The organism is Nocardia sp. bgisy118 (genome assembly GCF_057708605.1).
Genome location: NZ_JBYISM010000010.1, coordinates 1 through 112,183, shown reverse-complemented (window position 1 = coordinate 112,183; position 112,183 = coordinate 1). Strand labels below are relative to the sequence as shown.

Here is a 112,183-nt window from a genome sequence, read left to right as displayed (position 1 = left end):
GGACACAGCATGGGCGGTCAGCTCGCCGTCATGTACGCGGCGCGAATCCGCGGCAGGCTGGGCGGTTTGATCCTCGTCGCCTCCGGCACGCCATACTACCGGGGCTATCCCGGGTTGTTCAGTCCCGGCATGCTGTTCGGCACCGCGGCGGCCTCGCTGACCGCCAGCCTCGCCGGTTTCTGGCCGGGCGATCGGATCACCGTCGGCGGCTTCGGTCCCCAGTCGAAGGTGCTCATCTCCGATTGGGCGCGGCTGGCGCGCACCGGCCGGTTCGCGCCGGTCGGCGCCGATATCGACTACGAGGAACGCATCGCCCGGCTGAAGCTCCCGGTGCTGTCGGTCACCATCGCGGGCGACGAGCTCACCCCGCGCGGGTCGGCCGAGCACCTGATCGGCAAGATGCCCGATGCCGAGCTGACCGCGTGGCATCAGCCGGAACGGCTGGGACACAACGGCTGGATCCCGGATCCGAACTCCACCGTCGACCGCATCGAGAAGTGGCTGCGCGACCGGTGATCACGCGGCGGGTAGCCGGCCTGCCCGCGAATCCGTAGAGCATGGCGTCGACGCCGCTGTCGAAATCGGTTCCGTCCTCGGCGTCTACCGTGCGGCCATGGTAGACGCCGAGCCGCGCGTAGTTCAGTCGGCCGATCGTTCGCCGCCCTCGATGAGCATCTGGGTGAAGAACTCGTAGATGAGCGCGGCCTGGAACGCCATCTGCTTGTTGTCCGCCGCGCCGCCGTGCCCGCCCTCGATGTTCTCGTGGTACCAGAACGTGTGGCCCTGCTCCTCGAGCAGCGCCGCCATCTTGCGGGCGTGACCGGGGTGCACGCGGTCGTCGCGGGTGGAGGTGGTGATCAGGATCGGCGGGTAGTCGGCGTCGGCCCGGGAGTTCTGGTACGGCGAGTACTTGCCGATGTACTCCCACTCCTCCGGCTTGTCCGGGTCGCCGTACTCCGCCATCCACGAGGCGCCCGCCAGCAGCAGGTGGTAGCGCTTCATGTCGAGCAGCGGGACCTGGCAGACGATGGCGCCGAACAGCTCCGGGTACCTGGTCAGCATCACGCCCATCAGCAGACCGCCATTGCTGCCGCCCACCGCGCCGAGCTGTCCGGGCGTGGTGATGCCGCGATCGACCAGATCCCTGGCGATGGCCGCGAAATCCTCGTACACCTTGTGGCGGTTGGCTTTCTGCACCGAGGTGTGCCATTCCGGGCCGTACTCGCCGCCGCCGCGGATGTTGGTCATCACCCAGGTGCCGCCGCGTTCCAGCCAGCCCATGCCGGAGGCGCCGCTGTAGGCGGGCGTGCGGGAGACCTCGAAGCCGCCGTAGCCGGACATGACGGTGGGACCGGGGACGTCCTTGCGGTCGCGATGCCGAATCACGAAGTACGGCACCATCGTTCCGTCGTCGGAACGGGCGAAGAACTGCTCGGTCTCCACACCGTCCGCGTCGAAGAAGGCGGGCTCCTGTTTGAGCTGCTCGGGGCTGCCGCCGACCGCGCTGGCCAGCAGCGTGGCGGGCGTGGTGAATCCGCTCGTGGTGAGCATGAACTCGTCGCCGCCCTCCAGCGGGTCCAGGTTCATGACGCTGGTCGTCGCCATCGGCGGGGTGTCGGCCAGCGGCTCGATGGTCCAGCCGGCCGGCCCCGGGGTCAGCACGTGCAGCTTGGTCTGCACGTCTTGCAGGGTGATGAGCAGCAGGTGGTTCTCGGTCCAGCCGTAGCCGTGCAGCGAGGTGTGCGCGTCGGGGGTGAAGAGCGCCTCGAATTCCCTTGCGCCCGCGAGGAAACTCTCGAAATCGGTGGCGAGCAGGGCGCCGGCCGGATAGGCCACGCCGCCCACCTCCCACGGCGACTTCAGCCGGACCAGCAGCCAGTCCTTGTACCAGGATTCGCTGGCGTCGCTGGGCACGTCGATGTGGCGTAGCGACCCGTCCGGCTCGATGAGGTGCACCTCTTCGTTGAAGAAGTCGGTGGCGCGACCGACGAAGTGGCGTTCGTAGCCGGGGGTGCGGTCATAGCCCGCCGACACGGCGACGTCGTCCACCGTGCCCTCGAAAACCGTTTCGGCCTCCGCGAGTTCGGTGCCCCGCTGCCAGCGCTTGGCGATGCGCGGATACCCGGATTCGGTCAGCGAACCAGGACCGAAATCGGTGCCGACGTACACCGAGTCGACGTCGATCCACCTGATCTCCGACTTCGCCTCGGGCAGGAAGTAGCCGCCGTCCGCCGGGGCGATGAATTCTCTTCGCTCGATGTCGAATTCGCGAACGACCTTGGCATCGGCGCCGCCTCGGGACAGGCTGATGAGCGCGCGCGACTGCTCGGGGCGCAGCACCGCCGCGCCGCCCCACACCCAGTTCTCGTCCTCGGCGTCGGCCAGGGCGTCCAGGTCGATCAGGACGTCCCAGTCGGGCGATTCCTTGGCGTACTCGGCGAACGTGGTGCGGCGCCACAGGCCGCGCGGGTGCTCGGCGTCGCGCCAGAAGTTGTACAGCCAGCGCCCGCGACGGCCCGGATAGGCGATCTTGGTGTCGGTATCGAGCATGTCCAGGATGCGGTGCTCCAGGTCGGTGAACCGCTCGGTCGAGGCGAAGCGCTGACCGACCACCTCGTTGTGTGCGCGCGCCCATTCCAGGGGTCGCTCGCCGGTCACTTCTTCGAGCCAGAGGTAAGGATCCGTCACATTCTGCTCAACGCCGCTCATGCCTTCGCCTCGCTGGCGCTCGGCTCCGGCATGCGCGAAGCGCGCTGGCACATGATTCGCTCACTGCGTTCCCTCATGCCAACATTGTTGCTGAGCGACGTCGTCCCTGCGTGCGCGGTTACCAGAAGTGTGCGACGTCGAGCACGACCCGCGATCCTGCGCCGGGTCCGTCCAGCGTGTACACCCGAAACGGCAGCCGCGCGCGCACGCCGACGCCGAAGGTGGTCTGACCTTCGAAGGAACCCGCCCAGGCGACCTGACGGAGGGTTTGATAGCCGCCGACTCTGGCCAGTTCGGCGCGATCGTCCGGGTGGTAGGTGCCGTTGCCCGCGTCGTCGTAGGCGGGCGCGTGCACCGTCACGCTGAGGAACGCGTCGCCGCGCAGCGGCACGGGCGCGCCCGACGCGTCCATGGTCACCGAGCCGACGTAGCCTGCCCGGTAGCCGGTGACCGGGCCCGCGACATCGATGACGAGCCGGTCGAAACACTGGTGGCGACCGGAACGCACATTCGTGATCGGAGCAGTCGAATGGCTCGGGTTCGACCTGTCCAGCGAACCCCAGTCCACTCCGCAGGAGGAGGGAGCCGCGAGCGCAGGGCCGGGGATGATCAGGAGTCCGATTCCGGCGACCAGCGCGGAAATCAGCACGAGGAAGCGATGCACGTCGCACCACCTTGGGCAGTGGGGGATTGAAACATCTTGGAAATCGGTCGAATCGGATGATCCGTTAGCCGCAGTCGGGTCGCGGATCAGTCTCGAATTCGCCGCCTCGCGTACCGCCCTTCACCGTGCGCACGCTCGAGTCTCGGACGGGTTTCGTTCGACCCTGCTTCTAGGATCGGAATCCCGTACCGAGCGACAGGAGTCCGATTTGCCCCCCTTCCTGTGGGAACAGCACTGCTGTCTGCCGCTGCTGCCCTCCGCGGACATCACGGAGCTGGCCAGGTATCCGCTCGGCTCCCACCTGTCGGTGAACATCGGATACTCGCGGCAGAACACCGCCGACGCGCTGGCACTGGTGCGGCAGTTCCGCCGGGATGCGCTGGCGGACGGGCGATTCCGGCTCATCGCCGGTCTGGACGATATCGGCGATCCGGAGCGGATCGCGCTCTCCTTCGATCTCGAGGACGCCGGTCCGCTCGGCGGCGACCTGGACAACGTCGAGGTGTTCCACGAACTCGGCGTGCGCTCGCTGCTGCCGACCTACAACCACGCCAACGCCGCAGGCTGCGGTTGCCTGGACACCGAGGACACCGGCCTCACCGCCTACGGCAGGGACCTGGTGCGCAAGCTCAACGAGGTCGGCGTGTTCGTCGACGGCTCGCACTGTTCCCGGCGCACGGGGCTCGACCTCGCCACGTGCACCGCTGTGCCGATGATCTACAGCCACGCCAATTTCGCCGCGCTGTGGGATCACCCGCGCAATATCACCGACGAACAAGCCAGGGCCTGCGCCGAGACCGGCGGCGTCATCGGCATCAACGGAGTGGGAATCTTCCTGGGCCGCAATGCGGCCGACGAGCGAGCCGAGCGCGTCGCGGCGATGGCCGACCACATCCGCTACGGCGCGGACCTGGTCGGCATCGAGCACATCGGCGTCGGCTCCGACTACTCCTTCGACGCCGCCGACTTCAACGCCGAACTGCTCGCGAACCCCACGGCGTTCTCCGAGACATACACCAAATGGGGCCCACTGCAATGGGTTCCGCCGGAGGACCTGCTCGGCGTCGGCGTGGGGGCGGGGTTGGACGCGGAACTCGCCGCGCGCGGGTTCACCGAGGAGGAGCGAGCCGCGGTGCTCGGCGGGAATTTCCGTCGGGTTGCCGAGCAGGTGTGGCGGAGTTGACCCGGCTCAGCCGGTAGGAGCGGACGGTGGTGTCCGGCGGGACCTCGAGTTCGCCCTCACCCCAGTCGCACGAGCATTTTTCCGGTGTTGGCGCCGGACAGCACGCCGAGGAACGCGGCGGGCGCCTGATCGAGCCCTTCGTAGACGGTTTCCCTGGTGCGCAGGGTGCCGTCGGCGAGCCAGGCGGCGGCCTTGGCGATGTACTCGCCGAAGACCGGGAAGTAGCTGGTCACCAGCATGCCGCGCAGCGAAACCTCCTTGGTGGCGGCCAGATACAGGTCCGGGCCCGGCTCGCCTGTCGCGCCGTTGTAGCCGCTGATCGCGCCGACCAGCGCCACGCGTCCCTTCGGTCGCATGGCCGCCACGGCGACGCGCAGGTGCTCGCCGCCGACGCTGTCCAGGTAGACATCGATACCCTCCGGGGCGGCCGCCGCGAGTTGTCCGGCCAGATCGCCCGCGCGGTAGTCGATGGCGGCGTCGAACCCGAATTCGTCCAGCAGCAGGCTCGTTTTCGCGGGTCCGCCCGCCGAGCCGATGACGCGTCCCGCCCCCAGCGCCTTGGCGATCTGCCCGGCGACGCTGCCCACCGCGCCCGCCGCCGCCGAAACGAAGACGGTGTCGCCGGGCCGGACCGGCGCCACGTCGGTCAGCGCCGCGTACGCGGTGAGGCCGGTGGTCCCGAGCGCGCCGAGGAAGTGCTGCGGCGCGGCCGCGGTCGTGTCGATCGGCGTCGCCAGCTCCGCGTCGAGCACCGCGTGCTCGCGCCAGCCCCCGAAGTGGGTCACCTGATCGCCCACGGCGATCCGCGCCGCCCGCGAGGCGATCACCTCCCCGACCGCCGAGCCCTCCATGGCCTCGCCGACCTGGAACGGAGCGATGTAGGACGGGCGATCGTCCATCCGCCCGCGCATGTACGGATCGACCGACATCCAGGTGTTGCGCACCAGAATCTGGCCGTCCGCGAGTTCGGGAATCGGGCGGGTCACCAACGCGAAGTTCGCCGCGGTCGGCGCACCACCGGGACGCGACGCCAGCTGGATCTCGCGAGTGCTCACCGGCACCACCGCGGTTGAAATCGGTTGATTGCTCATCTGTTTCGCGCTTTCTCCGAGAACATTCCGAACCATTCGATCCGGTGCCTCCGACGTTATGACCACCCCCAACGCCTTCCCAGGTCCCGCGGCGCCACCACCCGGCCCCCACGCGCCAACCCTGCTCAACGATGTGCCCCGCTGGCCGCAGCCTCGCAAAGACTTCACACGCCTCGCAGGGGCTGAGCGCTCTGTGAGGCGTGTGCAAGGTGTGTGAGGACGAAGGTGTGTGAGGACGCCATCGCGCCTGCAGGGCTGATTGCTCTGCGAGGCGTGTGGGGGCGGCGCGTCAGGTGTGCCGCCGGGCGGTTGGGGGTGTGCCGGTCCAGCGGTGGAAGGCTTTGCGGAGGGCGCGGTCGTCGGTGAAGCCGAGACGTTGGGCCACGGTGGCGGTGGTGAACCCCTGGTCCAGAAGGGATTTCGCGCGTTCGTAGCGGGCGAGGTCGACCTCGTGGCGCCAGCCGGTGTCGTGTTCGGCGAGCTGACGCTGCAAGGTGCGTGGGCTCACGGCCAGGCGGCGGGCGACCGCGGCGAGTGATGGTTGGCCGTCGTCGAGGGTCGCGTTCAGGGCGAGGCGGAAGGACTCCAGCGGGCCGGGGACCGGCTTGGCCGCCGCCAGCACCAGGTCGGCGTGGCTGCGGAGCAGGTCGGCGAGCATCGGGTCGGCGCGTGGGAGCGGCGCGGCGGCGTCGGCCGCGGAGAAGGTGATGGTGTCGGCCGGTGCGTCGAACTCGATGCGATCCGTGCCGAAGGCGGCGGTCAGCGCGCCGTGGCCGGCGGGAGCGGACCGGCTGAAGGTGAGGCGGACAGGGATCACCGGGCGTCCGGTCGCCTCGCGGGCGCGCCGCAGGTAGTAGGCGAGGACGTACTCGTTGACCACCGCGGCGACCGCGGGGTCGCCCGCCGAGGTGCGGTAGCCGACGGTGAGTTCGCCGGGATGGTCCAGCTCGAAGCCCTCCTCGGCGGCGGTCACCAGCCGGTGATAGGGCTGAGCGGAACGCAGTGCGTCGGCCAGCGTCGGTCCGTTGGTGACGAGGTAGTCCCAGGTCGTCAGGGTGCCGAGGGGCGCGGCCGCCGCCACCGCGAGACCGGTGCCCGGCTCCGGCCTGCTCTGCGCGAGCAGCTCCCACAGATCGACCAGCGAGCGCAGCGGAATCCGGTTGAGTTCACCGGCCAGCGCGGCGTCGTCGATCGCGGGAATGCGGGCCAGCCGCGCGGGGTCCGGCTTCGATAGCAGGACGACATCACGGACCAGGCGAACGAGATGAGTCGAGGTGGTGCCGTCGATCGGATCGAGCGGCCGGGCCGGGCCCGCACCGCTCGATCCGCTGTTCGTCACGAGCCAACAGTAGTGCGGTCGAGGCCGCGCACGCCCGGCTCGGCGCGGCCTCGTCGGCGCCCGTCCGGCGCCGATTCGACCGCGCGTGTTCGTCATCTCACCGAAGCGGGGGCACGGTGGGTGAACTTCGCACGGCGGAGTTAGGCTCGGTGACGTGACTTCCCACTACGATGTCGTCGTTCTCGGCGCTGGTCCCGGCGGTTATGTCGCCGCGATCCGTGCCGCTCAACTCGGCCTGCGAACAGCGATCGTCGAGCAGAAATACTGGGGCGGTGTGTGCCTGAACGTGGGCTGCATCCCGTCGAAGGCGTTGCTGCGCAATGCCGAGCTCGCGCACATTTTCACCAAAGAAGCCAAGACCTTCGGTATTTCCGGTGAGGCGAGCTTCGACTTCGGCGCGGCGTTCGACCGCAGCCGCAAGGTGGCGGACGGCCGGGTCAAGGGCGTCCACTTCCTGATGAAGAAGAACAAGATCGACGAGTTCGACGGCAAGGGCACCTTCGTCGACGCGAACACGCTCGCGGTGGAGCTGTCCAAGGGCGGCACCGAGACCGTCACGTTCGACAACGTGATCATCGCGACGGGCACCGTCACCAAGCTGCTGCCCGGCACCCAGCTCAGCGCCAACGTCGTCACCTACGAAGAGCAGATCCTGACCAGGGACCTGCCCGGTTCGATCCTCATCGTCGGCGCGGGCGCGATCGGCATGGAGTTCGGCTACGTCCTGAAGAACTACGGCGTCGACGTGCGCATCGTGGAGTTCCTGGACCGCGCGCTGCCCAACGAGGACGCCGACGTCTCCAAGGAGATCACCAAGGCGTACAAGAAGCTCGGCATCACCATCACCACCGGTGCGGCCGTGCAGTCCATGAACGACGACGGATCCAAGGTCACCGTCTCGATCAAGGACAACAAGACCGGCGCGGTGGAGACCGTCACCGTCGACAAGGTGCTGCAGGCTGTCGGCTTCGCGCCGCGGGTGGAGGGCTACGGCCTGGAGAACACCGGCGTGCAGCTCGAGCGCGGCGCCATCGCCATCGACGACTACATGCGCACCAACGTGCCGCACATCTACGCCATCGGTGACGTCACCGGCAAGCTGCAGCTCGCGCACGTCGCGGAGGCGCAGGGCGTGGTCGCGTCCGAGACCATCGGCGGCGCGGAGACCCTCACCCTCGGCGACTACCGGATGATGCCGCGCGCCACCTTCTGCCAGCCGCAGGTGGCCAGCTTCGGTCTCACCGAGGAGCAGGCGCGCGCCGAGGGCTACGACGTGAAGGTCGCGACCTTCCCGTTCACCGCCAACGGCAAGGCGCACGGTCTCGGCGACGCGACCGGTTTCGTGAAGCTGATCTCCGACGCCAAGTACGGCGAACTGATCGGCGGCCACCTGATCGGGCCCGACGTCTCGGAGCTGCTGCCCGAGCTGACCCTGGCCCAGAAGTGGGACCTCACGGTCAACGAGCTCGCCCGCAACGTGCACACCCACCCGACGCTCAGCGAGGCGCTGCAGGAGGCCATCCACGGCCTCGCGGGCCACATGATCAACTTCTGAATCATTGGCGCGCTGGCGCGCGCGTGTTCGCGGCCCACTAGTGTCTCGCTTTCCGAGCGGTCAAGACTTGCGACTTCGTCGCGTGCGTCTCGACCGCTCGGAAGCGAGACGGGCCGCGAACGGGCTCGTAAGACTCGCCCCGGGGGTGGTTGGGTAGAGCGGGGATGTTGCGCTCCGGTCGGCCGAATGCGGTTGGCGCGCAGTGGTTCGGCGCGATTTTCTGATATACAGCGAAGATGCTTCGCCGGTGGTCGATCGGGTTCGCGCTCGCTCTCGTGCTCGTCGTGCTGGTGGGGGTCGGCACTTATTTCCTGATGAACTCGCGCACCTATCAGGTGGCGGGGCGGCTGGTGGATCGGGTCGACACCGCGGACAAGGTGGTCGCGCTGACGCTCGACGACGGACCTTCCGACCGCGCGCCCGAAGTGCTGAAAGTCCTTGCCGACGCGGGCATTACCGCCACCTTCTACCTGAACGGGCGGGATCTCGCGGCGCGGCCGGAGGCGGGCAGGGCGATCGCCGCCGCGGGCCACGAGATCGGTAACCACACCTACAACCACCGGCGGATGGTGTTCGTCTCCGACAAGACCGTGCGCGCCGAGATCGAGGACACCGACGCCGAGATCGCGAAGACCGGCTACCTCGGCCCCATCACCTTCCGCCCGCCCTACGGCAAGAAACTCTGGTCGCTGCCCGAATATCTCGCCGACCACGACCGCACCACCGTCATGTGGGACGTCGAACCCGACTCCGGCACAGTGGCCGGCACCGACGACGTCGTCCGCGAAACCGTCGCCGAGGTCCGCCCCGGCTCCATCGTCCTGCTGCACGTCATGAGCAACCCCGACTCCCTCGCCGCGATCCCGCGCATAGTCGCCGAACTGCGCGCCGACGGCTACACCTTCCTCTCCGTCTCGCAACTCCTCACCCGCTGAGCCGGGGTCTATCGGGCGGAACGAGCCGCCGCAGGGCGAATGCGCTCGGCCGGTGACGATGTGCGAGCGAGTGGATCAGAGCATGCCGTAGGCGTTGGTGGGGGTGAAGAGGGCGAGGACGCGGCGTTCTTCGACCATGGCGCGCCGGTAATCGGACCAGTCGGGGTGTTCGCCGGAGACCGAGCGGTAGTAGGCGACGAGTTCCTCGACGGTGGGGTCATCGGGTTCGGCGGCGACGGGCGTGAGTTCGACGGTGCCTTCGAGGACGGCATAGGCGAAGAAGTCGTCGCGGGTGACGTGCAGCGCGGCCCAGGGGTCGCGCCGCAGATTGTGGTACTTGGCGCGGTCGGCGGTGATGGAGATGCGGATGACGTCGTCGTCTCCGACGACGTGCAGCACGTTGGACAGCTGCGGCCTGCCGTTGCGGCGGATGGTGGTCAGCACGGAACGGCGAGCGGAGCGAGCGAAATCGACGGCTTCGGAGAGTTCCATGTCACCTGCAACCGATCGCCGGGCGCGGTCGTTCCCGGCGGGCGCGATCAATCGCGGTGATAGGCGGCCTGGGCCTCGTGGACCCGTGGCATGTTCGTCTCCACCACCTGAATGAGCGCCTCGAGCTGGTCGGCCACCTCGGCGCCGAGTTCGGTGAGGGTGTATTCGACGCGCGGCGGGATGGTCTCCTGCACCTCGCGATGCACCATGCCGTCGCGCTCCAGGGCCTGCAATGTCTGCGAGAGCATGCGTTCGCTCACACCGTCGACGCGCCTGCGCAGCGCGCTGAATCGGTACGGCCCCTCCCGCAGCGCCACCATGGCGAGGATGCCCCAGCGGCTGGTCACATTCTGCAAAACTGGCCGCGACGTGCAGTTTCGCGCGAAGACGTCGGCTTCCAGCGTGGGGTCGTCGGTGTCCGCCGACGGAATGCGCTGGGTGTCCATGTCTTCGATAGTACCCGACTTGACCAAAGTGTTTGCGGAATGCATAGTGCTTACTAATAGTTAGTACGAGCAGATCAGTACAGAACTCTGGAGGAAGTCATGACCGTCGCCATCGCAGGGGCAAGCGGACAGCTGGGCCGGCTCGTCGTCGAGGAACTGCTGCGCGCGGGCGAAGCGCCCGTCGTCGCGATCGTGCGCGATCCGCAGAAGGTCGCCGACCTGGCCGAGCGTGGCGTCGACGTGCGTCGGGCCGACTACGGTGACGCCGCCGCGCTGGACCGTGCGCTGGCGGGCGTCGACCGGCTGCTGCTGATCTCCGGCACCGAGTTCGGTGAGCGAGTCGCGCAGCACACCACCGTGATTCGCGCAGCCGAGCGCGCGGGCGTACAGCTGCTCGCCTACACGAGCATTCCCGGCGCCACCGAGAACCCGCTGATCCTGGCGCAGGAGCACCGCGGCACCGAGGCGGTATTGGCCGAGTCCACCGTGCCGTACACGCTGCTGCGCAACAGCTGGTACTGGGAGAACTACCTCGGCGGTCTCGCGCACGCGGTGGAATCCGGCGTGCTGCACGGCGCGGCGGGCCAGGGCCGGGTGGCCGGTGCGTCCCGCGCGGACTACGCGGCCGCCGCCGCGCGCGTGCTCACCACCGACGGTCACGAGGGCCGGGTCTACGAGCTCGGTGGTGACGAGCGGCTGACCTACGCCGAACTGGCGCAGTCCATTTCGGAGGCCGCCGGTAAGACGGTGCGGTACGAGAACCTCGCCGAGGCGGACTACGCGGCCGTGCTCGAACAGGTCGGCCTGCCCGCCGTGTACGCGAAGGCGCTGGCCGACGCCGACACCGGCATCGCCGCCGGCGTGCTCGACGTCGACTCCGGCGACCTGCAGAAGCTGCTCGGCCGTCCGTCGACCCCGGCGGTCGAGGTCTTCCGCGCCGCCCTCTCCTGACCTGAGAATTCTTGCGCCGGTGCGCGATCCACGCTCGTGGACCGCGCACCGGCGTTCGTCGTCATACCCACTGCACGAGCTGGATGACGATCCCGTTCGGGTCCGACATCTGGAAGTACCGTTCGCCCCACTCCTCGGTCTCGATGGGCGTCACGATCGGCGCCCCCTCGCCCCGGAGGCGCGCGTACTCGGCGTCGATGTCGTCGACCACGAACACCACGAGCAACCCGTCGCCCGCGCTGCCCGCCGCGCTCGTGGGCTTGAAGGTCGGCAGCCCGGTGCGCAGGTAGATGAGGTTCATCCCGGCGTCCGGTCGCTCCAGCGAGACGAACCCGTCGGCGGACATCTTCTCGGTGAACCCGAGGTGGTCGATGACGAACTTCGCCGAGGCCTGCGGGTCGGCGACGTTGAGCGAGATGGCGGAAGCGGTGATGCGCATGGGTCCTCCTCGGGGACGAAACAACTCCATACTTAGTACGCTGTACGTTGTAGGTAAATTTCCCGAGGGGTGCACTATGAGCTGGATCACGCGCGCGACCCAGCGCGAACCCCGGAGCGCTGTGGCGCGTCCCGCCCGTCGTGGCGGCAGCCCAACGGTCGACAAGAGCTCGACGCCGTAGTGGCAGCCGCCCTCCGCATCGCCGATGTGAACGCAGTCACCGTGTGTGCCGTCGCGACCGAACTCGGCCTCAGCCGATGGTGAACTACACCTACGGACTGGCCGTTCCGGCGCGACCGATCGAGAATCGGTGCGCGCTCACAGTCCGTCGCGCTGGATGCGCAGGGCGGTGATGGTCGAGGCCAGCCCCTCGTACTGATTGACCAGCAGCACGATCTCGATGAGGCTGCGCTCGTCGTAGTACGCGGCCAGCCGAGCCCAGGTGGCGTCGTCGATGTCGCGGGTCGCCACGAGCTGGTCGACCGCCTCGAGCAGCGTGCGGTGCTTGTCCGTCCAGTAGGGATCGGCGGGCCCGGTACGCAGCCGCTCCAGGATCTCGGGCGTGACGCCCGCGCGGCGGCCGAGCCGGATGTGATGGTCCATCTCGTACTCGCAGCCGCGCTGGTGGGCGACCCGAATGATGACCAGCTCGGATTCGTGTCGCGGCAGCCGTCCGCCCGGCATCAGCCGCCCGGAGTAGTGCAGCCAGCCGCGGAACAGTCCCTTGGTGCGGCCCAGCGTGCTGAACAGGTGCGCGTCGGAGGTGCCCGCGGCGCGCGAGAGCACCTGCCAGACAGCCCAATTCACCGGCCCGAGTTCCTTGAGACGTCCCGGTGCGATTCGTGGTTGCGACATCGAAACCATGCTTCCGCCTTCCGCGCGGTGAGGGCCTCCCCGCCATCGTGGTCGGCCCGGTCGCCCAGCGCCGGACCGAGAGTCGAGCCTACCCGGGCTTTCCGCTTTCCAGTGGTTTTCGCGGGTGCGGACCGGCATCATCAGTACCGGTGCGGACCGTCGGGGCCGTGGGCGGGCTGCGCCGCGAGTGCGAACAGGTCGATCAGGGGTCGAGGCACATGCTGGTGAAGATCAGGCCCGGAGCGCAGCTCTCCGGTGCCGAGCAGGAATTCGTGGACTGCCTGCGGGCCAATCCGTCGACCGCGTTCGCCGCGGTCGACGCGCAGGTGGGAGACAACGGAACTCGTCAGATCGATGCGGTGGTGATCACGCCGCGCGGGATCACCGTGGTCGAGGTCAGAGGGTTCCGGCGGCGCCAGAGCGGCATTCTCGGCGTGTCGGACGACGAGTCGTGGACCATCAGCGACAACCCCGCCGATTTCGACGACGAGAGCGCCGCGAACCCGGTCGAACGCCTGGAGCAGGCCGTGTACGCGGTCAAGAGCAAACTCGAACGGGCGCTGATCGATCCGGGCCACGTGTGCGGCGTGGTCGCGCTGATTCCGTTCCGTGGCGTGGTGGTGCGCCCCGCGCGGACGAATCTGCGCTCCGGTATCGACGTCGTCGTGGCGAATGTGCCTGATGCCACCGAATTGCGTATCTACCTGGACGGTTTCGCGGCCGGGCCGCGCAGCTGGAGCGCGGACCGGGTAATCTCGGCGGCCACGGCGCTCGGCGCGACCGCGCCCTCGCGGGCCGAGCTGATCGCCGACGGTTTCGACGAGTTGGCGGTGCATTCGCACCTGCCCGTCGCCGACGTCGCGCCCCCGCCGCCCGCCCCGCCGCCGCCGAGGCCGCCGACCCGCACCCAGCACGCGGCGACCTGGGCGGTCGTCGCGGCGGCCGTGATCGGCATGCTCGTGGTGCTCGGCGTCGTCGCCACGGCGGTGGCGCGCGACGAGCCGCATACCGGTTCGGGGCCCGAGACCACGTCCGCTACGGTGGCCCCGTCCCCGCCGCCGTATCAGCCGCGCGACTGCTACCCGTTCCAGACCGACTGCTGAACGGCCCTCAGATCGCCATCGCCGAGCGGACTTCGGTCTCCGCGCCCGCTCCGCCGTCGCCGGTGGAGGTGACCCGGCCGGATTGCAGCACGTAATACCGTTGCGCCGCTTGCAGAGCGAAACCGATGTGCTGCTCGACCAGCAGCACGCTCAACCCGCCCCGCGCCGTCAATTCGATGATGGTGCGCTCGATCTCGGCCACCACCGACGGCTGGATGCCCTCGGTGGGCTCGTCGAGAATGAGCAGCTTGGGTTCGGTGATGAGAGCGCGCGCGATGGCCAGCTGCTGCCGCTGACCGCCGGAGAGCAGACCGGCCTTGCGGCTCAGCAGTTCTCGCAGCGCGGGGAACAGATCGAGCGACTCGTCGATCAGCGCTTTGCCGCGCTTGCGCCCGTCGGCCACCACCTGGAGGTTCTCCGCGGTGGTGAGCTGTGGAAAACTCTGCTGGCCCTGCGGCACGTACGCGATGCCGCGCTTGACCCGGCGCGAGGGCGAGAGTTTGGTGATCGCCTCGCCGTCGAAGGTGATCCGCCCGGACCTGGTGGCGACCAATCCGACCGCGGTGCGCAACAGCGTGGTCTTGCCGGCGCCGTTGTGGCCCATGATCGCCACCACGCTGTCGTCCGGAACCGTCACCGACACACCGTGAATCACCTCGGTCCGGCCGTAGCCGGAGTGGACGTCGACCAGTTCAAGCATCGGCGGACTCCTTGTTCTGCACGGTGGTTTCGTCTTCGAGCTCGGTGCCGATGGCCGCTGCGGTGCCGAGGTAGACCTCCTGCACCCGCGGATCGGCTTGCACCTGCTCGACGGTGCCTTCGCTGAGCACCCGGCCGCCCGCGAGGACGGTCACCGAGGTGGCGAACGAGCGCATGAAGTCCATGTCGTGCTCGACCACCACCACGACGCGCTCGGCTCCGATGCGGCGCAACAGGTTTCCAGTCTCCTCGCGCTCTTCGGCGCTCATGCCCGCGACCGGTTCGTCGAGCAGCAGCACGGCGGCGTTCTGCACCAGCAGCATGCCGATCTCCAGCCACTGCTTCTGGCCGTGCGCGAGCACGCCCGCCTGTTGGTCGCGCAGGGCGGCGAGACCGGTGATCTCCAGCGCCTCTTCGATACTCGGCAGCACCGACTTGCGCCTGCGCAACAGTGTCAGCGGCGAACGGCCCGCGCCCGCCGCGATGTCCAGGTTCTGCAGCACGCTGAGCTGCTCGAACACGCTGGCCGTCTGGAAGGTGCGCCCGACGCCGAGGCGGGCGATCTGGTGCACCTTCTTGCCGAGCAGTTCGGTGCCGGATTTCTGCGCCGAACCCGTCGCGGGGACGAGGCCGGTGATCGCGTCGATGAGCGTCGTCTTGCCCGCGCCGTTGGGTCCGATCAGGAAGCGCAGATCGCCTTGCAGCACGGTCAGATCCACGTCGGTGACGGCTTTGAAGCCGTCGAAACTCACCGAGAGACCGCGGATTTCGAGGTACTCGCTGTCCATGCCCGCGTTGCCGCCGAGCTTGGGTTCACTCGTCGATGTCGTCATCGGGATTCCACCTTCTCCTCGGCGATCTTCTCCTCGGCAGGCACGGCGTCGTCCGGCGGCGCGCTCGCGCGCACCGTGGCGGGCGTGCCCGAGTCCGGGCGTCGGAACCTGCTCTCCAGCAAGCCCTTCAGCATCGGCCAGACGCCCGCGAGACCCGCCGGGACGAATCCGACGACGACGATGAACAACACACCTTGCAGGTAGGTCCAACCGGACGGGAACTGTTCGGAGAACGCGGTCTGCGCCCAGGCGACGCCGATCGCGCCGAGCACCGGACCGAGCAGTGTCGTGCGCCCGCCGATGGCGACGCCGATCAGGAAGGCGATGGAGGGCACCACGCCGATGTCGGCGGGGGAGATGATGCCGACGATCGGCGTGAACAGCGCGCCCGCGATGCCGGCGAAGAAGGCGGCGACCACGTACGCGACGATCTTGATGTTGGCCGGGTCGTAGCCGAGGAAGCGCACCCGCTCCTCCTGATCGCGCACCGCGACGAGCAATTCGCCGTAACGGCTGTGCATCAGCTGGCGGACCAGTGCCACCACCACCAGCAGCGTGCCCGCCGCGATGAAGAACAGCATCTGCCGGTTGACCGGGTCGGAGAGCTTGAAACCGAAGAAGGCGCGGAAATCCGAGAGCCCGGTGAAACCGCCGAGCGCCTGCTGCCCGGTGAGCAGGATGGCCAGCGCGGCGGCCAGCGCCTGGCTCAGGATGGCGAAGTAGGCGCCCTTGACCCGTCGCTTGAACACGCCGTAGCCGAGCAGCGCCGCGACCGCGGCGGGCAGCACGAGAATGCCGATGATCGCGACCGGCGCGGACGCGAAAGGTTGCCAGAATCCAGGCAATTCGCGGATGCCCGCGATCTCCATGAACTCCGGCACGTCGTTGCCGAGCCGCGCGGCGTCGGTCATCTGTAGGTGCATCGCCATGAGATACGCGCCGATGCCGAAGAACACGCCTTGACCGAGGGTCAGCATGCCGCCGCGGCCCCACGCCAGGCCGATGCCCGCGGCCACGATCGCGAAGCACAGGAACTTCGCGAGCAGGTTCAGCCGGAAGTCGCTGAGCACCGCGGGGGCCACCGCGAACAGCAGAATCGCCGCGAGTGCGAAACCGCCGAGCACGGTCAGCGAGGAGCGCTCACGCCAGTGTCTGGTCAGCGTGGTCATGCCAAACTCCTTGTCCGGACGGTGAACAGGCCCTGCGGGCGGACCTGCAGGAAGATGACGATCAGTACGAACACGATGACCTTGGCGATGGACGCGGTGGTCTCGTATTCGATGTAGGAGTTGAGCAGCCCGAGCGCGAACGCCGCGATCACCGTGCCCTTGATCTGACCGAGTCCGCCGATCACCACCACGAGGAACGCGTCGATCAGATAGCTCTGGCCGATGGTGGGGCTGGTCGAGCCGATCAGGGTCAGTGCGACGCCCGCGACGCCGGCCAGGCCGGAGCCGATGAAGAAAGTGCTGATATCGGTGAAACGGCTGGAGACGCCGCTGGTTTCGGCCAGGCCGCGGTTCTGTACCACGGCGCGAATGCGCCTGCCGAGGGGTGTCGCCTTCAGCACCGCGGCCAGCACGGTCACCGCGAGCACCGCGAGGACCAGGATGAAGATGCGCGTCTTGGGCACGACCGCGCCCATGATGGTGACCCCGCCACTGAGCCATTCGGGGGCCAGCACGTTCTTGGCGGGCGCGCCGAAGAGGTCACGCGCGAACTGCTGCAACACCAGGCCGACGCCGAAGGTGACGAGCAGGGTGTCCAGCGGGCGGTCGTACATCCATCGGATCAGGCCCATCTCCAGCGCCGCCCCCAGCGCGCCGCCGACCAGGAACCCGACCACCAGCGACACCAGCAGCGAGACCCCGACCGAGGAGATCACCTTCTGCACGACGTAGGTGGTGTAGCAGCCGGCCATGATGAATTCGCCGTGGGCCATGTTGATCACGCCCATCTGACCGAAGGTGAGCGAAAGGCCGAGGGCGGCGAGCAGCAGAATCGATCCCAGGCTCAACCCCGTGAAGAGCTGGCCGATCAACACGTCCATTTGTGGTCACCTCGGAATCAGGCCGGTGCGGGACGACCGGCGAACCGGCCGCCCCGCACCGAACGGACGACAGTTGTCACAGGCCCTTGGCCCAGTCGTAGGACTTCAGGTACGGGTCCGGCTGGATCGGCTTGCCGGAGTCCCACACCGTGTAGATCAGGCCATCGGCGCGGATCTCGCCGATGCGGGCGGTCTTGGTGATGTGGTGGTTGGAGCCGTCGATGGTGACCAGGCCCTCCGGGGCCTCGAAGCTGACGCCGTCGGCCGCGGCCTGGATGTCCTCGACCTTGAACGAGTTGGCCTTCTCGACGGTGTTCTTCCACAGGTAGACCGAGGCGTAGGCGGCTTCCATCGGGTCCGAGGTGGGCTTGTCAGCGCCGAAGGCGGCCTTGTACGCGTCGACGAACGCCTTGTTCTGCGGGGTGTCGACCGTCTGGTAGTAGTTCCACGCCGTCAGCTGGCCCGCGATGTTCTGCGCGCCGATGCCCGCGACCTCTTCCTCGGCGATGGACACCGAAACCACCGGCATATCGGCGGCTTTCAGGCCCGCGTTGGTGTACTCGCGGAAGAACGCCACGTTCGAGTCACCGTTGAGGGTGTTGAAGACCGCGCCCGCCTTGGCGTTTCGCACCTTGTTCACGATGGTCGAGAAGTCCGTGGAGCCCAGCGGCGTGTAGTCCTCGCCCTTGATCTCGATGCCGTTGGCAGCGGCGTACGCCTTGATCTCGCGGTTGGCCGTCTGCGGGAAGACGTAGTCGGAGCCGACCAGGTACAGGGACTTGATGCCCTTCTGCTTCAGGTAATCCAGCGCGGGCACGATCTGCTGGTTGGTGGTGGCGCCGGTGTAGAAGATGTTCTTGCTGTCCTCCAGGCCCTCGTACTGGACCGGGTAGTAGAGCAGCGAGTTGAGGCTTTCGAACTTGGGCTTCATGGCCTTTCGGCTCGACGAGGTCCAGCCGCCGAATACCGCGGCGACACAGTCGGAGCTGATGAGCTTCTCGGCCTTCTCCGCGAAGGTCTTCGGGTCCGAAGCGCCGTCCTCGAGCACCAGCTCGATCTTCTTGCCCAGCACGCCGCCTGCGGCGTTGATCTGGTCGACGGCCAGCTTGGTGGAGTTGGCGACGGTGACCTCGGAGATGGCCATGGTCCCCGACAGCGAGTGCAGCGAACCGACCTTGATCGTGCTCGCCGAGGTGTCGACGCAGGATGCTGCGTTGGAGCCGGTCGCGGCGTCGTCCTTGGCGCCGCAGGCGGTCAGCAACAGGCCGGCGAGCGCCACCGCGGTCGGGGCGACCAGTGCTCTGATCAGGCGGGAACGATGCCGATGAGCGGCAGGGGAATCTGACATCGGGCGGAACCCTCTCACTTCGTCCGGTGTGTGGCGGCGCTGGCTGCGCCACGCCGAATACGCCGCATTTGCCCCGGTCACGGCTGTCGACCGGGGTGTATACAACGCGTATTCGTGGTGCGAAGAGTAGACAGGAGTTGTTGCGCCGGAATATCTCTCGGTGACGAGTCCGTTGCCGATGTTTCGCCCGTGTGAAACCTTTTCGCAACCATCCGGTCAACCGGCGTGAGGTCCGTAGCCGGACCGTAATACACCCGGGTTCGCTTCGCATCCGTGCGCGGCTGCCTCGCCTTTGCTGTGGCCGCCGCAGGTCATCGGCGCCACTTCGCCAGGCTGCGTCCGGTCCGGTTTTCCCTACGGTTGCGTAGCCGATTCCCGTTGCGGCAGGCTGCGTTTTGTACATCGTCAGAAGCGCCGGAGCATGGCGTGGGCGGACCACGGCGCACGAGTCGAGGAGGACCAGGTGGGGCACTACAGGGCGAACGTACGTGACATCGAATTCAACCTTTTCGAGGTGCTCGCACTCGACAAACTCCTCGATACCGGCGCCTACGGCGACCTCGACTCCGACACAGTGCGCGAGATCCTCGCCGAGGTGAAGCGCCTCGCCGAGGGTCCGGTCGCGGACTCCTTCGTCGCGGCCGACCGTGAGCCCGTGGTCTACGACCCGACCACCTTCGAGATCTCCGTACCCGAGCCGTTGCGCAAGACGGTCGCCGCGGTGCGCGAGGCCGACTGGGGCAGGCTCGGCATGCCGGAGGGCATGGGCGGCACGGCCGCTCCCAACGCGGTGGTCTGGGCGGTCAACGAGATGATCACCTGCGCCAATCCGTCGGCCAGCTTCTTCAGCATGGGCACGGTGATGTCGTCGGTGCTGTACAACGTCGGCACCGAGCAGCAGCGGCACTGGGCCACCCTCGGCTACGAGAAGGGCTGGCAGGGCACCATGGTGCTGACCGAGCCGGACGCCGGCTCGGATGTCGGCGCGGGCCGCACCAAGGCCATCCCGCAGGAGGACGGCTCCTGGCACATCGAGGGCGTCAAGCGCTTCATCTCCGGCGGCGACGTCGGCGCTACGGCCGACAACGTCTTCCACCTGGTGCTGGCCCGTCCGGAAGGCGCGGGGCCCGGCACCAAGGGGCTGTCACTGTTCTACGTGCCGAAGTTCCTGTTCGACCACGAGACGCTCGAGCTGGGTGACCGCAACGGCGTCTACGTGACCGGCGTCGAACACAAGATGGGCCTGAAGTCCTCGCCGACCTGCGAGCTGACCTTCGGCGGCGCGGTCCCGGCCAAGGGCTGGCTGGTCGGCGACGTGCACAACGGCATCGCCCAGATGTTCCAGGTGATCGAGAACGCCCGCATGATGGTCGGCGTCAAGTCCTCCGGCACCCTCTCGACCGGATACCTGAACGCGCTGGCCTACGCCAAGCAGCGCGTGCAGGGCTCGGACCTGACCCAGATGGCGGACAAGGCGGCGCCGCGCGTCGCCATCACCCACCACCCGGACGTGCGCCGCTCGCTGGCGCTGCAGAAGGCGTACGCCGAGGGGCTGCGTGCGGTGTACCTCTACACCGCCGCCCATCAGAACGCCGATGTGGCGCAGCTGGTTTCGGGCGCGGACGCCGAAATGGCGCATCGGGTGGACGATCTGCTGCTGCCCATCGTGAAGGGCGTCGGCTCGGAACGGGCCTACCAGTACCTGACGGAATCCCTTCAGACGCTCGGTGGTTCGGGGTACTTGCAGGACTACCCGATCGAGCAGTACATCCGCGACGCCAAGATCGACTCGTTGTACGAGGGCACGACGGCCATCCAGGCGCAGGACTTCTTCTTCCGCAAGATCATTCGGGACAAGGGCGCCGCGCTCGCCCACGTGGACGGCCGTATCAGCGCCTTCCTCGACACCCCGAGCGGGCGCTTCGAGACCGAGCGCGGACTGCTGCGCACCGCGCAGGCCGATGTGCAGGCGATGGCCGCGACGCTCACCGGATTCGTGATGGCGGCCCAGCAGTCACCCGCCGAGCTGTACAAAGTCGGCCTCGGCTCGGTGCGCTTCCTGCTCTCCGTCGGCGACCTGCTCATCGGCTGGCGACTGCTCGTCCAGGCCGAGATCGCCGCCGCCGCGCTGGCAGGCGACGCGGACGCCAAGGATCGATCGTTCTATGCCGGAAAGGTCGCGGTGGCAAGCTTTTTCGCCAAAAACGTGCTGCCGCAGCTGACGGCGACCAGGAATGTTCTCGCGGCGATCGACAACGACATCATGGAGATGGACGAAGCGGCGTTCTGAGGCGGGCGGTTGCGGGCACTCCGAAGTTGTGGGTGCCCGGCCGTTCCGGTACTCGGTCGGTTCGAGCCCTTCGCTGGTGTGGGTAGGCAGCGCCCGCTCCGGCGGCGGCGCGGTCGGACTTCGCTGTGGCCCGGTGTCGCTGTGACAGGGGGTTGCGTCCGGTCGGTCCTGTGGGCGCGTTGGTGGACGTGGCTCCGGTGGTGGGCCTGCGAGTCACGTTCGGCTGCCCAGGTTTTCCTCGATCGGTGCTGGGCGCGTGGGGTGGGGTACCCGGTTTACCTCCCGCTGTTGGGTGCCGTGTTGTTGCGGTTTCGGGCGGGTCGGCTGGCTGTGGTTGCGTTTGGGGGAGGTGGCGTTGGGTGGTTTCGTTCGGTGGGGTGTTGGGGTGGGTTGGGTGACGTGGTTCCGGTTGCGCGCCTGCGAGTTATGTTCGGCTACCCAGGTTTGCCTCTAACGGTGCTGGTGGCGTTGAGAGCCGTACCCGGCTTACCTCCCGCTGTTGGGTGCCGTGTTGTTGCGGTTTCCGGCGTGGTCGGCTGGCTGTGGTTGCGTTTGGGGGAGGTGGCGTTGGGTGGTTTCGTTCGGTGGGGTGTTGGGGTGGGTTGGGTGACGTGGTTCCGGTTGCGCGCCTGCGAGTTATGTTCGGCTACCCGGGTTTGCCTCTAACGGTGCTGGTGGCGTTGAGAGCCGTACCCGGCTTACCTCCCGCCGTCGGGTGCGCGGTGTTCGGCTTCCGGCGTGGTCGACCGGCTGTGGTTGCGTTCTTTGGATGTGCGAGTTGGGGATGCACGTCATTGCCGCGACACACACTTTCCGTACGCCTCACACAGGCGGTGCCTATGCGAGGCGTGCAGACGGTGTGTGGAATGGCCAATGGTGGGGTTGTGGGGGGTTGTTGGGGGTTGTGGTGCTGGTGGGGCGGGGTTTGATGCGCCCAGGTGTTCGTGCAGGACCGGTTGGTGGCCGAATCGACGGTAGTCGAATGGTGGTGGAAATCGACGGGAGTCATATGGTTGCTAGTTGATCTTCGAATGCCACCATTTGACTACCGTCGATCCGCATCGACCACCATTTCTCTATCGACGGGAGAGAAATGGTGGTTGCGGGGTTGACGCGGGGAGGGCTCTCTTTCAGGTGCCGCTTTCTGGACGCAACCAGAACCCGTCGACCTGGCCGGAAGCCTGCCTCGCGCACCTGACTGCGGGAGGTAAGCCGGGTACGGCAGGCGACGTGCCCAGCACCGTTCGAGGAATACCTGGGTAGGCGGACGCACTGCGAAGGGTGGGCACTGGGAACCGTCAACCGCACGCACGGAGCCGCACAAAACCAAGCAGGGCTCCAGGCGAATACCTGGGTCGGCGCAGCAACACTGAAGAGGCAGCCGTGGAAACCGTCGACCACCCGTAGCTGCCGCCCGAAAACCCAAGCACCAAATGGAGACGCTGAGTAGGTGAAGCCACTGGGAACGGTGTGCACTGGCCACGGTCGACCAACAGGACCCGCCGCCCGAAAACCCAGCTACGCACCCATCCGAACACCGAGTGCCGCTTCGATCTGTGAGCTGTCGACTACAAGCACCCGCCGCAAAACTCGGCCAAGCACCAAATCGAGCACCCACAGTCGCGTGATTACCAGCAGTAGGTGTGGTGGTAACCCTGCCAGCACTCGGGCGTGTACTCCCACTGATCCGGCCGATCCGACGCCGGGATGGAGGCGGCGATCCCCGCGCCGATCGCCCCGCCCACGATCACGCCCGCGATGACGCCGACCGGCAGCGCGATCGGAGCGAGCAGGCCCATGGTCACCAGGGTGAGGGCGACGCCGAGGAAGAGTCCGCCGAAGACGCCGAGCGCCGCGCCGATGCCTATGCCCGCCTCGATATTCCGCTGCTTGGGCGAAGTCTTGCTCCAGTAACCGATCGGCGACGCGGTGAGGTTCGTGCCGTCGGTGCTCAGTTGCGGACGCAATTCCACGCTGTCGGCGCCGTCGATGGTCACCTTCAGCGGGACGGCCGCGACGACCGTGCCTGACTTGTCTTTCACGGTGAGCGCGGTCTGGGTGAGGGCGAAGGTGCCGCCATCCAGTTGCGCGGTCAGGGTCTTTCCGTCCTCGGATCGTGAAATCTGATACGCCACACCGCTTTCGGTGCCGGACTGGTTGGTTTTCTCCGGCGTGGGCGCGGCGTACGTGACGCTGCTCGCGATGCCGGTCGCCGCGATCGCGAGCATGGCAGTAACCGCGAACTTCTTGATAATCAACAGAATTCCCCTTGTGTACGGAACGCATCATCGCATTCTCGGCGGCGACACTAACACCGGCCGCCGACAGAAACGCAATTTCTTTGGCGCACCAGGGATTTGTAAGGCGTACAGCGCAAACATGCAGTAATCGACGCACATCGCTTCGAAATGAAAGCTTTCAGATCAAAGCGGCGGAATTCATTTCAGCACGTAAGGCGACACCGAACTGCGGTGCTCGCTGATGTCGAGCACCTTGCCGAGCGGGGGGAAGGCGCGCTGCGGGCAGTTGGCGCGCTCGCAGACGCGGCAGCCCGCGCCGATCGGGGTCGCCTGTACCTCGTCGAGGTCGATGCCGTCTGCGTAGACGACCCGGCCCGCATGGCGCAGTTCGCAGCCGAGGCCGATCGCGAAGGTCTTGCTCGGCTGGCCGTAGCGGGTCGCGCGCCGCTCGACGGTGCGGGCGATCCAGAGGTACTTGCGCCCGTCGGGCATCTGCGCGATCTGGGTCATGATCTTGCCGGGGTAGGCGAAGGTCTCGTAGACGTTCCACAGCGGACAGGTGCCGCCGCTGGAGGAGAAGTGGAAACCGGTGGCGGACTGGCGCTTCGACATGTTGCCCGCCCGATCGACACGGACGAACGAGAACGGAACGCCGCGCAGCCTGGGCCGTTGCAGGGTGGACAGCCGGTGGCAGATGGTCTCGTAGCTCTGGGTGAAGTACGCCGAGAGCCGCTCGATGTCGTAGCGGAAGTCCTCGGCCACCTCGTGAAAGTGCGTGTAGGGCAGGACGGTCGCCGCGGCGAAGTAATTCGCCAAGCCGAGCATCGCCAGCTTGCGGGTGTCCTCGGACGCGAAATTGCCCTCTTCCACCAGCTTTTCGAGCAGATCGCCGCATTCGAAGTAGGCGAGTTCGGCGGCGAGCTTGAAGGTGCGCTGCCCGCCGGACAGATGTGGAGCGATCTCCAGCACCCTGGACTCGGTGTCGTAGCGGTGCAGCACGCCCTCGCCGAGATCGATGCGCTCGGTGATCTTCACGTCGTGCGAGCGCAGCCTGCGCGCGATCTCGCTCGGCACGTCGCCGCCGTGGAAGCGGATGCGGGCGGTGAGTTCCTCTGCGGCGGTGTCCAATTCGTGGATGTAGTTCTGCCGCTGGTAGAAGTAGTCGCGCACTTCCTCGTGCGGCTTGCTGATGGTGGCGCTGCCCGCGCCGTCGGCGAAGCGGTCCTCGGTGGCGGCCGCGAGCTGGGCGCTGGTGTTGCGGTAGCGGTTGTGCATGGCGACCATCGCGCGGGCGAGGCTCGGGTGCGCCGAGACCATGTCGGCGATCTCCTGCGTGTCGGCCTCGATGCCGAGCTCCTGATCCATGACGACCTCTTGCAGCTCCGCGATGAGCCGGGTGTCGTCGGCGGAGGAGAAGAAGGTCGCGTCCACGCCGAAGACTTCGCTGATCTTCAGCAGCACGGGCACGGTGAGCGGGCGCACATCGTGTTCGATCTGGTTCAGGTAGCTGCCCGAGATCTCCAGCTTCTGGGCCAGCGAGACCTGGCTCAACCCCCGCTCGGTGCGCAGCTGGCGGAGCCGTGCGCCGACGTACGTTTTGGCCATATGTCCAGTTTATGGGGTGTTTCGCAGCCTTGCCAATGGAAATTAACAGCGGAGCTGAGCTATATGTCACAGCCTCGGGTTACCGTCGTTGGGTGCTGTTCTCGGAAGTCGTGCAGACGTCGGAGACCGTTCGTGCGACCCGGTCCCGGAAAACGAAAATCGCCGCGCTGGCCGAGCTGCTCGGCGCCGCGGCGCCGGACGAGCTCGCCCCCGTGGTGGCGTGGGTCTCCGGCGAGTTGCGCCAGGGCCGCATCGGCACCGGTTGGCGCACCCTCACGGGGCTGGGCGGCTCGCCGTCCTCGGTTGCGACACTGTCGGTTTCGGCGGTCGACAAGGTGTTCGTCGAACTGGCGACGGTCGCGGGAAAGGGCTCGGCGAACCGGCGCAAGGAGCTGCTGACCATGCTGTGGGCCGCGGCCACCGCGGCCGAGCAGACGTTCCTGTTGCGCTTGCTCACCGGGGAGATCCGGCAGGGCGCGCTGACCGCGCTCGTCGCCGAGGCGGTCGCGGTGGCCGCCGCGGTGCCGGTCGATCAGGTCCGGCGCGCGTACATGCTCTCCGGGCAGCTGCCGGTCACCGCCGCCGCGGCGCTCACCGGCGGGTCGGAGGCGCTCGCCGCGTTCCGGCTCGAGGTGGGCAGGCCGATCCAGCCGATGCTCGCTTCGCCGGGCGCGGCGCTCGACGAGGCGATGGCCGAGTTCGAGGGCGAGGTCAGTGTCGAGCACAAGCTCGACGGCGCGCGAATCCAAGTGCACCGCGACGGCGACGAGGTGCGCGTCTTCACCAGGACCCTGCGCGACATCACCGCGGGCGTGCCCGAATTGGTGCGGCTCGTCTCGGGGCTGGCGTGCACCAGCGTCGTGCTGGACGGGGAGACATTGGCGCTCACCGATTCCGGGCGGCCACGGCCGTTCCAGGAGACCATGAGCCGCTTCGCCACCGCCGATCCGAGCGGGGAGGCGAAGCTGCCGCCCGGCGCCGCCGCCGGACCGCTGGTTCCCGCGGTGAGCTCGACCAGGGAGCTGTTGCTGCACCCGTACTTCTTCGACTGCCTGCACCTGGACGGGCAGGACCTGCTCGACGCCCCGCTCTCGGAACGGCGCGCCGCGCTGCTGCGCGTGGCGCGCGAGCACACCATCCCCGCGCTGATCCGCCCCGACGCGGAGTCCGCCGCCGAATACTTCGACGGCGCGCTGGCCGCCGGGCACGAGGGCGTGATGGTCAAATCGCTGGCCGCGCCGTACGCCGCGGGTCGCCGTGGCCGCGCCTGGCTGAAGATCAAGCCGACGCACACCATGGACCTGATCGTGCTCGGCGCGGAGTGGGGATACGGCCGCCGGACCGGTTATCTGTCGAATCTGCACCTCGGTGCACGCGATCCGATGACCGGCGAGCCCGTCATGGTCGGCAAGACCTTCAAGGGCCTCACCGACGCGCTGTTGCAGTGGCAGACCGCCGAATTCCCGCGCCACGAACGCTCCCGCGACGAGCACACCGTCTACCTCTGGCCGGAGCTCGTGGTGGAGATCGCCCTCGACGGCGTCCAGGTGAGTCCACGCTATCCCGGCGGTGTCGCACTGCGCTTCGCCCGCGTCGTCCGGTATCGCCCGGACAAGGAGCCCATCGACGCCGACACCATCGACGCCGTCCGCGCGCTGCTGCCCTGAGCGTGCGCGGGATGGCTGAGCCCGCCGCGCCCGCGCCGATTCGACCTGCCCACCGGCGGGCACTGAGCATCTGAACGGGTCCGACGCGCGTATCGAGGTTCCCGTGCGGCGCCGCGCCGGTGGGCCAGACTTGGTGTCCGAATGGTCCGGTACAGCCTCGGATGGGAGCCACGTCGATGCGCGGTTCGAATTCGAAACGGAAACGGTGGACGCGGTCGGCCTCGAACGGCGCTCGCTCGGCACTGCGGGCCACGTTGCTCATGATCGTCGTGTGCCTCTGCGGCGCGCTGAACGCCGGTGCACTGCCCGGCGCGGGTTCGGCGCGCGCCGACGTGCTCGCCGACCTGCTGCGCCCCTCGCGCGATCCGGCGACGGTGCTGCCGACCTCCATCGACGATCCGTTCTATCTGCCCCCGCCCGGATACGAGCGCACCGAGCCAGGCACCGTGCTCGCCAGCCGGCGCGGCGGCACCGGACCGGCCCTCAGGCCCGTGATCTCCACCGAGATGCTGATCCGGTCCACCGACGCGAAAGGCAGGCCGGCGGCGGTGATCGCCACTCTGCTCGTGCCCTCCGCGATCTGGACGGGGCCCGGCCCGCGGCCGCTGATCTCCTACAACATGGCCATCGACTCGCTCGGCCACAGCTGCGCGCCGTCGCACATGTTGCGGAACGGCCATGTCGTAGACCTGCTCGCCGCGCAGATCCCCCTCGCGAAGAACTACGCCGTGCTGATACCCGACCACCAGGGCCCGCGGCAGGCCTACGCGGCGGGCCGGATGGCCGGACACGCGGTGCTCGATGCGGTGCGCGCGGCGGTCGGCACGCCGCAGCTCGGCCTCGCCCCCGCGGCGCCGACCATCGTGACCGGGTACTCCGGCGGCGCGATCGCCTCGGGCTGGGCCGCCGAACTGGCGCCCGAGTACGCGCCGGAGTTGAATCTGGCCGGGGCCGTGTTCGGCGGCGTCCCCGCCGACTTCGAGATGCTGCTGGAGACGATGAACGGACGCAACGCCGCGGGCGGTGTGTTCCTCGCCGCGGCGCTGGGCGTGGCCCGCGAATACCCGGAGATGATGTGGCTGTTCAACGACAACGGCTGGCGGCTGGCCAAGCTCGCTCGGGATCTGTGCTATCCCGCCGAGGCGCTGCTCGGCGCGGTCGCGCCGATGCCCGTCGAGATGCTCGCCAAGGTCCCCGATCCGATCGGGACGCCGATGATCCAGCACATCCTCACCGAGAATCGGCTCGGCTCGGCAGCGCCGCGCATTCCGGTGTTCATGTATCACGGTGCGCACGAGGTGTGGGTGCCGCTGGAGGGTGCACAGAATCTCTACGACGATTGGTGCGCGCGGGGGGCGTCGGTGCGATTCGAGGTCTATCTCGGCGAGCACGTGATCGTCGGAAGCAGCGGCATTCCGGGCGCCAACGCCTGGATCGACGATCGCCTCGCGGGCAGGCCCGCGCCGAGCGGCTGCTCCAGATTCGGGGGTCCGTGACCGCGCCGGGCGCCACCTCGGGCGTCCACGCTAGCGCATCCGGACGGCTGTCCGGCAGGCGGTTACCGCATGGCAATCGTGACCGGCGGTGCCGCACACTGGAGTCGTGACCGTCGAACTACTGGTTCTGCTGATCGTGATCGTCACGGCGCTCGCTTTCGATTTCACCAACGGCTTCCACGACACCGCCAATGCCATGGCGACATCCATCGCGACCGGTGCGCTGCGACCCCGGGTCGCCGTCGCGGTATCGGCGGTGTTGAACCTGATCGGCGCGTTCCTCTCGGTCGAGGTGGCGGCCACGGTGGCCAAGGGCATCGTGCAGTTGGGCGCGGTGAGCGGACACGATCTGCTGATCATCGTCCTGGCCGGTTTGGTCGGCGGCATTCTCTGGAATCTGCTGACCTGGCTGTTCGGCCTGCCGTCGAGTTCCTCGCACGCGCTGTTCGGCGGCCTCATCGGTGCCACCATCGCCGCGCTCGGCTGGGGCGGGGTGATCTGGGCGTCCGGCTCCGACGGCGTGCTCACCAAGATCGTGCTGCCCGCCGTGCTCGCTCCGGTGGTGGCCGCCCTGGTGTCGGCTGTCGGCACCCGAGCGGTCTACCGGATCACCGCCCGGTCCGACGAGGAGAAGGTCGAGGCGGGCTTCCGCTGGGGACAGATCGGTTCGGCCTCACTGGTCTCCCTCGCGCACGGCACCAACGACGCGCAGAAGACGATGGGCGTCATCTTCCTGGCGTTGGTCGCGCACGGGACGCTCACCAAGAACGACGAGATGCCGCTGTGGGTGATGGCGGCGTGCGCCGTGGCCATCGCCGCGGGCACCTATCTCGGCGGCTGGCGGATCATCCGCACCCTCGGCAAGGGGCTGGTGGAGATCGATTCGCCGCAGGGCCTGGCCGCCGAGTCCTCCTCCGCCGCGATCATCCTCACCTCCGCCCACTTCGGGCTCCCGCTCTCGACCACCCAGACGGCCACCGGTTCCATCCTGGGCAGCGGGCTCGGCAAGGGCGCCGAGGTGCGCTGGTCGGTGATGGGACGGATGGTCGTCGCGTGGCTGCTCACGCTGCCGCTGGCCGGTCTGGCGGGCGCGATCTGCTGGGCCGTCGCGCATTTCATCGGCGGCCTGCCCGGCGTGCTGGTGGTGTTCGGGATTCTCGTCGTGCTCGCCACGGCGATGTGGCTGCGGTCTCGTCGCAACCCGGTCGACACCACCAATGTCAACGAGTGGCCGGGCGGCGACGCGGCAGGGCCGTCCGACATGCCGGTGGCCGCTTCCGGCGTCGCGAAGCCCGTCGACGAACCGCGCGGAGACGATCAACCGCGCGACGACCACCCACGCGACGGCCAACCGCGCGACGGCCATCAGAGGAGCGACCACCCGCACGAAGTCCAACCACGCAACGGCGGCCCCGCCGCGCCCGCGCATCCGCCCACCCGATCCGCCCAGCTCTAGAGGAGCAGCAGTGCACACGCTCGTCACGAACCTGAACTCGCTGTGGAAGGTCGTCGCGGTGTCCCTGGTGCTCGGGGCCGGGCTGCCGATCGTGTTCGCGGTCGGGGTGCGGCTGTGGTCCTCGGCCGATACCGTTGGCCGGGACGGCAGCGTCGCCCGCCGGAACTATCCGGCGCTGGCCGGCGCCTACTCCTGTTTCGCGCTGATCGTCGTCGCGATCGTCACCGGGATCCTCTACACCGCGAAGGCGTTCCTCGCCGCCAAGTTCGGCATTCACCTGTTCGGACAGTCCTGAAGGGCGCTGCATTGACCGATCACACGCAAACCTCCCGGCCCAAGGTGTTGGGCCGCGTCATCGGCTGGCTGCGCGCCGGATACCCGCAGGGCATCCCGCAGTCGGATTACGTCGCGCTGTTCGCCGTGCTGCACCGCCACCTCACCGACTACGAGGTGGCCGCCATCGCCGAGGAGCTGGCGAGCAGCAATCCCGACTCCGAGATCGGCCGCGACGACATCGTGGCCGCGATCGCCAGGATCGCCAAGGAGCAGCCGGATCAGCTCGACGTGGACCGGGTCGCCACGCATCTCGCGGCGGGCGGCTGGCCGCTGTCCGAACCGCTGCCCGACAGCGACTGAGCCAACGCCTGGATCGCTCCCGAACGCTGACTCGCGGGGTGCGGTCCGGCGGCGCCTGCGAGGGAGTGACGCCGCCGGTCCGGCGGTGTGGTGCTCAGGGCAGTGAGCCACCATGTCGCGAAGGGAAGCGGAGCCCCCGCGTGGAGTGCTGCGAGGCCTTCCGTTCGTCGACGGTGTCGATCCTCGGCCACTTCCCTCGAGCGCGGCGGTGGGGAGGCTGGGAGTCGGCTGTGAACCGGGCTCAGCAGCGGTCGAATTCGCCCGCGCGAATGCCCGCGGTGAGCGCCGCCCAGTCCGCGGGCGAGCACGCGAGCATCGGCCGCTCGTCCGGCGCACCCCGGTACTTGGTGTCCCGGATCAGCACCCGGCCCGGCTCGAACTTGACCTGCACGCAGGCCACGGAATCGCTGGAATACGACGACTTGAACCAGCCCGTCTCGGCTGACGACATGATTCGCTCGCTCATGCCTTCGCCTCGCTGGCGCTCGGCTTCGGCATGCGCGATGCGCGCTGGCACAAGATTCGCTCGCTACGCTCGCTCATGCCTTCGCCTCGCTGGCGCTCGGCTTCGGCATGCGCGATGCGCGCTGGCACAAGATTCGCTCGCTACGCTCGCTCATAACGCGATGCTACGTGCCGGAAATCTTGCGTTCCAGCGTCGACAGCGACTCTTCGCGCGAAAGTGCTTGTTCCGCCAGAGCGTTCGCGAACAACGTGTCGAGGTGCCGCACCGGCTCGGTCTCCTCGATGACGGCGTGATGGACCAGCGTCTCGGTCCACGCGACATCGGGGATCACCGACTTGTCGAAGCCGAGCAGGTGGAACGTTGCGCCGCCGAGCAATCCGCCGCCGGTCGCCTCGAACGGGATGACGCGCAGGTCGAGAGTCTCGACGTGCTCCTCGATCAGCGCGGCGAGGTGGCGCACCTGGTCCGACATGACCTCGGGGCCGCCGATCTGCTGAGTGAGGGCCGCCTCGTTGACGATCGCGGTGAGCCGCAACGGTTCCGCGCCCTTCAGCCGTTGCTGGCGGCGCAGCCGGATCTCCACCAGCCGGTCGACCTCGACCTGGCGGATCCGCGCGCGATCGTTCGCGATGAGCGCGCGTGCGTAGCCTGCGGTCTGCAAAAGCCCTGGAATCAGGATGCTTTCGTAGGTGCGCACGCTGTCCGCGCCGTGTTCGAGGCCGTACAACCTGCTGATCTCGTCGGACAGCAGTCCGGAGTAGTTCGTCCACCACCCGCGCTGCCTGGCGACGTCGCGAAGCTCGTGCAGCTCTTCGCGTTCCGCCTCGTCGAAATCGAGAAGCTTCATCAGCTCGTCGAGTTTCGATTCGGCGAGGACGCGCTCTTTCTCCACCTTCGACCAGTAGGAGATCGAGAAGCCTAGTTCCTTGGCGATCGCGGACACGCTGACATCGTTCTGCTTTCGCCTCCGCCCGATGCGGAGCATCAGTTCCCGACGCGCGACTGTCGGCGAGAGTGGTGCCATCGTTGGATGGTGTCCTTCCAGCTCTAGCGATGCGTGCAGAGAACCGTACTCCCCGCGCTGACCGGCCCGCACAACGCCGGTCCTTTGGTCAACTTGACTCGCAACGCGATGCTCACCTAGCCTCAGTATGTCTCATGTCACATCGCGGGTGTTCTCCGGCCGGTCCCGCCCGGCGGGATCGAGGGGTCGGATGTCTGTGCATGTTGTGGGTAATTTCTGGATGGTCGGCGATCGGACGCCGCACCAGGCGCGGCGGGTCAGCGACGACGCCTGGGTGGTGTCCTACCTGCGCGGCCGGATGCTGACCACCGAGCAGGCGGCCGCCGCGATGCAGGCGGCCGACACCGTCGCGCTGATGGACGATCTGGCCGCGCACGTGGGACTCACCGCGCTGGAGGCCATCGGCCTCGCGGTCAACGAAAGGCCTTGGGAGAAGGCGCTACCGCGCCGCTTCTTCGGCGATCGCGGCGCTCGCCGCTGACTACCGGCCGGTCAGCGCGGCTCGCTGCCGCGCGCTCCGGTCCGGTCCGTGCATGTTTCCCGGCCGCCCTGTCGGCCGGTTCGGGCGTCTCGCCCCTCGTAAGAGCGTTGTCCTGCACCATGATCCGAACAAGGGGGATGCGCGGTGGAACCACTGCCATCGAAAAAGCAAGTGCTCAGGGCCTTTCGCGCCGAACCGAGCGACGAACACCCGGTACTGCAAGCCGCCTTCATACTCGGCGGACTGCACGTGCGGCGGCTGAACGCCGAATCCGACTCGACCGGCGACATCGATCAGGACCGGGTGCGCCTGGTGCTCGGCATCGACCGCTGGGTCGCCACCGAGCTGCCGCCCGCGCACGGCGGCGCGCACATGCACACCGAATCCGTCGGGATGGTGATCGATCGTCTCGCCCAGTTCTCCGCCCGCGCCTTCGCCTCCCTGGCGTCGGAACCGGATTGGGTGGTGCACGACGACTGGGAGCGTCTGGCCGAATTGGCGCTCGGCTACCAGGATCTGGCCCTGGAGGTCTCGGCGGGCATCCGCAGGCTGCCCTACCTCGGCGGTCCGTGCCGATGAGCGCCGTGCGGCTTTCAGGCGAGCAGGTGCAGGAAACGCTCGACCTCCGCGCCTATCGCGGCGCGGCCGGGAGCGAGGTATTTGCGCGGATCGGAGAGGTCACCGTCGCCGTCCAGGACGGCGCGGACCGCTTCGGACAGCAGGACATTGAGCCGCGTCGCGATGTTGACCTTGGTCATGCCGTGCTCGACGGCGGCGCGCAGACCCGCGTCGGGCACGCCGGAGGAACCGTGCAGCACCAGGGGCACAGGGACTTTCGCGGAAAGCCTCGCGATGAGTTCGACATCGAGCTCGGCGACGCGGGCGTGCATGGCGTGCGCGGAACCGACCGCGACCGCCAGCGCGTCCACGCCGGTGGCGGTGACGAACTCGACCGCCTCGTCCGGATCGGTGCGGACGCCGGGCGCGTGCGCGCCGTCCTTGCCGCCCACCTCGCCGAGTTCGGCCTCGACGAACACCCCGCGGTCGCGGCACCATTGTGCGACTTCGGCGGTGGCGGCGACATTGCCCGCGTAGTCGAGGGTGGACGCGTCGAACATGATCGACCGGATGCCGAGCTCGACCGCGGCGGCCAACAGGTCGAAGGAGGTGGCGTGGTCGAGGTGCACCGCGACCGGGGCGGAGCTGTCCGCGGCAATCCGCAGGCAGGCCAGCGCCAGCGGGGCGAGAGCTCCGTGATAGCGGACGGTGTTCTCGGAAAGTTGAAGGACCACGGGGCGTTTCGCGGCCTCGGCGGCGCCCGCGATGGCCTCGGCGTGTTCGAGGGTGATGACGTTGAAGGCGCCGAGTCCGCCCGGTCTCGCGGCCGCGATGAGATCGGGTACGGGAGTCAGGGGCATCGGCGGGCCTCCGCGATCATGGCGTGGTCTCTTCGGACTCCGGGGCGGCGAGCTTGTCGACCCGGACGGTCGGTGCGAGACGGGTGCGCAGACAGCGGTCGATCTCCCCGGCCACCGGGATGACCACGGCCGCCGCCGCGGTGGCCACGGCATCGGTGAGGATGGCGGACCAGTCGGGCTCGGTGCGGGCCGACAGCGCCGCGATCACCGCCGCCGCGGCGGAATCGCCCGCACCGGTGGGGTTTCCGGCCAGCGGCTCGGGCAGCGTGGCGAACCAGGCGCCCTCCTCGGTGACCGCGATCATGCCGTCCACGCCGCGGGTGGCGACGACGGCTCGCACGCCGCGATCGATCAGCGGGCGGGCGGCCGCAACCACCTCCTCCGGCGTGCTCGGCGAGCGGCCGGAAATGCGTTCCAGCTCTTCGGTATTCGGCATCAGTACCACGCCGGGGACGGCGCAGGCCAGGCGAAGCGCCTCGCCGTCCACGTCGCAGATGGTCGGCACGCCCGCGGCGACCGCGGAGCGGGCGAGTTCGGCGGGTAGGCCGGGATCTATCCCGCCCGGCAGCGATCCAGAGATCACGAGGCCGTTGATATCGGGAAGCAGACCCGAGACCCGGATGGCGAGTTGCTCGGCGGCGTGCGGGTTGGAGACGCGGGCGCCGGGCTCCCACAGCGCCGTCGCGGTGCCGTCGCGGGATTCGCTGATCACCACTGTCCGCCGGACCCACGGCAGCGCGTGCACGAAATCGACCGGCATCTCCAGTTCGGCGGCGGCGGCGAAGGCGTGGTCGGAGAACCCGGTCGCCCGCGCGTACTTGCCGAGCTGGTTCAGCACCCGCGTCACGTTGATGCCCTTGCCGCCGATCCGCTGCTCGACGGAGCGCACGCGATGCGCCTGCCCGCGTTCGAAGCGCTCCACGCGATAGGTCATGTCGTAGGCGGGATTCATTGTCACAGTGAGGATCACGTCAACCACTGTCCATGTCTGAGCACCCGGCGCAACTGCAGGTCGTCCTCGACAACCAGCAGGTCGGCGTACTGGTCGGTCCGGAGGTCGCCCACGCCGGTGAGGCCGGCGGCGGCGGCTGGCACGGCGGTCGCGGCGCGCACCGCGTCGGGCAGCGGCACGCCGCAGTCCCGGACCGCCCACGAAAGGCATTGCGCCAGAGTCGCCGTGCCGCCGGCGATCGACCCGTTGGCCACCCTGGCCACGCCGTCGACCACCCGGACGGCCTGCGGTCCCAGCCGATATTCGCCGTCCGGCATGCCGGCGGCCTGCATCGCGTCGGTGATCAGCGCGACCTGGCGCGGCGCTGTCGCGAAAACCAGTGCGCCGAAACCGGCGTCGACGTGCACACCGTCGCCGATCAGCTCGACCACCGCGTGGCCCGATGCGGCGGCGATGAGCGCGGCCGCGACCGGACCCGGTTCGCGATGGTGCAGCGGCGGCATGCCGTTGGCGAGGTGGGTCACCAGACGGGCGGAGCCGCTGGGCGCGAGCGCCTGACGGAAGCGGGCGAAATCGGTGTCGCTGTGGCCGAGCGAGATCGCCACGTCGTTGTCGGTGAGCCGTCGGGCGACCGCGTCGTACCCGGGCAGCTCCGGCGCGATGGTGCACACCCGCAGGTGGCCGTCCGCGGCGGCCAGCAGTCGATCGATCAGGGCCGGGTCGGGATCGCGCAGGTAGCGGGCATCCTGGGCGCCGCAGCGGGCCGCCGCGAGGAACGGGCCCTCCGCGTGGATGCCGCCGAGAGTGCCGTCGGCGGCGAGCCCGCGCAGCGTCGCGATCTGCGCGACCATGTCGTCCGCCGGTCCGGTGACCACGCTGGCGAGCACCGTCGTCGAACCGTGCGCGTGGTGGAACTGGGCGGCCGACCGCGCCTCCTCCGCGTCGACGGTGTCGAATCGGTGGCCCGAGCCGCCGTGGTTGTGGATGTCCACGAGGCCGGGCAGGATCAGGCCGGAGAACTTGGGCGGGGCCGAATCCGGGTGGAACGCAAGCCATTCGGTCATCGGGCGGACCGCGACGATCCGGTCGCCGTGCACCGTGACCACGCCGTCGGTCAGGTCGAACGACGCGGAGACGATCCGGCCGCGGATTTCCAGCTCGGTCGAGGTACCCGTCATCGCGCCCCCTTTCGCCGTGCGCCGGCACCGGGGAATCGAGTCTCCGTCGAGCGCTGTGGATCCCGCCGCGCGCTCATCGGAGGGCTCCGTGCCTGGCAAAGAGTGTCGCGCCCGCGAGTCCGGCGCGCGCGCCGAATTCGCCGAGCACGACCTTCGGCGCCGGGACCACGCGCAGGCGCTGCGCCAACGCCGCCTGCAAGGGCTCGCTGAGCGCGGCGCCCGCACCGGCCAGGCCGCCGCCGAGCACGACGAGCTCGGGGCAGGCCGCGTGGATGACGCCGAGCAGTCCGTCCGCGAGCGCGTCGACAGCGTCGTCCACCGCGCGCACCGCGTCCGGGTCGTCCGGTATGCGCGCGAAAACCCGCGCCGCGCTGTTCACTCGGCGTCCGGACAACCGGGTGTAGTTGCGTGCGATGGCCGCTCCGGAGGCGAGCGTCTCCACGCAGCCGACATTCCCACAGGGGCAGGTCAACCCGTCGATGCGGCGGACCGGGATGTGTCCGTATTCGCCCGCTTGGCCGAACCCGCTGCGCACCAAGCGCCCGCCGACGGCGAGCGTGCCGCTGACGCCGGTGCCGAGGATGATCACCAGCACGTCGTCGTGATCGCGGCCCGCGCCGAAACGCCATTCGGCCCAGCCCGCCACGGCCACATCGTGTTCGATCAGCACCGGGACGCCCCAGCGCCGGGTGAACCGATCGCCGACGTGCACATCGCGCCAGCCGACGTTCCCGCTGAAGACGGCGATCGATCGCGCCGTGTCGACGATGCCGGGCAGCAGGACGGCCGCCCGGCCGAGCTTGCCGCGGCGGTTCGCGGGCACCTTGTCGAGCAGGCTGTCGCCCAGGGCCTCCATCGCCTCGAACGCCGCCGCGCCGCGCGGGGTCGGCACCGCGTCCGCCGCGAGGACCGTGCCGGAGGCGTCGGCGATCTCGCCCTTGATGGTGGTGCCGCCGACGTCCAAGCCCAGGGTGAGCGCATCCGAGGCGAGGGACGAGTCCGCGCTCGAAGCCGGCGCGAGTGCGCTGCTGCCGACGCGGTGCGTGTTCATCTTCGGGAGCGTAGTTACCGTCAGCAATCTTGTCGTCGGCGACTCCGGGAACCGGGGCGGGGGCGCGAACACGGCGGTATACCGGTCATTGGTCCAGGACGACTGACCGATTCAAGCTGCGGGGATGGTCGGGATCCAGGCCGAGGTCGGCGGCGCGGAGGACGCAGAGCCGGTGCACCCGGACCAGTTCCGCCATCGGATCGATATCACGGTGTTCCAGATGGGCTCCGGTGGCGGCGACATCGGCGGCGAAGTCCGGGACCAGCGGGCCGAGCGCCCAGACCGCGCGGCCGGGAGCGGCGATGCTGATCGGACCGTGCCGGTACTCCGTCGCGAGGTAGGACTCGGCCCAGGACTGGCAGGACTCGCGCAGCTTGAGCCCGGCCTCCTCGGCCAGCGCGCCAGCGAATCCCATGCCGACGAAGGTGATCTGCTCGGCGGCGCGCACGGCGGCCAGCGACCGCGCGGGATCCTCGGCGAGCACGGCGCGCGCCTGCTCGACGGCCCGGCCAAGGTCCTCGCCGAGGTGCCAGCGCAGGATCGCCAGCGTGGTGGTGGCGAAGCGGGTCTGCACCACCGAGTGTTCGTCGACCTCCTCGATGAGGATCGGATCGCCCAACTCCAGCACCGGGGTGCCCGGGCTGCTGCAGATCACCGTGCGCGGGATGTGCGCCGGGATCTCGCGCATCGCCGAGATCACCTCGGTGGTGGTGCCCGAGCGGCAGATGACGAGGTAGCGGTCGTAGTCGCGGCCGCCGCGCACTTGGCTGGCAGGCCAGGCGTCGGTGAGGCCCTGGCCCGCGTCCTCGCGCAGCGCGGCGATCGCGCGCGACATGAACAGCGAAGTACCGCAGCCGATCACGGCCACCCGCTCGCCCGGTCGGGGTAGCGCGGCGCGGTGTTCGGTGGCGGTGTTCGCGGCGCGCGCCCAGTCGTCGGGCTGGGTGGCGACCTCGGTGGCCAGGTGGGTGGCGGGGTCTGAGTTCGCGGAGATCGGCACGGGAACAGCATCGGTCGGATGATCGTTCATGTCAACGTAACGCGCAAAACAGTCACATTCGATCATCAGTCACGCTAGATTCGACCAATCGACACGTTTCGCTTCATCATCGGCGGTCGGTAGGCGCCGGAGGTGCAGATTTGAAAGGTTCACTTCGTGAAACGACCACTCCGCCGCCTGCTCACGGGCGCCGCGCTGGCCGCCGCCCTCGCGGTCGCCTCGTGCGGCTTCGGCTCCGACGATTCCGCCGACTCCGACACCACGATCAACTTCCTCGCCCCGGTCTACAGCGACGGCGCCACCGGAACCAAAGCGCTGTGGGACGGGATCATCGCCGATTTCGAGCGGCAGAACCCCGGCCTGAAGGTGAATCTCCAGCTGGAGTCCTGGAACTCGATCAACGACGTGGTGCGGACCAAGCTCCAGTCGAAGTCCACCACCCCCGACGTACTGAACATCGACGCGTACGCCAGTTTCGCGGGCGACGGAATGCTCTATCCGGCAGCCGAAATCGTCTCCCCGCAGGTGCTCGCCGACATCCAGCCCGGTTTCGCGAAGAACGCCTCGCTCGACGGAACCCAGTACGCGCTGCCGCTGTTCGCCTCCACGCGCACGCTTTTCTACAACACCGAGCTGTTCGCGCGGGCCGGGGTGACCGCACCGCCCAAGACCTGGGCCGAGCTCACCGAGACCGCGGCGAAGATCCAGGCGCTCGGCGACGGCGTCTCCGGCTACGGTCTGCCGCTCGGCAGCGAGGAGGCGCAGGGCGAGACCTCGATCTGGACCTTCGGCGCGGGCGGCGACTGGTCGCAGGGCGCTGAGATCACCGTCGACACCCCCGCCAACCTGGAGGGTGTGCGCGCCATGCGTTCGCTCATCGATGCCAGTGCGACACAGCCGAATCCGGGCGCGACCGACCGCAAGGACGTGATCAACGCGTTCATCCAGGGCAAGGTCGGCATGATCGAGGGCCTGCCGCCCACCATCGGCCAGATCGCCGCCAAGAATCCTGCGCTGAAGTACGCCACCGCGTCCTCACCGACCAAGTCCGGCGAACCGGTGACCCTGGGTGTCGCCGACCATCTCATGGCTTTCGAAAAGGACGGCAGGAAGACCGAGACGATCAAGAAGTTCCTCGACCACTTCTACGCCGCGAGCGTGTACGCGAATTTCGTGAAGCACGAGGGCTTCATCCCGATCACCCAGAGCGGCGCAGCCGAACTCGCGCAGGATCCGGTCACCAAGGCCTTCGCGGCGACGCTGCCGGTGGCCAAGTTCTACCCGAGCAACAACCCGAAATGGGCGGCGGCGCAGGGCGCTATCCGGCAGCAGATGGGCACCATCGCGCAGGGCGCCGACCCGGCGCAGGTGCTCGCCCGCATTCAGGAAGCCGCGAAATAGCGTGCGGCGCAGAGCGATGCTCGCGGCGGTCCCGTGGCTCGGGCCCGCCTTGCTGCTGATCGCGGCGATCGTCGCGTTCCCCGTCGGCTACATGCTGTGGACCAGCACCAGGGACCTCAGCGCCTACGGTCAGGATCGCGGGTCCGCCGGACTGGCGAACTACCGTGCCCTGTTCGACATCGGCGAACTCGGCACGGTGATCGCGCACACCGTGGTCTGGGTGGTCGGTGTCGTGCTGATCACCCTGGTGCTCTCCGCGGCGCTGGCCCAGTTCCTGAACAAGGACTTTCCCGGCCGCACCGCCGTGCGGTTGGCGATCCTGGTGCCGTGGGCGGCCTCGGTGGTGATGACGACGACGATCTTCTACTACATGCTCGATCCCGATGTCGGCATCGCCAACCGCTTCCTCGTCGACATCGGCCTGCTCGACCGGGGTTACGGATTCACCAAGCAGCCGACGCCCGCGTTCCTGGTGGCGATCGGGGTCGCGGTGTTCGTCTCGACCCCGTTCACCACCTACACGATTCTGGCAGGGCTGCAATCGATTCCGGCCGAGATCGAGGAAGCGGGACGAGTCGACGGGGCGGGACCGTGGCAGCGGTACCGCTATCTCACGTTGCCGCAGCTGCGTCCGGCCATCGCCGTCGCCACGGTCATCAACATCATCAACGTGTTCAATTCGCTGCCGATCCTCCAGGTGATCACCGGCAGCATCGCGGGCTTCTCGGCCGACACCACGACGACGCTGACGTTCAAGCTGATCCGGCAGAACCAGCAGGTCGACACCGCCGCCGCGATGAGCGTGCTGAACTTCGCGCTGATCGTGGTGATCATCGCGATCTACGTGCGACTGGTGCGACCGACACGGCAGGTCGACGCATGACCGCCGGGATCGACATCCGGGTGGGCGCTGCCGAAAAGCCCACCGCCGCATCGAGCGACGCGCCCGCGCGAGCGAAGCGTCGTCGCTGGGACCTGACGGCGATCGGCGTCGTGATCGCGGCGATCTTCCTGACGCCGTTCGTCGTGATGGTGCTCGGCTCGTTGAAGAGCAAGGCCGAGATCCTGCGCATCCCACCGACTTACCTGCCGCAGTCCTGGCATCCGGACAACTACGCGACGATGTGGGACACCCCGGAGACACCACTGCCGTTCAACATGGTCAGCACCGTCGTCATCGCGGTCAGCGCCACGCTTCTCGTGCTGGTCGTCGCGGTGCCCGCGGCGTATCACACGGCGCGGCATCGCTTTCCGGGACGCGCCGCGTTCCTCGGCTTGGTGCTGATCACGCAGATGTTGCAGCCGACGGTGCTGGTGACCGGGCTGATCCGGCAGTTCTTCGCGCTCGGCGTCAACGACACCTGGCTGGCCATGATCCTGGTGAACGCCGCGTTCAATCTGTCCTTCGCGGTGTGGATCCTGCACAGCTTCTTCGCCGCCATCCCGGTGGAGATCGAGGAAGCGGCCCAGTTGGACGGGCTGAACCGCTGGCAGATCCTGACCAAAGTCAGTCTGCCGCTGGTATGGCCGGGCATCGTCACCGCGACCATCTTCACGATCGTCGCCTGCTGGAACGAATTCGCGGCGAGCCTGGTCGTGCTCACCACGCCGGAGAATCAGCCGCTGTCGGTGGCGTTGACCAAGTTCGTCGGCCAGTACGACACCGCGTGGCAGTACGTGTTCGCGATCTCCACAGTGGGCATCGTTCCGGTGGTCGTCCTGTTCGCCCTCATCGAGAAGCGCTTGGTCTCGGGATTGACCGCGGGCAGCGTGAAGTGAGGCGATGCGCGTGCCGGGCTCCTACCATCGACACCGTGCTGAAAACGTTGGCCTGCGCCGCCGTCTGCGCGGCCTTGGTCCTGACCGCCGCCTGTGGGCGTTCGGTCGCGAAGAGTCCCGACGATCCCTACCTCACCCTCGACCACGCGGGCGTCCAACGCCACTACCTCGTGCATCGCCCCGCGGCGCCCGCTCAGGGGCGTCCCGCGGCGGTCCTGGTCTTCCACGGCGGAGGAGGCAGCGCCGCGCAGATGGCGGAGACGAGCGGTTTCAACCGGGTGGCCGACGCCAACGGCTTCCTCGCGGTCTATCCCGATGGCGTCGACAGGTCGTGGAACGACGGCAGGGGCGCCGACACCCGGGCGGGCGCGGCCGGTGTCGATGACGTCGGCTTCGTGGCGGCGCTGATCGACCACCTGATCGCCGCCTACGACGTCGACCCGGCCCGGGTCTACGCCACCGGGATGTCCAACGGCGGCATGCTCACCCAGTATCTGGGTTGCCGCCTGAGCGCCGAGCTCGCCGCGATCGCGCCGGTGGCCGGTTCGCTCGCCGTCGCGAACGAGCCCGATTGCACCCTGGCCCAACCACTTCCGGTGCTCCAGATGCACGGGACAGCGGACGGGATCGTGCCGTACGAAGGCGGGGTCGTGCGGGTCACGTCGGGTAATCGCGGCGGCGCGGGTACCCAGCCCGTCCTCTCGGTGGCGGCCACTCAGCAGCTGTGGCGGGCGAAGAACAACTGCCCGCCGCCGGTCAGCAGCCAGCTGCCCGCGCGCACCGACGACGGCACGTCCGTCACGATCGACACGTCGCGGTGCCCGGGAAATGCCGAGGTCGTTCTCTACACGATCGTCAACGGCGGGCACACCTGGCCAGGGAGCGAGGGGCGTCTGCCCGAGGCTCTGGTCGGCCCCGTCAGCCACCAGTTCGACGCGTCGGAGACCATCTGGAAGTTCTTCGCCGCCCACTGATCGCGCTGCCTGCACAGCCCGATGCGCGGCGTTCCGACGAGCCGCCGCGCTCGACCCTGCGATCAGCGATCCCGCCCGCTCCGAACGAGCGAGAAATGTCGAAATCTGTTGCTACCCAATGCTACAAGCGTTCATCATCCGGTGGATCGCATGCGCCGAAGAGATCGTCGGATGATCTGCGCGAGCCCGTCTCCGCTGCCTCCGGCGGCCGGGATAGCGCACCGAAGACGGGTAGCATCGAGCCCGTGGCACGGCACGACGGCGGATCCACGGACGGGCGCAATTACGCGGGACTGTCCAAGGAACAGCGCGTGGCGCAGCGGCGGACCCGGCTCATCGACGCCGCACTGGAACTGTTCGGCACCCAGGGGTACGCGACCACGTCCATCGAGCGCCTGTGCACCGTCGCGAACGTCTCCACCCGCAGCTTCTACGAGGACGTGGGCAGCCGGGAGGCGTTGCTGATCGCCCTGGTGGACCGGATCACCACGCGGGCCGTGGCGCGGGCTTCGGAAATGTTGGCGCACACCGAAAACGAGCCGTTGGCGAACAGGGTGGCCGCGGGGTTCCGCGCCTACCTCGAGGTGACCTGCGCCGACCAGCGGTCCGCGCGAGTCTGCTACGTCGAGGTGGTGGGAGTCAGCCCGGCGGTCGAGGAATGGCGCAGAAAACAGCGCGGGCTGCTCTCGGCGCTGCTGATCGGCGAGGCCGAGCGCGCCGTCGAACGCGGCGAGACCAAGCCCCGCCGCTTCGATCTGTTCGCCCTCGCGGTGCTCGGTGCGGTGAACTCGTTGGCGCAGGAACTGGTGCAGAGCACCCAGCCCGACGTGCGAATCTCGCTGGACGACATCTGCGAGGAGATCGCCTACGTGGTCAATTCCGGGCTCGCCGCGGGGTAGGCCCTGCGTCGAAGTCCGATCCGGCGCCTCCGCGGCCCAGATCGCCGCCTGGCCGCGTTGTCGTCGTCACCGATACAACCCCGGTATCGGCTCCTCCTCCGCCTTGCCAGGCGACGATCTGAGCCACGGATGCATCCGGCCGGACTTCGACACAGGGCCTGGTCCGCGCGCGCCCCGCTTTGGCAACAGGCGCGGGGAATCTCTACGGTTTGGCAGCGTGGCTGTGGTCAGATTGTTTGCGTGCATGGAGAAACAGCACGTCGTCCGGGGCGGGGTGGTGTGAGATGACCGGACCGACGGATCGTCCGCAGCGGTGGAACCGACTGCTCGAGCTGCTCGCCGAATCGGGGCGGCTCTCGGTGGAGGAGGCCGCCGAGCGGCTACAGGTGTCGCCTGCGACGGTGCGCCGCGATTTCACCGCGCTCGCCGAACAGCAGCTGGCCACTCGGACGCACGGCGGGGTCGTGGCCACCACGGTCGCCTACGACCTGCCCGCCCGCTACCGGCAGACCGGCGGCGAGGCCAAACAGCGCATCGCGGAGCACGCCGCGGCGCTGGTCGACCCCGCCGCGGTGGTCGGCATGAACGGCGGCACCACCACCACCGCGGTGGCGAGGGCGCTGGCAGGCCGCACCGATCTGGCCAGTTCCGGCGACGACCAGCTGACCATCGTCACCAACGCGCTCAACATCGCGGGCGAGATGGTGCTGCGCCCGCACCTGCGCACCATCTGCCTCGGCGGCGTGGCGCGCCGGGAATCCTACGAACTGCACGGGCCGCTCGCCGAGCGCGCGCTCGCCGAATTGCGTTTGGACACCGTGATTCTGGGCGTGAACGCGATCTCCGCCGAGGGCGGAGCGCAGTGCAGGCACATCGACGAGGCCGGGGTCACCACGGAGATGGTGCGTCGCTCCGGCTACGTCATGGTGGTCGCCACGTCCGACAAACTCGAACGCTCGGCCCTGGCCCGCATCTGCGGCATCGACCAGGTGCACGTCCTCGTCACCGACACCAAGGCCGACCCCGCCGCTGTCGCGGCCATCCGCGCGGCGGGGGTCCGGGTGGATCTGGTGTAGTTCCCGCTCGGGAGCGCGGCCGACTCCGCGCCCGCGTGATCAGTCGGTCGCGCCGGGGCCCGGTACCGCCACGATCCGTGGGGTGTCGGTGGTCGCCGATTCGGTGCGCATGGTGCGGACCCAGACGGCGAAACCCCAGGCGACGAAGCCCGCGTAGATCAGGTACAGCGTGGCCGACGGGTAGTAGCCCGCCTTCAGCAGGAGCGGGACGCCGACGATGTCGACCGCGATCCAGATCAGCCAGAATTCGGCGAGGCCGCGGGCCATGCCGTAGGTGGCGAGCACCGAACCGGTGAAGATCCAGGCCTCCGCCCACGGGCCGTAGGAACCGATCCAGGCGAACAACTGCGCGAAGGCCGCCGTGCCGACGAGCATGGCGACGACCAGCAGCAGGCGTTCGCGGGTGGTGGCCAAGCGCGGATCCACGCCGCGGTGCTCCAATCCGGTGTCGACGCGCGCGTGCCGGTGCCACTGCCACCAGCCGAACACGCTGACCGCGACGAACATCAGCTGCCGCCCGGCCTGCCCGGCCATGTTCAGCTGCTGCGGTGTGTTGAAGATGCCGCCGACGAACACGGTGAACAGCAGCGCGTTGCCCGCGATGCCCACCGGCCACGCCCACACGCGCCGCCGCATGCCGCCCACCGCGGCGGCCAGGCCGAACCCGTTGCCGATGATCTCGCGCCAGAGGATCGCCGAGCCCGCGATGTGCAGTTCGGCGTCGAGCAGGGTGCTGAGCGGGTCCACCTGGTGTGCAACCCCAAGGATCTGCGATCTCATCCATGGACGGCGGGTTCCGCTCGGCGTGATGCCAAATATCCGCGGACGTCGCGGCGGAAACGGCGCAGGATGCGCGGCGTGGACCTCCCGCGGCGGTGTCCAGCGAAAAGTCCACGGCGCGTAACGATTGCGCAATCTGGGCGCGCGAATCGCAATGTCGGTGCAACCGAGCCCTTCTATCGTGACCCCATGAGTTCGGAGCGCGCCGCCGGGGGAACCGGTATCCAGATCAGCGGGCTGACCAAGGCCTTCCGCGCCGGGCGCCGCACGGTGCACGCGCTGGATTCGGTGGATCTGCATACCGAACAGGGCGCGTTCCTCTCGCTGCTCGGTCCGTCCGGCTGCGGCAAGTCCACCGTGCTGCGGATACTGGCCGGGCTGGAGCAACCGACCTCGGGCACCGCGCTGATCGACGGTAAGACGCCCGCGCAATTGCGCGGCAGCCACCAGTTCGGCATCGCGTTCCAGGATTCGGCGCTGCTGCCATGGCGCTCGGTGGAGTCGAATATCAAGCTGCCGTTGCAGGTGGCCGGGGTGAAACCGGAGCCGGGCCAGATCGCCGACCTGATCGAGCTGGTCGGGTTGCAGGGGTTCGAGAAGGCCAAACCGGCGCAGCTCTCCGGTGGCATGCGCCAGCGCGTCTCCATCGCACGTGCGCTGGTGGTGCAGCCGACCGTGCTGCTGCTCGACGAGCCGTTCGGCGCGCTGGACGACATGACGAGGCAGAAGCTGAACCTGGAACTGCTGCGCATCTGGACCGAGAAGCCCGCGACCACGCTGATGGTCACCCACGGCATCGCCGAGGCGGTCTTCCTCTCCGACGTCGTCGCGGTGATGAGCCCGCGACCGGGCCGGGTGCTCGAGCTCGTCGAGATCGATCTGCCGCGGCCACGGCTGCCGGAGATGATGCGCACCCCCGAGTTCCACAAGCTGCACGACTATCTCTCCGAGTTGCTGTTCGGCAAGACCGGCACGGGCGGTGTCGCCTTCGAACGCGGCGGCGATCGCGCGCCGGACGAGGGTGATGCGCCGTGAAGCGGCTCGGCGGACTGCTCGGCGTCCTCGGACTGCTCGGAGTGTGGTGGCTCGCGGCGGCGCTCGATCTCGCGGGCGGCACCATCCCGAGCCCGTGGCGGGTGCTGCACACCATGTACACCGACGGCTGGCAGCTCTACGGCCCGAACTTCGAGATCACCGCGATCGGCGCGCTGAAGGGTTTCCTCTGGGGCAACGCCCTCGCCATCGGCCTCGCCGTGCTGGTGATGCTGATTCCGCCCATCGAATCGCTGGCCACCCAGCTGGCGATCCTGTCGTACTGCACCCCGTTGCTCGCGCTGGGCCCGATCATCCTGGTGGTCTTCGGCGGACGTACGCCGACGGTGTTCCTCGCCGCGATGTACTGCTTCTTCACCACCATGGTCGGCACCGTCGCGGGTCTGCGCTCGGCCGATCCGGCGAGCCTCGATCTGGTGCGCGCCTACGGCGGCGGTCGCTGGCAACAGCTGTACCAGGTCCGGTTGATCGCCGCGCTGCCGAATACGTTCGCGGCGTTGAAGATCGCCGCGCCCTCGGCCGTGCTCGGCGCGATCATCGGGGAGTATCTGGGCGGTGTGGACAGCGGGATCGGCGTCGCGCTGACCGCCGCGCAGACCGCGTACAACGTGCCGCGCACCTGGGGCATGGCGATCGCCGCGGCGGCGCTCGCCGGCCTCGGCTACGCGATCGTGGCGCTGGTGGCCAGATTGGTCACGCCGTGGACCGCGGAGGCGTCGCGATGATCGTGCTGCGCCGCGTCGGCGCTTTCCTGTTTCCGCTGATCACCTCGCTGCTGCTCATGTTGGTGATCTGGTGGGTCTTCCTGTGGGCCTTCCCGCAGGTGGGTCCCCGGGTGGGCAAGAGTCCCGGCGACGTGTGGCGCTATCTGGTCACCTCGCCCGGAGCGCCGCAAGCGCGCGCGGCCATCCTCGACAATCTTCAGGTCACGCTGCGCGACGCGACGCTCGGCTTCGGGGTAGGCATGGCGGCGGCCATGGCGCTGGCCGCCCTGTTCGTGTCGTTTCGCACCGTGGAGCACACCTTCATGCCGGTCGCCATGCTGCTGCGTTCGGTGCCGCTGGTGGCGCTCACGCCGATCATCGTGCTGGTGTTCGGCCGCGGGCTGGGCGGGGTGGCCGTGATGGCCGCGATCGTGGTGCTGTTCCCGGCCCTGGTGATGATCATGACCGGACTGCGCAGCGCACCGCGGCAGGCCATGGAATTGATTGCGGCGTACGGCGGTTCGCGCTGGACGGCGCTGCGGATGGTCGCCGTGCCCGCGGCGCTGCCCGCGGTGTTCGCGGCGGCGCGGATCTCGGTGCCCGGCGCGCTCATCGGCGCGCTGATCGGCGAATGGCTCGGCAGTGGAACGGGGCTGGGCGCCAGCCTGATTCGCGCGATCCCGACGTTCCGCTACAACGAGCTGTGGGCGTCCATCGTGATCGTCACGCTGGTGTCGGTGCTGCTGTACGCGATCGTCGGCGTCGTCGAGAACCTGGTGCTCGCCCGGTTCGGTCCCGACGCGGGCCGCGAGTGATCGTCGCGATTCGGTATTGGGAACCTGAAAGTAAAGAAATCGAAACCGATTACACCTAAATTCGGCCCATGACACCCGCGCAACGCTCTTCGTTCGGGGCGAACCTGAACCGTCGGTCCTTTCTCCGTTATTCGGCGCTCACGGGCGCCGCGCTCGGCGGCGCCGGCGCATTGGCCGCCTGCGGCGACGATGCGGGCAGCTCCTCGGGCGGTTCGACCCCGGACGGCTCCCGCTATGGCACCGTCGCGATCCAGTTGTCCTGGATCAAGAACATCGAATTCGCTGGCGAGTATTTCGCCGATTCCCGCGGCTATTTCCGGGAGGCCGGGTTCGGCTCGGTGAATCTGGTGGCGGGCGGCGCGGCGAGCACCTCGGTGGAGGCCGGACTCGACACCGGAAAGGTGTGGCTCGGGCTCTCCGCGCCGCAGACCACCGCGCCCGCGATCCTCGAGGGGCTGCCCGCCAAGATCGTCGCGACCACCTACCAGAAGAACCCGTTCGCGATCGTCAGCTCCGCGGCCAAGCCCATCAACTCGCCGCAGGACATGAAGGGCCGAAAGATCGGGGTGCAGGACACCAATCAGCTGATCTTCAACGCGCTGCTGACCGCCAACGGCATGAAGCCGAGCGACGTGACCATCGTGCCCGCGCAATTCGACCCGATGCCGCTGGCCAACGGCGAGGTGGACGGCTGGGTCAGCTACGTGACGAACGAACCGATCACGCTGGCCGCCAAGGGTTTCCAGAACACGCACTTCTTGTTCGCGGACTTCGATCTACCGCTGGTCGCGGAAACGCTGACGGTGACGCAGTCCACCATCGACAACGAACGCGAGAAGCTCAAGGCGTTCCTCGCGGCGGAGATCAGGGGCTGGAAGGACGCGGTCGCCGCACCCGCCGAATCGGCGCGGCTCGCCGTCGAGATCTACGGCAAGGACCAGAAGCTGGATCTGGCCGAACAGACCAAGGAAGCCATCGCGCAGAACGACCTCGTCGTCTCCGCCGACACCAAGGTCAACGGTCTGCTCACGATGACCGACGCGCTGATCGAACAGAACATCGCCGCGCTGCGCACCGCGCAGATCGACATCAAGGCCGACCAATTGTTCGACCTCTCGGTGCTGAAAGAGGTCTACGCGGAGAACCCCGGCCTGAAGGGCTGAGCGCTCGCCGCGATCACAACCCGACGGTGGCCCGCGCGCTGAACGCCTGTTCCGCGTGGATCACCTCGGCGCTCTCGGACTGCTGACGCCCTGACCGCCCCGACCGGGCGGCCAGCAGTTCGGCGGTGATGGCCACGGCGGTTTCGGCCGCCGTGTGCGCGCCGACGTCCAAGCCCGCGGGTGAGTGCATGCGCGAGAGCGTCGCTTCGTCGAAACCGCCCGCCCGCAGGTCGTCCAGGCGCCGTGTGTGCGCCGAGTACGAACCGGTCGCGCCGAGGTAGCCGAGCTCCGGTAAGCGCAAAGCGACCGTGAGCAAAGGGATTTCGAACTTCGGGTCGTGCGCGAGTACCACAATGCCTGTGGTGGAATCGATTTCGCCCGCGGCGGAGAGGGTGTTCAGGTAGCGGTGCGGCCAGTCCACCACCACTTCGGCGCCGGGGAAGGCCTCGGGTGTGGCGAACTCCTGGCGCGAATCGCAGATGGTGACGCGGTAGCCGAGCAGCCCGGCCTGCACGGTCAGCGCCGCGGCGTAGGAGTTGGCGCCGAAGATGATCAGTCGCGGCGGCGGGGCGAAGGACGAGATGAATACATCCGATTCGGGCAGCGCGACCAGTTCGGTGTTGTGCGGCTGACCGGTGATCAGGTGCTGGCCGATCACATCGGGGTCCGAGTTCCATACCACGGTGAACACGGTAACCCGCCGATGCGCGGCGATTTCGGATGCGACAGTGGGAAATTCGGGGAAATCATGGCGGGAGAAGGGTTCGGCGAAGACGTCGATCATGCCGCCCGCGTCCATTCCTGGCTCACCGGGCGGCACGGGTAGGCGGTGCATGGCCCGCCGCCCGGTGCGCGCCGCGGTCACCGCCGCCTCGTGCATCGCGGTCTCCACCGAGCCGCCCATCCCGGCGCCGTAGACGGCGCCGTTGGTGTCGACCAGCATCGCGGTGCCCACCGGCAGCCGCCCCGAACCCACCGTCCGCACGACGGTGGCCAGGCCACCCATCCGGCCCGAGTGCCATATCCGCATGAGGTCGTCGACGATGTCGCGCATCAGTTTCCGCTCCGATCAGCGTGCGGTCGAGGCCGGGAAGTCATGATCCCTTCCCGTAGCCAAATCGTCGCACGTGACGCACACCATATCGTCCCTACTGGACAAATAGGTACGCGCTCCCGAATCTCCTGTCGCCTCGGCGCTCACCGAGGTCCAGTGCTTGTGGTCGATCACAACGGGGTGGCCGGGTGTGTTATGGAACACAGCGCGGGCCAGCCCGCTCGGCGCCTTCTGCTCCGCGGCGAGTACCCGTGCGACGACCGCGGCGCCGACGTCGGGGGTGTCCACCGGCATGATCGCGACGGCCCGCGCCGGGGTCCGCGCGGCCGCGCGCAGCCCGGCCCGGAGCGAGGCGCCGATGCCGGTCGCCCAGTCGGCCGCCCAGACGGGCACCGCGCCCGCGGGCAGCCCGACCGTCTCCGGCGCCGGTCCGGTGGCGCCGAGCACCACGATGACCGGCGCGCAGCCGCCGCCACGCAGGGCGTCCACCGCGGCGCGCAGCCAAGCGCCGCCCTCGGCGAGCGCCTTGGGGCGGCCGTAGCGGGTGCCCGCGCCGGCGGCGAGCACTATGCCCGCACAACCCGTGCGGGCGGCCGGAGCGTTCCCGGCGCGATGCGATGCAGCCACGTGTCCCACGCTAGACCGCTCGCGTTGCCGGGGGGTTACCTGAAAGTGCCGGATAAGCGTGGTTTGCGATGAACCGCGAGGGGTGCGCTTCCCACGTTGGGTGCGGACGGTGGTTGTCCGGCGGCGGGCGCGTCGTCCGACACGCCGAGGGTGATCTCCGCCCTTCTGGTGGCGCGCAGCCGCGCCGTATTCGATGCTGGTTCGATGACGGACGAGGCGGCCGGCATCACCGGATTCAACGCATTGTCGGACGCGGCGGCCACCGCCGCGTTGCTCGCCTGTTGCGCGTCGCCCGCCTTGGCGCGCGGGGTGCTCGCCGGACGGCCGTACCGCAGCGCCGACGATCTGTACGAGACCGCCGACACCGTGCTCGCCGCACTCCCCGAGGACGAGATCGACCGCGCACTGGCCGGGCATCCGCGCATCGGCGACCGGACCGACAGCGCGGCCTCGGCCCGGGAACAGTCCGGGGTGGCAGCGTCGACCGACGCGGTGCGCGCCGCGCTCGCCGAGGGCAACCGCGCCTACGAGCAGCGGTTCGGCCACCGCTATCTGGTCTGCGCGACCGGCAGATCCGGCGCGGAACTACTCGACCTGCTCAACACCCGGCTGCACAACGATCCGTCGACCGAAAGGGCTGTGATGCGAACCGAATTGGCGAAGATCAATCGAATCCGCTTGCGGCGGTTGCTCGGAGAGTCGGCATGAGCGAACGCAGTGAGCGAATCGTGTGCCTGCGCGCGGTGCGCATGCCGGAGCCGAGCGTCAGCGAGGCGGAGGCATGAGCACACTCAGCACACACGTCCTCGACGCCGTGCGCGGCGCGCCCGCCGCGGAAATGGCGGTCACCCTGTTCGCGGGTGACGCGGTCGTCGGTGCGGGCGCGACCGATGCCGACGGCCGGATCGACGGCCTGGGAGCCGACCTCACGCCCGGCGTCTACCGGATCGTCTTCGACACGAGCACCTACTTCGGGCGGCAGCACATCGAGACGTTCTATCCGGAGGTCTCCATCGCGTTCGTGGTCGGCCGCGAGCGCCACTACCACGTCCCGCTGCTGCTGTCGCCGTACGCCTTCTCCACCTACCGAGGGAGCTGAGCATGACCCTGTCCGGCCCGATCGTGCTGTCCGACAACCGATACGGCAAGGCGGAGAACCGGATCGTCCGGATCTACCGCGACGGCCCGCGCCACGAGATCCGCGACGTGAACGTCTCCACGGTGCTGCGCGGGGATTTCGCCGACGCCTACACCGCGGGCGACCAGTCCAAGGTGCTGCCCACCGACAGCCAGAAGCAGACCGCGTACGCCTACGCGAAGAAGCCCGGCTTGCAGCCCGTGGAGGACTACGCGCTGGCGCTGGCTCGGCATTTCGTCGACGACATCGAGCCGGTCACCAGCGCGGGCGTCGAGGTGGAGGAGTATGCCTGGCAACGGGTTTCGGTGGACGGCGCGGAGCACGACTTCACCTGGACGCGGCAGGGGCCCGAGGTGCGCACGGCGCGGGTGACGGTCGCGGGCAAGGGAGACGCCCAGCGCGCCTGGGTGCTCGGCGGCGTGCGCGACCTGGTCATCCTGAAGTCGACCGGTTCGGAGTTCGCCGACTTCCTCACCGACGAGTTCACCGTGCTCGAGCCGACCCGCGACCGGATGCTGGCCACCTCGCTGGTCGCGCGGTGGCGCTTCGCCGACACCGAAGGGGTCGACTGGGACGCGATCTACGCGGGCATCCGCGCCCGGCTGGTGGCGGTCTTCGCGACCCAGCATTCGAAAGCCTTGCAGCAGACGCTGTTCGAGATGGGCAAGGCCGCGCTCGAGTCGTTCCCGGTACTCGCCGAGATCCGACTGGCAGCGCCCAACAAGCACCACTTCGACTACGACCTCGGCAGATTCGGCATCGAGAACCGCGGCGAGGTGTACTACGCGGCCGACCGGCCGTACGGCCTCATCGAGGCCACGGTGGCGCGCGCGGACGCGCCGGACGCGGGGCAGGCGTGGGAGCAGTGAGCCAGGCACCGACGCTGGTGATCGACGGCTGCGCGGTGGTCACCGTCGACGCGGCGGGCACCGAGTATCCCCGCGGCCACGTCGTGCTGCACGGTAATCGAATCGGCGCGGTGGGGCCGGGTGAGGCGCCCGACCTGGACGTGCCGCGCATCGACGGGCGCGGCTGCCTGCTCACCCCGGGGCTGGTCAACACCCACCACCACCTCTATCAGTGGATCACCAGGGGTCTCGCCGCCGACGCGAGCCTGTTCGACTGGCTGACCACGCTGTACCCGATCTGGGCGGGCATCGACGAGGAGTCGGTGCGGATCGCCGCCACCGGCGCGCTCGCCGCCCTCGCGCGCACGGGTTGCAGCACGACCGCCGACCACCACTACGTGTTCCCGCGCGGCGGCGGCGATCTGCTCGCCGCGGAGATCGCCGCGGCCGCGACGGTCGGCTTGCGCTTCCATCCCTGCCGCGGCGCGATGGACCTCGGCGTGAGCGCGGGCGGTCTGCCGCCCGACTCCGTGGTGGAGTCGCTGGACGCCGTCCTCGCCGCGAGCGCCGACGCGATCGCCCGCTGGCACGACCCGTCCTTCGACGCCATGGTCCGCATCGCGCTGGCGCCCTGCTCCCCGTTCTCGGTGACGGCGGACCTGTTGCGCGAGTCCGCCGCCCTGGCCAGGGCCGAGGGCGTGCGGCTGCACACCCATCTCGCCGAAACCCTCGACGAGCAGGACTACTGCCTCGCCACCTATGGCTGCACGCCCGCGCGGTATCTGGAGCGGCTGGGCTGGATCGGCCCTGACGTCTGGTACGCCCACGCCGTCCACCTCGACGACGCCGCGATCGCCACCATCGCGGAGGCGGGCGCCGGCATCGCGCACTGCCCGACCTCCAACGGACGCCTCGGCGCCGGTATCGCCCGGATCCCCGACCTGCTCGTCGCGGGCGCGACGGTCGGGCTCGGCGTCGACGGCGCCGCAAGCAACGAGGCAGGCTCGATGATCGAGGAACCCCGCAACGCCCTGCTCTACGCCCGCGCCGCCCGTGGCCCGCGCGCGATGACCGTGCGCACCGCACTCGAGCTGGCCACCATGGGCGGCGCCAGGGTACTCGGCCGCGCCGCCGAGATCGGCTCCATCGAACCGGGAAAGCTCGCCGACCTGGCACTGTGGCGGCTCGACACCCCGGCGCACGCGGGCATCGACGACCCCGTCACCGCCCTGATCCTCGGCTCCCCGCCCCCACTGGCCGCCTTGCTCGTGAACGGCCGCGAGGTGGTCCGCGACGGGGAGGTGCGCACGGTGGACGAGGAATCGGTCGGCCGCGACGTGGCGCGAGCGCAAGCGGTGCTGGTGGCCGGGGCGCGGTGAATCGCTGGGGGACACCGGGTTTCGCGGTCAGGCCGCGAACACTGTCGTCCCCTCTGCGACAGTGTTCGCGGTCTCCTGGTCGGCCGACGATCCGGGGCGATCGAGGATTTGCGGTCCGGCGCGCAGCGCCAGCAGGCACATCACCTCGTACAGGGTCAAGCCGAGCTCGGCGGCATGCAGCGTGGCGATCTCGGTGTCGAACGGCGGCGTGTCCGAATCCTGGTCCAGCAGGACCTGTTCCGCGAGGGCCAGACCGGTGAGCGCTTGCGCGCGGGTGAGCCTGCGGTGGGTCGGCAGGTAGGAGAGAACCCATCGCCCGCGCCCGGTCTCCGGCAGGTCGACGCGGAACGCGACCTCCTGCGCCACATCGCTGGTCATCAGCCATTCCGAGGCCGTAATCGCCATGGCACGAACCCCTTTCGTCCGGGACGGCGCTCGCCGCATTCGGGAGGTGATATCAGGGTGACAGCCGCGGTCCACCGTTCGCGATCCCACGGCCCGAGCCGATTTCTTCGCCGTCCGCGGGCGCGTTACCTGCTGAAACGGCAGGGATACGGGGAAAACATCACAATCGGCGGCGCGAGTCTGCCGTCCAGCGTGTGAGACCGCCGTTCGGCGCCGGTCTAATGCGGGGGTCTCCTCGGTATCGATGCCGCGCTGCTGCTTGTCGCACGATTGGGCGCAGGGATGCGGCGCCGGTCTCGAGAACGACGCGTGCGGTCTTTGCGTCCGTCCTATTCGGTGAGCTGCGAACCGCAGTCGAATCTCCCGATATCGGCGCGTGTTCGATCGGTCAGCTGTACGCCCAGATGTTCGTACAGCGCCAGAGCGGCACAGAGATTCTCGCGCGCGTCGGCATCGCGGCCCATATCGGCGAAGACGTTTCCGAGGCTTTGCAAGGCGTCGGCCTCGCCGTGCGGGTCTCTGATTCGTTGCGCGAGGTCGCGCGACTTCGCGTAATAGTCTTGCGCGGCAGCATATTCGCCGAAGCGGCGCTCGACGTGGCCGAGCCCGCGCAGCGTGTCGACCTGGCAGAGGAAGTCGTCGATGTCTGCGGCGATGCGGTACGCATCGACGAAACGGCGACGCGCGGCATCGAAGTCGCCGGACTTCCGCGTGATATTGCCGATGCCCCACAGCGACCAGCATTCGCCGGTGGGGTCACCGATCCGGCGCGCGATACGCAATGCCTCCTGATAGTGCCGCTGCGCCGCGGCGTGATCGCCGGTCATCCGCGCGATGTGGCCCTGGCCCCGCAGCGCATCGCCGCGCAGCTTGTCGTTGGCGGTGCGCAGCGCGAGGGCGGCGGCATCGGTGTAGTGCTGCATGGCCTTCTCGAAGTCCCCCGTGCGGCGGATCACCTCGGCGTAGCCCCAGATCGTCGTTGCCAGGCGCTCCGGGTCGCCGAGGTCGCGCGCGATCACCAAGGCTCGCTCGAAGTGCTCGTGCGCGGTGCGATACGCGCATGCCATTCGCGCCACGTGACCGAGGCCGTTCAGCGCGTCGCATTCGATGGCCGGATCCGGAAGGACGGTGGCCGTCTCCAGCGCGCGGAGATAGAGCCAGTGCGCGTCCGACCAGCGTCCCTCACCGAACACATCGGCTCCGAGGAGGATCGCGAGTTCGGCTGCGGCGACAGTGGAACCGGTCGCGGCGATGCACCCGAGCAGCATCTCCCGTTCCCTGCGTAGCCAAGCCACCGCCTGCTCTGCCTCGCTGCCGTTCGCCTCGACTGCGGGATGCCTGACGCTTCTGGTCGAGACGTGCGGGCGGTGTGGTCCGGCCCGGCGGGCGACCGCGAGCCCCGCCGCGATGAGGCGTTCGAGGGTCATCGCGTGCTCACCCGGCGCGGCGTCGCGCTCGGCGTACAACCGGGCGAGCAGCCGGGTCACATCGTGCATCCGGTATCGCGAGCCGCCGGGACCGCCCTCGGCTGGGTCGAGAAAGCCCGCTTCGAACATCTGACGGATCAGCGTCTTGGCTTCGCCGAGTGTTGTCTTCGCCATCGTGGCCAGCGACTCGGCGGTGATCTCGGGGCCGGGGAACCAGCCGAGCATCCGCACCGCGCGACGCTGCGCCGGAGTCTGCAATCGCTGGTACGAGGTCTCGAAGGCGGCGCGAAGGGACTCGTCCTCGGCAGCGAACCGATCGAGGATGTAGGCGGCCACCGATTCGCCGAAGGCGTCCGCGCCCGGTGCGCCCCTGAGCTCCTCAGCCCTGGTGGCGAACTCGGCGGCGCTCTCGGCGAGCAGATCGACGCCGTGGTGGGCGATCTGGCCGCCGATCAGCCGGATCGCCAGCGGCAGCCGTCCCGAGGTCTCCAGGATCTGGCGCACCGCGCCGCGGTCGTACCCGGACGGCAGATTGCCCAGCTTCACCAGCAATTCCTCGGCTTCGCGCCAATCCATCACGTCCAAGTGCAGCGGCGCGGCCTCGGCCAGACCGGTGAGCTTGCCACGGCTGGTGATCAGGACCAGACAGCCGGGGGCCTGCGGCAGCAGCGATCGGACGTGCGCGGTGTCGAGCACGTTGTCGAAGACGATGAGCATGCGGCGCTGGCGCATGGCGGTGCGCCACTGCGCGGCGCGGCCGGTCAGATCGTCGACGATGCGCTCGCGCGGCACCTCGATCTGGAGCAACAGCTGTTCCAGCACGTCGGTGGGCGGGCGCGGGTCCCGCCCGACGGTGTGCCCGTGTAGGTCGGCCCAGATCGTGCCGTCCGGATAGTGCTTGGCGAAGGCCGCCACCGCGTATCTCGCGAGCGCCGACTTGCCGATTCCGGTCAGTCCGTCGATGACGTGGACAGCGGGTCCGTCGCCGTTCATGTGCCGGTGCACACGTTCGTGCAGTTCCTTCTTCGGTAGGACGCGGCCGGTGAAATGCGGCACTTCGGGTGGCAGACCTGCGCTCACCGGGGTCCGGCTCCGGTCGTCGGAGCGCCGGGCGATCGCCTCCTGGAATTCGAGGCGCTCGGCGGCGGGCATGAGTTCCAGGTCGGCGAGATCGACCAGCTGCTCCCAGCTGGTCCCGTAGATGGTCGACAGGATCTTCAGCACGCGGATGGTCGGCCTGGCCGAGGATCCCGCCGTCGGCCATGCCTCGTACTCCGAGATCCGGCTGGCCCGCATGGTGGCCCGCGGGTTGTCGGTGATCTGGTTGTACCGCTCGGCGACCGAACTCTGGGTCAGTTCGTTCGCCAGCCGCCAAGCCTGGCGCGGCCTGCATCCACGCTGGCGCAGCTCACCGGCCAGCGGCTCCAGCAGTTGATGTTCGGTCAGTCCGAGACCGGTCAGAAAGGCACGGATCCTGCGACGCTCGGCGATGCCGTACTTGTCCCCAGGACGCTGTTCCGGTCGGACGGCTCGGTCCACCGAGCACCTCCCCGCTGCCGTGGATGTTCCTCCGGACGGGGGCTTCGTCGCACCGCCGCTCCGGACAACTCCTTGGTAGCAGCGGCATTTTGACCAGGTCAAGAAGGTGCCGCCGCTCGGTGGCCGATTTGTCCGCCGCGCGTGCCTTCGATGGGGCCGCGGAGGACGATCGAGGTAACCGACGCGCAATCAGGGGCGGGTGTCGCGCAACACCGCGGCAACCAGCGGCCCCTACTGTGGCGGCAGGGCGCTGTGAAGCGAGGTGAGCGACGTGGACCTGGACACGATCCGGGAGGTGACGGTGGCGAGGGGGCGGGCCGACCTGGCCGCCCTCGGCGGGGCGACGGGGGTGCTGGCCGGGGGCACCTTCCTGTTCTCGGAGCCGCAGCCGCAGCTGGTGCGGCTCGTCGATATCACCGAGCTGGGCTGGCCCGCGTGCACGACCACCACCGAGGGGCTGGAGATCGCGGCGACCTGCACTCTGGCGCAGTTCGCCGATGCCGCGCCCGGGCGCGAGCTCGGTGGCGACGCGCGGTGGCCGCAATGGCCGGGGACCGCGCTGTTCGCGCAGGCCTGCCGCGCGCTGGTGGCCTCGCACAAGATCTGGCACAGCGCGACGGTCGGCGGGAACGTGTGTCTCGCGCTGCCCGCCGGTGCGGTGCTCGCCGCGCTCGTCGCGCTCGACGGCGTCGCACTGGTGTGGGCGGCCGGGGGTGGCGATCGCCTGATTCCGCTGCGGGAGTTCGTGATCGGTCCCGGCCTGACGGTGCTGCGCCGGGGCGAGGTGCTGCGTTCGATCGCCGTCCCGGAGCGGACACTGCTCGCGCGCACCGCGTTTCGGAAGATCGCGCTCGCGCCGCTCGGACGCTCCGGCGCGCTGGTGATGGGTCGACGCGAGCCCGGCGACCGGTGCGTGCTGACGCTCACCGCGGCGACCACCCGTCCGGTCGTGCTCGACTTCCAGGTCGTGCCGGACGACCGGGCGGTGGCCGAAGCGCTGGACGAGGTGGATCCGGCGCTGTGGTTCGACGATCCGCACGGTGCGCCGGATTGGCGCAGGCACGTCACGGGACTGCTGGCCGCCGAGGTGGCCGCCGAGCTCCGCGCCGAACCCGGTGGGCGGCCATGAAATTCGCGCTGGACGGCCGCATCGTCGACGCCGAACCGAGCCCCGGTCAGTGTCTGCGCACCCTGCTGCGCGAGCTCGGATGCTTCGCCGTGAAGACGGGGTGCGACGCGGGTGACTGCGGCGCGTGCTCGGTGTGGCTGGACGGCGTGACGGTGCACTCCTGCCTCGTCCCCGCCTACCGCGTCGCGGACCGGTCCATCACCACGGCGGCCGGGCTCGGTGATACGGAGCGGTTGCATCCAGTGCAGCGGCGAATCCTCGACGAGGCGGCGTTCCAGTGCGGGTTCTGCACGGCGGGAATGGTGGTCACGGGCGCGGGCTTGGAGTGCGGAACCGAAGCGGGGCCGGACCCGGCCGACCTTCCGGAACTGTTGAAGGGGAACCTGTGCCGCTGCACCGGGTATCGGGCGATTCGCGATGCGCTGACAGGTGACGGGGAACGAACGGACATAAGCCCAGCCGCGTCGATGGGTCCGCCCGAAAAGCCGCGTGTTGGCGAAGGCACGCAAGCGGGAACTGTAGTGCCCGAGCGGCTTCCATCCGGCGGCCGCGTGCGTGCGCCCGCAGGACCCAGGATCGTCACCGGCCGTGAGCCGTTCACTCTCGACGTGCTGTCCGCCGTCGACGACCCCACCGCGCCCCCAACCGCGCCACTGCACATCGCGGTTCTCCCGAGCCCGCACCCGCATGCGCGTATCCGTTCCATCGATACCGCTGCCGCCGAGGCGCTTCCGGGTGTGCGGGCGGTGCTGACCTACGCCGACTCGCCCTCGGTGCCGTTCTCCACGGCCAGGCACGAGTCGCGCGCCGACGACCCGGACGACACGTTCGTCCTCGACCGCACCGTGCGTTTCGTCGGACAGCGCGTGGCCGCCGTGGTCGCGGACAGTATGGAGACTGCTTCGGCGGGCTGCCGCGCCCTGCGGGTCACGTACAAGCTGCTGCCCCCCGTGTTCGATCCGGAGGACGCACTGGCCGAGGACGCGCCGAAACTGCATGCCGACAAACCCGATTCGGCGCGCATCGCCGATCCCGCGCGCAATGTGGTCGCCGAATTGCACGGCGGCGTAGGGGATATCGAGGCGGGACTGGCCGCCGCCGCGCGTGTGGTTCGCGGCACGTGGCATTCCCCCCGCGCGCAACACGTGCACCTCGAAACGCACGGCGGCATCGGGTGGCTGGACGCCGAAGGCAGGCTCGTCGTCCGGTGCAGCACGCAAGTGCCGTTCCTGGTCCGCGACGAGCTGTGCCACGTGTTCGGGCTGGAACGCGATCGGGTGCGGGTCTTCGCCGCCCGAGTCGGCGGCGGGTTCGGCGCCAAACAGGAAATGCTGGTGGAGGACCTCATCGCGCTCGCTGTGCTGCGCACGGGACGTCCGGTGCAGTACGAGTACACCCGCTCCGCCGAGTTCACCGGCGCCACCACCAGGCACCCGATGCGGGTCGCCGTCACCGCGGGCGCGGACGCGGACGGCGTGCTCACCGCCCTGGCCGTCGATGTGCTCTCCGACGCGGGCGCCTACGGGAATCACAGCCCGGGCGTGATGTATCACGGGGTGAGCGAATCGATCGAGGTGTACCGGTGCGCGAACAAACGCGTGGACGCCACGGCGGTCTACACCAACAACATCCCTTCCGGCGCGTTCCGCGGTTACGGGCTCGGTCAGATCATCTACGCCGTCGAATCGGCGTTCGACGAACTGGCCCGAGAGCTCGGGATCGACCCGTTCGATTTCCGCAGGCGCAATGTGGTCGTGCCCGGTGACGCGTTCGTCGGCGCCGCACCGGACCCGGGGGATCTGGTGTTCGGCAGTTACGGACTCGATCAGTGCCTCGACCTCGCGCAACGAGCTCTGGTGCGTGGCAACGGGATAGCGGCGCCCGGCCCGGAGTGGTCGGTGGGCGAGGGGATGGCGTTGGCGATGATCGCGACCATTCCGCCGCGCGGCCACCGCTCCTCGGCCGTCGCGCTGCTCCGCTCCGACGGCTGTTACGAAATCAGGGTAGGCACAACCGAATTCGGTAACGGAACGACGACCGTAATCGCGCAGCTGGCCGCCGCCGCATTGCACACCGATGCGGCGCGCATCGCGATCCGGCAGTCGGACACCGACTGCGTCGACCACGACACCGGCGCGTTCGGGTCGACCGGCATCGTGGTCGCGGGCAAGGCCGCCTATGCCGCCGCGCTCGCGCTGAAGGATCTGCTACTGGCGCGGGCCGCCGAACTCGCGGGCACACCGGTGGGCGACTGCGACCTCGGTCCGGACGGCGTGCGGTGCGGTGATCGACTGATCCCCATGATGAAGCTCGCGGCGGCGGGCGAGCTGGCGGCGCATGGCGAGCACACCGGCATTCCCCGCTCGGTCAGCTTCAACGTGCAGGCCTTCCGGGTCGCCGTCGAGCGGGCTACCGGCCGGGTCCGCGTCCTGCAATCGATCCAGGCCGCCGACGCGGGCGTCGTGCTCAACCCGGTGCAGTGCCGCGGCCAGGTCGAGGGTGGGGTGGCCCAGGCCATCGGTACCGCGCTCTACGAGGACATGCGCTCCGAACACGGCGTGGTGACCACCCGGACGTTGCGGCATTACCACATTCCGCAGCTCGCCGATCTACCCTCGACCGAGGTCTACTTCGCCGACACCGCCGACGAACTCGGGCCGCTCGGCGCGAAATCGATGAGCGAGTCGCCGTACAACCCGGTCGCCCCGGCCATGGCCAACGCCATCCGCGACGCCGTGGGGGTGCGCATGCATCGACTGCCGATGACGGCCGACCGGGTTTGGCGCGCCATGCAGGAGGGAGAGGAACGGTGACCGTGACACGCCTGCCGGAGAACGTCCGGGCCAGGATCGAGGCCATGCTCGACGCCGTCGACGCCGACCTGCGGGCGCGCTACCCGGGGCCGGGGAGCAGGGTGCAACCGATCCACACCGTCTACGTGCCCGCTGACCGGGCGGGCGCGGACACACCGGCGGAGTGGGGCGCCGCGGCCGTCGAGCTGCTGGACGCCCACCGCGAACCGCTCGCCGAGCTCGACACCGCGGCGACCCTGCCCGCGGTACGGGAGCGGCTGCTGCGCGAACCGGTCCAGGATCTGCGGATCGATTTCGAGGACGGCTACGGTTTCCGTTCGGACGAGGAGGAGGACGCCGCCGCCATCGCGGCGGGCGAGATCCTGGCGGGCTGGGCCGCGGGTGGCGACGGTCCAGCGGGATTCGGCATCCGGATCAAAGGACTGGCGGGGATCGAACGCCGCAGGGCCCTGCGCACTCTCGAGCTCGTGCTGGACGCCGCGGGGGGAGTGCCCGAAGGGTTCGTCTTCACCGTGCCGAAGATCCGTGCCGCCGAGCAGGTTTCGGCGCTCGTCGCGCTCTGCGAGGGATTGGAGCGTGGCACGGGGCTCGCCGACGCGACGTTGCGCTTCGAGTTGCAGATCGAAAGCCCGCAGGCGATCGTCGGGTCCGACGGCAGCGTGCCGGTCGCCAAGATGATCAAGCTGTCCGGAAAACGCTGCGCCGGATTGCATTTCGGCACCTACGACTACACCGCGGCGTGCGGGGTGGCCGCCACCGACCAGGCGCTGGATCATCCCGCCGCCGACCACGCCAAGGCCGTCATGCAGGCGGCCGCGGCGCAGACCGGCGTCTGGGTGTGCGACGGTTCCACGCAGATCGTGCCGGACGCCGAACCGGAAGCCGCACTGCGCGAACATCATCGGCTCGTCACCCGGGCACTGCGCCGCGGCTATTACCAGGGCTGGGACATGCACCCGGGACACCTGATCACCCGGTGGATGGCGACCTACGCGTTCTTCCGCGGCGCGATCGACGTCGCGGTGCCACGGCTGCGGGCCTACCTGGCGCGGCACGACACTGCCTCGGGAGTGGTGGACGAACCCGCCACCGCCGAGGCGCTGGCCGCCACCGTGCTGCGCGGGCTGCGTTGTGGCGCACGGTCCGGCGCGGAATTGACCACGGCAGCACCGGAATTGACCGACGAGGTACTACGGGCGCTGGCGGCCCGCGAGTGGATCGGTGATCCAGGCGTGCGGGAGAAGCGATGAACGAGGCCGACGGGCACTTCACGCTCTTGCCCGATCTGGCGGTCCGCCCGCTCGGCGGCGCGGTGATCTGGGCCAACGACGAGTTCTTCGCGGAGAAGGAGAACTTGATCAATCCCGGCGCCCCCGAGTATCGGCCGTCCACCTTCGGGCACAAAGGCCAGATCTACGACGGGTGGGAGACCCGAAGGCACCGTGGCGTGCCCGGCGACGACTCGGCCATCGTGCGGCTCGGTGTGCCGGGGGTGATCCGCGGCGTCGTGGTGGACACCGCGTGGTTTCGGGGCAACTATCCGCCAGCGGTCTCGCTGTCGGCGCTCGAGGTCGGAGGCTATCCCGCCGCCGAAACCCTGGTGGGCCGGAAGGATTGGGTGACCCTGATCGTCCACGCACCGGTCGCCGGAGACACCCGCAATCCGTTCCCCGTGGACAGCGACAAGCGGTGGACCCACGTGCGACTCACCATGCATCCGGACGGCGGTGTGGCGCGGCTGCGCGTGCACGGCGAAGGCCGGCCCGATCCGGCGCTGGTCGGCCTCGGCCCCCTGGACCTGGCGGCGCTGGAGAACGGCGCGCTGGTGCTGGACTGCTCCAATCGCTTCTACAGTTCACCGAACCAGCTGCTCTACCCGGGCTCGGCGCGGTGCATGGGCGACGGATGGGAAACCGCGCGCCGCCGCGACGACGGAAACGACTGGGTGCGTGTCCGTCTGGCGGGGCCGGGTCTGATCCGGCTCGCCGAGATCGACACGTCGTACTTTCTCGGCAACAGCCCCGGCGCGGCGCGGCTCACCGGTCGCACCAACGACGGCACCGAGGTGGAATTGCTGCCCCGCACCGAACTGCTGCCCGACACCAGGCACCGATTCCCGATCACGCCGATGGCGGCCTCGGTCGAGGAGGTGCGCCTCGACATCTATCCCGACGGTGGTCTCGCGCGGCTGCGGTTGTACGGAGAGCTGGGTGCATGAGGGAGCTGGGTGCATGAGGGACTTTGTCGGATACGGGCCGAACCCGCCGGACCCGCGCTGGCCGGATGCGGCGCGTATCGCGGTGCAGTTCGTGCTCAACTACGAGGAGGGCGGGGAGAACAACGTGCTCGACGGCGACCCGCATTCGGAGACCTTCCTCTCGGAAATCACTCCGGCCGAGGCGTTTCCGAATCGCCACATGAGCATGGAGTCGCTCTACGAGTACGGTTCCCGCGCCGGACTGTGGCGGGTGCTCCGGGTGTTCGAGCGCCGCGGACTTCCGCTGACGGTGTTCGCGGTGGCCAGTGCGATGCAACGCAACCCGGAGGCGGTGGCGGCATTCACCGAACTCGGCCACGAGATCGCCTGCCACGGCCTGCGCTGGAAGTCCTACCAGCTCACCGACATCGAGACCGAGCGCGCCCACCTCGCCGAGGCGGTGCGCGTGCACACCGAGCTGACCGGGGCCGCGCCGCGCGGCTGGTACACCGGCCGCGATTCACCGAACACTCGCGAATTGGTCGTCGAGCACGGCGGTTTCGTCTACGACTCCGATTCCTACGCCGACGACCTGCCCTACTGGGTCACCGTGCGCGGCCGCGATCACCTGGTGGTGCCCTACACCCTCGACACCAACGACATGCGCTTCGCCTCCCCGGCAGGCTTCCCCAGCGGCGAGCAGTTCTTCGCCCACCTGCGCGACGCCTTCGATGTGCTGTATCGCGAAGGGGCGGAAGGCAGTCCGAAGATGCTCTCCATCGGCCTGCACTGCCGCCTCGTCGGCCGCCCCGCCCGCACCGCCGCCCTCGAGCGCTTCCTCGACCACGTGCAGTCCAACGACCGCGTGTGGATCACCCGCCGCATCGATATCGCCGACCATTGGCGGACTGTGCACCCACGGGAAGCGAGCTGATCCCCGGGCCACGGAGGAGTGGGTGGTGCTGCACAGCGGCGTCCCTCGCGGCTCCCACCGCCTCGGCCATCCCCACCGGATCGTTCGGGGGCGGGGACGGTCGAGAAGTGGTGATCATCGACAACCAGCTGGAGCTGAGCAACCTGGACTCGTGCTGGGCCAGCGGCTTCCCGCGTGACATCCACTTTCAGAACCGCAGCAAGCGCGACTTCCTGGTGTTCGCGACCAACGACTGCACAGGTGAACCCACCGCGACGGTGGCTCCGGGTGCATCCGTGACGTACTACGGCTGGTCGGCGGTGGCGAGGTAGTCAGCGCTCGGATGCGCAGGTGATCAACGAAGTTGGCTCCGGGCGACGAGAGTTTCGTCCGGAGCTTCCTTTTGTGTGCCCGGCATCGGTGCGGTTCGTAGTGCTGACAGGCACTCTCGCACAGCGATTGCCGGTCGCCGTGGCCGACGATGACGTCTAGCTATGATCATCGTGGGCATTCGTGCGGTGCCACAGGAGGTTTCGACCTGGGTGTAAGTCCCGGGTGGGGGAGGTGGTGCTTCATGGCCGAAAACCTGAACGTCGATCCGGAGCGGGTCCGTACGCACGCGTCGAATGTGGCGAAGCTGGCCGAGCCTCTGGGGCAGGCGTTGGAGGCGGCGAAGGCGGTGTCGGCTCCCACCGAGGCGTTCGGCAAGATCTGTGCGTTTCTGCCGCCGTTGTTCGTGGATTCGGTCGAGTCCGACGGGATCGCGGCGCTGGAGGCCGCCGTGACGGCCGTCGGTGAGGACGCGGGGAAGCTGCGGACGGTGGCCGACGGCTACGAGAGCACCGACAGTTCGAATGCGAGCAACCTGAAGGCGGTCGAGCCGAACGGGTCCACCAAGTGAGTGACGGCCAGTCGAATCCGCTGATCGCGCAGGCCGAGGACTCCACCGAGTGGTATTCGGGCGTCGCGCTTTTCGAGACGGTTTCGGATACCTACAAGGCGATTTCGTCCGGCTCGTGGGTAGAGGCGGGTCTGGGCGTCGTCGGCGTCGGACTCGAGGTCGCCGCCGTGGTGGTCGATCCGCTGGGCACGCTGGCTGGTTTCGGTGTCGGGTGGCTGATCGAGCATGTCGAGCCGTTGCAGGAGGCATTGAACTGGGTCGCCGGTGATCCGGATCAGATCGAGGCGTATGCCAAGACCTGGAGCAATGTTTCGGAGAAGATCAACGAGGCGGCCGAGGCGCACAAGCAGGCGGTCGAGAAGGACATCTCCGAGTGGCAGGGCGCGACAGCGACCGCTTATCGAGCGCGGGCAGCCGAGACCGCCGACGCGCTGGCCGCCGCGACGAAGGCGGCCGAGGCGGCGTCGCAGGCCATTCAGATGGCGGGCGGTGTGGTGGCCGCGGTGCGCATGATGGTGCGCGACATCGTCGCTCAGGCGGTCGGAAGGCTGGCCGTGTGGGCCGCGGAGGCGATCTTCACGCTCGGCGTCGGCACCCCGGTGGTGGCAATGCAGGCAACTGTCTACGTCGCCAAGACGTTGACCACGATTTCCAAGCTGTTCCGCAAGCTCGCCAGCACCATGTCGAAGCTGACCCCGTTGCTACGCAAGCTGAAAGACGCGTTCGCCTCCATCATCAGGAAACTCACGGGGAAGCGCGGCGGTACCCCGACGGGCGCTCGTCCGTCGAAGAAGACGACCAACGACACCGACACGACACCGGCATCGACGGATACGAAACCCGCCAACACCGACACCAAGCCCGCTAGCGCGGAGACGAAGCCCTCCGACACCCCGTCGAAACAGCCTGATTCGCCGAATAATTCGCCCGACAATACGAATCCGGCGGGCACGAATTCGCCGAGCAAGACCGACAATCCCAGCAGCCCGAAGAAGTCGAACGAGGGCGTGGGGGACGAAGCACGGACCAACAATCCGAAGGACACGCAGAAGCCGGAGGATGTCAACAGCTGCGGTGACCCGGTTGACGCCGCGACCGGTGAATTCCTGCTCCCGGAAACCGATGTGGAGTTGCCCGGAGTACTGAACCTCGAACTGCGCCGCAGGCATCGGTCGAGCTACCGGTTCGGACGCTGGTTCGGCCCATCCTGGTCGGCGACCCTGGACATGCGCGTGGTGGTCGATCAGCAGGGCGTGACCTTCGTCGGCGAAGACGGAATGCTCCTCGCCTACCCGCACACCGCGCCCGACATCGCCGTGCTTCCCTCGGGCCGTTCACCGCGCTGGACGATGACCCGCACCGAATCGGGTGGATACCGGGTCTTCGACCCCGATCGCGAAATCACCTGGCACTTCACGCCCGATCCCACCCACAGCGCACTGCCCACTCTGCTCGGCGACTACCCGATCACCGCGATCACCGACCGCCACCACAACGAGGTCCGCTTCCACTACGACATCGACGGCACGCCGACCGAAGTCACCCATTCCGGCGGCTACCGCGTGCGAGTAGACACCGCCGACGGGCGAGTCACGGCGCTTTCGGTGCTCGGTCGCGATGCCTACGGCACCGAGATCACCACTCGTGTTCGCGAATTCGCGTACGAAGCGGGCGAGTTGGTGTCGATCACCAACGGCGTCGGCGCCACGACTCGCTACACCTATGACGACCAGCATCGGATGCTGTCGTGGACGGACTCCAACGACAACCAGATGCACAACGTCTACGACGGTGCCGGACGCGTCATCCGCCAGCACGGCACCAACGGCATCATGTCGGCCGAGTTCGGCTACGACACACTTCCCGACGGGTCTGGCAGCCGCACAACGTTCACGAATTCCCTCGGCGCGGTCACCATCTTCGAATTCGACGACGACCTGCGGTTGCGGGACACGATCGATCCGACAGGAGCCCGCACCCACACCGACTACAACGACGACCGGAAGCCCGTCCGAGTGATCGCCGCCGACGGCGCGATCACTCGTTACGAGTACACCGGTGACGGCGACCTCGCTGCGGTCACTCGCCCGGACGAGGCGACGATCACCGTCGAGTACCAGGTCCGCAACCGGCCTGTCGCGATCACCGGCGCCGATGGGTCCGTCAGGCGCTTCGAATACGACGAACAAGGAAACCTCGCCGCGATCGTCGACAGCGCGGGTGTGCGCACCGTGCATACCCATCACCGATCCGGTGCCGTCGCGTCGATCACCGAATCCACTGACGCGCGAACGGAAATCGAAGTGAATGCGGCCGGGCTGCCGATCACCGTCGTGGACCCGCACGGCGGAATCTCGCGGATCACTCGCGACCATTTCGGCCGGCCCGTCACCGTCATCGACCCCCTGAACGCGATCACCCGCTATCAATGGTCGCCCGAGGGAAAGCTCTTGTGCCGCACGGACTCCGACGGCCACACGGCCACGTGGGAATGGGACGGGGAAGGCAATCTCCGCACCCACATCGATCGTGCAGGCGGGCAGACGCGCTTCACCTACGGCGCGTTCGACCTACTGACCTCGCGCACGGAGCCTGATCAGACTGTCACCCGGTACACGTGGGACACCGAACGTCGAATGGTCGCGGTGGTGAACCCACTCGGCCACACGTGGCGCTAGACCTACGACCCGGCCGGGCGGATCGTCAGCGAAGTCGACTACACCGGCGCGCAGAGCCGATACGACTTCGACGCCGCCGGGCGAGTCTCGGCGATTACCGCTGCCACCGGCGTAACCAGGCGCAACCGCTACGACATCCTCGGGCGGCTGATCGAAGTGCACGCCGAGACCGGCGAATGGGTTCGGTACTCCCACGATGTGGTGGGACGGCCTCTCACCGCGGTATCCGGCGTCGGCAACGACCGCACGCACATCGTCGAATCCACCTACACCGCCGAAGGCCGCCTCGCTTCCCAACGTGTCGACGACCGCCCGGCGATGCACTTCCAGTACGACGACCACGGCCGTCGCATCGGTCGAACGAACCCGTCCGGCTCGACAACCACCTGGGAGCACGACCACACCAGCCGCATCACCGGGCTTACCACCGACGGCCACTCCATCGCCTTCGCCCACGACGCGGCTGGCCGCAGCACCGGCTGGCGTCTCGGTGCGATCACCGTCGACCAGACACTCTCATCGCACGGCTTCGTCACCCAGCAGCAAGTGCACGCGGACCCCGCGCCCGCCCACGATCCCTCGATCCCGCACGCTCCGAGCCTCCTCCGCCGCGACGACTACACCTGGCGCCCAGACGGATACATCGCCACGCACACCACCACCCGCCCGGACACCGTACGCGTCGTTCGTGACTACGCCCTCGACGCGATCGGCCGCGTCACGACGGTCACCGCCAACGGGCGAACCACCGAGCGATACGCCTACGACGCCCTCAGCAACATCACCAGCAGCCAACTGCCCGAGAACATCTCGACCACACCGGATTCGACCGGCGCCACCGCTGTCGCCACCAGAACCGACTTCCCCACCGACAACCGCCGCGAGTACCGCAACAACCTGCTCATCCGCGACGGCCACACCCGCTACCACTACGACGAAGCCGGCCGCCTCATCCGCAAGGAAACCACCCGCCTATCCCGCAAACCCGACATCTGGCACTACCGCTACAACGCTTTCGACCAGCTGACCGATGTGTATACGCCGGACCGGCAGTGGTGGCACTACACCTACGACGCCTTCGGCCGTCGCACCTCCAAACAACACCTCATGAACGACGGCGCGGTCCTCGAGCGCACCGACTACACATGGGACCGGACCCACCTGATCGAACAGATGCACCCACAGGGCGTGCTGCGCTGGAATCACCAGCCGAAAACTCACAGGCCGATCACCCAAACCACTATCGACCGCGAATTCTTCGCCATTATCACGGACCTCGTCGGCACCCCTACCGAACTCGTAGACCCGGCTACCGGGCAGACCGTTGGCTCCGCGACCACCGAACTCTGGGGCGCGACCACCTGGCAAGGCATCGCCTCTACTCCGCTGCGGCTTCCCGGCCAGTACCATGATCCCGAAACCGGCCTCCATTACAATTTTTTCCGAGCATACGACCCGGTGATCGGTCGCTATCTCACCGGCGACCCGCTCGGGCTGGTTCCAGCGCCCAATCCTGAAACTTATCCACACAACCCCTTGGTGTGGTCTGACCCGCTGGGTCTGGTGCCGAATTGTCCGGTCCGGGTCTCTCCGATGGATTCGGACTGGGCAACGAAGGGCGCTCACGTACACATCGGGCGAAACGAGGTTCGAGTCTTTGCCCACCATGACGGGACAGTAGGTGTGGAAGGAATCAGGATGTCACATGGCCTTCCAACGGATACTCAAATGCGTCGCGTGTTAGATGAGATCAATTCAAATGCGGATCTCCGAGCGGATCTGATCTCTAAATCTCGTGCAGCAATGACCGAGATGAATTCCAATAATTGGGGAAACAATAGCAATCGGGCGGTTGAATTGCATTTTCTTGTCAAGGCGCTGGAGCGGATAGGATAGCTATCATGACGACGCGGTTCGCTGAGTACCTGGCCGATGTTGCGTGCACGGGATCCCTGCTCGGGCTCCGAAACGGCGCAACCGTTGCAGATATTGATGGCGCGTTTGGTGACCCGAGCTATGTGGACGATATGGATAAGCGAAGGAAGAATTTCCGTCGCGACTACGGACTGATCGAATTTGGATTCCAATCCGACCCGCTCCTAGGATGGACCTGTTTCAGTGCGATAATTGCGGTCCACAGACTTCGCTGGAATGCGCACGTACCGAGTTCGATAGCAGCTTTGGTAGGCGAGGCTCCGCTCGTAATCTCCTTGAGCGACCTCAAGGAGTCGATAGCTCTTCGAGGGAGTTCGATTCGAAAGATGGATACCGAATTCCATGACTTCAAGTACTATTCGATCCCCTCGTCTCGCGCTCAGGTAATCGTTACTGCAGAGGATATCGACGACATCCTGATTGCTGATTGCGTATGGTCCATCACCCTTTGGTAGGACTCGTCCTCGTTCGCGCCTATGCTGGGCCGAGGATGCTAGCTGTATGAGGCCATGACGTTGGTGGCATGGACTAGGTATACGCAGGACGAATTGGTCGGCATTGCTCCCGATGGACCCGTGGTTTACAGGACCGACCCGGGGCGGTGTCCAAACTGTAAGAATAACACCGTACGTTGGTACTATTATGAATTCACCAACGCCCGACGGCTCGGAGTCTCGCTTATATGGTGTCGAAGCTCCGTCGATGCCACTGGTCCGAAGTAGCGCCTCTATCGGACACCAACAGTATTGTTGATCCGTTGAGCGGTACCGAGCTGCAGGCTACGATTGAACGCAAGCATCCGTTCAGTGATTTCGATTTACTCGATAAGGAATGGGACAAGGGCATTCTGCCCCAGAGGGTAGTTCCCCATTCCTCCAATCGCTGAGGTCTCCATCATCGCTACTGGTGGTCTATGGATGAGAGTGTGCTGAGGCGGCTGGTGGCGATGGCTGTCCTCGCGGGGATCTGCGACACCGAGATACTTGCTGCGATGGATGATCGACTTGCCATTGTTACCGGCCCGTTCGAACAGTCGACATGCTGCACATATATCAGACGACTGCGGCGAACCGAGAGTGGATCCGACCTGCGGCATCGAACCGAGCAGCTCGTGGAGTTGCTGGCGAAATATCCAGAAGAGTTTCTTAACAAGGTCACGGTTTATCCCGAGCGTGGCGGATCTAAGATGTTCCTAGCTGACGAGAGTGAATCCCGAATACTTCTCTGGATGAGAATGTTTGATCATCTACCGCCGTCCGATGAGTCCGGGCTGGCGTGAGAGGCGTTGGGGTGTCTGCCGATTGGTGCGGCGTGACTGATATGGCCGCGAGACGCGATGCCCGCCTCGCCATGCCTCCGGCGTCCCGGATGCGATGTGCGCGCCAGCTATCTCGTCTCGTCATCGTGCGCAGAGCAGCCGAAGCTTCGGAAATATCCGTCCGACTGGCATTTTCGACGTCGCCGCTGCGAGCAACTACGCCGCCGAAGCGCCGCTCGCCAGTACCGCGACGTGAATATGAGCAACGTGCAGTCGCTCGAGGTATTCGGTCCGCATCTGTGACCCGGGCCGCGGTACCGCCACGATCTATGCCGCCGGTGCGCGAAGGATTGCATCGCACCCTCGATTCGAGCGCACCTTCCTGGCCTCGACCCCGAGTTGGACCACCGCGCCGCATCCGATGCGCAAGGGCACCGGCTGACCTGCGGAGATTTTGAGGATGTATACTTAGTGGAAATATACTTCCTCAAATTGGGGCGGAGGTTCTGGGCATCGAGAAGCCAGCCGACATGTTCGACCGCGAGCGCGAGTGGCGGGCCTTGGCGCGGTTCGTCACGAGCGGGCAGCCGCATGCCACGCTGGGAGTGGTGTCGGGGCGGCGCAGGCAGGGGAAGACCTTCCTGCTGGAGGCGGTCTGCGAGGCAACGGGAGGGTTCTACTTCGCGGCGGACCAGGCCACCGAGGCTGAGTCACTGCGGTACTTCGCGGCGGCGGTCGCGGAGTTCAGTGGTTCGGGTCTGCCCATTCGGTTCGATGACTGGCGCCAGGCTGTCGATGCGCTCTTGACGGTGACGGAAGGCCGCGAGGTTCCGGTTGTCATCGACGAGTTTCCCTACCTTGTGAAGGCCAGTCCCGAGTTGCCGTCGATCATTCAATCGGCGTTGGCGCCGCGCAGGCCGGAGCGATTGCGGTCGCGTGCCCGCCTGCTGTTGTGTGGTTCGGCGATGTCGTTCATGGGTTCGCTGCTGGCGGGTGGCGCGCCGCTGCGGGGCCGAGCGGGACTCGAGTTGATCGTCCCTACCCTGGACTATCGGCTCGCCGCCGACTTCTGGGGTATCAGTGATCCACGGTTGGCGATCCAGGTGCACGCGATCGTCGGCGGAACTCCGGCTTATCGGCGAGAGTTCGTCGAAGGGGACGCACCCGTGAATCTAGACGACTTCGACGACTGGGTGCTGCGAACAGTTCTCAACCCTTCGAGCCCGCTCTTTCGCGAAGCACGGTATCTGCTCAGCGAGGAACCCGGATTGCGCGATCCCGGCCTGTACCACTCGGTGTTGGCAGCTGTCGCGCAGGGCAACGCGACCAGCGGTGGGATCGCGTCGTATGTGGGACGCAAAGCCAGCGACATCACTCATCCACTGACGGTGCTCGAAGACTGCGGCTTGTTGCGCCGAGAGCGCGACGCGTTCCGTGGGAACCGCATGCTCTATCAGATCAATGAACCGCTGGTGGCCTTCTACCACGCGATCCAGCGCCCTGACTGGACGGAGTGGGAACATGGACGCCGGTCGGAGCGACTGTGGGAGCGTCGGCGCCACCGCTTCGAAAGTAACGTGCTGGGGCCGCATTTCGAGGAGATCTGCCGCGCCTGGGTTGCGGGCTACGCGCCCGATGACTTCTTCGGCGGGCACGTCACCCGGGTGGCGAGCGGGATGGTCAACGAACCCGCGCAAAAGACCACGCACGAAGTCGATATCGCGGTCTTCGGTGAACTTTCCGACGGTCGCGAAGCGCTGCTGTCCATCGGCGAGGCCAAATGGAACGACAGGATGGGCCTCGGTCATCTGGATCGGTTGCGGCGGATCCGGGACCTGCTCTCGGACAAGTTCGACACGAGCCGAACGCGATTGGCTTGCTACAGCGGTGTGGGTTTCATGCCCGCGCTGATCGACACAGCTGCGGCGGAGGATGTGGTCCTGGTCGACTCGGACATGCTTTACGCCGCTTAGCCTTCCGCCTGCCCGTCGACTTCGATCCTGCGCGTCACGATGCCAGGGGCTCGGTCTCGAGCGGGAATCAGCCGATCACCTGTGACGGGCGTGTACTTAGTGGAAGTGTACTTCCTCGAATTGCGGTCGGCGCTGCGGAAGAAGTGCTGACGGCCGATCGGCGCGCGAAACAGGTCGGCGCCGGTCAGGCGAAGATGTCGTCGAGTGTGGTTGCGGTGAGGACGCGGGTGGTCCAGGTGCGCACTTCGGCCGGGTCTGCGGTGTGGATCGCATCCGTGATCCCGGCCGGGATTGTTCCGAATTTGATCGTCAGCAGCTCGACCAGCGCGTTCACGCGGCCTTTGGCTTCGCCTCTGGCTTCGCCTTCGGCGCGGAGCCGTTCGGCGGTGGTCATGATGGCCTCCTTGGCTCGGGGACCGAGTCGATCGATGAGTGGATCCAGATCGGTTTCCTGGGTGTCGCCGACAATAAGTATGTACGTCACGACGCATCGAAGTTCCTCCATGCCGCTGGGACCGGCCAGGATGGCCCGCAGATCCTCGGTCAACGGCAGCATGTCGACGCCGAGGCGGGTATTGCAAAGTGCGAGACCCCGTTCAGAAGAACAGGTTTCGCACGAAGGGGACGGAGTCGGGGAGGGAGGCGTTCACCGCTCCACTGTGATCCTGCTGGTAGGTGCGCAGGGTGACCGGCTGCCCGCCTGTTTGCAGGGTGGCGGCGAAGGCGAGGGTGGCGGGGGTGATGACGTCGGTGTCGCGCAGGCCCTGGCCGAGGAAGAGCGGGCGGTCGTAGCCGGATTGGGGCAGGCCCATGGTCCTGGTCAGGACGCCGCGGAGGTCGGGGATCTGGGCGAGCGGGCGGGCGAACAGGTCGCCGAGGACCACTTCGGCGGCGGCGAGCTCTTCGCCGAACGGGTTGATGCAGGCGGTGCGGGCGCGGGTGAGCCAGTCTCGGCCCGCGTCGGTCAGGTAGGAGTCGATGTCGAGTTCGGGGTATGTGGTGCGCAGTCCGTTGAGGATGTACAGGACGTAGGCGGTGGTGTGCGGGCCCAGCTCTATCGGCGGCATGCCGGGGCCGAGCGGCAGCAGGATGTCCTCGATGTAGGCGGGGACGCCGGTGCCGACGGCGCCGCGGTAGTCGAGTTCGGGTCCGCCGAACTCGGTGGCGTAGCGCGCGGTGAAGACTGCCGCGCCGCCGCCCTGCGACTGGCCGACCACGACCCACTTCTTCGCCAGCGACGGGTACTGCCGCGTCGCGGCCTTCACCGCGTCCACCACGTTGTGCGCCTCGACGGTGCCGTTGAGGTAGGGGTGCTCGCCCGGGGTGCCGAGCCCGGCGTAGTCGGCGGCGACCACGGCGTAGCCCTGCTTCAGCCAGGTGCCCAGGTAGGCCCAGTCGCGTTCGCGGGCGCCGGGGCCGGCGATGCTGTAGGCGCAGTCGTCGCCGAGGCCGACCGTGCCGTGCGCCCATGCGATCACCGGCCAGCCGCCCTCGGGTGGCGTTCCGGCCGGGAAGTAGACGGCCGCGCTCGCGGTGGTCGGCGCGTCGCCGGCGGTCGTGGAGCGATAGAGCAGGCGGGCCGCGTCCGCCGCGTCGGGCGGCGTCGCGACCGCGGCGAGCGGGGCGACCGACTCGACCGTGCCCGCGGCGGGCTCGGCGCTCGCGGTGGAGGGGGACAGCAGGGCGGTCGCGCAGGCCGTGACGGCCGCGGCGAGGCACAGTTTCCGCATGGGGCTCCTGTTCGATGGCGTCGCGTGGATGCTCCGACTGGAGTTGGACGCTTGATCGAGATTGATTCTCGGTTCAAGTCTGCCGTATCCGCTCGCGCGATTCGCGGCGAAGGGTGTCCGGGCCCACACCGAGGGCGGCCGCCCCACCCTGTGAATCCACTCACAGACCGGAATGCTCCGGCGTGTTGCCGCGGGGGTGGCCGGAGATCACAAACAGTACGAGCGTTACGCTAAAACCCCACGTCAGAGCTACCTGCGGGTAGGTTCATTACTTGCAATTCGCCCGCAAACTTTGCAAAGTTAGCACTCACCGGGCGAAACCTAGCTGAGATTCACATTAGCAACAGGTAGACGGCTATTTCGTGGTGTGCCATCGTGTGGAAGTACACCCCATGGGCCTAGCAAGCCTGCAAATCGTCGCTCCAGCAGTCCGAGTGGAATCTCGGCGAGCGGCACCGACCGACCAAAGAAGAAGTGGAGTCAGAGATGTCGACCACCGGCACCCCGAAGACCGCTGCGGAAATCCAGCAGGATTGGGACACCAACCCGCGCTGGAAGGGCATCACCCGTAACTACACCGCGGACCAGGTGGTGAAGCTCCAGGGTTCCGTCGTCGAGGAGCACACGCTCGCTCGCCGCGGCTCGGAGATCCTGTGGGATCTCGTGAACAACGAGGACTACATCAACTCCCTCGGTGCCCTCACCGGCAACCAGGCGGTCCAGCAGGTCCGCGCCGGCCTGAAGGCCATCTACCTGTCGGGTTGGCAGGTCGCCGGTGACGCGAACCTGTCCGGCCACACCTACCCGGACCAGTCGCTGTACCCGGCCAACTCGGTGCCGCAGGTCGTGCGCCGCATCAACAACGCGCTGCTGCGCGCCGACGAGATCGCCAAGGTCGAGGGTGACACCTCCGTCGCCAACTGGCTGGCTCCGATCGTCGCCGACGGCGAGGCCGGCTTCGGTGGCGCGCTCAACGTCTACGAGCTGCAGAAGGCCATGATCGCGGCCGGTGTCGCCGGTTCGCACTGGGAGGACCAGCTGGCCTCCGAGAAGAAGTGTGGCCACCTGGGCGGCAAGGTGCTGATCCCCACCCAGCAGCACATCCGCACCCTGACCTCCGCGCGCCTGGCTGCCGACGTCGCCGGCGTGCCGACCGTGGTCATCGCCCGCACCGACGCCGAGGCCGCCACCCTCATCACCTCCGATGTGGACGAGCGCGACCGTGAGTTCCTGGACGGCACCCGTACCGCCGAGGGCTTCTTCGGTGTGAAGAACGGCATCGAGCCCTGCATCGCGCGTGCCAAGGCCTACGCCCCGTACTCCGACCTCATCTGGATGGAGACCGGTGTGCCGGACCTCGAGGTCGCGCGCAAGTTCGCCGAGGCCGTCCGTGGCGAGTTCCCGGACCAGCTGCTGGCCTACAACTGCTCGCCGTCCTTCAACTGGAAGGCGCACCTGGACGACGCGACCATCGCGAAGTTCCAGAAGGAGCTCGGCGCGATGGGCTTCAAGTTCCAGTTCATCACCCTGGCCGGCTTCCACTCGCTGAACTACGGCATGTTCGACCTGGCCCACGGCTACGCTCGCGAGGGCATGACCGCCTTCGTCGACCTGCAGGAGCGCGAGTTCAAGGCTGCCGCCGAGCGTGGCTTCACCGCCATCAAGCACCAGCGTGAGGTCGGTGCCGGCTACTTCGACACCATCGCCACCACCGTGGACCCGAACACCTCCACCGCGGCGCTCAAGGGCTCCACCGAAGAGGGTCAGTTCCACTGAGTTGACCAGCCCGCAGTGATGCAGGCCGACAACCCTCTACTCCAGTAGGGGTGTACCGCCCTCCCCGCCGAACAGCCCCGGCGGGGAGGGCATCCCTATACCTTGGACCAAAACCCAAGCCATCCCAGACCCAAGCCATCCCAGCCACACCAGACCAGCAGGAGCGGGACGTGAGCAGCGAGAAGATTCAGCGTGTCGGCGTCATCGGCGCCGGACAGATGGGTGCCGGAATCGCGGAGGTGTGCGCCAGGGCGCACGTCGACGTGCTCGTCTACGAACAGACTCGGGAACTAGCGGCTGCCGGTCGCGCTCGCATCCTGCGCTCGCTGGACCGTGGGGTGAGCAGCGGCAAGATCACCGAGCGTGAGCGTGAGCAGGCCGCATGGCGCCTGCGCTTCACCTCCGACCTCGGCGACTTCGCCGACCGTCAGCTGGTCGTCGAGGCCGTGCTGGAGAGCGAAGAGGTCAAGACCTCGATCTTCGCCGAGCTCGACAAGGTCGTCACCGACCCGAGCGCGGTGCTCGCCTCCAACACCTCCTCCATCCCGATCATGAAGATCGCCGTCGCGACCGCCAACCCCGAGCGCGTCCTCGGCATGCACTTCTTCAACCCGGTGCCGGTGCTGCCGCTCGTGGAGCTGGTCACCACGCTGAAGACCAGCGCGTCGGTCTCCGAGCGCGCCGAGGCTTTCGCCGGTGACGTGCTCGGCAAGCAGGTCGTCCGCTCGGCCGACCGCTCCGGCTTCGTCGTCAACGCGCTGCTGGTGCCGTACCTGCTGTCCGCCATCCGCATGGTCGAATCCGGTTTCGCGACCAAGGACGACGTCGACAAGGCCATGGTGCTCGGCTGCGCCCACCCGATGGGCCCGCTCGCGCTGACCGACCTGGTCGGCCTCGACACCGTCAAGTCCATCGCCGACTCGATGTACGCCGAGTTCAAGGAGCCGCTGTACTCCGCGCCGCCGCTGCTGATGCGGATGGTCGAGGCGGGGCTGCTCGGCAAGAAGACCGGCGCGGGCTTTTACCAGTACAACAACCGCTGAGTTTTTGGCGCGCTGGCGCTGAGTTCGCAAGTGCGATGATCCAGAGCGGGTACGCGAGCTGTGTCTGTTGGCGCGCTGGCGCGCGCGTGTTCGCGGCCCCCTGGTGTCTCGCGTCCGAGCGGTCGCGTCTCGCGCCTGCGGCGCATGCGTCGCGACCGCTCGGACGCGAGACGGGCCGCGAACGGGCTCGTAAGACTCGCCCTAGGGGTGGCTGGGAGTGCGTGGATGGTGCGATCGGTCGGAGGTCGTGCCAGCCCGAGTCTGACGGCCTGAGACTCTCCCCTGAGGTGGCCGGGTGTGTTGTGGATGTGCGGTCGATCAATGGTCGGGCCGAATGAGGTGAGGCGCCGCCACCAGCGCTTCGCAGTGACAGCAGTAGTAATCGGCATAGGCTGCAAGGATGCCGGGCCGTTGGCACGGCTCGGCCGGACACCGGAAAGCGCAGTGTTGTGCGTCGTCCGCCGTGCGGAGCGGATATCGCGCAGGTGATCGAAAGGGAGTTGCCGCGCATGGTCAACGTCACGGATGGCTACGGGTCGAGCATTCTGGGGTATCCCAGGATCGGACCGCACCGGGAACTCAAGCGGGCGCTGGAGTCCTACTGGCGGGGCTCGCTCTCGCGTGAGGAACTGCTCGAGGTCGGTCGCGACATCCAGGAACAGCAGTTCAGCGAGCTGGCCGCCACCGGGCTCACCCAGGTGCCGGGCAACACCTTCTCCTTCTACGACCACGTGCTGGACAACGCGCTGATGTTCGGCGCGGTGCCGAAGCGGTTCCAGCCCTACCAGGACGTGATGGAGCCGCTGGACTTCTACTTCCTGATGGCGCGCGGGCGGCCCGACCTGCCGCCGCTGGAGCTGGTGCGCTACATCGGCACCAACTACCACTACCGCCAGCCCGAACTCGACGCCGAGACCGATTTCTCGCTGCATCCCGAAGCTCTGCTCGATGAGTTCGACCGGGCCAAGGAGCGCGGCATCGAGCTACGTCCGGTCATGCTGGGCCCGCTCTCGCTGCTGCTGCTCTCCAAGGCGGGGCAGGTGCCCGGCGAGGCCGAGTTCGACACGCTGACCCTGCTCGACAAGCTGCTCCCGGTCTACGAGGAGCTGTTCGAGATCCTCGCCAAGCGCGGCGCCACCTGCGTCCAGCTGGACGAGCCCGCGTTCACCAGCGAGCGCAGCGAGGCCGAGCTGGCCGCGTTCGAGCTGGCCTACCAGCGGCTGTCCAAGGCGCCGCTGCGGCCACGCATGCTCGTCACCGGTCAGTACGGCGATTTCGGACCGGCGCTGGCCATCCTCGCCGCGTCCAATGTCGAGGCCATCGGTCTGGACCTGGCCAGCCACCGCATCCGCCCCGAGGATCTCGCCGAGGTGCCCGGCATCCGCCGCAAGCGGCTGTACGCGGGCGTGATCAGCGGCCGCAACGTGTGGCGCGCCGACCGTTTCGTGACGCTGGAGTACCTCAACGAACTGGCCAAGGTGTGCCCGGATCTGGTGGTCTCCACCGGAAGCACGCTGCTGCACGTGCCCTACGACCTGCTCGTCGAATACGACATCGAGGGCAACGTCGCCGATCGCCTCGCCTTCGCGAAACAAAAGGTGGGCGAGGTGGTTTCGCTCGCCAAGGCGCTCACCGAGGGTCCCTCGGAGAAGTGGCGCAAGCGGCCGACGGAAGTGCACTTCAAGCAGAAGCACGCGGTGCGCCAACGGGTTTACGCGATCACGCCGCAGATGCGCGAGCGCGAGCCCTACGAGCAGCGCCGAATCGCCCAGCAGGCCAAGCTGAACCTGCCTCCGGTGCCCGCCACCACGCTCGGCTCGTTCCCGCAGACCGACCGAATTCGCCAGGCCCGGTACGAACTCGGCGAGGGACGGCTGTCCTACGACGAGTACCGCAAGCGGATCGAGGCCGAGATCGAGGCCACCATCCGTCTGCAGGAGGACATCGGCCTCGACGTGCTGGTGCACGGCGAGCACGAGCGCAACGACATGATCCAGTACTTCGCCGAGCTGCTCGACGGCTTCGCGACCACCCACTTCGGCTGGGTGCAGGTGTACGGATCCCGTTGTGTGCGACCGCCGATCATCTACGGCGACGTCTCGCGCCCGGCGCCGATGTCGGTGGAGTGGATCACCTACGCCCAGTCGCTCACCGACCGGCCGGTCAAGGGCATGGTGACCGGCCCGGTCACCATGATCGCGCGTTCGTTCGTGCGGCAAGACCAGCCGCTGCACGAGACCGCCGACCAGGTGGCGCTGGCGATCCGTGACGAGGTGGTGGATCTGGAAAAGGCGGGCATCGCCATCATCCAGGTGGACGAGCCCGCGATCAGGGAGATGCTGCCGCTGCGCGACGTCGGCCGCGCGGAGTACCTGCGCTGGGCGGTCGGCGCGTTCCGGCTGGCCACCTCTGGTGTGCGGCCGGAGACCCAGATCCACACGCACATCGGCTATTCCGGTCGCGCCGAGGTCGTGGAGGCGATCGATCAGCTCGACGCCGACGTCACCGCGATCGTCGCCACTCGCTCCATCGAATGGGTGCTCAAGGCGCTCAAGGAGGACTGCGCGTCGGGCCACGGCCTGAGCCACGGTGTCGGTCCCGGTGTGTACGAAAGCCGTTCGGCCCGTATCCCGGACATCGACGAGCTCGACGAACTGCTCACGGCAGCGGCCGAGGCTGTCACCCCGGAACGGCTGTGGGCCAATCCGGACGGCGGACTCAAGACCCGGCACTATTGGCAGCTCGAGCCCTCGCTGCGCAATCTGGTCGCCGCCGCGCGGCGCATCCGGCGTCGCATGCCGACGGCCGAATAGTCAGCCGAAACGGGCCGCTTTTCCGTCACGAAATGGAAACGCGGCCCGTTGTTTTTCACGCCTCTGCGGCGGGGACCTCAACTCGCTACGGTGTGTACCTCAGCCGAGTGGGTCGGCAATTGCTCTCGCTGCCAAGGGAGTGGCGCCAGCGCGGCGGAGCCGCACGCAGGCACCGTGATCAGTAGTAGTAGTAGTTACCGTAGGAGTCGTAATTCTCGGTCGATGAGCCGGGAGTGAGGTTGGTCTGGCCGCCCGGGGTGAGGTCGGTCTGGCCGCCGGGGGTCAGATCGACCTGCCCTCCGCACACCAGGTTGGGCCAGGTACAGGTCGCCAGATTGGCGTCCTGACCAGCCTGGGCCACGCCTGCCGTCAGCAGGCCCGCGCCCAGTAGGGCGGGCGCCGCGGCGATAGCCATGGCGCGGGCGAACCGGTGGGTGCGGCGGGTCGAGCGCTGGTTCGAGGTCATACGAGGGTGCTCCTTCGTGTCGGTGTGGCGGGGCGGTCCCGCTGTCGTGATGACGCCGTCCAGACTGCTCGACGCCGGATCGCGTCGAAAGGACACCCAGGGTGCACGCCAGCGCACCCTCCAAGTGGTTCGAACCCACCAAGGTGAAGCTTCCGTTCCGGTCGCAACCCGCTATTTCGGTACGGTCCGTACCGTATTATTTGGGTATGACTGTGGATGAACGCGCGTGGCCCGATTCGCTACGGGTGGCCCAGGTACGGGTCGCGCGGCCGACGGATCGGCTGGACGAGGTGGTGCGGTTCTACGTCGAGGGGCTCGGCCTTCGCGAGCTGTACCGATTCGAGAACCACGCGGGGTACGACGGTGTGATGCTCGGTCTGCCCGGCGCCGAGTATCACCTCGAGTTCACCTCGCATGTGGACGGAAGTCCCTGCGCCGCACCGAGTTCCGAGAATCTGCTGGTCCTCTGTTTCGAGGATGAGGCGCAGATGTACGACGTCGCGCAGCGGCTCGGTGAATTCGGCGTCGAGCCGGTGCCCGTCGAGAATCCGTACTGGGCGGCGCACGGCGGCTTGGCTTTTCCCGATCCGGACGGCTGGCTGGTCATGTTGATGCCGCGGCCGGTGTTCTGATGGCAGGCCGCGCGCGCGACGATCGGATCGATGCGGCGGTGCTGATCGCCGCGCGAGAACTGCTGAGCGAGAACGGATATGCCGAGCTCTCGATCGGCGGGGTGGCCACCAGATCGGGAATTCACCGTCCCGCGATCTACCGGCGCTGGCCCTCCAAACGGCACCTGGTGGTGGCGGTGGTCGCCGATCTCCTCGGCCTGCGGCCCACCGCGAACACCGGCGACCTGCGCGCCGATCTGACCGCGGCGATGCGCGATCTCGTCGCTGCGCTCCGCGATACCTCGCTCGATCGGGTGCTCCCCGCGCTGCTCGCCGATCTGAGCAATGATCCGGAACTGCGCGAGCACTTCCTGGCCACGGTCTTCGAGCCCCGGCGGCAGACCACGGAAATCGCACTACGCGCGGCGGTCCGGCGCGGCGAGGTCCGCCCCGACATCGATATGGACTTCGTCCTCGACGCCGTCGCCGCTCCGATCTACTTTCGCGCGCTGTTCGGCCACCTGCCGCTGGACGACGAACTCGCCGAAGCGTCGGTGGACGCGGTCATGCGCTTGGTCGCGGCGGGGGACGGCACGGGCCGCCTTCCCTAGCGAAACAGAAGGCGGCCCGTTGTACGGTTGCCGCTCCGATCTGCTTTCGCGCGCAGTTGGGCCGCCCGGACGCGCACCGGAGCATCGGTAAACGCGGGACTGTGTTCGGTCGCCGCATCGCAAGACGGAGGACGACGCACCCTTCAGTGCTAGGCGCGGGTAATCCGGACCATCAATTCCCGCAGCCGGTTCCGGCCGTTGCGCTTGGGCGGCTCGGGGGCCGGGGATTCGACGTCGGTCTCCACCTCGTAGCGCCGGATGTAGGCCCCCGCGAAGGCTTGCACGGTCGCGGTGACGGGGATGGCGAGCAGGGCGCCGGTGGCCCCGAGTAACGCGGCGCCCGCGATCACCGCGCCGAAGGCGACCGCGGGGTGCATGTCGAGCGTGGTGGCGGTGATGCGCGGCTGCAACACGTAGTTCTCGAACTGCTGGTACAGGACGATGAAGCCGAGGATCCACAGCGCGTCGCCGGGGCCGCCGTTCACCATCGCGACGATCACCGGAAGCGCGCCCGCCAGGTAGGTGCCGACGGTCGGAATGAACTGGGAGACCACGCCGACCCACAGCGCGAGCGCGAAAGCCGATGGCACGTCGAGTATCCGCAGCACCACGTAGTGCGCGAGCGTCGAGCAGACGGCGAGCAGGCCGCGCGAATAGATGTAGCCGCCGGTCTTGTCGACCGCGATGTCCCAGGCGCGCAGCACGTGCCGCTGGCGATGCGGCGGCAGCAGCGAGGACACGGCATTGCGGAAGCGCGGTCCGTCGGCGGCGAAATAGAAGGTGAACAGCAAGACGCCGAGCCCCTGGAAGAGCGCGCCGATGGCGGCCGTTCCGATGCCCCAGGCATTTTCGGCGAGGCCGACCAGATAGCCCTCGATCTGGTCGCTCCACTCCGTCGCGTATTTCTGTATGTCGGTGCCGGACAGTTCCGTGTGGAAGGTGTTGTTGACCCAGTCGACGATCCGGTCGGCGTATTCGGGCGCGTTCTGCACCAGCGTGGTCACTTGATTGACGAGCAGTGAGCCCAGCGTCCACAGGAATCCGACGACGATCAGCAACAGGCCGAGGAACACCACGCCCGTCGCGATGCCGCGCCGCACCCCGCGCGCGGCGAGCCAGTTGACCGCGGGCTCGATGGCGAAGGCGAGGAACAGCGAGACCATCAGCACGGTCAGCAAACCCTGGAGCCGCTGGAGCACCCAGAACCCGACGATCAGTCCCGCGACCGTGGCGGCGGCGAGCAGGAAGGCGCGCAACAGCCACGGCGGCGGCGCGTTCGAGACGTCGGACGTCGACGCCTCGGCCTTCGGCTTCTCGGACCCGGGCGCGTGGGAATCCGCACCGGACTTCGGCGTGGTCGAGTCTTGGTCATCCACGGACACAAAACCACGGTACTGAGCTGCGCGTCCGGCCGCCCGCAACATGCCAGCGCGGCGCGAACCCGTGCCCGCCGGAAGTACTCCTAGATGGTCGCGGTGTCGATGACGAAGCGGTATCGCACGTCGCTGGCGACGACGCGGTCGTAGGCGTTGTCGATCTCGTCGGCGGAGATCAGTTCGATCTCGGCGCCGATGCCGTGCTGGGCGCAGAAGTCCAGCATCTCCTGGGTCTGCGCGATACCGCCGATCATCGAGCCCGACAGCGACCTGCGGTAGCCGGCGAGGGTGAACGGCTTGACGCTCAACGGGTTCTCGGGCAGGCCGAGGATCACCAGGGTGCCGTCCAGGTTCAGCAGTTTCATGTAGTCGTCCAGCGGCAGGTCGGCCGAGACCGTGTTGAGGATGAGGTCGAAGCGGCCGCGCAGTTCGCGGAAGGTCTGGCGGTCGCCGGTGGCGTAGTAGTGGTCCGCGCCGAACCGCTTGCCGTCGTCCTGCTTGCTCAGCGAGTGGCTCAGCACGGTGACCTCCGCGCCCATCGCCGCGGCGATCTTCACGCCGATGTGCCCGAGCCCGCCCATGCCGATGATCGCGACGTGTTTGCCGGGCCCGGCCTGCCAGTGCCGCAGCGGCGAGAACAGGGTGACGCCCGCGCACAGCAGCGGCGCGGCCACGTCGAGTCCGATGCCCTCCGGGATCGACACCACGAAGTTCTCGGTCACCACGACCCGGGTGGCGTAGCCGCCCATGGTGTAGCCGCCCGGCTGCACCTCGGGCGCGACGGCGGAGTTGTAGGTCATGGTGGCGCCGACCTGGCAGTACTGCTCCTCGTCGGCCAGGCACGGACCGCACTTACCGCAGGAGTCGACCATGCAGCCGACGCCGACCCGGTCGCCGACCTTGTACTTGCTCACCGCAGAACCCACCGCGGCCACCAGGCCCGCGATCTCGTGGCCCGGCACGCACGGGTAGCGGGTGCCGCCCCATTCGTCGCGGGCGGTGTGGATGTCCGAATGACAGATGCCCGCGTACTTGACGTCGATCAGCACGTCGTGCGGACCGAGTTCCCTGCGCTCGATGGTGACCTTCTCGAAGGCTCCGTCGGGAGCGGGCAGGGCGTAGGCGGCGGCAACAGTGCTCATGAATACATGCCTACCGTCGCATGCGCGGATTGCCAACCTATACGGCTTCGCGACGCCGCGTGTTTGCCGAGACGGGTTTGCCCCGGGGAGCGCGGGGGATGTCCATCCTGCCCGGTTTTCCGACCCTCGGCGGGTGCGACGGCCGGAAATCCTGATCTACGGTGAAGATCTCCGGCCACAATGGAATTCGTCAGGCGTAGCAGAGGCGGGAGTGCCATGGACGACGGACGACGCGGGAGCGGCGGCGGGCGGGCGCTGGCGCTGATCGTGGTCGCCCTGCTCAGCCTCGCCGGCTTCCTCGGGTATCGCGGTGAGCTGCCGGGCTGGCCGTTCACCGACCCTGGCTCGGTCGTCGCGCCGATGGAGCACGAAGCCGCCCCGCCGATGGACCCGGTCGCCGTCGCGGCCGCCGTGAAACCGGCCCTGGTGAACATCAGCACCGCCGCCCAGATGTTCGGTCAGGGGGCCGCGGGCTCGGGCATCGTGCTCACCGCCGATGGACAGGTACTGACCAGCCATCACGTGGTCAAAGGCGCCGAATCGGTCACCGTGACGTCGGTCGGCACGGGGGAGGTCTACTCCGCGAACGTGCTCGGCTACGACTCCAGCGCCGACATCGCCCTGCTCGAGCTGGCCGACGCCGCCGGACTCACGATCGCGCAGCTCGGCAGTGCCGCCGATCTGCGGTTGGACGACGAGGTGCTCGCGATCGGCAACGCGGGTGGCACGGGCGGCCCGCCGACCGCGATCACCGGAAAGATCACCGATCTCGACAGCACGATCGTCGCGCTGAACTCGGCCGATCTCTCCCGCAAGGCGCTGTCGGGGATGCTGGAGATCGCGGCCGCGGTGAGTTCGGGGCAGTCGGGGGGAGCGCTGGCCGATCGGCGCGGTGCGATCGTCGGCGTGATCACCGCGGCGTCGGGCGATCGCGACCGGGCGGTCGATCGGCAGCCCAACGGCTACGCGGTGCCGATCGACGCCGCCATGCGGGTGGTGCGCCAGATCCGCTCCGGCACGCCGACCGAGACGGTGCACATCGGCCCGACGGCTACGCTCGGCGTGCTGATCTCCGACGCGAAGCCGAGCGGCGCGCGCATCGATGTCGCGATCTACGGCAGTCCCGCCGCTGCCGCCGGACTCGCCGACGGCGAGGTGATCACGTCCATCGACGGCAAGGCGGTCACCACCGCTCGGGCTCTGCGCGCCGCGATCAACGTGCGCAAGCCCGACGACACGGTGCGCCTGGGCGTGATCGGCGTGGGCGGCGTCGAGCGGACGGTGACCGTGGTGCTCGGCAAGGGCGCGCCGAACTGACGCGAGCGCGTCAGCACAGGCGGCAGGGTCAGAACAGGCTCAGCCAGTAATCCTGGAACCGCAGGAAGACCAGCAGCAGCACCACCGCGTAGAAGAGCGCGACGATGGTCCAGCGCCATTCGGCGAGCACGCGGAGCGGGCCGCGCGACTCGCCCCACAGCTGGTCGGTGGCCACCGCGAACAGCGGGGTGACGATCGCCCAGACCACCATGCAGTACGGGCACAGCGCGTTGATGCGGTACAGGCTCTGGAAGATGAGCCAGCAGACGAAGCCGATGCCGGCGACCGTGCCCAGCCACAGGCCGCCCCAGATCCACTTCGGGAACCCGAGCCCGGCCACCGCGAGGACGCCGAGCGTGACCACGACAGAGAACGCGACGATGCCGAGCAGCGGGTTCGGGAACCCGAACACCGCGGCCTGATCGGTGACCATGACCGAGCCGCAGGACAGGATCGGATTGATGCTGCACGAGGGACGGTAGCCGGGATCGGTGAAGAGCTTGAACCGCTCGATGGTCAGCGCCATCGAGGCGAGCCAGCCCGCGAGGCCGCAGATCAACAGCAGCCAGGCGGACCGGGGTGGCGCGGCGATCACTGGCCCGCGGCCGCCGCGGCGATGGTCTGCTCGAGCGCGCTCGGGTTGACCTGCTTGCCGTTCACGAACACCGTCGGCGTCGACTGGATGCCGCCGTCGAAGGCCTTGTTCGTGGTGGACGCGACGAACTTCTCGTAGGTGCCGTCGGTGATGCAGCTCGCGACGGCGTCGGTGTAGCCGACCGACTTCGCGATCTCGATCAGCTTCTCGTCGGGCAGGCCGTTGCCGCCCTCCGGCGGCTGCTGGGCGAACATCGCCGACAGCCACGTCTGGTACTTGGTCGGATCCTGCTCGGCGACGCAGTAGGAGGCGTTGGCCGCGCGGGTCGAGTACTGGGTCGTGGAGGCCTTGTCCAGGAACGAGATGATGTTGTATTCGACCGCGGCGGTGCCGGTGCTCACCGCGTCCTCGAGCACCTTGCCGTAGGTGGCCTCGAAGGCCTTGCACGCCGGGCACTGGAGGTCGGCGACCAACCGGACGGTGACCTTCGCCTCGGGCTTGCCGATCCGGATGGAGCCGTTGTCGGTGATCGAGCCGCCGACGGCGCCCGGCGTCTGCGCCGCGGCGATGGTCGGGGTGGGACCGGGATCGTCCTTCTCCGCCTTCTTGATCGCGAGTCCGATGCCGATCGCGGCCACCAGGCCGATCAGCACGGCGGCCACCGCCACCTGGATGAGGATCTTGCGGTTGCGGTCGGCGCGCTCCGCCTTCAGCAGCGGATTAGTCCGTCCCGGATTGTTGCTCACCGTGCGTTCACCACGCCTTTCGCTCGCCTGCCGGTTTCGCCTGCCGCCACGATGGTAGTTCCGGAACTCCTCGTCGAGCGGGCATGGTCCACATCATCGTGCGTCAACCTGAGAGATTCCGAAATGTCGCGTGCGGAGGCTCAGCGGGCCTCGGCTCCGCTCAGCCCGAGGCCGACGGCGTCGCGGGCCCACGACGGCGCCGACGGCTCAAGCGTCTTGGAGCAGCAACCGAAACGAGGGGTGGGCAGGCGTCAGTGGCCGGATGGCGCGAAAGTCCTTCTCATCCAATGTCAGGATGTCGTTGGTCAGGTAGCGCTCGGCGAGCACTACGTTGACCGCATCGGCGAGATCGAGTCGCAGCCCGCGGTACTGTCCCATGATCTGCTGCGACGCTCGAAGATCGTCATGATCGATCGGTGGGACGAGTACCGCGCCTTCCTCGGCAGAGGTGAGCAGATCGTCGAGGACGAGATCGGCGATGCGACGGTCTTTGCCGAATCGGGCGATCAGCAGATGATCGATCTCATCGAGCACCAGCGGCGAGACGACGGCCACTGAGGTGGCCAGGAATTCGCGCGCGCGATCCTGCAGCTCGGCGGCGCGATCGTAGGCCGCGATGATCGCCGAGGTGTCAGCGATGAAGAAGCTCATCGCCCGTAGGCCTCGCCGAGCGATTCCTCACTGTCGGCGGCGAAATTCGGATCCCCGGAGTCGAATGACGGCCATGGCCTGCTTCGGCGAACCCGGTGTGTGCGGAGCAAAACGAGGTCGATCCCTTCTCGAATGAGATCGGCTTCCGACCGCCCGGACTCCTTCGCCGCCTGCTTGAGACGGGCCGCCTGCTGGGATTCGAGGTACACGCTCGTCTTGGTCTTCATAGAATGTAGGGTACTACGTAGGGTACTGGCTTGGCCACGGCTCGTTCGACTGTGGGCGGCCCACTGATGGCAGCGTTGTCGCGCCCGGACGCCGGCGCTCGCCGTCTACCGTTGAGCCATGTCCGGGGATACCGCGCGCGACTTCTACGACCATTTGGCCGGGGATTACCACCTGCTCTACCAGGACTGGCCCGCGGCGGTCGCGGGGCAGGGGCGGGCGTTGGATCGGGTATTGCGGGGGCGTCTGGGGGCGGGGCCGTCGACCGTCTTGGACGCGGCGTGTGGGATCGGGACGCAGGCGATCGGGTTGGCGGCGTGCGGGCATGCCGTGGTGGGGATGGATTTGAGTCCGGTGGCGGCGGCGCGGGCGGCCGAGGAGGCGCGGACCCGGGGGTTGCGGCTGCCGACGCTGGCAGGCGATATGCGGGCGCTGCCCTTCGACGGCGGGTGGGCGGATGCCGTGGTGTGCGCCGACAACGCGTTGCCGCATCTGCTGACGGCCGTCGAGGTCGGTACCGCGCTCGGCGAGATGTGGCGGGTGCTGCGGCCGGGCGGTCTGCTGGTGCTGACGACCCGCGACTACGACGCGCTGCGCGCCGCCAAACCGGCTGGGCAGCCGCCGAAATCGATCGAGTCGGTCATGGGGCGCGCGATCACCTTCCAGCTCTGGCACTGGGACGACGACGGCGAACGCTACGACTTCGAGATGTTCCGCCTCACCGAGGGTGGCGACGGCTGGGCCGTCCGGGTGGGCGGCGCGCGGTACTGGGCGCTGACCAGGGCGCAGCTCACCGAGTTCGTCGTGGAGGCGGGTTTCGCCGAACCGACCTGGCATGCGCCGGAGGAGACCGGCTTCTTTCAGCCGGTGCTCACCGCGCACCGGCCCGGCCCGGCCTGATCGCGCGGCGCTCCCGCCGCAACGCAGGACGCTGCACCGTCTCGGGCCGCTCGGCACTCCGGACCGGCCGCCCGGCGTCGCTGCAACGTGCGTGGCACGGGCCGCGCGCTGGGGGCCGCCCGGCTCCGGACCGGCCGCCCGGCGTCGCGTGCGGGGTTTGTCCGAGCCCGCCCTTAGCATTCCCCGGGTGACCGGATACGACTTCGAGCATCTCGACACTTCGACGCTGCCGCCGCGCCAGCAGCGCATCCTTGCCGTGATCCGGGACTGGGTCGTCGAATACGGGTATCCGCCGAACACCAGGCAGATCGGCGATGCGGTCGGCCTGAAGTCGGCGTCCTCGGTCTCCAAACATCTGAAGAACCTGGAGGAGAGGGGCTTTCTGCGCCGCGGCGCCGCGGTGGCGCGCCCGATCGACGTGCGGTTGTTCCTCCAAGGCGCGGCGCGGGCGGAGCACTCCGACGCCGCGGTCACCGTTCCCGTGGTCGGCGACATCGCCGCGGGCGCACCGATCCCGGCCGAGCAGCACACCGACGAGACATTGACGCTCCCGCGCGAATTGGTCGGTCGCGGAACGGTTTTCGCGCTCCGCGTGCGCGGCGACTCGATGATCGACGCCGCCATCTGCGACGGTGACACGGTGGTGGTGCGCCAGCAGAGCGAGGCGCACTCCGGCGACATCGTGGCCGCCATGATCGGCGAGGAAGCCACCGTCAAGGTGTATCGCCGCCGCACCGGCCACGTCTACCTGGAACCGCGCAACCCGGCCTACGACGTCATCGACGGCGACGAGGCCGTGATTCTCGGCAAGGTCGTCTCGGTGATGCGCCGGATCTGAGGCGCACGGCGGGCGGCCCCCGCCGGGAGGGGAACGACGGGGGCCGCATGGGGCACCGAGGCGGACCTGTTCGGGTCGACCGATTGCCTCGGTGTGTTCTGTTATCTCCGCGGACGCCCGTTTCGTAGCAATCGGTTTCGTAACACCCAGCTGTGCAGAAACCAGCGTGTCACGGCCCGCTGCTCACTCATCCCGCCGTCGCCGACGAGGCCGTCATCGGCGTACGGGACGGGGCGGGCGAGGAGGTGCCCAAGGCGTTGGTGATGTGTGCGCAAGGATCTCCGGCTGGAGCAGTATCGGGTCCGAGGCTAGGCATGCTCCAAGCGGCGGAGTTGTTCGGCGATATCGAAATTCGCCGCGGGCCAGTCGAGTTCCAGCTTCTCCAGCGCATCGATGAGCAGTTCGGTGACCGCGAGGCGGGCGTACCACTTGTGGTCGGCGGGCAGCACGTACCAGGGCGCGTCGGCGGTGGACGTGCGATCCAGCATGGCCTGGTACGCCTCGTGGTAGGCGGGCCAGTAGGCGCGCTCATCGATGTCGGAGGGGTTGAACTTCCAGTACTTGTCCTGGCGCTCCAGCCGCTGGCGCAGCCGCTTCTTCTGCTCGTCCAGCGAGACGAACATGGCGACCTTCACCAGGGTGATGCCCTGGCCGATCAGCTCGCGCTCGAACTGGTTGATCTCGTCGTAGCGCGGCTCCCACTCCTCGCGGGGTACCAGCTCGTGCACCCGCACCACCAGCACGTCCTCGTAGTGCGAGCGGTCGAAGACGCCGATCTGGCCGCCGCGCGGCAGTGCGTTGCGGATGCGCCACAGGTAGTGGTGCCGCCGCTCCTCGTCGGTCGGGACGCCGAACGCCGCGTGGTCGACGCCCTGCGGATCCACCGAACCGATGACGTGCCGGACGATGCCGCCCTTGCCCGCGGTGTCCATACCCTGCAATACCAGCAGCACGCTGCGCTTGTCGCCGGAGCGCCCGTTGGCGTAGAGCTTCTCCTGAAGCACGGAGAGCGCCTCGCCGCGCTGCATCAGCAACTTCTGGGCATTCTTCTTGTCCCCGGTGAATCCGGGTGTCGACGAGGTCGCCAGTTCCGCGATCCGCAAACCGTCGGCTTTCAGTGCCTCGGTGACCGGGACAGACCAGTGCTTCACCATCGACCACACTTACCACGTCTGTCCGCGCCCGGAGCGGCGTTCGGCGTCAGCGGATCTGTGCGAGCCTCAGCAACTGCACGGCGAAATCGTCGTCGGTGACCGGGGTGAGGATCAGATCGTGCGAGGTGGTCAGCAGGTAGCGGCCGTCGCCGGTGAAATCGAGCCAGGTGCGGTGGCGCGTCGGAGGTGACATCGGATTGTCCGGGTCCACGGTCACGGTGATGAACCCGCGGCAATCCACCGGCTTGCGCAACGTCTGCCGGAAGCGGGCCGCGCCGCGCTGGCCGTTGGCCGAGGGCGTGTCGGCCGACTCGATGGTGAGCACCGCGTCCTGCGGCTCGCGCATCGCGCCGAGCCGTCCCGGCTGCGCCGAGCCGATCACCTGCACCAGGCGCTGGCCGAGGTTGCGCGCGTGACACATCTGCACGGTCACCTTGTCCGGCGCGGCGACCAGCACGCCCGCGTGATTGTGCACCACCGCGGCGAACGCCAGGATGCGATCGCCATCGGAGGCGCTGCCGTTGCGCCCCGGTGCGCTGCGCTCGCCGGAGAGGGTGATCGTGGTGGCGTCGGTGCGCGCGCACAGCATCAGCGCCGCGGCCAGATCCGGATCGGCCTGCCTGGCGAACCGTTGTGGCAAACGCAATGCGGCGTACTCGGTTTCGGTGCGCACAGTGGACGACGGCACCATGTTGATCGGATACGGTCGCCTGTCCAGGTTCGTTTCGCTTTCCCAGACATGCGTGAATTCGTCCGGGGTGAGGACCCATCTCACCGTGCGCCGCCCCCGCCGTCGGAGGGGGCGTGCGGCGGGGTGAACCGGGGCACGCTGTCGCCGGAGGCGGGCATGGTCGGGGTGTAGACGTAGGTCATGGTGTCCTGGGCGTCGGCCTCGGCCGTCGCGGCGGCCAGGTCGTGGTCCATCCTGCGGCGCCCGCCGGACACGGCCTCCGCGGCCGGGTCGTCCAGCGGCGCGTAGCGCCGCGGTTGCGGGATCGCGGCGCGGATCGTCTGCGCCGCATCGCGATTGAGCTCCATGAGGCGCCGCACCGCCCGGCACACGTCGTGCGCTTCGGCGCCCGCCCTGATGAACTCGCGCGTCGCGCGCTGCGCCGCCTCGGCGGATCGCCCTGACCAGCGGGCGAATTCGCGATTGGCGGTGTCGGCGAAGCTCTGGAAGGCGTCGGCGACCGCGTCGGCGTTGGCTTGCCATGCCGCGGCCGCCTCGCCGAGCGCGCCGGGATCGAGCGCTTCGTGCACCCGGTCCCATATCTCCACGTGGGTGTAGGCGCCGAATCGCTCGCGCTCCGGCGCGTAGGCGGGATCCGTTCCGCCGCTGGAGGTTCCGGCGGACGCGGCGAGCGCGCGTTGTTGCACCCTGATCTCGTCGGCAGCAGCTCTGGCCGCGGCGTCCACCACGGTCACCACCTCCGCATTCCGGACTCGCACGCGGTCATCGCGGATCCAGGTACTCGGTGACCAGTTCGAGCGCGGCTCGATTCGCCGCCTCCGCGTCCGCGAGTTTACGGCCCGCCGCGAGATACGCCGCTTTGAAGAGCAGCGCGGTCTCCTGGAAGGCGGCCACGGTGTCGAGGAACTGCCTGCCTTTGTCGCCGAACCCGGCGGCCAGGCAGCGGCCGGTCGGCAGGTCGGGAAAACCGGCGACCTCGGTGACCGAATGTCCTGTGGCCATGGCCTTTCGCAGGTCGTCGACCAGCCGGTCGCAGGCGGCGGCGAGATTCTCGGCCACGTCCTCGGCCAGCTCGAAACGCTCGCCGACGTCCGCGCCGACGGCCGCCGCGTACAGCCCCCTGGCCAGCCCCTGTCCGGTATCCGGCACCGCCATTTGGGTCGCCCCCTTCTGTTCGGTCCACACCCACGGCCATACTGGTCGGCACTCTACCGCTCGGTAACCAACCCCGTTGCCGGCTTTCCCCCGCGCACCTGCTGTGATGTGGCGCACGGTCGGCCACCTGGCGTGGTTCGCGAGCTGATTACACTGACCGGAAGTATTGGCAGATCCCGGAGCGGAAGGCGTTCGGTGCCCGACATCGAAGAAGTACTCCCGAAGTATCAGCAGATTTCGGGGTACATCCGTGACCAGATCGAGCGCGGCGAACTCGCTCCCGGCGCCGAGGTGCCCTCCGAACGCGAGCTCGCCGTCGCGTGGAAGGTCGCGCGGCCGACGGCAGCCAAGGCGCTGAATACGTTGCGCCAGCAAGGATTGGTGGAATCCCGGCGCGGGTCGGGCACCTTCGTGCGCGGTCCGGACGCGGTGCCGCTGGTGCGCGAATCCGCCGGGCGGGCACGGCAGTACGGCGCGATGTACGCCGAACGCGAGCCGGTCGACATCCTCGCCGCCGAACTCGTCGGCGGCCCGGAGTACGTGACCGACGCGCTCGGCCTCGCGGCCGGTAGCGAGGTGATCGCCCGCAGGCGACTGGTCACCGGAGACAACGGCGACGCCGAACTCTCCACGTCCTGGTTTCCCGGCGATCTGGCCGGGGTCGCCGACCGCCTGCTCGTTACCCAGCGGCTGCCCGGCGGTACCGCAACCTATTTGGAGGCGGTGACCGGTCGCCGGGTGGTGTCGGTGTTCGACGAGGTCAGCGCCCGCTTGGCGACCTCGGAGGAGCGCAAGCGGTTGCGGCTGGCCCGCACCTCCGCGGTGCTGGTGTACCGGCTCACCGCGCTCGACGCCGACGGCGCCGCACTGCAATTCGACGAGGGCATCTATCCGCCCGAGTCCTGGGTATTCCGCCAGGAATATTCCGTTCGCGGTGCGTGACACGCGGTCGATGACGCGCCGTGATGCCGTTGACAAGGCGGAATGACGCCTGGAATAGTCCGCTTTGCTAGGGAATGGACTAGGCCGGAGGGTGGGAGGTGCGATGCTCGATCAGTTGACCATCGGTGGCTGGGTAGTCGTCGGCGAGCACTGCTCGGTCCGGCGCGCCACGTTGCACTGCGACGACTACCTGACCTATGTCTTCGAAAATGGCGGCACGGAACTCGATTTCGCGGTCGCGCCCGCTGTGCTGCAACGGATGGTCGAGCTCAGCGGAATCCAAGTGTCTGCCGACGGCCCGACTGACCGAGGTTTCGGTTCGCGCAAGCCGGACCCGTACGAGACACTGTGTGCCACAGGCGGCTCCGGAACGCGCTAGCCGAAAGTTCGATCCGCCCTGGCTTTTCGCTCAAGCCGGACGGGTCGCGCTGACGTATTGAAGCAGCCGGTGCACGCTCTGATCGATCTCGACCAGCCCGAGTTCGCGGAACAGGTTCGGGAAGGTCTGGTGATCGAACACCCGCAAACCGCTCCAGCCGCCGACGATTCGGCTCGCCTGCCCGAACGGGGTGTCGGCGCGGTGGCTGGTGGTGATGGCGATGCGGCCGCCGGGGGCGAGCACGCGCACCATCTCCCGGGTGGCGGCGAGCGGATCGGGGATCAGATAGAGCGCCCCGAAACAGCACACCGCGTCGAAGACGCCGTCGGCGAAAGGCAGCGCGCGAGCATCCCCGCGCAGATAGCCGACCCGCGGACCGGCGTTGTCGACCACCGCGCGCGCCAGCATCGGTTCGGAATAGTCCACGCCGACCGCGAAGCCGCCCTCGGACAGCGATTCGCTCAGGTGCCTGGTGAAATTGCCCGGACCGCAAGCGATGTCGAGCACCTTCTTGTCCCCGGCCAAGCGCAGCGTGCGCACCGCGTCGCGGCGATCCGACGCGGTGCTGCGACCGCTGGCCAAGTAGAACAGCGTCGGCCGCCACGCACGCTCGTACACGGCGGCCAGCGCAGGATGATTCATGGTGCGGCGCGCCAGGTTCACCGCGCCGCCCTCGCGGACTCGTACTGCACAACAGCTCCTCGACGCTGAGAATCGTGATGCGGCAGCCTGATTCAGGCCCGCCGCACCTCGATGGTCATGCCCGCCGCGCGCAGCCGGTCGGTCAGCGCGTCACCCATGGCCGCGGCCGGGGTGAGGATGCCCGACAGCTCCGGCTGCTTGCCGGTGTCGAAGGCAAGGCACAGCCCGGCTTCACCCAGCATCACCGCGGTGGCCTGGTAGCCGGGGTCGCCCTTGCCGTGGAACGTCGCCACGTACTTCGCGCCGGAGGTGGTGTGCGCGTACGTCTTCATGGTGAACCAGCCGCTGCGCCTGGCCTCCTCGCTCGGCCCTGTGCCCGGCTTCGGCAGCACCCGGTCGAGCAGCTTGCGGCCCGCCGACACCCGCGACAGCAGCGCGCCGGTGGCCATGGTCGCCACGATGCCGCCCGCCACGCCCGCCGCCACCAGCGGCGCCGCCGCCGACTTGCCCGCGCTCATCACCTCGCGGTAGCGGAAGTTCTTGCCGTACACCCACCCGAGCAGGCCGTTGCTGCGCCGCACGACCTTGGTGTTGTGCGTGGCCATCACGAAGGTGCTCACCCAGCCGTCCAGGCTCGGATCGATGCTGCTAGCGCGCTGCAACGCCTGATCGGACTGACGGCCGACGTCGGGTTCCATCGACTTGTCGGGGCTCAGCGAATACGGGTGCGAAAGCACCGAGGCCTTACTGGAGTCGGCCGCGATGGCCTCCATCATGGCCCGGCCCGAATCGATGGTGCCGCCGCTGACGCCGCCCTTGAGCGAGGCGATCAGCGTGGTGTCGGTCAGCTCACCGGTGTTGTCCGAGACGGACGTGCGGTACAGCTGGTAAACGCTCAGATCGGACGGAATCGAGTCGAACCCACAGGAATTGACGATCTTCGCGCCGGTGCGCGCGGCCTCGTCGTGGTAGTTGTCGATGGCGTCGCGGATGAACAGCGGCTCGCCGGTGAGGTCGGCGTAGTGGGTGCCCGCCTTCGCGCAGGCGGCGACCAGCGGCAGGCCGTAGCGCAGGTACGGGCCGACCGTGGTCACCACGACCTTGGTGCGCTCGGCCAGTGCGTCGAGCGCGGACTGATCGGTCGAATCGGCCACCACGAGATCCCACGACGCGGCCTTCGGTCCGAGTCCGGCGCGGACTGCGGTCAGCTTGTCCAGCGAGCGGCCCGCCAGCGCGATGCGCGCGTCGGAGGGTGCCGCGTCGAGCAGGTATTGCGCGGTGAGCTTGCCGACGAAACCCGTCGCGCCGAACAGGGCGATATCGAATTCGCGGTTGTCTGCCATAGGTCATTCACTCCTGGTCGATGCCGTGGCGATCGCTGTGACTCAAGCTTTTCGCCCGGTCCTTGGCTGCCGCGTCGTCTTCGCCGCGGTCTTCTTGGATGCGGTCGCGGTCCGCGGCCGCGTGGTCTTGGTCGGGGCGGGCGGAGGGTTCTCGGCCAGCCACTGCTGATGCGCCTTGCCCAGTTCGGTGACCGGCGGTTCGTCGTAGAGCCACTCGCGCGCGATCCGATGCCAGTTCGCGGTGGCGTTGAGCTGGCCGAGCATGCCGAAGGTGAGGAAGTCCGCGCGCCGGGAGAACAGGTGCTCCGGCGGCAGGTTCTGCTGTTTCATCCCGGCGAACTCGCTGGCGCGCGGGTCGACCGCGAGCAGGAACGCGCCGCTGGCCAGTTCCGGTGTGATGGTCAGATCTTCGTCGACCAGGCACCACTCCGAGGCTGCCAGCACGTATTCGAGGCATTCCTCGGCGCCGATCTCCTCCGGCGAGTCGATCACGCCGCGCTGAATCATCAAGTCGCGCAGGTCTTCCGCGCGATCCTCGGCGGCCGCGCGCAGGCAGATCGTCTCGAAGCGCACGTGCTCGGGGTCCATTCGGTTGAACAGGCCGAAGTCGAGGAAGCCGACGCGGCCGTCGTCGGCGAGCAGCACATTGCCCGGGTGCGGGTCGCCGCAGAATTCGTTGAAGCTGAACAGCGAGCCGACGTAGAACCGGTAGATGATCTCGCCGAGCCGGTTGCGCTCGACCTCGGGGAACTGGCGCAGCTCCTCGAAGCCCTTGCCGGGGAGGTATTCGCTGACCAGCACCCGCGTCGTGCTGAGTTGGGGCAGCGAGCGCGGCACCGCGATGAACGGGTGCCCCGCGTAGAGCTCGGCGATCTGCAACTGGGTGACGGCCTCGGTCCGGTAGTCGAGCTCGCCCTCCATGTTCAGCCGCAGCTCGTCCAGGACCGCGGGGGTCACCCACGGCATGGCGGAGGTGAGCACCTTGCGAAACATATTGAGGTTCTTCAGATCCGCGCGCACCGCGGCGTCGATGCCCGGGTACTGCACCTTCACCGCGACCACCCGGCCGTCGTGCAGCGTGGCCCGGTACACCTGGCCGATCGAGGCGGCCGCGATCGGCTCCGGGTCGAACTGCGCGAAGATCGTGGTGAGCGGCTGTCCGAAGTCCTCCTCGATCACCTGGCGCATGGCCTCGAACGAGACGGTCGGCGCGGCATTGCGCAGCACGGCCAGCCGCTTCTGGAAACGTTCGCGATGATCCTCGGGCACCAGGTCCAGATCGAGCACCGACATCATCTGTCCCAGTTTCATGGCGACGCCCTTCATGGTGCCGAGCACCATGACCACCTGCTCGGTGGTGCGGATCATGGATTCCTCGGCCATCTTGGCGCGCACGGCCTCGGATCTACCTCGCATGGAAAGCCGCGTGCGCTGCGTCCGGATCACGGAACTGGCGGCCACCGCACCCAGCTTGGTGCCACGAGCAAGCCGGGAAGTCGGCACATGCTTCGCCATCGAGGTACCTCCATTGGTGCCGCGGTCGGGCCGACGCGACGCGCAGGCGCGAGCTTGCGTGGCCACGTGGGGCGGTGACCCACCCCACTGTGGCACCGCTCGCGTTCAGACTAACCAACCGAGCGGCATTGTCGAACCCGCCGTCACAGACAGGTGGAGTCAGCCTTCGCTCCCGGCCGTGCGCGCGGCTATGGACGGACTTCAAGCGGCAGCGCCGATCGGCGTACCCCGAGGTCCGTTCGCGTGGCCCGCTCCTACTCGGAGGCGTCCTTCTCCCGGATGGGCAGCACATGCGGCTGCTTGTTGAAGTTCTCACGGGAGCCGCTCGCGCGAACCAGCCCCTCGATGGCGCTCCAGGCCATCATCGTCAGGTAGTCGATGACTTCCTCGCGGGACATCGACTTGTCGGTGGTCCACCAGTGGGTAGCCAGCTGGATGCCGCCGACCAGCACGTAGGACCAGAGCATCGACCCCGTGGTGTCGAGGCCGAGCGCATCGGCCTTGTCCGCGATGACCGTGGAGACCACCTCGGCGAAGAGCTTCTCGAACTCGGCCAGCGAGGACGCGTCCGAGCCGCTGCCCATGATGAAGCGGTACACCTCGGGGTCCTCGTCGACCGTGCCGACGTAGGCCGCGAGCGCCGTGCGCACCAGCTCGAACTCGTCGGCGTCGAGGCTGATCGCGCCGTACACCCGCGGCATCAGCGTGGTCTCGATGAACCGCTGCATGGTCGCGTGGACCAAGTCGTTCTTGTCGGAGAAGTACCGGTAGAGCACGGTCTTGGAGACGCCGATCTCCGCGGCGATCTCGTCCATACCCGCGTTGCTGCCCCGGGTGCGGACAGCGGCGAGAGTGCCGTCGACGAGCTCTTCGCGGCGGTCGATCTTGTGCTGACGCCAACGGCGCTTGCGGCCGTCCATCCGGCCGGTGCGCACCGCAGCCGGTCGCTCGGCGAGCTCACCGATGTCGACAAGGTCTTCGGTGGACAGCGTTGGCTCCCTCGTTCGTATTGGTCGTGGACCACCAGCTTAAGTCCAGGCCAGCCGCCATAGGCGCAAATGGGGGCCGGATGCGGCGGGAACCACAGAATCGATGCGCCACGCGCCGTCCGGTCTCCCGCGCGTGGCACCGCAGAATGGAGACATGGAGAAAGCCCCCGGCACTATCGCGGTCATCGACGCGCCCACCCCGGCGGCGCCGACCGGGTTCTTCGTCGACGAGGCCGCCAAGCGGCGCGACCTGTGGAAGATGAAGGCGGTCGCCACCGGTCTGCTGGCGTTTGCCACCGCGGTCTATCTGTTCTGCCGTTGGCTGGAATCGCGCGGCGAGGGCGGCGACTGGGTCGGATATGTGCGTGCCGCTTCGGAGGCGGGCATGGTCGGCGCGCTCGCCGACTGGTTCGCGGTGACGGCGCTGTTCCGGCATCCGCTCGGCCTGCCGATTCCGCACACGGCGATCATCCGCAAGAAGAAGGATCAGCTCGGCGCCAGCCTCGGCAGTTTCGTCGGCACGAATTTCCTCGCGCCCGAGGTGGTCTCGGCCAAGGTGAATTCGGCGCAGATCTCGCTGCGCGTCGGCCGCTGGATGGCCGACCCGCAGCATGCCGCGCGGGTGGCCGAGGAGAGTTCGACGATCCTGCGCGCGGTGGTCGGGGTGCTGCGCGACGAGGACGTCGAGCAGGTCATCGACAACACCATCGTCAAGCGCATCGCCGAACCGCTGTGGGGGCCGCCGATCGGCCGGGTGCTCGCCGAGTTGCTGGCCGACAATCGGCAGTTGCCGCTGCTGGACATGCTTGCCGAGCGTGCGCACCAGTGGGCGCTCGGCAGCCAGGAGACCATCGACCGGATCGTGCTGCGCGATGCGCCGCAGTGGGCTCCGAAATTCGTGAACATTCTGCTTTCGGAAAAGATCTACCGCGAGCTCGTCGAGTTCACCTGGAAGGTGCGGTCGAATCCCGAGCACGAGGTGCGTTTGGCCGCGAATCGGTTCCTCGAGGAATTCGCGCACGATCTGCAGTACGACGACGCGATGATCAAGAAGGCGGAGCGGATCAAATCGCAGATCATGGGCCGCGAGGAAATCACCGGCATGGCCGAGGCGACCTGGCGCGCGGCCAAGCGGCTCATCCTGGAGTCGGCCGACGATCCGAACAGCACGCTGCGGCGCAAGGTGGGGGAGAATGTGCAGCAGCTCGGTGAGCGGCTGCGCGACGACGCCGAGATGCGAGCGAAAGTGGACGGCTGGATCGACCGCGGGGCGCGCTACCTCGTGTCGAACTACGCGAGCGAGATCACCACATTGGTCACCGACACGGTGGCCCGATGGGACGCCGAAGAGGCGAGCAAGAAGATCGAATTGCAAGTGGGACGTGACCTGCAATTCATCAGAATCAACGGAACCGTCGTCGGATCGCTGGCCGGTCTGGTGATCTACACGGTTTCGCAGCTGTTGTTCCAAGGCTGACAGAGCGGCACGCCGAAGGTGTGCTAACAGCGTGCTTGCAAGAGTTAGCACCCTGCCCTAGAATTGAACCCGTACAACCGCCAGAAGGTGAGTGATGGCAGACCATCCCGAGGTTTCCGCCGAGTACACCGACAGTTCGGCCGAGCGATCGGCCGGCGTCGGGGAACGAGGGGGTCGCGTCGCGAACGCGGCGCACGACATCGGAGGTTTCATCAGGGCGCAGCGCGAGGCGGCGCAAGTCTCGCTGCGTCAGCTCGCCGCGCTGGCGGGGGTGAGCAATCCGTATCTCAGTCAGATCGAGCGTGGATTGCGCAATCCTTCCGCCGAGGTACTCGCGCAGATCGCGAAGGCGCTGCGGGTGTCCTCGGAGGTGTTGTACGTACGGGCTGGCTATCTCGAGCAGCGGCCGCACAGTCCGGTCCGGGACGCCTTGCTTGCCGACACCGATATCAGTGAACGGCAGAAGCAGGTGCTCCTGGAGATCTATGAATCGTTTCGCCGGGAAAACGGAGGGAACGAGCCAGGGGGGGAATGGGACAGCGACGTTCCGCGCACGACAACCGACACTCCGCCACGCCAGGAGAACGAAACACCATGACCGACAAGACCGTAACCGTCACCAAGCCTCTGCTCGCCGCCGTCGGCGCCGGGGATGCCGTCTACACCGCCGCCCTGGATGTCGTCACCCAGGTGCGTGAGCGCGCGGCCTCCGCCGATGTGCCCGGCCGGGTGGAAGAGGCGCGCGAGCGCTTCGCGAACGTGCCCGCCGACGTGCAGGCCCAGTTCGAGACGCTGCGCGAGCGGCTCGCCGGCCTGCCTTCCGAGCTGCCGGACGACCTTGCCGAGCTGCGCGAGAAGTTCACCTCCGAGGAGCTGCGCAAGCTGGCCGAGGAGTACTACAACAAGGTCGTCGACCTGTACGCCGACCTGGCCGTGCGCGGCGAGGAGACCGTCGAGCGGCTGCGCGCCAACCAGCGGGTCGAGGACCAGATCGACCGCGTCGAGACCCTGTACAAGGACGCGGCAGGCCGCGCCGAAGAGGTGCTCGACCGGGTCAACGGCCTGATCGGGCGCTCGGGCAAGGCCGTCGAGGACGAGGCCGACGCGGAGACCGAACCGGTCGTCGAGGCCGAGGTCGTCGCAGTCACCACCGAGACCGCTCCGGCCGAAGCGAACGGCGCGCCGAAGAAGGCTCCGGCCAAGAAGGCCCCCGCCGCGAAGAAGGCTCCCGCCAAGAAGGCCGCGCCGAAGAAGGCGTAGCGCGCCGGTCGGACACGCCTGGACGCCCCCGCACAGCCTGCTGTGCGGGGGCGTCACTCGTATCATGGGTCAGGTGAATACCGTGCAAGGGTTGACCGGACTCATCCTGCTGGCGCTGTGGCTCGTCGCGCTCGGCGCGACGATCTTCGCGCTGATTCACGCCATTCGCCAGCGGCCGGACGCCTTCACTGCGGTGGACAAGCAGACCAAGCCGATCTGGCTGGCGATCCTCGGCGTGTCGCTGCTGCTTCTGCTGCTCTCGCCCGCCGGACTGGGACTGCTTGCCTTCGTCGCGATCATCGCGACGGGCATCTACCTGGCCGACGTACGACCCAAGGTGGACGAGATCCAGCGCGGACCGCGCTGGTAACTCGCCCGTCGGCGGTCACCGCCCGGCGCTGTCGACGCGCCGATAGACGAATTTCTCGTGCTTGCATCAGCAAGCAGACTTCGCGCCTCCGCTGGTAGGCGCTCTGATCGCCGCTGCCCTCCGACCGGGCGGCAGCGATTTTCTTGTGCTTGCACTAGCTAGCAGGCGGTACTTCGGGTTACTGTAATTATCAGTAACACAAAGGAGTGTCCGAATGCGTGCACAGTTGCCGCCCGCGTTGGCGGAGCTTCCGGGGAAGGTCCGGAGCTTGCTCGAGGTACATCGCGCCAACCTCAGGGCGCGGACCTACTCGATCGCCGCGCTGAACCCGCCCACCGTCCCGGGTGACGTCATCCCGGTGACCGCGCCCGACGGCACGAAGTTGCGGGTGCACGCGTACGGTCCGGTCGACGCTCCCGCCATCGTGCTGGTACATGGCTGGACCTGCGCCATCGAGTACTGGAACGCCCAGATCAACGCCTTCGCTGGCGAATACCGTGTGATCGCCTATGACCAGCGCGGACACGGTGCGAGCGAGCGCGGCTCGTCCCCGCTGACCATGGATCTGCTGGCCGACGACCTCGCCGCGGTGCTCAGGGCCGCCCTTCCCGCGGGCCGCAAGGCCGTGCTGGTCGGCCACAGCCTCGGCGGCATGACGCTGCAAGCCTGGGCCGGGCGCTACCCCGAGGAGGTCACCCGGCGCGCCGAGGCGGTGCTGCTGACCAACACCGCGCCGCACGGCCTGGTCGCCACCACCACCGTGGTGCCGTTCTTCAACCGGCCGCTGCCGTGGAATCGCACCGGCGTCTCGCTGCCGCACGTCATCGGCAAGCTCGGGCTCGGAACGCCGATCGTGTTTCCGCCGATCAAGCCGGTCAAATGGGTCTTCGCCCGCCAGATCATGAGCCTGGACTCCACCGGCGATCTGGTGGACTACAGCATGGCCGTGGTGCGTTCGTGTCCCGCGCTGGTGCGCGCCGAATTCGGCAGGCTGCTCGCGATCATGGATCTCGGCGAATCGGCCAAGAATCTGGTGGTGCCGACCACGATCCTGGCCGGATCCGCCGACGACATGACGCCGCCGCTGCACTCGGAGATCATCGCCGAGATGCTCGAGTCGGTAGGCAGCCTGGAGCGCTACGAGGTGCTGAAGACCGGCCACCTCGGCAATGTCGAGATGTTCGAGCGGTTCAACGAGGAACTCGCCCGGGTGCTCGACTCGGTGTACACACCCGCGCGCACCGAAGCGGTCGGCTGATCCGAGGCCGATCCCGCGCTGTCCCCGACCGGAGCCGACGATGTCTCCGATCGGGGCCGCCGCGCGAGGGGGGTCCGGTGCGTACCGACGTCGCCGCGGAGGCGGTTCAGTTGAACACGACGGTGCGGCGGCCGTGCACCAGCACCCGGCCCTCCAGGTGCCAGCGCAAGCCGCGGGCCAGCACCACGCGTTCGATGTCGCGACCCTGGCGCACCATGTCACGCACCTCGTCGGCGTGATCGATGCGGATCACGTCCTGCTCGATGATCGGACCCGCGTCAAGTTCGGCGGTCACGTAGTGGCAGGTGGCGCCGATCAGCTTGACGCCGCGGGCAAAAGCCTGGTGGTACGGGCGGGCGCCGACGAACGAGGGCAGGAAGCTGTGGTGGATGTTGATGGCCCGGCCCGCCCAGTGCTCGCACAGTTCGGCGGGCAGCACCTGCATGAAGCGAGCCAGCACCACCGCGTGCGGATCGTGCGCGTCGACCAGTTCGCGCACCTGCTCGAAGGCGGGGCCGCGCTCGGCCGGATCCTTGGGGAACGGCACGTGATGGAACTTCACGCCGTGCGCCTCGGTCATCGCCGCCAGATCCGGATGGTTGCCGATGACGGCCTCGATGGTGGCGGGTAGTTCACCCGAGGCGGCGCGGCCGAGCAGGTCGTGCAGGCAGTGGCCCTCCTTGCTGACCAGCAGCACCGCGCGGCGGCGTTCGCCGGTGTCGTGCAGCTGCCACTCCGTCTCCGGGCCGAGCCGGTCGGCGATCGCGGTGAACCGGTCGCGCAGTTCCGCGATGCCGAAGGGCACCGTCGTGGCCTTGATCGCCTGCCGGGTGAAGAACCAGCCCGTGTCGGTATCCGAGTGGTAACCGGCCTCCACGATCGACCCGCCGAACTCGGCGATGAACGAGGTGATCCCTGCGATGATGCCGGGTCGGTCCGGGCAGCCCAGCGTCAGCACGAAACGGCGATCGTCCGGGGCGGATGGAGCGGAACTCATCGGCCCATCCTCCCAGGTTCCGCTTCACGCGATGCACCAGGACCGGTTGTTCTGTGCGGCATCTCGTCGGATGCCCGTCGTTCGCCGGGAGGGGAGCGGGGCGGCTCGGGTCACCGAATTCCGAGCTGTTCGATCAGAGCTCGTAAAACGGTTCGGCGTAATGGAATTCGCCGGTGATCTGGTCCTCGTAGGTGGTGAGCGGGCGGACCTGGAAGTGCGAGACCCAGTCGGGCTCGTCCGGGGCGATCCCGAGACGAGCGGCGGGCACGAACCCGAACCGCGGGTAGTAGTCGAGGCTGCCGAGCAGGCCGACCAGCGGTTCGTCGAGCGCGTCGGCCGCGCCGAGGGCCGCGTGCATGAGCGCGGAGCCGACGCCGACGCCCTGGTGCTCCGCGTGCACGCCCAACGGCCCGAGGCCGAGCGCGGGGAACGGGCCGACGGCGGCGCGGGTGAGGCAGACGTGCCCGATCACCGTGTCGAACTCCACCGCGACCAGCGACAGGGTGGGGATCCAGCCCGCGTCGCTGCGCAACCGCGCGACCAGATCGACCTCGGGCGGTTCGGCAGGCGACAGCCCGGTGGCTTCGCCGGGTGACGGACCTGTGGTACCACCGGGCGGTGTCCCGGCGGCGCGTCCTGCGTTCTCGCGTGCGTACAGCGCGCCGAAGGCGCTGCGGTGCACCGACGCGACGGCGGGAGCGTCCTCGGCGCGTTCGCGTCGGATCAGCACGGTGTCGTCTCCTCCCGAACGAGTTGGGCCCTCCGCACAACGCTCGTCAGGTGGCCGAGCTTCCCGGAGCCCGCGGATCCACCGACACATACGAGTGTGCGTTACGCCTCGCCAGGCACGCAACGGAATTCGCCTCGCGTGTGCCAGACTCTCGAAACATGTCTGATTCCGCGTCGCTGAGCAGGGCCGAAGTGGCCGCCATCATCGATCACACCTTGCTGGCGCCGGAGGCGACGCCCGCCGAGGTCGCCGCGCTGGTGGACGAGGCACGCGCACTCGGGGTCTACGCGATCTGCGTGTCGCCGTCGATGCTTCCGGTGCGCGCGCCGGGACTGGTGCTCGCCACCGTCACCGGATTCCCCTCGGGCAAACATCATTCGCTGGTGAAGGGCGCCGAGGCCAGGCTCGCGGTGGATCAGGGCGCTGCCGAGGTCGACATGGTCATCGATGTGGGCGCGGCGCTGACGGGCGAGTACAACGCCGTGCTCGCCGACATCGTCACGGTGCGCGAGGCCATCGCCGATCGCGCGGTGCTCAAGGTCATCATCGAATCGGCCGCACTGCCCGACGACGCGATCGTCGAGGTGTGCCGCGTCGCCGAGCGCGCGGGCGCCGATTTCGTGAAGACCTCCACCGGATTCCATCCCGCGGGCGGCGCGAGCGCGCACGCGGTGCGGCTGATGGCCGATACCGTCGGCGGCAGGCTCGGGATCAAGGCCAGCGGCGGCATCCGCACGGCCGAGGCGGCGGCCGAGCTGATCGCCGCGGGCGCGACCCGGCTCGGTCTGTCGAAATCCCGTGCGGTGCTGGAGGGTTTCCCCGCCTGAGCTCCGGCCGCCGCGCGTGTGCGCGGAAAACGGCCGGAGCGGAGGATGTTTCGTCGTCGCAGATCAGCAGCGCAGCTCGGCGTTGTTGCTGTTGCCGGCGGCGGGCAGTTCGGTGTGACCGCCTGCCAGCTGCACCGCGACGCCGTTGTCGGTCACCTTGATCTCGGTGGCCTTCAGGCCCATCGGGTAGCTCTGCAGGCTCTGCGTGATGACGTCGACGATGCCCTCGACCAGATCGGTCGGCAGACCGATGCCGAGCAGCTCGGCCGACTTGGTCTGCACCTCGACGGCACCGTTGCGCACCTCGGGATGCACCTGTAGCTGGGCGAGTCCGCCGAGCACGTCGAGCGTGATCATGCCGGTGGCCGACGACGAGCGGACGCCACTGACCATGCCGCCCAGCGTCTCCTGGATGCCCTCGTTGCTCCAGGTGACGTCCGCGGAGGAGCTGCCGACGCTGCCGCCGCCGTTGCCGCTGTTCACGCCTTCGAGGTCGTTGAACTCGGCGTGCACCACCATGCCGACGGCGGGACCGAACTTGTTGTCCTTGCTGTCCACGGTGACCGACGAGACCTTCCCGTCCAGCCAGGTGATCAGCATCGGCTTGGCGCCGAAGCCCACCTCGATCTGTGAGCCCATCTCTTTCTCGAACTGGCTGCTGATGCAACGGGAGACGACGTGGCGCGCGTACGCCTCGCCGCCGACCAGGATCGTGACGAGCAACGTGGCGACCACGACCAGGGCGATCACCAGCGTGCGCCTGCTGACTTTCAGCGCGGTGGACGGCTTCGTACTCATGCGGACGATTCTTCACGACGTTTCTGTGTGCGCTCTGTGGGCGCGTTGAGGGTCTCGAATGTGACATGTGACACAGAATTCGAGCGTAGCCTGGTCTGCATGGCTGGCGATGCGGCGGGCCGCGCACCCGAATCAGTGGACCAAGGGTGGCGTGTGCTGCGCAGGCTGGCCGGGCGACACGCCGGATTCTTCACCACACGCCAGGTGTTGCGCACGGGATGTGAGGCCAAGGTGCGGGCGGGGCTGGGGGACGGATCGGTGACAAGGGCCGGCGTCGGAATGCTGCGGCTGACCGAATGGCCGGAGGGGCCGCTGGACGAATACGCGATGTGGGCGGCCTGGTTCGACGGCGCCGCCGCCGTTTCGCACCAGAGCGCGGCCGAATTGCACGGTATGGGGCGGTTGCGCCCGCGGTTTCTGCATCTGTCGGTGGGCGCCGGTCGCCCGCCGGTGACCCCGCGACTCGTGGTGCTGCGCCGTCCGCTGATCGGCTCGGACGTGGAATCGGCGGGCGCGTTCCTGGTGACGACGCCGGTGCGCACCGTGCTCGATCTCGCCGAGGCCGACATCGGGCAGGCGGCGCTGGACGAGGTGGTCGGCGACGCGGTCGCCATCCGCCGGTGCGCGGGCTCGGAAATCCGTTCGGCCAGTGTGCGTCTGCCACCGAGGGCCGCGGCCAGGGTGCATCGCGCGCTGACGGGGCTGTGAGACGCGTGGCCGCGATCATCCGGTCCTGCTATGAATTCCGGGTTCGTCCGGTTTTGCCGGGCGCGCGATCGTGGCAGGGTAACTGATCATGGGGTCGGTAGGTACGGGCAGGTGGGATCTGGTTTTTCCGTCCGGAGCGCCCGATCGGGTCGGCGACATGTTCGCCACCGCCGTGATCGCCGACGCCGTGCGCCGGTACGACGCCGATCTCGCGCAGTGGGTCGAGACCTGCCGCGACTGGTCGCGCCAGTATCGCTCGGTGTTTCGGGGGATGACCGCGCTGGCGGCCAGCGCGACCGACGCGTCGGTGGGCATCGCGGGCGAAGGACTGCGCGCCACACGCGATCTGCTGCGGTTCGTCGCCGGGTACAGCGTGGAGCCGCTGCGCGGGGTGGAGATCGGAGCGGTGGCCGCCGACGGCGGGCTCGACACGGGAACCGCCCGAGGCGCGGGGAAAATCGCTCGCCGCCTGGAGGTTCCGTTCGGCGGCGCGGTGCTGGCCGAGGAGGCGCTGCAACGCAAGCTCACCGACTGGCGGCAGCGCGGGATCGTGGAACCCGGTTTCGCGGCCGCGGTGGAACGGGTGATCGACCATCCGGAGTGGCTGGCGCTGCCGGGATTTCGGGTGGTGGTCGCAGGCGCGGGGGAGCTGACGCCGCTGCGCCCGCTGCTGCGCTGGGGCGCCGACGTGCTCGCCGTGGCGCGACCGGGTCCCGCGCGCTGGCACGAGCTGGTGCGGGAGGCCCAGGCGGGCGCGGGCGTGCTGCGCTATCCACTGGTCGACGGGGAACCCGGCGCCGACATCACCAGTCAGTTCCCCGCCCTGGTGCATTGGATCCGAGAACACCTGCCCGGCGAGATCTTTCCGGTGTTCGGCGGGTACGTGACGCGCCGCGGCCCCGGCGGTGTCAGGCTCGCCGCCGCCCTCGATCTGCTGGCCGCCGACCTGCTCGCCGCGCGGCCCGACGCCGCGCTGGCCGGGGCGGGCTCGCCGACGGACTGCTACGCGGTGCCGGAATCGGTCTTCGCGCAAGCGCATTCGCGTCTGCACGAGCGCGGGCCGCAGAGGCTCGGTCGAGACGCACTGCGCGTGCTGACCCGATCCGCCCTCTACCAGCCGAACTATCGGACCGTGGTGGCCGATGGCACGGGCGCAAACTGGTCCGTCACCGACGCGCTGTTTCCATTTCAGGGACCGAATCACGCGCTCGCCCAGCGGATCCTGCGCTGGCGCACGCTCTCCGCTCGGGCCGCGGGCCACCTGGTCTCCTACACCGTCGCGCCGCCGACCTGGACTCGCGGGGTGCTGTCTCAGCGCTCACTGGCCGCCGCCTGCCGCGGCGCGCACCGCTACGGCGTGGAGATCTTCGAACCCGACACCGCCCGCACCCTGCTCGCCGCCAAGCTGGTCGCCGACCTCAACGACCCGGCCCCGGCCGATCCGAACCCGGAATCCCTCTTCGCGGCGGGCGCGGCGCACGGCGGGCTCTGGCGGCTGCCATTCGAGCCGCGGTCTCTGCTGCCCGTCGCGATCGTCACCGGACACCTGCGCGGGCTGCTGCGCTCGGCCGAACGCGGTCACTGACAGGGCGCGACGAGCGACCACGGCACCGAGAGCACGCAGTCGCGCATGCGCCTGCGGTAGTCGCGCACCGGAAAGCCCTGCGCGCGAAGCTGTTCCGCGGCGGCACGCCAGCGGACGCGTGGCCCGTACGGCGCGAGCGGCGCGGCGTGCGCGTACGCGCGATCGGCGGCCAGCAGCAGGGCGTGGATCGGCTCGCCGGGCACATTGCGGTGAATGAGCGCCTTCGGCAGCCGCTCGGCGATATCGGAAGGGCGTTCGACGGTGAACGGATCCCAGGCCAGCGTCAGTGACAGCGGACCGGTGCGGTCCAGCAGCACCCAGGCGCTGCGGCGGCCGAGTTCGTCACACGTGCCGTCGACGAGCAGACCGTCGGGCGCCATCGCCGACAGGATGGTCGACCAGGCGTCCGGCACCGCGGACTCCGGATATTGGCGCAGCACGTTGAACGCGCGCACCAGTACGGGACGCAGACCGGCCAGCTCGAAACCGCCCCTGGCGAACGAGACGCCGTCGCGGCCCGGCACCACCCGGTCCGGATCGATCTCCAGACCCACCATCCGCACGTCCGAGCGCACGGTGCGCAGCCTGGCAGCCAGCTCGAAAGTGGTCCACGGACTCGCGCCGTACCCGAGATCCACCACCAAGGGATCGAGCGCCGCCGACAGGCGCGCGGTGACCAGCTCGTCGTACATCAGCCAGCGGTCGCTGCGCCGCAGCCGGTTGACGCCGGTGGTCCCCCTGGTGATCGTGCCTATCGGTTTGTTCAGCTGGTCGGGTTTCGCTCTTCCAGCCACTTCACCGTTTCCTCGGCCTCGCCGCGGAACAGATCGACGAGGTTCACCAGCATCAGCTGCTCGAGCCGCGGTCCGACCATCGGAATGAACACCTTCGCCTCCGAGGAGAAACGGACGGTGCAGCCGGTCTCGGTGGGGAACAGCTTGATGGTGCCGCCCAGGCTGCCCGGCCCGGCCGGAATCGACGCCGAGAACTTGCCGACCGTCTCCTCGCCGTTGTACGGGCCCCAGCTCTCCTTGCGGGTGATGATCATGTCCTTGCGCATCACCGTCTGCGCGATCTCCGGCAGCATCTCGCGCGGCAAGGTGTGACGCAGGACGACCTCGATCCCCGAATCGCTCACCTCGAGGCTGCTCACCTCGTTGTCCGGCGTGTACTTCCGCATCTCGGCGACCCGCGCCTCCCAGTACTCACGGGTAGACAGCGCCTTGTACAGCTCCTTGGTGGTGTGCAGCGGGTAGCGGGCGGAGTAGTCCAGTCGGCGTGCCATTCGGGAAAGGGTACTGGGCTTGTCTGCGCGCTGGCGCGCGCGGGGTTCGCGGCCCTTTATGTCTCGTGTCCGAGCGGTCGAGACTCGCGACTGCGTCGCATGCGCTTCGACCGCTCGGACGCGAGACGGCCGCGAACGGGCTCGTAAGACTCGCCCTGGGGGTGGTCGGCAGGGGCAGGGATGCTGCGTTTGGGGTCGGCGTGCGCCGTGGCACTGTGCCTGCTCGGCGGCGGGATTTCGCCTGCCGCCATCGCCATGCGGAGACTCGGCAGCTGCGCCGTGGCTACCCAGGTCGAGGGCGGGGATTGGCGCGCTATCGCGCCTTGTCTTCAGGGCTCCTTCGGCTCGACGACCGGCACCTGCCACGGCAGCTTCTGATCGATCGGCTGCCAGCGCGAAGCCTCGAGCGTCAACACGGGCCAGTCGAGGCGTTTGGCCGTGGTGGAGGCGATGTCCTGCGGGGCGCCGATCCAGCCCATGACTCGTCCCAGGGCGGTGATGTGGTCGAGATCGGCCAGGTCATCGAGTAAGACGTGTTCGACGCGGGCGACCACCGCGTTGAGGGTTTCGCTTGACGGCCTCGGCCAGTTGGTCCTCAGTGCTGGGTGAGCCAGATGTTGGTGAACTCTTCTTCCGACTGGAGGAGTTCGGTGAGGCGTTCCTGGATGGCGGATTCGATCTTGCCGCCGAAGAGGGGGACCTTGACTTCGATGGTGCCTTCGACGGTGGTGGTGGCGGAGGTGCCGTCGCCGGTCAGGGTGATGGCGCCGCGGATGGTGGCGGGGGCGCCCTCGACGCGGACGTCGAAGTCGGCGGTGTTGCCGGTCCAGTTCTCGGTGCGCGGGATGATCAGGTCGCCGGGGCGCACGGCGGTGATGGCGGGCGGCAGCTGTTCGGCGGCGATGGCCTGCACCATCTCGACGCGCACCTGGTCACTCTGCACGGTGACCGACTCGAGGCGAGCGTTCGGCCCGCCGACCTCGGCGATACGGTCCTTCCAGTACTGCTCGTTGCCGAAGGCCGCGCGCACGGCGGCGACCGAGTGGGAATAGCGGGCCGTGAACGCCAAGGGTGTAGCCATGGTTGGACACGCTACCGTCTGGAGCGTGCGAACTTCACGTGTGGTGGCGACCGATCGGGCGCGCGATGTGCTTGCCGACACCGGCGCGCTGGTGCGCGACGAGGTGCGGCTTGCCGAGCTGACCACGCTGCGGGTCGGCGGTCCCGCGCTCGTCGCCGAATGCGCCTCGACGCAGTCGCTGGTGGCGACGGTGCGCGCGCTGGACGCGGCGGGCGTTCCGGTGCTGCTGCTCGCCGGCGGCTCGAACCTGCTCATCGATGACGCCGGGTTCGACGGCGTGGTGGTGCGTATCGCGACCGAGGACGTCCGGATCGGCGCGGACGGCGTCGTGGCCGAGGCGGGCGCGAATTGGGATGCGGTGGTCGCCGCGACCGTGGCGGCCGGTCTCGGCGGGCTCGAATGCCTGTCCGGCATACCGGGTTCCGCGGGTGCGACGCCGGTGCAGAACGTGGGCGCCTACGGCGTCGAGGTGGCCGATCTGCTGCGCCGGGTGCGGCTGCTGGACCGGGCGAGCGGCGAGATCCGCTGGGTGGAGCCCGCCGAGCTCGGCTTCGGCTATCGCACCAGCGTGCTCAAGCACCGAGACGACGCGGTGGTGCTCGAGGTGGATTTCGCACTGAACCCGGGCGGAACCAGCGCACCGCTGCGCTACGGCGAATTGACCAGGGTGCTGGAAGCCGCGGAGGGCGAGACCGAGCCCGCGGCGCTGGTGCGAGAGGCGGTGCTGCGCCTGCGGGCAGGCAAGGGCATGGTGCTCGACGCCGCCGATCCCGACACCTGGAGCGCGGGCTCGTTCTTCACCAACCCGGTGGTTCCGCACGCGCGGGTGCCCGAGGTGCGGGCCGCGATCACGGCCCATGTGGGTGACGTCATGATTCCCACCTATCCGGCCGAGGACGGCGTGAAGTTCTCCGCGGGCTGGCTCATCGAACGGGCGGGCTTCGCCAAGGGCTTCCCCGGCCCCGGCGCCGCGGCCCGACTCTCGACGAAACACACACTGGCACTGACGAATCGCGGCGCCGCGACCGCCACGGACCTGGTGGCGCTCGCCCGCGTCGTGCGTGACGGCGTGGCCGAGCGTTTCGGCATCCGGCTCGAACCCGAACCCGTCACCGTCGGTGTCACGCTCTGATCGGGGGAACAGCGGGCGCGCAGCGCGATGACCAGCACGATCGTTAGCCAGGCGTAGATTCGATGCGGTGAGTAAGCGTCCCGTGACCCGTCGACCGGTGGCCGCCGTGTCGGCCGTATTGCTCGTCGTGATCGCGCTGGTGGCGGGTTGCTCCGCCGGCGGCGACGGCAAGCCCGGCGCCGCATCCGGTCCGGTGGCCGAAGTGACCATGACTCCCGCCGACGACGGCGAGGACGTCAACCCGGTCGCACCCGTCTCCGTGACGGTCGCGGACGGAGTGATCGACCAGGTGGCGCTCACCAACGCGGCGGGCAAGCAGGTGCAGGGCGAGCTGAGCCAGGACAGGCGCACCTTCCGCATCACCGAACCGCTCGGCTACGACGCCGCCTACACCTGGTCGGGCACCGGGGGGGGGGGGGGGGGGGGGGGGGGGGGGGGGGGGGGGGGGGGGGGGGGGGGGGGGGGGTGGGGGGGGGTGGGGGGGGGGGGGGGGGGGGGGGGGGGGGGGGGGGGGG

General features: G+C 68.4%; 112 protein-coding genes (1 of these 112 cut by a window edge). 61 read left to right on the top strand and 51 right to left on the bottom strand.

The annotated features are described in order from the left end of the window. On the top strand, positions 1 to 516 hold the 3' portion of the coding sequence (locus AC3EO7_RS15025) for an alpha/beta hydrolase family protein (protein WP_431971244.1). The gene continues 345 nt to the left of window position 1, outside the view; only the last 516 of its 861 coding nucleotides appear in the window; its start codon lies off the left edge, out of view; its stop codon occupies positions 514 to 516. Positions 517 to 639: 123 nt separating this feature from the next. On the opposite strand, the gene AC3EO7_RS15020 is transcribed toward AC3EO7_RS15025, so the two are convergent. Both AC3EO7_RS15020 and AC3EO7_RS15015 read right to left on the bottom strand, forming a co-directional pair. After that, a complete protein-coding gene (locus AC3EO7_RS15020) occupies positions 640 to 2,709 on the bottom strand; it encodes a prolyl oligopeptidase family serine peptidase (RefSeq protein ID WP_435591495.1) in 2,070 nt (689 codons plus the stop codon). Positions 2,710 to 2,827: 118 nt separating this feature from the next. Next, complete coding sequence (locus AC3EO7_RS15015; protein ID WP_435591494.1) at positions 2,828 to 3,373, bottom strand: AMIN-like domain-containing (lipo)protein; 546 nt, start codon at positions 3,371 to 3,373, stop codon at positions 2,828 to 2,830. A gap of 208 nt (positions 3,374 to 3,581) precedes the next feature. Between AC3EO7_RS15015 and AC3EO7_RS15010 the strand changes: the two genes are divergently transcribed. Beyond that, complete coding sequence (locus AC3EO7_RS15010) at positions 3,582 to 4,556, top strand: dipeptidase (protein WP_435591493.1); 975 nt, start codon at positions 3,582 to 3,584, stop codon at positions 4,554 to 4,556. Between the two features lie 56 nt (positions 4,557 to 4,612). On the opposite strand, the gene AC3EO7_RS15005 is transcribed toward AC3EO7_RS15010, so the two are convergent. Further along, positions 4,613 to 5,647, bottom strand: coding sequence for an NADP-dependent oxidoreductase (locus tag AC3EO7_RS15005; RefSeq protein ID WP_435591492.1), 1,035 nt, complete (start codon positions 5,645 to 5,647; stop codon positions 4,613 to 4,615). Between the two features lie 289 nt (positions 5,648 to 5,936). Continuing rightward, entirely contained in the window at positions 5,937 to 6,986 is a 1,050-nt protein-coding gene (locus tag AC3EO7_RS15000) for an AraC family transcriptional regulator (protein ID WP_431971249.1), read from the bottom strand. Positions 6,987 to 7,140: 154 nt separating this feature from the next. On the opposite strand from AC3EO7_RS15000, the gene lpdA reads away from it, so the two are divergent. Beyond that, on the top strand, positions 7,141 to 8,541 hold the full coding sequence (lpdA, locus tag AC3EO7_RS14995; RefSeq protein ID WP_431957818.1) for a dihydrolipoyl dehydrogenase: 1,401 nt from the start codon (positions 7,141 to 7,143) through the stop codon (positions 8,539 to 8,541). A gap of 236 nt (positions 8,542 to 8,777) precedes the next feature. Next, positions 8,778 to 9,476 carry a polysaccharide deacetylase family protein gene (locus AC3EO7_RS14990; protein WP_435591491.1) on the top strand — a complete coding sequence of 233 codons (699 nt, stop codon included), beginning with the start codon at positions 8,778 to 8,780 and terminating at the stop codon, positions 9,474 to 9,476. Positions 9,477 to 9,551: 75 nt separating this feature from the next. Here the strand turns inward: AC3EO7_RS14990 and AC3EO7_RS14985 are convergent, their stop codons facing one another. Together AC3EO7_RS14985 and AC3EO7_RS14980 are read right to left on the bottom strand one after the other, a co-directional pair. Further along, a complete protein-coding gene (locus AC3EO7_RS14985) occupies positions 9,552 to 9,968 on the bottom strand; it encodes a PPOX class F420-dependent oxidoreductase (RefSeq protein ID WP_431971251.1) in 417 nt (138 codons plus the stop codon). Between the two features lie 47 nt (positions 9,969 to 10,015). Then, a complete protein-coding gene (locus AC3EO7_RS14980; protein ID WP_435591490.1) occupies positions 10,016 to 10,414 on the bottom strand; it encodes a winged helix-turn-helix transcriptional regulator in 399 nt (132 codons plus the stop codon). 99 nt (positions 10,415 to 10,513) lie between these two features. Between AC3EO7_RS14980 and AC3EO7_RS14975 the strand changes: the two genes are divergently transcribed. Further along, on the top strand, positions 10,514 to 11,365 hold the full coding sequence (locus tag AC3EO7_RS14975) for an SDR family oxidoreductase (protein ID WP_431971253.1): 852 nt from the start codon (positions 10,514 to 10,516) through the stop codon (positions 11,363 to 11,365). A gap of 61 nt (positions 11,366 to 11,426) precedes the next feature. Here the strand turns inward: AC3EO7_RS14975 and AC3EO7_RS14970 are convergent, their stop codons facing one another. After that, a complete protein-coding gene (locus tag AC3EO7_RS14970; protein ID WP_431971254.1) occupies positions 11,427 to 11,804 on the bottom strand; it encodes a VOC family protein in 378 nt (125 codons plus the stop codon). A 318-nt stretch (positions 11,805 to 12,122) separates the two neighbouring features. Then, a complete protein-coding gene (locus AC3EO7_RS14965) occupies positions 12,123 to 12,668 on the bottom strand; it encodes a carboxymuconolactone decarboxylase family protein (protein ID WP_431971255.1) in 546 nt (181 codons plus the stop codon). Between the two features lie 140 nt (positions 12,669 to 12,808). Between AC3EO7_RS14965 and AC3EO7_RS14960 the strand changes: the two genes are divergently transcribed. Next, positions 12,809 to 13,762 carry a nuclease-related domain-containing protein gene (locus AC3EO7_RS14960; protein ID WP_431971256.1) on the top strand — a complete coding sequence of 318 codons (954 nt, stop codon included), beginning with the start codon at positions 12,809 to 12,811 and terminating at the stop codon, positions 13,760 to 13,762. 7 nt (positions 13,763 to 13,769) lie between these two features. Here the strand turns inward: AC3EO7_RS14960 and urtE are convergent, their stop codons facing one another. The 5 genes from urtE to urtA form a co-directional block, all read right to left on the bottom strand. After that, entirely contained in the window at positions 13,770 to 14,462 is a 693-nt protein-coding gene (urtE, locus tag AC3EO7_RS14955; RefSeq protein WP_431971257.1) for an urea ABC transporter ATP-binding subunit UrtE, read from the bottom strand. Further along, a complete protein-coding gene (gene urtD, locus AC3EO7_RS14950) occupies positions 14,455 to 15,294 on the bottom strand; it encodes an urea ABC transporter ATP-binding protein UrtD (protein WP_431971258.1) in 840 nt (279 codons plus the stop codon). The genes urtE and urtD overlap by 8 nt, the downstream gene beginning before the upstream one ends. Next, complete coding sequence (gene urtC, locus AC3EO7_RS14945; RefSeq protein WP_435591489.1) at positions 15,291 to 16,463, bottom strand: urea ABC transporter permease subunit UrtC; 1,173 nt, start codon at positions 16,461 to 16,463, stop codon at positions 15,291 to 15,293. Before urtC ends, urtD begins: the two co-directional genes overlap by 4 nt. Then, the gene (gene urtB / locus AC3EO7_RS14940; protein ID WP_431971260.1) at positions 16,460 to 17,344 is read right to left on the bottom strand and encodes an urea ABC transporter permease subunit UrtB; all 885 of its coding nucleotides are present in this window, start codon (positions 17,342 to 17,344) and stop codon (positions 16,460 to 16,462) included. The genes urtC and urtB overlap by 4 nt, the downstream gene beginning before the upstream one ends. A 76-nt stretch (positions 17,345 to 17,420) precedes the next feature. After that, on the bottom strand, positions 17,421 to 18,692 hold the full coding sequence (urtA, locus tag AC3EO7_RS14935) for an urea ABC transporter substrate-binding protein (protein WP_431971261.1): 1,272 nt from the start codon (positions 18,690 to 18,692) through the stop codon (positions 17,421 to 17,423). A gap of 463 nt (positions 18,693 to 19,155) precedes the next feature. Between urtA and AC3EO7_RS14930 the strand changes: the two genes are divergently transcribed. Further along, on the top strand, positions 19,156 to 20,982 hold the full coding sequence (locus AC3EO7_RS14930; RefSeq protein ID WP_431971262.1) for an acyl-CoA dehydrogenase: 1,827 nt from the start codon (positions 19,156 to 19,158) through the stop codon (positions 20,980 to 20,982). A 1,628-nt stretch (positions 20,983 to 22,610) separates the two neighbouring features. On the opposite strand, the gene AC3EO7_RS14925 is transcribed toward AC3EO7_RS14930, so the two are convergent. Next, positions 22,611 to 23,240, bottom strand: coding sequence for a DUF8020 domain-containing protein (locus tag AC3EO7_RS14925; RefSeq protein ID WP_431971263.1), 630 nt, complete (start codon positions 23,238 to 23,240; stop codon positions 22,611 to 22,613). 180 nt (positions 23,241 to 23,420) lie between these two features. After that, positions 23,421 to 24,827: an acetate metabolism transcriptional regulator RamB gene (ramB, locus tag AC3EO7_RS14920; RefSeq protein WP_431971264.1), complete on the bottom strand. Its 1,407-nt coding sequence runs from the start codon at positions 24,825 to 24,827 to the stop codon at positions 23,421 to 23,423. A gap of 92 nt (positions 24,828 to 24,919) precedes the next feature. Between ramB and AC3EO7_RS14915 the strand changes: the two genes are divergently transcribed. From AC3EO7_RS14915 to AC3EO7_RS14895, 5 genes are all read left to right on the top strand, one after another. Continuing rightward, positions 24,920 to 26,494 carry an ATP-dependent DNA ligase gene (locus tag AC3EO7_RS14915; protein WP_431971265.1) on the top strand — a complete coding sequence of 525 codons (1,575 nt, stop codon included), beginning with the start codon at positions 24,920 to 24,922 and terminating at the stop codon, positions 26,492 to 26,494. Between the two features lie 260 nt (positions 26,495 to 26,754). Next, positions 26,755 to 27,990, top strand: a complete 1,236-nt coding sequence (locus AC3EO7_RS14910) for a lipase family protein (RefSeq protein ID WP_435591488.1) — start codon at positions 26,755 to 26,757, stop codon at positions 27,988 to 27,990. Positions 27,991 to 28,096: 106 nt separating this feature from the next. After that, on the top strand, positions 28,097 to 29,446 hold the full coding sequence (locus AC3EO7_RS14905) for an inorganic phosphate transporter (RefSeq protein WP_431971267.1): 1,350 nt from the start codon (positions 28,097 to 28,099) through the stop codon (positions 29,444 to 29,446). Positions 29,447 to 29,456: 10 nt separating this feature from the next. Further along, positions 29,457 to 29,741, top strand: a complete 285-nt coding sequence (locus AC3EO7_RS14900; RefSeq protein ID WP_431971268.1) for a hypothetical protein — start codon at positions 29,457 to 29,459, stop codon at positions 29,739 to 29,741. An 11-nt stretch (positions 29,742 to 29,752) separates the two neighbouring features. Continuing rightward, the gene (locus AC3EO7_RS14895) at positions 29,753 to 30,082 is read left to right on the top strand and encodes a DUF3349 domain-containing protein (protein ID WP_431971269.1); all 330 of its coding nucleotides are present in this window, start codon (positions 29,753 to 29,755) and stop codon (positions 30,080 to 30,082) included. Between the two features lie 241 nt (positions 30,083 to 30,323). Here AC3EO7_RS14895 and AC3EO7_RS14890 read toward each other — a convergent pair whose 3' ends face one another. Further along, positions 30,324 to 30,548 (bottom strand): DUF397 domain-containing protein, encoded by a 225-nt coding sequence (locus AC3EO7_RS14890; RefSeq protein ID WP_431971270.1) that lies wholly within the window; start codon positions 30,546 to 30,548, stop codon positions 30,324 to 30,326. 163 nt (positions 30,549 to 30,711) lie between these two features. Further along, entirely contained in the window at positions 30,712 to 31,533 is an 822-nt protein-coding gene (locus AC3EO7_RS14885; protein WP_435591553.1) for a helix-turn-helix domain-containing protein, read from the bottom strand. A gap of 229 nt (positions 31,534 to 31,762) precedes the next feature. Between AC3EO7_RS14885 and AC3EO7_RS14880 the strand changes: the two genes are divergently transcribed. Further along, complete coding sequence (locus tag AC3EO7_RS14880; RefSeq protein WP_431971272.1) at positions 31,763 to 32,053, top strand: hypothetical protein; 291 nt, start codon at positions 31,763 to 31,765, stop codon at positions 32,051 to 32,053. Positions 32,054 to 32,224: 171 nt separating this feature from the next. Continuing rightward, positions 32,225 to 32,632: a DUF4254 domain-containing protein gene (locus AC3EO7_RS14875; RefSeq protein WP_435591487.1), complete on the top strand. Its 408-nt coding sequence runs from the start codon at positions 32,225 to 32,227 to the stop codon at positions 32,630 to 32,632. 14 nt (positions 32,633 to 32,646) lie between these two features. Here AC3EO7_RS14875 and AC3EO7_RS14870 read toward each other — a convergent pair whose 3' ends face one another. The 5 genes from AC3EO7_RS14870 to AC3EO7_RS14850 all read right to left on the bottom strand — a co-directional run bounded on the left by AC3EO7_RS14870 (position 32,647) and on the right by AC3EO7_RS14850 (position 37,682). Further along, the gene (locus tag AC3EO7_RS14870; RefSeq protein ID WP_431971274.1) at positions 32,647 to 33,471 is read right to left on the bottom strand and encodes a class II fructose-bisphosphate aldolase; all 825 of its coding nucleotides are present in this window, start codon (positions 33,469 to 33,471) and stop codon (positions 32,647 to 32,649) included. Between the two features lie 16 nt (positions 33,472 to 33,487). Next, complete coding sequence (locus tag AC3EO7_RS14865) at positions 33,488 to 34,441, bottom strand: 1-phosphofructokinase (RefSeq protein ID WP_431971275.1); 954 nt, start codon at positions 34,439 to 34,441, stop codon at positions 33,488 to 33,490. Further along, entirely contained in the window at positions 34,438 to 35,601 is a 1,164-nt protein-coding gene (locus AC3EO7_RS14860; protein ID WP_431971276.1) for an N-acetylglucosamine-6-phosphate deacetylase, read from the bottom strand. The genes AC3EO7_RS14865 and AC3EO7_RS14860 overlap by 4 nt, the downstream gene beginning before the upstream one ends. A gap of 73 nt (positions 35,602 to 35,674) precedes the next feature. Next, positions 35,675 to 36,652, bottom strand: coding sequence for an ROK family protein (locus AC3EO7_RS14855; RefSeq protein WP_431971277.1), 978 nt, complete (start codon positions 36,650 to 36,652; stop codon positions 35,675 to 35,677). Between the two features lie 85 nt (positions 36,653 to 36,737). After that, complete coding sequence (locus AC3EO7_RS14850; protein ID WP_435591486.1) at positions 36,738 to 37,682, bottom strand: SIS domain-containing protein; 945 nt, start codon at positions 37,680 to 37,682, stop codon at positions 36,738 to 36,740. A gap of 126 nt (positions 37,683 to 37,808) precedes the next feature. Here AC3EO7_RS14850 and AC3EO7_RS14845 point away from each other — a divergent pair, with 126 nt between their 5' ends. The 6 genes from AC3EO7_RS14845 to AC3EO7_RS14820 all read left to right on the top strand — a co-directional run bounded on the left by AC3EO7_RS14845 (position 37,809) and on the right by AC3EO7_RS14820 (position 43,781). Continuing rightward, positions 37,809 to 39,053: an extracellular solute-binding protein gene (locus tag AC3EO7_RS14845; RefSeq protein ID WP_435591485.1), complete on the top strand. Its 1,245-nt coding sequence runs from the start codon at positions 37,809 to 37,811 to the stop codon at positions 39,051 to 39,053. Between the two features lie 16 nt (positions 39,054 to 39,069). Further along, positions 39,070 to 39,936 (top strand): carbohydrate ABC transporter permease, encoded by an 867-nt coding sequence (locus tag AC3EO7_RS14840; RefSeq protein WP_435591484.1) that lies wholly within the window; start codon positions 39,070 to 39,072, stop codon positions 39,934 to 39,936. After that, entirely contained in the window at positions 39,933 to 40,832 is a 900-nt protein-coding gene (locus tag AC3EO7_RS14835; protein WP_431971281.1) for a carbohydrate ABC transporter permease, read from the top strand. Before AC3EO7_RS14840 ends, AC3EO7_RS14835 begins: the two co-directional genes overlap by 4 nt. Positions 40,833 to 40,867: 35 nt before the next feature. Then, entirely contained in the window at positions 40,868 to 41,806 is a 939-nt protein-coding gene (locus AC3EO7_RS14830; protein ID WP_431971282.1) for an extracellular catalytic domain type 1 short-chain-length polyhydroxyalkanoate depolymerase, read from the top strand. A 245-nt stretch (positions 41,807 to 42,051) separates the two neighbouring features. Then, a complete protein-coding gene (locus AC3EO7_RS14825) occupies positions 42,052 to 42,705 on the top strand; it encodes a TetR/AcrR family transcriptional regulator (protein WP_431971283.1) in 654 nt (217 codons plus the stop codon). A 284-nt stretch (positions 42,706 to 42,989) separates the two neighbouring features. Beyond that, positions 42,990 to 43,781: a DeoR/GlpR family DNA-binding transcription regulator gene (locus AC3EO7_RS14820; RefSeq protein ID WP_431971284.1), complete on the top strand. Its 792-nt coding sequence runs from the start codon at positions 42,990 to 42,992 to the stop codon at positions 43,779 to 43,781. A gap of 39 nt (positions 43,782 to 43,820) precedes the next feature. On the opposite strand, the gene pnuC is transcribed toward AC3EO7_RS14820, so the two are convergent. Then, on the bottom strand, positions 43,821 to 44,561 hold the full coding sequence (pnuC, locus tag AC3EO7_RS14815; RefSeq protein WP_435591483.1) for a nicotinamide riboside transporter PnuC: 741 nt from the start codon (positions 44,559 to 44,561) through the stop codon (positions 43,821 to 43,823). A 189-nt stretch (positions 44,562 to 44,750) separates the two neighbouring features. On the opposite strand from pnuC, the gene AC3EO7_RS14810 reads away from it, so the two are divergent. The 4 genes from AC3EO7_RS14810 (at position 44,751) to AC3EO7_RS14795 (ending at position 48,296) form a co-directional block, all read left to right on the top strand. Further along, complete coding sequence (locus AC3EO7_RS14810; protein ID WP_431971286.1) at positions 44,751 to 45,596, top strand: ABC transporter ATP-binding protein; 846 nt, start codon at positions 44,751 to 44,753, stop codon at positions 45,594 to 45,596. Next, complete coding sequence (locus tag AC3EO7_RS14805; RefSeq protein WP_431971287.1) at positions 45,593 to 46,339, top strand: ABC transporter permease; 747 nt, start codon at positions 45,593 to 45,595, stop codon at positions 46,337 to 46,339. The genes AC3EO7_RS14810 and AC3EO7_RS14805 overlap by 4 nt, the downstream gene beginning before the upstream one ends. Beyond that, positions 46,336 to 47,133 (top strand): ABC transporter permease, encoded by a 798-nt coding sequence (locus AC3EO7_RS14800; RefSeq protein ID WP_435591482.1) that lies wholly within the window; start codon positions 46,336 to 46,338, stop codon positions 47,131 to 47,133. The genes AC3EO7_RS14805 and AC3EO7_RS14800 overlap by 4 nt, the downstream gene beginning before the upstream one ends. A gap of 68 nt (positions 47,134 to 47,201) precedes the next feature. Next, on the top strand, positions 47,202 to 48,296 hold the full coding sequence (locus AC3EO7_RS14795) for an ABC transporter substrate-binding protein (protein WP_435591481.1): 1,095 nt from the start codon (positions 47,202 to 47,204) through the stop codon (positions 48,294 to 48,296). A gap of 13 nt (positions 48,297 to 48,309) precedes the next feature. Here AC3EO7_RS14795 and AC3EO7_RS14790 read toward each other — a convergent pair whose 3' ends face one another. Both AC3EO7_RS14790 and AC3EO7_RS14785 read right to left on the bottom strand, forming a co-directional pair. Continuing rightward, a complete protein-coding gene (locus tag AC3EO7_RS14790) occupies positions 48,310 to 49,350 on the bottom strand; it encodes an XdhC family protein (RefSeq protein WP_435591480.1) in 1,041 nt (346 codons plus the stop codon). A 15-nt stretch (positions 49,351 to 49,365) separates the two neighbouring features. Beyond that, entirely contained in the window at positions 49,366 to 49,977 is a 612-nt protein-coding gene (locus AC3EO7_RS14785; protein ID WP_431971291.1) for a nucleotidyltransferase family protein, read from the bottom strand. Between the two features lie 204 nt (positions 49,978 to 50,181). Between AC3EO7_RS14785 and uraD the strand changes: the two genes are divergently transcribed. The 4 genes from uraD to AC3EO7_RS14765 all read left to right on the top strand — a co-directional run bounded on the left by uraD (position 50,182) and on the right by AC3EO7_RS14765 (position 53,342). Continuing rightward, the gene (gene uraD / locus AC3EO7_RS14780) at positions 50,182 to 50,685 is read left to right on the top strand and encodes a 2-oxo-4-hydroxy-4-carboxy-5-ureidoimidazoline decarboxylase (RefSeq protein ID WP_435591479.1); all 504 of its coding nucleotides are present in this window, start codon (positions 50,182 to 50,184) and stop codon (positions 50,683 to 50,685) included. A 73-nt stretch (positions 50,686 to 50,758) separates the two neighbouring features. Further along, a complete protein-coding gene (gene uraH, locus AC3EO7_RS14775; RefSeq protein WP_431971293.1) occupies positions 50,759 to 51,076 on the top strand; it encodes a hydroxyisourate hydrolase in 318 nt (105 codons plus the stop codon). 2 nt (positions 51,077 to 51,078) lie between these two features. Further along, positions 51,079 to 51,984: a factor-independent urate hydroxylase gene (gene pucL, locus AC3EO7_RS14770; RefSeq protein ID WP_435591478.1), complete on the top strand. Its 906-nt coding sequence runs from the start codon at positions 51,079 to 51,081 to the stop codon at positions 51,982 to 51,984. Beyond that, entirely contained in the window at positions 51,972 to 53,342 is a 1,371-nt protein-coding gene (locus AC3EO7_RS14765) for an 8-oxoguanine deaminase (protein ID WP_431971295.1), read from the top strand. The genes pucL and AC3EO7_RS14765 overlap by 13 nt, the downstream gene beginning before the upstream one ends. Positions 53,343 to 53,369: 27 nt before the next feature. Here AC3EO7_RS14765 and AC3EO7_RS14760 read toward each other — a convergent pair whose 3' ends face one another. Together AC3EO7_RS14760 and AC3EO7_RS14755 are read right to left on the bottom strand one after the other, a co-directional pair. Beyond that, positions 53,370 to 53,747 carry a hypothetical protein gene (locus tag AC3EO7_RS14760; RefSeq protein ID WP_435591477.1) on the bottom strand — a complete coding sequence of 126 codons (378 nt, stop codon included), beginning with the start codon at positions 53,745 to 53,747 and terminating at the stop codon, positions 53,370 to 53,372. Between the two features lie 329 nt (positions 53,748 to 54,076). Next, complete coding sequence (locus AC3EO7_RS14755; protein WP_435591476.1) at positions 54,077 to 56,713, bottom strand: tetratricopeptide repeat protein; 2,637 nt, start codon at positions 56,711 to 56,713, stop codon at positions 54,077 to 54,079. A 271-nt stretch (positions 56,714 to 56,984) separates the two neighbouring features. Here AC3EO7_RS14755 and AC3EO7_RS14750 point away from each other — a divergent pair, with 271 nt between their 5' ends. The 13 genes from AC3EO7_RS14750 to AC3EO7_RS14690 all read left to right on the top strand — a co-directional run bounded on the left by AC3EO7_RS14750 (position 56,985) and on the right by AC3EO7_RS14690 (position 72,510). After that, on the top strand, positions 56,985 to 57,842 hold the full coding sequence (locus AC3EO7_RS14750; protein WP_431971298.1) for an FAD binding domain-containing protein: 858 nt from the start codon (positions 56,985 to 56,987) through the stop codon (positions 57,840 to 57,842). Further along, positions 57,839 to 60,655, top strand: coding sequence for a molybdopterin-dependent oxidoreductase (locus AC3EO7_RS14745; RefSeq protein ID WP_435591475.1), 2,817 nt, complete (start codon positions 57,839 to 57,841; stop codon positions 60,653 to 60,655). Before AC3EO7_RS14750 ends, AC3EO7_RS14745 begins: the two co-directional genes overlap by 4 nt. Beyond that, a complete protein-coding gene (locus AC3EO7_RS14740; RefSeq protein WP_435591474.1) occupies positions 60,652 to 61,905 on the top strand; it encodes a DUF6986 family protein in 1,254 nt (417 codons plus the stop codon). The genes AC3EO7_RS14745 and AC3EO7_RS14740 overlap by 4 nt, the downstream gene beginning before the upstream one ends. Then, positions 61,902 to 62,873 carry an allantoicase gene (gene alc, locus AC3EO7_RS14735; protein WP_435591473.1) on the top strand — a complete coding sequence of 324 codons (972 nt, stop codon included), beginning with the start codon at positions 61,902 to 61,904 and terminating at the stop codon, positions 62,871 to 62,873. The genes AC3EO7_RS14740 and alc overlap by 4 nt, the downstream gene beginning before the upstream one ends. A 13-nt stretch (positions 62,874 to 62,886) precedes the next feature. Next, complete coding sequence (gene puuE / locus AC3EO7_RS14730; RefSeq protein ID WP_431971302.1) at positions 62,887 to 63,786, top strand: allantoinase PuuE; 900 nt, start codon at positions 62,887 to 62,889, stop codon at positions 63,784 to 63,786. 107 nt (positions 63,787 to 63,893) lie between these two features. Continuing rightward, positions 63,894 to 64,097: a hypothetical protein gene (locus AC3EO7_RS14725; protein WP_435591472.1), complete on the top strand. Its 204-nt coding sequence runs from the start codon at positions 63,894 to 63,896 to the stop codon at positions 64,095 to 64,097. A gap of 242 nt (positions 64,098 to 64,339) precedes the next feature. Beyond that, complete coding sequence (locus AC3EO7_RS14720) at positions 64,340 to 64,666, top strand: type VII secretion target (protein WP_431971304.1); 327 nt, start codon at positions 64,340 to 64,342, stop codon at positions 64,664 to 64,666. Then, positions 64,663 to 67,344: a DUF6531 domain-containing protein gene (locus AC3EO7_RS14715; protein WP_435591471.1), complete on the top strand. Its 2,682-nt coding sequence runs from the start codon at positions 64,663 to 64,665 to the stop codon at positions 67,342 to 67,344. The genes AC3EO7_RS14720 and AC3EO7_RS14715 overlap by 4 nt, the downstream gene beginning before the upstream one ends. 156 nt (positions 67,345 to 67,500) lie before the next feature. Further along, on the top strand, positions 67,501 to 69,240 hold the full coding sequence (locus AC3EO7_RS14710) for an RHS repeat-associated core domain-containing protein (protein WP_435591470.1): 1,740 nt from the start codon (positions 67,501 to 67,503) through the stop codon (positions 69,238 to 69,240). A 5-nt stretch (positions 69,241 to 69,245) separates the two neighbouring features. After that, positions 69,246 to 69,734, top strand: coding sequence for a hypothetical protein (locus AC3EO7_RS14705; RefSeq protein ID WP_431971306.1), 489 nt, complete (start codon positions 69,246 to 69,248; stop codon positions 69,732 to 69,734). 302 nt (positions 69,735 to 70,036) lie between these two features. Continuing rightward, complete coding sequence (locus AC3EO7_RS14700; protein ID WP_435591469.1) at positions 70,037 to 70,165, top strand: hypothetical protein; 129 nt, start codon at positions 70,037 to 70,039, stop codon at positions 70,163 to 70,165. A 39-nt stretch (positions 70,166 to 70,204) separates the two neighbouring features. Then, the gene (locus AC3EO7_RS14695; RefSeq protein ID WP_435591468.1) at positions 70,205 to 70,558 is read left to right on the top strand and encodes a hypothetical protein; all 354 of its coding nucleotides are present in this window, start codon (positions 70,205 to 70,207) and stop codon (positions 70,556 to 70,558) included. 509 nt (positions 70,559 to 71,067) lie between these two features. Further along, a complete protein-coding gene (locus AC3EO7_RS14690) occupies positions 71,068 to 72,510 on the top strand; it encodes an AAA family ATPase (RefSeq protein ID WP_431971308.1) in 1,443 nt (480 codons plus the stop codon). Between the two features lie 184 nt (positions 72,511 to 72,694). Here AC3EO7_RS14690 and AC3EO7_RS14685 read toward each other — a convergent pair whose 3' ends face one another. Then, on the bottom strand, positions 72,695 to 72,904 hold the full coding sequence (locus AC3EO7_RS14685) for a hypothetical protein (RefSeq protein ID WP_435591467.1): 210 nt from the start codon (positions 72,902 to 72,904) through the stop codon (positions 72,695 to 72,697). A 202-nt stretch (positions 72,905 to 73,106) separates the two neighbouring features. After that, the gene (locus tag AC3EO7_RS14680; RefSeq protein ID WP_435591466.1) at positions 73,107 to 74,240 is read right to left on the bottom strand and encodes an alpha/beta hydrolase; all 1,134 of its coding nucleotides are present in this window, start codon (positions 74,238 to 74,240) and stop codon (positions 73,107 to 73,109) included. Between the two features lie 486 nt (positions 74,241 to 74,726). Here AC3EO7_RS14680 and aceA point away from each other — a divergent pair, with 486 nt between their 5' ends. From aceA to metE, 3 genes are all read left to right on the top strand, one after another. Then, positions 74,727 to 76,016 (top strand): isocitrate lyase, encoded by a 1,290-nt coding sequence (gene aceA, locus AC3EO7_RS14675; protein WP_431971311.1) that lies wholly within the window; start codon positions 74,727 to 74,729, stop codon positions 76,014 to 76,016. 170 nt (positions 76,017 to 76,186) lie between these two features. Continuing rightward, on the top strand, positions 76,187 to 77,059 hold the full coding sequence (locus AC3EO7_RS14670; protein ID WP_431971312.1) for a 3-hydroxybutyryl-CoA dehydrogenase: 873 nt from the start codon (positions 76,187 to 76,189) through the stop codon (positions 77,057 to 77,059). 509 nt (positions 77,060 to 77,568) lie between these two features. Beyond that, positions 77,569 to 79,872, top strand: a complete 2,304-nt coding sequence (gene metE, locus AC3EO7_RS14665; protein WP_431967041.1) for a 5-methyltetrahydropteroyltriglutamate--homocysteine S-methyltransferase — start codon at positions 77,569 to 77,571, stop codon at positions 79,870 to 79,872. 178 nt (positions 79,873 to 80,050) lie between these two features. Here metE and AC3EO7_RS14660 read toward each other — a convergent pair whose 3' ends face one another. Beyond that, a complete protein-coding gene (locus tag AC3EO7_RS14660; RefSeq protein WP_431967039.1) occupies positions 80,051 to 80,338 on the bottom strand; it encodes a hypothetical protein in 288 nt (95 codons plus the stop codon). 206 nt (positions 80,339 to 80,544) lie between these two features. On the opposite strand from AC3EO7_RS14660, the gene AC3EO7_RS14655 reads away from it, so the two are divergent. After that, positions 80,545 to 80,970 (top strand): VOC family protein, encoded by a 426-nt coding sequence (locus AC3EO7_RS14655; protein ID WP_431967037.1) that lies wholly within the window; start codon positions 80,545 to 80,547, stop codon positions 80,968 to 80,970. Continuing rightward, positions 80,970 to 81,560, top strand: coding sequence for a TetR/AcrR family transcriptional regulator (locus tag AC3EO7_RS14650; protein WP_435591465.1), 591 nt, complete (start codon positions 80,970 to 80,972; stop codon positions 81,558 to 81,560). Before AC3EO7_RS14655 ends, AC3EO7_RS14650 begins: the two co-directional genes overlap by 1 nt. Positions 81,561 to 81,709: 149 nt before the next feature. Here AC3EO7_RS14650 and AC3EO7_RS14645 read toward each other — a convergent pair whose 3' ends face one another. After that, entirely contained in the window at positions 81,710 to 82,942 is a 1,233-nt protein-coding gene (locus tag AC3EO7_RS14645) for an AI-2E family transporter (RefSeq protein ID WP_435591464.1), read from the bottom strand. A gap of 80 nt (positions 82,943 to 83,022) precedes the next feature. Then, on the bottom strand, positions 83,023 to 84,078 hold the full coding sequence (locus AC3EO7_RS14640; RefSeq protein ID WP_431967031.1) for an NAD(P)-dependent alcohol dehydrogenase: 1,056 nt from the start codon (positions 84,076 to 84,078) through the stop codon (positions 83,023 to 83,025). A 216-nt stretch (positions 84,079 to 84,294) separates the two neighbouring features. Between AC3EO7_RS14640 and AC3EO7_RS14635 the strand changes: the two genes are divergently transcribed. Beyond that, positions 84,295 to 85,395 carry a S1C family serine protease gene (locus tag AC3EO7_RS14635; RefSeq protein ID WP_435591463.1) on the top strand — a complete coding sequence of 367 codons (1,101 nt, stop codon included), beginning with the start codon at positions 84,295 to 84,297 and terminating at the stop codon, positions 85,393 to 85,395. A 28-nt stretch (positions 85,396 to 85,423) separates the two neighbouring features. Here AC3EO7_RS14635 and AC3EO7_RS14630 read toward each other — a convergent pair whose 3' ends face one another. From AC3EO7_RS14630 to AC3EO7_RS14615, 4 genes are all read right to left on the bottom strand, one after another. Continuing rightward, the gene (locus tag AC3EO7_RS14630; RefSeq protein ID WP_435591462.1) at positions 85,424 to 85,990 is read right to left on the bottom strand and encodes a vitamin K epoxide reductase family protein; all 567 of its coding nucleotides are present in this window, start codon (positions 85,988 to 85,990) and stop codon (positions 85,424 to 85,426) included. Beyond that, positions 85,987 to 86,736, bottom strand: coding sequence for a thioredoxin domain-containing protein (locus AC3EO7_RS14625; RefSeq protein WP_431967025.1), 750 nt, complete (start codon positions 86,734 to 86,736; stop codon positions 85,987 to 85,989). The genes AC3EO7_RS14630 and AC3EO7_RS14625 overlap by 4 nt, the downstream gene beginning before the upstream one ends. 207 nt (positions 86,737 to 86,943) lie before the next feature. Further along, entirely contained in the window at positions 86,944 to 87,387 is a 444-nt protein-coding gene (locus AC3EO7_RS14620; RefSeq protein ID WP_431967023.1) for a PIN domain-containing protein, read from the bottom strand. Continuing rightward, a complete protein-coding gene (locus AC3EO7_RS14615; RefSeq protein ID WP_435591461.1) occupies positions 87,384 to 87,614 on the bottom strand; it encodes a ribbon-helix-helix domain-containing protein in 231 nt (76 codons plus the stop codon). The genes AC3EO7_RS14620 and AC3EO7_RS14615 overlap by 4 nt, the downstream gene beginning before the upstream one ends. 118 nt (positions 87,615 to 87,732) lie before the next feature. On the opposite strand from AC3EO7_RS14615, the gene AC3EO7_RS14610 reads away from it, so the two are divergent. Continuing rightward, on the top strand, positions 87,733 to 88,512 hold the full coding sequence (locus AC3EO7_RS14610; protein ID WP_431967019.1) for a class I SAM-dependent methyltransferase: 780 nt from the start codon (positions 87,733 to 87,735) through the stop codon (positions 88,510 to 88,512). 187 nt (positions 88,513 to 88,699) lie between these two features. Next, positions 88,700 to 89,350, top strand: coding sequence for a transcriptional repressor LexA (gene lexA / locus AC3EO7_RS14605; RefSeq protein ID WP_431967017.1), 651 nt, complete (start codon positions 88,700 to 88,702; stop codon positions 89,348 to 89,350). Between the two features lie 308 nt (positions 89,351 to 89,658). Here lexA and AC3EO7_RS14600 read toward each other — a convergent pair whose 3' ends face one another. Genes AC3EO7_RS14600 through AC3EO7_RS14585 form a run of 4 tightly spaced genes read right to left on the bottom strand, consistent with a single transcriptional unit; the run spans position 89,659 to position 92,350 of the window. Further along, positions 89,659 to 90,504, bottom strand: coding sequence for a polyphosphate kinase 2 family protein (locus AC3EO7_RS14600; protein ID WP_435591460.1), 846 nt, complete (start codon positions 90,502 to 90,504; stop codon positions 89,659 to 89,661). 46 nt (positions 90,505 to 90,550) lie between these two features. Then, entirely contained in the window at positions 90,551 to 91,279 is a 729-nt protein-coding gene (locus AC3EO7_RS14595) for an ESX secretion-associated protein EspG (RefSeq protein WP_431967013.1), read from the bottom strand. Then, positions 91,276 to 91,953: a hypothetical protein gene (locus AC3EO7_RS14590; protein WP_435591459.1), complete on the bottom strand. Its 678-nt coding sequence runs from the start codon at positions 91,951 to 91,953 to the stop codon at positions 91,276 to 91,278. The genes AC3EO7_RS14595 and AC3EO7_RS14590 overlap by 4 nt, the downstream gene beginning before the upstream one ends. Before the next feature lie 4 nt (positions 91,954 to 91,957). Further along, positions 91,958 to 92,350: a hypothetical protein gene (locus AC3EO7_RS14585; RefSeq protein ID WP_435591458.1), complete on the bottom strand. Its 393-nt coding sequence runs from the start codon at positions 92,348 to 92,350 to the stop codon at positions 91,958 to 91,960. Positions 92,351 to 92,545: 195 nt separating this feature from the next. Here AC3EO7_RS14585 and AC3EO7_RS14580 point away from each other — a divergent pair, with 195 nt between their 5' ends. Both AC3EO7_RS14580 and AC3EO7_RS14575 read left to right on the top strand, forming a co-directional pair. Then, positions 92,546 to 93,292: a GntR family transcriptional regulator gene (locus AC3EO7_RS14580; protein WP_435591457.1), complete on the top strand. Its 747-nt coding sequence runs from the start codon at positions 92,546 to 92,548 to the stop codon at positions 93,290 to 93,292. Positions 93,293 to 93,395: 103 nt separating this feature from the next. Then, positions 93,396 to 93,671, top strand: a complete 276-nt coding sequence (locus AC3EO7_RS14575; RefSeq protein ID WP_435591456.1) for a hypothetical protein — start codon at positions 93,396 to 93,398, stop codon at positions 93,669 to 93,671. Positions 93,672 to 93,701: 30 nt separating this feature from the next. Here AC3EO7_RS14575 and AC3EO7_RS14570 read toward each other — a convergent pair whose 3' ends face one another. From AC3EO7_RS14570 to AC3EO7_RS14555, 4 genes are all read right to left on the bottom strand, one after another. Beyond that, entirely contained in the window at positions 93,702 to 94,334 is a 633-nt protein-coding gene (locus tag AC3EO7_RS14570) for a class I SAM-dependent methyltransferase (protein ID WP_435591455.1), read from the bottom strand. A 71-nt stretch (positions 94,335 to 94,405) separates the two neighbouring features. Further along, the gene (locus AC3EO7_RS14565; protein ID WP_435591454.1) at positions 94,406 to 95,656 is read right to left on the bottom strand and encodes a saccharopine dehydrogenase family protein; all 1,251 of its coding nucleotides are present in this window, start codon (positions 95,654 to 95,656) and stop codon (positions 94,406 to 94,408) included. Between the two features lie 42 nt (positions 95,657 to 95,698). Further along, positions 95,699 to 97,171 carry an ABC1 kinase family protein gene (locus AC3EO7_RS14560; protein ID WP_435591453.1) on the bottom strand — a complete coding sequence of 491 codons (1,473 nt, stop codon included), beginning with the start codon at positions 97,169 to 97,171 and terminating at the stop codon, positions 95,699 to 95,701. A gap of 254 nt (positions 97,172 to 97,425) precedes the next feature. Then, positions 97,426 to 98,106 carry a TetR/AcrR family transcriptional regulator gene (locus tag AC3EO7_RS14555; protein WP_431966997.1) on the bottom strand — a complete coding sequence of 227 codons (681 nt, stop codon included), beginning with the start codon at positions 98,104 to 98,106 and terminating at the stop codon, positions 97,426 to 97,428. A gap of 208 nt (positions 98,107 to 98,314) precedes the next feature. Here AC3EO7_RS14555 and AC3EO7_RS14550 point away from each other — a divergent pair, with 208 nt between their 5' ends. The 5 genes from AC3EO7_RS14550 (at position 98,315) to AC3EO7_RS14530 (ending at position 102,525) form a co-directional block, all read left to right on the top strand. Next, complete coding sequence (locus tag AC3EO7_RS14550; RefSeq protein ID WP_431966995.1) at positions 98,315 to 99,637, top strand: DUF445 domain-containing protein; 1,323 nt, start codon at positions 98,315 to 98,317, stop codon at positions 99,635 to 99,637. A 94-nt stretch (positions 99,638 to 99,731) separates the two neighbouring features. Next, a complete protein-coding gene (locus AC3EO7_RS14545; RefSeq protein ID WP_431966993.1) occupies positions 99,732 to 100,235 on the top strand; it encodes a helix-turn-helix domain-containing protein in 504 nt (167 codons plus the stop codon). Beyond that, positions 100,232 to 100,897, top strand: a complete 666-nt coding sequence (locus AC3EO7_RS14540; protein ID WP_435591452.1) for a heparin-binding hemagglutinin — start codon at positions 100,232 to 100,234, stop codon at positions 100,895 to 100,897. Before AC3EO7_RS14545 ends, AC3EO7_RS14540 begins: the two co-directional genes overlap by 4 nt. A 64-nt stretch (positions 100,898 to 100,961) precedes the next feature. Continuing rightward, a complete protein-coding gene (locus tag AC3EO7_RS14535) occupies positions 100,962 to 101,267 on the top strand; it encodes a DUF2516 family protein (protein ID WP_431966989.1) in 306 nt (101 codons plus the stop codon). A gap of 214 nt (positions 101,268 to 101,481) precedes the next feature. Continuing rightward, complete coding sequence (locus AC3EO7_RS14530; protein WP_431966987.1) at positions 101,482 to 102,525, top strand: alpha/beta fold hydrolase; 1,044 nt, start codon at positions 101,482 to 101,484, stop codon at positions 102,523 to 102,525. A 106-nt stretch (positions 102,526 to 102,631) separates the two neighbouring features. Here the strand turns inward: AC3EO7_RS14530 and purU are convergent, their stop codons facing one another. Further along, positions 102,632 to 103,522: a formyltetrahydrofolate deformylase gene (gene purU, locus AC3EO7_RS14525; RefSeq protein ID WP_431966985.1), complete on the bottom strand. Its 891-nt coding sequence runs from the start codon at positions 103,520 to 103,522 to the stop codon at positions 102,632 to 102,634. Between the two features lie 133 nt (positions 103,523 to 103,655). After that, the gene (locus AC3EO7_RS14520) at positions 103,656 to 104,252 is read right to left on the bottom strand and encodes a GNAT family N-acetyltransferase (RefSeq protein WP_435591451.1); all 597 of its coding nucleotides are present in this window, start codon (positions 104,250 to 104,252) and stop codon (positions 103,656 to 103,658) included. A gap of 158 nt (positions 104,253 to 104,410) precedes the next feature. Here AC3EO7_RS14520 and deoC point away from each other — a divergent pair, with 158 nt between their 5' ends. Beyond that, on the top strand, positions 104,411 to 105,079 hold the full coding sequence (gene deoC / locus AC3EO7_RS14515; RefSeq protein WP_431966981.1) for a deoxyribose-phosphate aldolase: 669 nt from the start codon (positions 104,411 to 104,413) through the stop codon (positions 105,077 to 105,079). Between the two features lie 63 nt (positions 105,080 to 105,142). Here the strand turns inward: deoC and AC3EO7_RS14510 are convergent, their stop codons facing one another. Further along, positions 105,143 to 105,877, bottom strand: a complete 735-nt coding sequence (locus AC3EO7_RS14510) for an LmeA family phospholipid-binding protein (RefSeq protein ID WP_435591450.1) — start codon at positions 105,875 to 105,877, stop codon at positions 105,143 to 105,145. A gap of 99 nt (positions 105,878 to 105,976) precedes the next feature. On the opposite strand from AC3EO7_RS14510, the gene AC3EO7_RS14505 reads away from it, so the two are divergent. After that, a complete protein-coding gene (locus AC3EO7_RS14505) occupies positions 105,977 to 106,585 on the top strand; it encodes a hypothetical protein (protein WP_431966977.1) in 609 nt (202 codons plus the stop codon). Positions 106,586 to 106,742: 157 nt separating this feature from the next. Continuing rightward, positions 106,743 to 108,170 carry a hypothetical protein gene (locus AC3EO7_RS14500; RefSeq protein ID WP_435591449.1) on the top strand — a complete coding sequence of 476 codons (1,428 nt, stop codon included), beginning with the start codon at positions 106,743 to 106,745 and terminating at the stop codon, positions 108,168 to 108,170. On the opposite strand, the gene AC3EO7_RS14495 is transcribed toward AC3EO7_RS14500, so the two are convergent. The 4 genes from AC3EO7_RS14495 to AC3EO7_RS14480 all read right to left on the bottom strand — a co-directional run bounded on the left by AC3EO7_RS14495 (position 108,164) and on the right by AC3EO7_RS14480 (position 110,536). Beyond that, entirely contained in the window at positions 108,164 to 108,964 is an 801-nt protein-coding gene (locus AC3EO7_RS14495; RefSeq protein WP_435591448.1) for a class I SAM-dependent methyltransferase, read from the bottom strand. The genes AC3EO7_RS14500 and AC3EO7_RS14495 overlap by 7 nt on opposite strands. After that, positions 108,934 to 109,455 carry a DUF2505 domain-containing protein gene (locus AC3EO7_RS14490; RefSeq protein WP_435591447.1) on the bottom strand — a complete coding sequence of 174 codons (522 nt, stop codon included), beginning with the start codon at positions 109,453 to 109,455 and terminating at the stop codon, positions 108,934 to 108,936. The genes AC3EO7_RS14495 and AC3EO7_RS14490 overlap by 31 nt, the downstream gene beginning before the upstream one ends. Positions 109,456 to 109,784: 329 nt before the next feature. Then, complete coding sequence (locus AC3EO7_RS14485; RefSeq protein WP_435591446.1) at positions 109,785 to 110,009, bottom strand: hypothetical protein; 225 nt, start codon at positions 110,007 to 110,009, stop codon at positions 109,785 to 109,787. 41 nt (positions 110,010 to 110,050) lie between these two features. Beyond that, positions 110,051 to 110,536, bottom strand: coding sequence for a DUF2505 domain-containing protein (locus tag AC3EO7_RS14480; protein WP_431966967.1), 486 nt, complete (start codon positions 110,534 to 110,536; stop codon positions 110,051 to 110,053). Positions 110,537 to 110,603: 67 nt separating this feature from the next. Between AC3EO7_RS14480 and AC3EO7_RS14475 the strand changes: the two genes are divergently transcribed. Next, positions 110,604 to 111,668 carry a UDP-N-acetylmuramate dehydrogenase gene (locus AC3EO7_RS14475; protein ID WP_435591552.1) on the top strand — a complete coding sequence of 355 codons (1,065 nt, stop codon included), beginning with the start codon at positions 110,604 to 110,606 and terminating at the stop codon, positions 111,666 to 111,668. Between the two features lie 208 nt (positions 111,669 to 111,876). Continuing rightward, positions 111,877 to 112,183 (top strand): Ig-like domain-containing protein (locus tag AC3EO7_RS14470; protein WP_435591551.1); only part of this gene is annotated, 307 nt, incomplete at its 3' end.

What these genes read in the sequence shown, in the direction of transcription:
- AC3EO7_RS15020 (WP_435591495.1), bottom strand. Translation starts at nt 2,709, where the DNA reads ATGAGCGGCGTTGAGCAGAATGTGACGGATCCTTACCTCTGGCTCGAA.
- AC3EO7_RS15005 (WP_435591492.1), bottom strand. Translation starts at nt 5,647, where the DNA reads ATGAGCAATCAACCGATTTCAACCGCGGTGGTGCCGGTGAGCACTCGC.
- AC3EO7_RS14990 (WP_435591491.1), top strand. Translation starts at nt 8,778, where the DNA reads ATGCTTCGCCGGTGGTCGATCGGGTTCGCGCTCGCTCTCGTGCTCGTC.
- AC3EO7_RS14985 (WP_431971251.1), bottom strand. Translation starts at nt 9,968, where the DNA reads ATGGAACTCTCCGAAGCCGTCGATTTCGCTCGCTCCGCTCGCCGTTCC.
- AC3EO7_RS14980 (WP_435591490.1), bottom strand. Translation starts at nt 10,414, where the DNA reads ATGGACACCCAGCGCATTCCGTCGGCGGACACCGACGACCCCACGCTG.
- AC3EO7_RS14975 (WP_431971253.1), top strand. Translation starts at nt 10,514, where the DNA reads ATGACCGTCGCCATCGCAGGGGCAAGCGGACAGCTGGGCCGGCTCGTC.
- AC3EO7_RS14970 (WP_431971254.1), bottom strand. Translation starts at nt 11,804, where the DNA reads ATGCGCATCACCGCTTCCGCCATCTCGCTCAACGTCGCCGACCCGCAG.
- AC3EO7_RS14965 (WP_431971255.1), bottom strand. Translation starts at nt 12,668, where the DNA reads ATGGTTTCGATGTCGCAACCACGAATCGCACCGGGACGTCTCAAGGAA.
- urtE (WP_431971257.1), bottom strand. Translation starts at nt 14,462, where the DNA reads ATGCTTGAACTGGTCGACGTCCACTCCGGCTACGGCCGGACCGAGGTG.
- urtD (WP_431971258.1), bottom strand. Translation starts at nt 15,294, where the DNA reads ATGACGACATCGACGAGTGAACCCAAGCTCGGCGGCAACGCGGGCATG.
- urtC (WP_435591489.1), bottom strand. Translation starts at nt 16,463, where the DNA reads ATGACCACGCTGACCAGACACTGGCGTGAGCGCTCCTCGCTGACCGTG.
- urtB (WP_431971260.1), bottom strand. Translation starts at nt 17,344, where the DNA reads ATGGACGTGTTGATCGGCCAGCTCTTCACGGGGTTGAGCCTGGGATCG.
- urtA (WP_431971261.1), bottom strand. Translation starts at nt 18,692, where the DNA reads ATGTCAGATTCCCCTGCCGCTCATCGGCATCGTTCCCGCCTGATCAGA.
- ramB (WP_431971264.1), bottom strand. Translation starts at nt 24,827, where the DNA reads ATGGCCAAAACGTACGTCGGCGCACGGCTCCGCCAGCTGCGCACCGAG.
- AC3EO7_RS14910 (WP_435591488.1), top strand. Translation starts at nt 26,755, where the DNA reads ATGATCGTCGTGTGCCTCTGCGGCGCGCTGAACGCCGGTGCACTGCCC.
- AC3EO7_RS14890 (WP_431971270.1), bottom strand. Translation starts at nt 30,548, where the DNA reads ATGAGCGAGCGAATCATGTCGTCAGCCGAGACGGGCTGGTTCAAGTCG.
- AC3EO7_RS14885 (WP_435591553.1), bottom strand. Translation starts at nt 31,533, where the DNA reads ATGCTCCGCATCGGGCGGAGGCGAAAGCAGAACGATGTCAGCGTGTCC.
- AC3EO7_RS14880 (WP_431971272.1), top strand. Translation starts at nt 31,763, where the DNA reads ATGTCTGTGCATGTTGTGGGTAATTTCTGGATGGTCGGCGATCGGACG.
- AC3EO7_RS14870 (WP_431971274.1), bottom strand. Translation starts at nt 33,471, where the DNA reads ATGCCCCTGACTCCCGTACCCGATCTCATCGCGGCCGCGAGACCGGGC.
- AC3EO7_RS14860 (WP_431971276.1), bottom strand. Translation starts at nt 35,601, where the DNA reads ATGACGGGTACCTCGACCGAGCTGGAAATCCGCGGCCGGATCGTCTCC.
- AC3EO7_RS14855 (WP_431971277.1), bottom strand. Translation starts at nt 36,652, where the DNA reads ATGAACACGCACCGCGTCGGCAGCAGCGCACTCGCGCCGGCTTCGAGC.
- AC3EO7_RS14850 (WP_435591486.1), bottom strand. Translation starts at nt 37,682, where the DNA reads ATGAACGATCATCCGACCGATGCTGTTCCCGTGCCGATCTCCGCGAAC.
- AC3EO7_RS14840 (WP_435591484.1), top strand. Translation starts at nt 39,070, where the DNA reads ATGCTCGCGGCGGTCCCGTGGCTCGGGCCCGCCTTGCTGCTGATCGCG.
- AC3EO7_RS14835 (WP_431971281.1), top strand. Translation starts at nt 39,933, where the DNA reads ATGACCGCCGGGATCGACATCCGGGTGGGCGCTGCCGAAAAGCCCACC.
- AC3EO7_RS14820 (WP_431971284.1), top strand. Translation starts at nt 42,990, where the DNA reads ATGACCGGACCGACGGATCGTCCGCAGCGGTGGAACCGACTGCTCGAG.
- pnuC (WP_435591483.1), bottom strand. Translation starts at nt 44,561, where the DNA reads ATGAGATCGCAGATCCTTGGGGTTGCACACCAGGTGGACCCGCTCAGC.
- AC3EO7_RS14810 (WP_431971286.1), top strand. Translation starts at nt 44,751, where the DNA reads ATGAGTTCGGAGCGCGCCGCCGGGGGAACCGGTATCCAGATCAGCGGG.
- AC3EO7_RS14800 (WP_435591482.1), top strand. Translation starts at nt 46,336, where the DNA reads ATGATCGTGCTGCGCCGCGTCGGCGCTTTCCTGTTTCCGCTGATCACC.
- AC3EO7_RS14795 (WP_435591481.1), top strand. Translation starts at nt 47,202, where the DNA reads ATGACACCCGCGCAACGCTCTTCGTTCGGGGCGAACCTGAACCGTCGG.
- AC3EO7_RS14790 (WP_435591480.1), bottom strand. Translation starts at nt 49,350, where the DNA reads ATGCGCGACATCGTCGACGACCTCATGCGGATATGGCACTCGGGCCGG.
- uraD (WP_435591479.1), top strand. Translation starts at nt 50,182, where the DNA reads ATGACGGACGAGGCGGCCGGCATCACCGGATTCAACGCATTGTCGGAC.
- uraH (WP_431971293.1), top strand. Translation starts at nt 50,759, where the DNA reads ATGAGCACACTCAGCACACACGTCCTCGACGCCGTGCGCGGCGCGCCC.
- pucL (WP_435591478.1), top strand. Translation starts at nt 51,079, where the DNA reads ATGACCCTGTCCGGCCCGATCGTGCTGTCCGACAACCGATACGGCAAG.
- AC3EO7_RS14760 (WP_435591477.1), bottom strand. Translation starts at nt 53,747, where the DNA reads ATGGCGATTACGGCCTCGGAATGGCTGATGACCAGCGATGTGGCGCAG.
- AC3EO7_RS14745 (WP_435591475.1), top strand. Translation starts at nt 57,839, where the DNA reads ATGAAATTCGCGCTGGACGGCCGCATCGTCGACGCCGAACCGAGCCCC.
- alc (WP_435591473.1), top strand. Translation starts at nt 61,902, where the DNA reads ATGAACGAGGCCGACGGGCACTTCACGCTCTTGCCCGATCTGGCGGTC.
- puuE (WP_431971302.1), top strand. Translation starts at nt 62,887, where the DNA reads ATGAGGGACTTTGTCGGATACGGGCCGAACCCGCCGGACCCGCGCTGG.
- AC3EO7_RS14720 (WP_431971304.1), top strand. Translation starts at nt 64,340, where the DNA reads ATGGCCGAAAACCTGAACGTCGATCCGGAGCGGGTCCGTACGCACGCG.
- AC3EO7_RS14705 (WP_431971306.1), top strand. Translation starts at nt 69,246, where the DNA reads ATGACGACGCGGTTCGCTGAGTACCTGGCCGATGTTGCGTGCACGGGA.
- AC3EO7_RS14690 (WP_431971308.1), top strand. Translation starts at nt 71,068, where the DNA reads ATGTTCGACCGCGAGCGCGAGTGGCGGGCCTTGGCGCGGTTCGTCACG.
- AC3EO7_RS14685 (WP_435591467.1), bottom strand. Translation starts at nt 72,904, where the DNA reads ATGACCACCGCCGAACGGCTCCGCGCCGAAGGCGAAGCCAGAGGCGAA.
- AC3EO7_RS14680 (WP_435591466.1), bottom strand. Translation starts at nt 74,240, where the DNA reads ATGCGGAAACTGTGCCTCGCCGCGGCCGTCACGGCCTGCGCGACCGCC.
- aceA (WP_431971311.1), top strand. Translation starts at nt 74,727, where the DNA reads ATGTCGACCACCGGCACCCCGAAGACCGCTGCGGAAATCCAGCAGGAT.
- metE (WP_431967041.1), top strand. Translation starts at nt 77,569, where the DNA reads ATGGTCAACGTCACGGATGGCTACGGGTCGAGCATTCTGGGGTATCCC.
- AC3EO7_RS14660 (WP_431967039.1), bottom strand. Translation starts at nt 80,338, where the DNA reads ATGACCTCGAACCAGCGCTCGACCCGCCGCACCCACCGGTTCGCCCGC.
- AC3EO7_RS14655 (WP_431967037.1), top strand. Translation starts at nt 80,545, where the DNA reads ATGACTGTGGATGAACGCGCGTGGCCCGATTCGCTACGGGTGGCCCAG.
- AC3EO7_RS14650 (WP_435591465.1), top strand. Translation starts at nt 80,970, where the DNA reads ATGGCAGGCCGCGCGCGCGACGATCGGATCGATGCGGCGGTGCTGATC.
- AC3EO7_RS14640 (WP_431967031.1), bottom strand. Translation starts at nt 84,078, where the DNA reads ATGAGCACTGTTGCCGCCGCCTACGCCCTGCCCGCTCCCGACGGAGCC.
- AC3EO7_RS14635 (WP_435591463.1), top strand. Translation starts at nt 84,295, where the DNA reads ATGGACGACGGACGACGCGGGAGCGGCGGCGGGCGGGCGCTGGCGCTG.
- AC3EO7_RS14620 (WP_431967023.1), bottom strand. Translation starts at nt 87,387, where the DNA reads ATGAGCTTCTTCATCGCTGACACCTCGGCGATCATCGCGGCCTACGAT.
- AC3EO7_RS14615 (WP_435591461.1), bottom strand. Translation starts at nt 87,614, where the DNA reads ATGAAGACCAAGACGAGCGTGTACCTCGAATCCCAGCAGGCGGCCCGT.
- AC3EO7_RS14610 (WP_431967019.1), top strand. Translation starts at nt 87,733, where the DNA reads ATGTCCGGGGATACCGCGCGCGACTTCTACGACCATTTGGCCGGGGAT.
- AC3EO7_RS14600 (WP_435591460.1), bottom strand. Translation starts at nt 90,504, where the DNA reads ATGGTGAAGCACTGGTCTGTCCCGGTCACCGAGGCACTGAAAGCCGAC.
- AC3EO7_RS14585 (WP_435591458.1), bottom strand. Translation starts at nt 92,350, where the DNA reads ATGGCGGTGCCGGATACCGGACAGGGGCTGGCCAGGGGGCTGTACGCG.
- AC3EO7_RS14575 (WP_435591456.1), top strand. Translation starts at nt 93,396, where the DNA reads ATGCTCGATCAGTTGACCATCGGTGGCTGGGTAGTCGTCGGCGAGCAC.
- AC3EO7_RS14565 (WP_435591454.1), bottom strand. Translation starts at nt 95,656, where the DNA reads ATGGCAGACAACCGCGAATTCGATATCGCCCTGTTCGGCGCGACGGGT.
- AC3EO7_RS14560 (WP_435591453.1), bottom strand. Translation starts at nt 97,171, where the DNA reads ATGGCGAAGCATGTGCCGACTTCCCGGCTTGCTCGTGGCACCAAGCTG.
- AC3EO7_RS14550 (WP_431966995.1), top strand. Translation starts at nt 98,315, where the DNA reads ATGGAGAAAGCCCCCGGCACTATCGCGGTCATCGACGCGCCCACCCCG.
- AC3EO7_RS14545 (WP_431966993.1), top strand. Translation starts at nt 99,732, where the DNA reads ATGGCAGACCATCCCGAGGTTTCCGCCGAGTACACCGACAGTTCGGCC.
- AC3EO7_RS14540 (WP_435591452.1), top strand. Translation starts at nt 100,232, where the DNA reads ATGACCGACAAGACCGTAACCGTCACCAAGCCTCTGCTCGCCGCCGTC.
- AC3EO7_RS14535 (WP_431966989.1), top strand. Translation starts at nt 100,962, where the DNA reads ATGGGTCAGGTGAATACCGTGCAAGGGTTGACCGGACTCATCCTGCTG.
- AC3EO7_RS14530 (WP_431966987.1), top strand. Translation starts at nt 101,482, where the DNA reads ATGCGTGCACAGTTGCCGCCCGCGTTGGCGGAGCTTCCGGGGAAGGTC.
- purU (WP_431966985.1), bottom strand. Translation starts at nt 103,522, where the DNA reads ATGAGTTCCGCTCCATCCGCCCCGGACGATCGCCGTTTCGTGCTGACG.
- deoC (WP_431966981.1), top strand. Translation starts at nt 104,411, where the DNA reads ATGTCTGATTCCGCGTCGCTGAGCAGGGCCGAAGTGGCCGCCATCATC.
- AC3EO7_RS14510 (WP_435591450.1), bottom strand. Translation starts at nt 105,877, where the DNA reads ATGAGTACGAAGCCGTCCACCGCGCTGAAAGTCAGCAGGCGCACGCTG.
- AC3EO7_RS14505 (WP_431966977.1), top strand. Translation starts at nt 105,977, where the DNA reads ATGGCTGGCGATGCGGCGGGCCGCGCACCCGAATCAGTGGACCAAGGG.
- AC3EO7_RS14500 (WP_435591449.1), top strand. Translation starts at nt 106,743, where the DNA reads ATGTTCGCCACCGCCGTGATCGCCGACGCCGTGCGCCGGTACGACGCC.
- AC3EO7_RS14490 (WP_435591447.1), bottom strand. Translation starts at nt 109,455, where the DNA reads ATGGCACGCCGACTGGACTACTCCGCCCGCTACCCGCTGCACACCACC.
- AC3EO7_RS14480 (WP_431966967.1), bottom strand. Translation starts at nt 110,536, where the DNA reads ATGGCTACACCCTTGGCGTTCACGGCCCGCTATTCCCACTCGGTCGCC.